Source organism: Micromonospora sp. NBRC 110009, assembly GCF_030518795.1.
GTDB lineage: Bacteria > Actinomycetota > Actinomycetes > Mycobacteriales > Micromonosporaceae > Micromonospora.
Map to the genome: position 1 here is coordinate 3,887,651 of NZ_CP130427.1, position 110,252 is coordinate 3,997,902.

107 protein-coding genes, 1 tRNA gene, 1 other RNA gene, 3 pseudogenes and 1 riboswitch (2 of these 113 running past the window's edge) are annotated in these 110,252 nt (G+C 73.6%); of the genes and pseudogenes, 56 read left to right on the forward strand and 56 right to left on the reverse strand.

Annotated features, from left to right (window positions below; translation table 11 throughout):
- On the forward strand, positions 1 to 49 hold the 3' portion of the coding sequence (locus tag Q2K19_RS18670; protein ID WP_302762576.1) for a sensor histidine kinase. It extends 1,088 nt beyond the left edge of the window; 49 of the gene's 1,137 nt are visible here — the last part of the coding sequence; its start codon lies off the left edge, out of view; it ends in the stop codon at positions 47 to 49.
- A 4-nt stretch (positions 50 to 53) separates the two neighbouring features.
- On the forward strand, positions 54 to 677 hold the full coding sequence (locus tag Q2K19_RS18675; RefSeq protein ID WP_302762577.1) for a response regulator transcription factor: 624 nt from the start codon (positions 54 to 56) through the stop codon (positions 675 to 677).
- 6 nt (positions 678 to 683) lie between these two features.
- Here the strand turns inward: Q2K19_RS18675 and Q2K19_RS18680 are convergent, their stop codons facing one another.
- Positions 684 to 1,133 (reverse strand): DUF4362 domain-containing protein, encoded by a 450-nt coding sequence (locus tag Q2K19_RS18680; RefSeq protein WP_302762578.1) that lies wholly within the window; start codon positions 1,131 to 1,133, stop codon positions 684 to 686.
- 112 nt (positions 1,134 to 1,245) lie between these two features.
- Positions 1,246 to 2,742: an alpha-amylase gene (locus Q2K19_RS18685; RefSeq protein WP_302762579.1), complete on the reverse strand. Its 1,497-nt coding sequence runs from the start codon at positions 2,740 to 2,742 to the stop codon at positions 1,246 to 1,248.
- Between the two features lie 137 nt (positions 2,743 to 2,879).
- On the opposite strand from Q2K19_RS18685, the gene Q2K19_RS18690 reads away from it, so the two are divergent.
- Genes Q2K19_RS18690 through Q2K19_RS18705 form a run of 4 tightly spaced genes read left to right on the forward strand, consistent with a single transcriptional unit; the run spans position 2,880 to position 7,602 of the window.
- Positions 2,880 to 4,571 carry a ferric reductase-like transmembrane domain-containing protein gene (locus Q2K19_RS18690; RefSeq protein WP_302762580.1) on the forward strand — a complete coding sequence of 564 codons (1,692 nt, stop codon included), beginning with the start codon at positions 2,880 to 2,882 and terminating at the stop codon, positions 4,569 to 4,571.
- Complete coding sequence (locus tag Q2K19_RS18695; protein ID WP_302762581.1) at positions 4,568 to 6,034, forward strand: NADH-quinone oxidoreductase subunit NuoF family protein; 1,467 nt, start codon at positions 4,568 to 4,570, stop codon at positions 6,032 to 6,034. The genes Q2K19_RS18690 and Q2K19_RS18695 overlap by 4 nt, the downstream gene beginning before the upstream one ends.
- Before the next feature lie 21 nt (positions 6,035 to 6,055).
- Positions 6,056 to 6,682, forward strand: a complete 627-nt coding sequence (locus Q2K19_RS18700; protein ID WP_302762582.1) for a TlpA family protein disulfide reductase — start codon at positions 6,056 to 6,058, stop codon at positions 6,680 to 6,682.
- Entirely contained in the window at positions 6,679 to 7,602 is a 924-nt protein-coding gene (locus tag Q2K19_RS18705) for a cytochrome c biogenesis CcdA family protein (protein WP_302762583.1), read from the forward strand. Before Q2K19_RS18700 ends, Q2K19_RS18705 begins: the two co-directional genes overlap by 4 nt.
- Here Q2K19_RS18705 and serS read toward each other — a convergent pair.
- The 5 genes from serS to Q2K19_RS18730 all read right to left on the reverse strand — a co-directional run bounded on the left by serS (position 7,586) and on the right by Q2K19_RS18730 (position 13,236).
- Complete coding sequence (gene serS / locus Q2K19_RS18710; protein ID WP_302762584.1) at positions 7,586 to 8,872, reverse strand: serine--tRNA ligase; 1,287 nt, start codon at positions 8,870 to 8,872, stop codon at positions 7,586 to 7,588. The two genes, Q2K19_RS18705 and serS, sit on opposite strands and share 17 nt — an antisense overlap.
- Positions 8,873 to 9,325: 453 nt before the next feature.
- The gene (locus Q2K19_RS18715; protein WP_302772619.1) at positions 9,326 to 10,402 is read right to left on the reverse strand and encodes a DNA polymerase III subunit beta family protein; all 1,077 of its coding nucleotides are present in this window, start codon (positions 10,400 to 10,402) and stop codon (positions 9,326 to 9,328) included.
- 47 nt (positions 10,403 to 10,449) lie between these two features.
- Positions 10,450 to 11,625: a saccharopine dehydrogenase family protein gene (locus Q2K19_RS18720; protein WP_302762585.1), complete on the reverse strand. Its 1,176-nt coding sequence runs from the start codon at positions 11,623 to 11,625 to the stop codon at positions 10,450 to 10,452.
- Between the two features lie 31 nt (positions 11,626 to 11,656).
- Positions 11,657 to 12,802, reverse strand: a complete 1,146-nt coding sequence (locus Q2K19_RS18725; RefSeq protein WP_302762586.1) for an alcohol dehydrogenase catalytic domain-containing protein — start codon at positions 12,800 to 12,802, stop codon at positions 11,657 to 11,659.
- Positions 12,799 to 13,236, reverse strand: a complete 438-nt coding sequence (locus tag Q2K19_RS18730) for a hypothetical protein (RefSeq protein WP_446839637.1) — start codon at positions 13,234 to 13,236, stop codon at positions 12,799 to 12,801. Before Q2K19_RS18730 ends, Q2K19_RS18725 begins: the two co-directional genes overlap by 4 nt.
- A gap of 189 nt (positions 13,237 to 13,425) precedes the next feature.
- On the opposite strand from Q2K19_RS18730, the gene Q2K19_RS18735 reads away from it, so the two are divergent.
- The gene (locus tag Q2K19_RS18735; protein ID WP_302762588.1) at positions 13,426 to 16,389 is read left to right on the forward strand and encodes a LuxR C-terminal-related transcriptional regulator; all 2,964 of its coding nucleotides are present in this window, start codon (positions 13,426 to 13,428) and stop codon (positions 16,387 to 16,389) included.
- A 12-nt stretch (positions 16,390 to 16,401) separates the two neighbouring features.
- On the opposite strand, the gene Q2K19_RS18740 is transcribed toward Q2K19_RS18735, so the two are convergent.
- A complete protein-coding gene (locus Q2K19_RS18740) occupies positions 16,402 to 16,953 on the reverse strand; it encodes a DsbA family protein (protein ID WP_302762589.1) in 552 nt (183 codons plus the stop codon).
- Positions 16,954 to 17,122: 169 nt separating this feature from the next.
- Positions 17,123 to 17,800 carry a BON domain-containing protein gene (locus Q2K19_RS18745; RefSeq protein ID WP_302762590.1) on the reverse strand — a complete coding sequence of 226 codons (678 nt, stop codon included), beginning with the start codon at positions 17,798 to 17,800 and terminating at the stop codon, positions 17,123 to 17,125.
- A gap of 219 nt (positions 17,801 to 18,019) precedes the next feature.
- On the opposite strand from Q2K19_RS18745, the gene Q2K19_RS18750 reads away from it, so the two are divergent.
- The gene (locus tag Q2K19_RS18750; RefSeq protein ID WP_302762591.1) at positions 18,020 to 18,658 is read left to right on the forward strand and encodes a maleylpyruvate isomerase N-terminal domain-containing protein; all 639 of its coding nucleotides are present in this window, start codon (positions 18,020 to 18,022) and stop codon (positions 18,656 to 18,658) included.
- A 51-nt stretch (positions 18,659 to 18,709) separates the two neighbouring features.
- On the opposite strand, the gene Q2K19_RS18755 is transcribed toward Q2K19_RS18750, so the two are convergent.
- Positions 18,710 to 19,114 carry a hypothetical protein gene (locus tag Q2K19_RS18755; RefSeq protein ID WP_302762592.1) on the reverse strand — a complete coding sequence of 135 codons (405 nt, stop codon included), beginning with the start codon at positions 19,112 to 19,114 and terminating at the stop codon, positions 18,710 to 18,712.
- Positions 19,115 to 19,552: 438 nt separating this feature from the next.
- On the opposite strand from Q2K19_RS18755, the gene Q2K19_RS18760 reads away from it, so the two are divergent.
- Both Q2K19_RS18760 and Q2K19_RS18765 read left to right on the forward strand, forming a co-directional pair.
- Positions 19,553 to 19,912 (forward strand): STAS domain-containing protein, encoded by a 360-nt coding sequence (locus Q2K19_RS18760; protein ID WP_302762593.1) that lies wholly within the window; start codon positions 19,553 to 19,555, stop codon positions 19,910 to 19,912.
- Between the two features lie 113 nt (positions 19,913 to 20,025).
- A complete protein-coding gene (locus tag Q2K19_RS18765) occupies positions 20,026 to 20,478 on the forward strand; it encodes an SRPBCC family protein (protein WP_302762594.1) in 453 nt (150 codons plus the stop codon).
- Position 20,479: 1 nt separating this feature from the next.
- On the opposite strand, the gene Q2K19_RS18770 is transcribed toward Q2K19_RS18765, so the two are convergent.
- The 5 genes from Q2K19_RS18770 to Q2K19_RS18790 form a co-directional block, all read right to left on the reverse strand.
- Complete coding sequence (locus Q2K19_RS18770) at positions 20,480 to 20,992, reverse strand: hypothetical protein (RefSeq protein WP_302762595.1); 513 nt, start codon at positions 20,990 to 20,992, stop codon at positions 20,480 to 20,482.
- Between the two features lie 110 nt (positions 20,993 to 21,102).
- Positions 21,103 to 22,167 carry a coiled-coil domain-containing protein gene (locus tag Q2K19_RS18775; protein ID WP_302762596.1) on the reverse strand — a complete coding sequence of 355 codons (1,065 nt, stop codon included), beginning with the start codon at positions 22,165 to 22,167 and terminating at the stop codon, positions 21,103 to 21,105.
- 5 nt (positions 22,168 to 22,172) lie between these two features.
- Positions 22,173 to 22,304: riboswitch (cyclic di-AMP (ydaO/yuaA leader) on the reverse strand.
- Between the two features lie 143 nt (positions 22,305 to 22,447).
- The gene (locus Q2K19_RS18780; RefSeq protein ID WP_302762597.1) at positions 22,448 to 23,362 is read right to left on the reverse strand and encodes a cation diffusion facilitator family transporter; all 915 of its coding nucleotides are present in this window, start codon (positions 23,360 to 23,362) and stop codon (positions 22,448 to 22,450) included.
- 101 nt (positions 23,363 to 23,463) lie between these two features.
- Positions 23,464 to 25,581 carry a HelD family protein gene (locus Q2K19_RS18785; RefSeq protein ID WP_302762598.1) on the reverse strand — a complete coding sequence of 706 codons (2,118 nt, stop codon included), beginning with the start codon at positions 25,579 to 25,581 and terminating at the stop codon, positions 23,464 to 23,466.
- A gap of 120 nt (positions 25,582 to 25,701) precedes the next feature.
- Positions 25,702 to 26,673 (reverse strand): alpha/beta fold hydrolase, encoded by a 972-nt coding sequence (locus tag Q2K19_RS18790; RefSeq protein WP_302762599.1) that lies wholly within the window; start codon positions 26,671 to 26,673, stop codon positions 25,702 to 25,704.
- A gap of 149 nt (positions 26,674 to 26,822) precedes the next feature.
- Between Q2K19_RS18790 and Q2K19_RS18795 the strand changes: the two genes are divergently transcribed.
- The gene (locus tag Q2K19_RS18795) at positions 26,823 to 27,449 is read left to right on the forward strand and encodes a carbonic anhydrase (RefSeq protein WP_302762600.1); all 627 of its coding nucleotides are present in this window, start codon (positions 26,823 to 26,825) and stop codon (positions 27,447 to 27,449) included.
- A 56-nt stretch (positions 27,450 to 27,505) separates the two neighbouring features.
- Here Q2K19_RS18795 and Q2K19_RS18800 read toward each other — a convergent pair whose 3' ends face one another.
- Positions 27,506 to 27,835: a hypothetical protein gene (locus Q2K19_RS18800; protein WP_302762601.1), complete on the reverse strand. Its 330-nt coding sequence runs from the start codon at positions 27,833 to 27,835 to the stop codon at positions 27,506 to 27,508.
- Positions 27,836 to 28,159: 324 nt separating this feature from the next.
- On the opposite strand from Q2K19_RS18800, the gene Q2K19_RS18805 reads away from it, so the two are divergent.
- The 5 genes from Q2K19_RS18805 (at position 28,160) to Q2K19_RS18825 (ending at position 34,740) form a co-directional block, all read left to right on the forward strand.
- Entirely contained in the window at positions 28,160 to 28,651 is a 492-nt protein-coding gene (locus Q2K19_RS18805; RefSeq protein ID WP_302762602.1) for a DUF3145 domain-containing protein, read from the forward strand.
- A 39-nt stretch (positions 28,652 to 28,690) separates the two neighbouring features.
- Positions 28,691 to 30,412 carry a glycoside hydrolase family 3 protein gene (locus Q2K19_RS18810; protein ID WP_302762603.1) on the forward strand — a complete coding sequence of 574 codons (1,722 nt, stop codon included), beginning with the start codon at positions 28,691 to 28,693 and terminating at the stop codon, positions 30,410 to 30,412.
- 94 nt (positions 30,413 to 30,506) lie between these two features.
- Positions 30,507 to 31,493 (forward strand): glycosyltransferase family 2 protein, encoded by a 987-nt coding sequence (locus tag Q2K19_RS18815; protein ID WP_368046106.1) that lies wholly within the window; start codon positions 30,507 to 30,509, stop codon positions 31,491 to 31,493.
- The gene (locus tag Q2K19_RS18820; RefSeq protein WP_302762604.1) at positions 31,490 to 33,766 is read left to right on the forward strand and encodes a hypothetical protein; all 2,277 of its coding nucleotides are present in this window, start codon (positions 31,490 to 31,492) and stop codon (positions 33,764 to 33,766) included. The genes Q2K19_RS18815 and Q2K19_RS18820 overlap by 4 nt, the downstream gene beginning before the upstream one ends.
- A gap of 53 nt (positions 33,767 to 33,819) precedes the next feature.
- Positions 33,820 to 34,740: an ROK family protein gene (locus Q2K19_RS18825; RefSeq protein WP_302762605.1), complete on the forward strand. Its 921-nt coding sequence runs from the start codon at positions 33,820 to 33,822 to the stop codon at positions 34,738 to 34,740.
- Positions 34,741 to 34,799: 59 nt separating this feature from the next.
- On the opposite strand, the gene Q2K19_RS18830 is transcribed toward Q2K19_RS18825, so the two are convergent.
- The 7 genes from Q2K19_RS18830 to Q2K19_RS18860 form a co-directional block, all read right to left on the reverse strand.
- Positions 34,800 to 35,510 (reverse strand): class I SAM-dependent methyltransferase, encoded by a 711-nt coding sequence (locus tag Q2K19_RS18830; protein ID WP_302762606.1) that lies wholly within the window; start codon positions 35,508 to 35,510, stop codon positions 34,800 to 34,802.
- Between the two features lie 315 nt (positions 35,511 to 35,825).
- Positions 35,826 to 37,250 (reverse strand): acyl-CoA carboxylase subunit beta, encoded by a 1,425-nt coding sequence (locus Q2K19_RS18835; RefSeq protein ID WP_302762607.1) that lies wholly within the window; start codon positions 37,248 to 37,250, stop codon positions 35,826 to 35,828.
- Positions 37,251 to 37,270: 20 nt separating this feature from the next.
- A complete protein-coding gene (fabF, locus tag Q2K19_RS18840; RefSeq protein WP_302762608.1) occupies positions 37,271 to 38,497 on the reverse strand; it encodes a beta-ketoacyl-ACP synthase II in 1,227 nt (408 codons plus the stop codon).
- 2 nt (positions 38,498 to 38,499) lie between these two features.
- Positions 38,500 to 38,739 carry an acyl carrier protein gene (locus Q2K19_RS18845; protein WP_007072348.1) on the reverse strand — a complete coding sequence of 80 codons (240 nt, stop codon included), beginning with the start codon at positions 38,737 to 38,739 and terminating at the stop codon, positions 38,500 to 38,502.
- A gap of 87 nt (positions 38,740 to 38,826) precedes the next feature.
- The gene (locus Q2K19_RS18850) at positions 38,827 to 39,771 is read right to left on the reverse strand and encodes a beta-ketoacyl-ACP synthase III (RefSeq protein WP_302762609.1); all 945 of its coding nucleotides are present in this window, start codon (positions 39,769 to 39,771) and stop codon (positions 38,827 to 38,829) included.
- Positions 39,771 to 40,940 (reverse strand): acyltransferase domain-containing protein, encoded by a 1,170-nt coding sequence (locus Q2K19_RS18855; protein ID WP_302762610.1) that lies wholly within the window; start codon positions 40,938 to 40,940, stop codon positions 39,771 to 39,773. The genes Q2K19_RS18850 and Q2K19_RS18855 overlap by 1 nt, the downstream gene beginning before the upstream one ends.
- An 87-nt stretch (positions 40,941 to 41,027) precedes the next feature.
- Positions 41,028 to 42,320 (reverse strand): PucR family transcriptional regulator, encoded by a 1,293-nt coding sequence (locus Q2K19_RS18860; RefSeq protein ID WP_302762611.1) that lies wholly within the window; start codon positions 42,318 to 42,320, stop codon positions 41,028 to 41,030.
- Positions 42,321 to 42,499: 179 nt separating this feature from the next.
- Here Q2K19_RS18860 and Q2K19_RS18865 point away from each other — a divergent pair, with 179 nt between their 5' ends.
- Both Q2K19_RS18865 and Q2K19_RS18870 read left to right on the forward strand, forming a co-directional pair.
- Complete coding sequence (locus tag Q2K19_RS18865; protein WP_302762612.1) at positions 42,500 to 42,829, forward strand: hypothetical protein; 330 nt, start codon at positions 42,500 to 42,502, stop codon at positions 42,827 to 42,829.
- 57 nt (positions 42,830 to 42,886) lie between these two features.
- Positions 42,887 to 43,813, forward strand: a complete 927-nt coding sequence (locus Q2K19_RS18870; protein ID WP_302762613.1) for an NADP-dependent oxidoreductase — start codon at positions 42,887 to 42,889, stop codon at positions 43,811 to 43,813.
- A 19-nt stretch (positions 43,814 to 43,832) separates the two neighbouring features.
- On the opposite strand, the gene Q2K19_RS18875 is transcribed toward Q2K19_RS18870, so the two are convergent.
- The gene (locus Q2K19_RS18875) at positions 43,833 to 44,498 is read right to left on the reverse strand and encodes a hypothetical protein (protein ID WP_302762614.1); all 666 of its coding nucleotides are present in this window, start codon (positions 44,496 to 44,498) and stop codon (positions 43,833 to 43,835) included.
- Positions 44,499 to 44,722: 224 nt separating this feature from the next.
- On the opposite strand from Q2K19_RS18875, the gene Q2K19_RS18880 reads away from it, so the two are divergent.
- Complete coding sequence (locus Q2K19_RS18880; RefSeq protein WP_302762615.1) at positions 44,723 to 45,322, forward strand: copper resistance CopC family protein; 600 nt, start codon at positions 44,723 to 44,725, stop codon at positions 45,320 to 45,322.
- Between the two features lie 62 nt (positions 45,323 to 45,384).
- On the opposite strand, the gene gltX is transcribed toward Q2K19_RS18880, so the two are convergent.
- From gltX to Q2K19_RS18895, 3 genes are all read right to left on the reverse strand, one after another.
- On the reverse strand, positions 45,385 to 46,755 hold the full coding sequence (gene gltX / locus Q2K19_RS18885) for a glutamate--tRNA ligase (RefSeq protein WP_302772622.1): 1,371 nt from the start codon (positions 46,753 to 46,755) through the stop codon (positions 45,385 to 45,387).
- A 129-nt stretch (positions 46,756 to 46,884) separates the two neighbouring features.
- A complete protein-coding gene (locus Q2K19_RS18890; RefSeq protein ID WP_302762616.1) occupies positions 46,885 to 48,162 on the reverse strand; it encodes an MFS transporter in 1,278 nt (425 codons plus the stop codon).
- Positions 48,159 to 49,490, reverse strand: coding sequence for a GH1 family beta-glucosidase (locus Q2K19_RS18895; protein ID WP_302762617.1), 1,332 nt, complete (start codon positions 49,488 to 49,490; stop codon positions 48,159 to 48,161). The genes Q2K19_RS18890 and Q2K19_RS18895 overlap by 4 nt, the downstream gene beginning before the upstream one ends.
- A gap of 185 nt (positions 49,491 to 49,675) precedes the next feature.
- Here Q2K19_RS18895 and Q2K19_RS18900 point away from each other — a divergent pair, with 185 nt between their 5' ends.
- A complete protein-coding gene (locus Q2K19_RS18900) occupies positions 49,676 to 50,122 on the forward strand; it encodes an SRPBCC family protein (RefSeq protein ID WP_046570642.1) in 447 nt (148 codons plus the stop codon).
- An 85-nt stretch (positions 50,123 to 50,207) separates the two neighbouring features.
- On the opposite strand, the gene Q2K19_RS18905 is transcribed toward Q2K19_RS18900, so the two are convergent.
- A complete protein-coding gene (locus Q2K19_RS18905; RefSeq protein WP_302762620.1) occupies positions 50,208 to 50,735 on the reverse strand; it encodes a PadR family transcriptional regulator in 528 nt (175 codons plus the stop codon).
- A 72-nt stretch (positions 50,736 to 50,807) separates the two neighbouring features.
- Between Q2K19_RS18905 and Q2K19_RS18910 the strand changes: the two genes are divergently transcribed.
- Entirely contained in the window at positions 50,808 to 51,617 is an 810-nt protein-coding gene (locus Q2K19_RS18910; RefSeq protein ID WP_302762621.1) for an alpha/beta fold hydrolase, read from the forward strand.
- A 79-nt stretch (positions 51,618 to 51,696) separates the two neighbouring features.
- Here Q2K19_RS18910 and aceE read toward each other — a convergent pair whose 3' ends face one another.
- On the reverse strand, positions 51,697 to 54,441 hold the full coding sequence (gene aceE, locus Q2K19_RS18915; protein ID WP_302762622.1) for a pyruvate dehydrogenase (acetyl-transferring), homodimeric type: 2,745 nt from the start codon (positions 54,439 to 54,441) through the stop codon (positions 51,697 to 51,699).
- A gap of 246 nt (positions 54,442 to 54,687) precedes the next feature.
- Here aceE and Q2K19_RS18920 point away from each other — a divergent pair, with 246 nt between their 5' ends.
- The 6 genes from Q2K19_RS18920 (at position 54,688) to Q2K19_RS18945 (ending at position 59,698) form a co-directional block, all read left to right on the forward strand.
- Positions 54,688 to 55,092, forward strand: a complete 405-nt coding sequence (locus Q2K19_RS18920) for a YjbQ family protein (RefSeq protein WP_302762623.1) — start codon at positions 54,688 to 54,690, stop codon at positions 55,090 to 55,092.
- A gap of 109 nt (positions 55,093 to 55,201) precedes the next feature.
- Positions 55,202 to 55,681 carry a MarR family winged helix-turn-helix transcriptional regulator gene (locus Q2K19_RS18925; RefSeq protein WP_302762624.1) on the forward strand — a complete coding sequence of 160 codons (480 nt, stop codon included), beginning with the start codon at positions 55,202 to 55,204 and terminating at the stop codon, positions 55,679 to 55,681.
- Positions 55,682 to 55,957: 276 nt separating this feature from the next.
- On the forward strand, positions 55,958 to 58,447 hold the full coding sequence (locus Q2K19_RS18930; RefSeq protein ID WP_458329378.1) for a thiamine pyrophosphate-dependent enzyme: 2,490 nt from the start codon (positions 55,958 to 55,960) through the stop codon (positions 58,445 to 58,447).
- Positions 58,448 to 58,558: 111 nt separating this feature from the next.
- Complete coding sequence (locus Q2K19_RS18935; RefSeq protein WP_302762626.1) at positions 58,559 to 58,996, forward strand: DUF3052 domain-containing protein; 438 nt, start codon at positions 58,559 to 58,561, stop codon at positions 58,994 to 58,996.
- A gap of 79 nt (positions 58,997 to 59,075) precedes the next feature.
- Positions 59,076 to 59,543, forward strand: coding sequence for a peroxiredoxin (locus tag Q2K19_RS18940; RefSeq protein ID WP_302762627.1), 468 nt, complete (start codon positions 59,076 to 59,078; stop codon positions 59,541 to 59,543).
- A gap of 80 nt (positions 59,544 to 59,623) precedes the next feature.
- Positions 59,624 to 59,698 (forward strand) — tRNA-Val (locus Q2K19_RS18945).
- A 67-nt stretch (positions 59,699 to 59,765) separates the two neighbouring features.
- Here Q2K19_RS18945 and Q2K19_RS18950 read toward each other — a convergent pair.
- The 4 genes from Q2K19_RS18950 to Q2K19_RS18965 all read right to left on the reverse strand — a co-directional run bounded on the left by Q2K19_RS18950 (position 59,766) and on the right by Q2K19_RS18965 (position 62,378).
- On the reverse strand, positions 59,766 to 60,068 hold the full coding sequence (locus Q2K19_RS18950; RefSeq protein ID WP_302762628.1) for a tyrosine-type recombinase/integrase: 303 nt from the start codon (positions 60,066 to 60,068) through the stop codon (positions 59,766 to 59,768).
- Between the two features lie 92 nt (positions 60,069 to 60,160).
- Positions 60,161 to 61,396, reverse strand: coding sequence for an RNA polymerase sigma factor (locus tag Q2K19_RS18955; RefSeq protein WP_302762629.1), 1,236 nt, complete (start codon positions 61,394 to 61,396; stop codon positions 60,161 to 60,163).
- Positions 61,393 to 61,716 (reverse strand): YciI family protein, encoded by a 324-nt coding sequence (locus tag Q2K19_RS18960; protein WP_302762630.1) that lies wholly within the window; start codon positions 61,714 to 61,716, stop codon positions 61,393 to 61,395. The genes Q2K19_RS18955 and Q2K19_RS18960 overlap by 4 nt, the downstream gene beginning before the upstream one ends.
- Positions 61,717 to 61,769: 53 nt before the next feature.
- On the reverse strand, positions 61,770 to 62,378 hold the full coding sequence (locus tag Q2K19_RS18965) for a dihydrofolate reductase family protein (protein WP_302762631.1): 609 nt from the start codon (positions 62,376 to 62,378) through the stop codon (positions 61,770 to 61,772).
- A 191-nt stretch (positions 62,379 to 62,569) separates the two neighbouring features.
- Here Q2K19_RS18965 and Q2K19_RS18970 point away from each other — a divergent pair, with 191 nt between their 5' ends.
- Complete coding sequence (locus Q2K19_RS18970; protein WP_302762632.1) at positions 62,570 to 63,064, forward strand: GNAT family N-acetyltransferase; 495 nt, start codon at positions 62,570 to 62,572, stop codon at positions 63,062 to 63,064.
- Positions 63,065 to 63,447: 383 nt separating this feature from the next.
- Positions 63,448 to 64,461: an IS110 family RNA-guided transposase gene (locus Q2K19_RS18975; protein ID WP_302762633.1), complete on the forward strand. Its 1,014-nt coding sequence runs from the start codon at positions 63,448 to 63,450 to the stop codon at positions 64,459 to 64,461.
- A gap of 217 nt (positions 64,462 to 64,678) precedes the next feature.
- On the opposite strand, the gene Q2K19_RS18980 is transcribed toward Q2K19_RS18975, so the two are convergent.
- The 10 genes from Q2K19_RS18980 to Q2K19_RS19025 all read right to left on the reverse strand — a co-directional run bounded on the left by Q2K19_RS18980 (position 64,679) and on the right by Q2K19_RS19025 (position 73,592).
- Positions 64,679 to 65,425 carry a phosphotransferase family protein gene (locus tag Q2K19_RS18980; RefSeq protein ID WP_302762634.1) on the reverse strand — a complete coding sequence of 249 codons (747 nt, stop codon included), beginning with the start codon at positions 65,423 to 65,425 and terminating at the stop codon, positions 64,679 to 64,681.
- 157 nt (positions 65,426 to 65,582) lie between these two features.
- On the reverse strand, positions 65,583 to 66,320 hold the full coding sequence (locus tag Q2K19_RS18985; protein WP_302762635.1) for a maleylpyruvate isomerase family mycothiol-dependent enzyme: 738 nt from the start codon (positions 66,318 to 66,320) through the stop codon (positions 65,583 to 65,585).
- A gap of 239 nt (positions 66,321 to 66,559) precedes the next feature.
- Positions 66,560 to 67,087, reverse strand: a complete 528-nt coding sequence (locus Q2K19_RS18990) for a hypothetical protein (RefSeq protein ID WP_302762636.1) — start codon at positions 67,085 to 67,087, stop codon at positions 66,560 to 66,562.
- Positions 67,088 to 67,275: 188 nt separating this feature from the next.
- Positions 67,276 to 67,779 carry a hypothetical protein gene (locus tag Q2K19_RS18995; protein ID WP_302762637.1) on the reverse strand — a complete coding sequence of 168 codons (504 nt, stop codon included), beginning with the start codon at positions 67,777 to 67,779 and terminating at the stop codon, positions 67,276 to 67,278.
- Between the two features lie 201 nt (positions 67,780 to 67,980).
- On the reverse strand, positions 67,981 to 68,181 hold the full coding sequence (locus tag Q2K19_RS19000) for a hypothetical protein (RefSeq protein ID WP_302762638.1): 201 nt from the start codon (positions 68,179 to 68,181) through the stop codon (positions 67,981 to 67,983).
- A gap of 145 nt (positions 68,182 to 68,326) precedes the next feature.
- Positions 68,327 to 69,100, reverse strand: a complete 774-nt coding sequence (locus Q2K19_RS19005; protein ID WP_302762639.1) for a hypothetical protein — start codon at positions 69,098 to 69,100, stop codon at positions 68,327 to 68,329.
- Positions 69,101 to 69,480: 380 nt separating this feature from the next.
- Complete coding sequence (locus Q2K19_RS19010) at positions 69,481 to 70,302, reverse strand: SCO6745 family protein (protein ID WP_302762641.1); 822 nt, start codon at positions 70,300 to 70,302, stop codon at positions 69,481 to 69,483.
- A gap of 133 nt (positions 70,303 to 70,435) precedes the next feature.
- Positions 70,436 to 71,320 (reverse strand): aminoglycoside phosphotransferase family protein, encoded by an 885-nt coding sequence (locus Q2K19_RS19015; RefSeq protein WP_302762643.1) that lies wholly within the window; start codon positions 71,318 to 71,320, stop codon positions 70,436 to 70,438.
- A 181-nt stretch (positions 71,321 to 71,501) separates the two neighbouring features.
- Positions 71,502 to 72,281, reverse strand: a complete 780-nt coding sequence (locus Q2K19_RS19020; RefSeq protein WP_302762645.1) for an SDR family oxidoreductase — start codon at positions 72,279 to 72,281, stop codon at positions 71,502 to 71,504.
- Between the two features lie 888 nt (positions 72,282 to 73,169).
- Positions 73,170 to 73,592, reverse strand: coding sequence for a hypothetical protein (locus tag Q2K19_RS19025; RefSeq protein WP_302762646.1), 423 nt, complete (start codon positions 73,590 to 73,592; stop codon positions 73,170 to 73,172).
- 368 nt (positions 73,593 to 73,960) lie between these two features.
- Between Q2K19_RS19025 and Q2K19_RS19030 the strand changes: the two genes are divergently transcribed.
- The 4 genes from Q2K19_RS19030 to Q2K19_RS19045 all read left to right on the forward strand — a co-directional run bounded on the left by Q2K19_RS19030 (position 73,961) and on the right by Q2K19_RS19045 (position 78,625).
- On the forward strand, positions 73,961 to 75,250 hold the full coding sequence (locus Q2K19_RS19030) for an MFS transporter (RefSeq protein WP_302762647.1): 1,290 nt from the start codon (positions 73,961 to 73,963) through the stop codon (positions 75,248 to 75,250).
- A 279-nt stretch (positions 75,251 to 75,529) separates the two neighbouring features.
- Positions 75,530 to 77,020, forward strand: coding sequence for an NCS2 family permease (locus Q2K19_RS19035; protein ID WP_302762649.1), 1,491 nt, complete (start codon positions 75,530 to 75,532; stop codon positions 77,018 to 77,020).
- A gap of 226 nt (positions 77,021 to 77,246) precedes the next feature.
- Positions 77,247 to 77,729, forward strand: coding sequence for a GNAT family N-acetyltransferase (locus Q2K19_RS19040; RefSeq protein WP_302762651.1), 483 nt, complete (start codon positions 77,247 to 77,249; stop codon positions 77,727 to 77,729).
- A gap of 98 nt (positions 77,730 to 77,827) precedes the next feature.
- The gene (locus tag Q2K19_RS19045) at positions 77,828 to 78,625 is read left to right on the forward strand and encodes an alpha/beta fold hydrolase (protein ID WP_302762652.1); all 798 of its coding nucleotides are present in this window, start codon (positions 77,828 to 77,830) and stop codon (positions 78,623 to 78,625) included.
- 76 nt (positions 78,626 to 78,701) lie between these two features.
- Here the strand turns inward: Q2K19_RS19045 and Q2K19_RS19050 are convergent, their stop codons facing one another.
- From Q2K19_RS19050 to Q2K19_RS19060, 3 genes and pseudogenes are all read right to left on the reverse strand, one after another.
- The gene (locus tag Q2K19_RS19050) at positions 78,702 to 79,442 is read right to left on the reverse strand and encodes an SDR family NAD(P)-dependent oxidoreductase (RefSeq protein WP_302762653.1); all 741 of its coding nucleotides are present in this window, start codon (positions 79,440 to 79,442) and stop codon (positions 78,702 to 78,704) included.
- Positions 79,443 to 79,504: 62 nt separating this feature from the next.
- A complete protein-coding gene (locus Q2K19_RS19055; RefSeq protein ID WP_302762654.1) occupies positions 79,505 to 80,440 on the reverse strand; it encodes a phosphotransferase family protein in 936 nt (311 codons plus the stop codon).
- A gap of 40 nt (positions 80,441 to 80,480) precedes the next feature.
- Positions 80,481 to 80,639, reverse strand: a pseudogene (locus Q2K19_RS19060) (dihydrofolate reductase family protein); the annotation flags it as partial.
- A gap of 62 nt (positions 80,640 to 80,701) precedes the next feature.
- Here Q2K19_RS19060 and Q2K19_RS19065 point away from each other — a divergent pair.
- Positions 80,702 to 80,926 carry a hypothetical protein gene (locus tag Q2K19_RS19065; protein ID WP_368046150.1) on the forward strand — a complete coding sequence of 75 codons (225 nt, stop codon included), beginning with the start codon at positions 80,702 to 80,704 and terminating at the stop codon, positions 80,924 to 80,926.
- Between the two features lie 73 nt (positions 80,927 to 80,999).
- Positions 81,000 to 82,151, forward strand: coding sequence for a polysaccharide pyruvyl transferase family protein (locus tag Q2K19_RS19070; RefSeq protein ID WP_302762655.1), 1,152 nt, complete (start codon positions 81,000 to 81,002; stop codon positions 82,149 to 82,151).
- Between the two features lie 8 nt (positions 82,152 to 82,159).
- Here the strand turns inward: Q2K19_RS19070 and Q2K19_RS19075 are convergent, their stop codons facing one another.
- A complete protein-coding gene (locus Q2K19_RS19075) occupies positions 82,160 to 82,366 on the reverse strand; it encodes a hypothetical protein (RefSeq protein WP_302762656.1) in 207 nt (68 codons plus the stop codon).
- 83 nt (positions 82,367 to 82,449) lie between these two features.
- On the opposite strand from Q2K19_RS19075, the gene Q2K19_RS19080 reads away from it, so the two are divergent.
- Positions 82,450 to 82,971, forward strand: coding sequence for a DinB family protein (locus Q2K19_RS19080; RefSeq protein ID WP_302762657.1), 522 nt, complete (start codon positions 82,450 to 82,452; stop codon positions 82,969 to 82,971).
- 6 nt (positions 82,972 to 82,977) lie between these two features.
- Here the strand turns inward: Q2K19_RS19080 and Q2K19_RS19085 are convergent, their stop codons facing one another.
- On the reverse strand, positions 82,978 to 83,850 hold the full coding sequence (locus tag Q2K19_RS19085; RefSeq protein WP_302762658.1) for a carbohydrate kinase family protein: 873 nt from the start codon (positions 83,848 to 83,850) through the stop codon (positions 82,978 to 82,980).
- Positions 83,851 to 83,913: 63 nt separating this feature from the next.
- Here Q2K19_RS19085 and Q2K19_RS33530 point away from each other — a divergent pair.
- The 3 genes and pseudogenes from Q2K19_RS33530 to Q2K19_RS19095 form a co-directional block, all read left to right on the forward strand.
- Positions 83,914 to 84,576 (forward strand): annotated as a pseudogene (locus tag Q2K19_RS33530) (ATP-dependent helicase); the annotation flags it as partial.
- A 51-nt stretch (positions 84,577 to 84,627) separates the two neighbouring features.
- Positions 84,628 to 87,075 (forward strand): annotated as a pseudogene (locus tag Q2K19_RS19090) (DEAD/DEAH box helicase); the annotation flags it as partial.
- The gene (locus Q2K19_RS19095) at positions 87,072 to 88,028 is read left to right on the forward strand and encodes an SWIM zinc finger family protein (RefSeq protein ID WP_302762660.1); all 957 of its coding nucleotides are present in this window, start codon (positions 87,072 to 87,074) and stop codon (positions 88,026 to 88,028) included. The pseudogene Q2K19_RS19090 and the gene Q2K19_RS19095, both read left to right, overlap by 4 nt.
- A 90-nt stretch (positions 88,029 to 88,118) precedes the next feature.
- Here Q2K19_RS19095 and Q2K19_RS19100 read toward each other — a convergent pair whose 3' ends face one another.
- Positions 88,119 to 88,376, reverse strand: a complete 258-nt coding sequence (locus tag Q2K19_RS19100) for a DUF3040 domain-containing protein (protein ID WP_302762661.1) — start codon at positions 88,374 to 88,376, stop codon at positions 88,119 to 88,121.
- Between the two features lie 432 nt (positions 88,377 to 88,808).
- Here Q2K19_RS19100 and Q2K19_RS19105 point away from each other — a divergent pair, with 432 nt between their 5' ends.
- From Q2K19_RS19105 to Q2K19_RS19120, 4 genes are read left to right on the forward strand one after another with little or no spacing between them, the layout of a single operon-like run.
- Complete coding sequence (locus Q2K19_RS19105) at positions 88,809 to 89,144, forward strand: DUF1501 domain-containing protein (protein WP_302762662.1); 336 nt, start codon at positions 88,809 to 88,811, stop codon at positions 89,142 to 89,144.
- Positions 89,141 to 90,556 (forward strand): ferredoxin reductase family protein, encoded by a 1,416-nt coding sequence (locus Q2K19_RS19110; RefSeq protein WP_302762663.1) that lies wholly within the window; start codon positions 89,141 to 89,143, stop codon positions 90,554 to 90,556. Before Q2K19_RS19105 ends, Q2K19_RS19110 begins: the two co-directional genes overlap by 4 nt.
- Before the next feature lie 15 nt (positions 90,557 to 90,571).
- Complete coding sequence (locus Q2K19_RS19115; protein ID WP_302762664.1) at positions 90,572 to 91,147, forward strand: FMN-binding protein; 576 nt, start codon at positions 90,572 to 90,574, stop codon at positions 91,145 to 91,147.
- Between the two features lie 50 nt (positions 91,148 to 91,197).
- A complete protein-coding gene (locus Q2K19_RS19120) occupies positions 91,198 to 91,923 on the forward strand; it encodes an FAD:protein FMN transferase (protein WP_302772626.1) in 726 nt (241 codons plus the stop codon).
- 330 nt (positions 91,924 to 92,253) lie between these two features.
- Here Q2K19_RS19120 and Q2K19_RS19125 read toward each other — a convergent pair whose 3' ends face one another.
- Complete coding sequence (locus Q2K19_RS19125; protein ID WP_302772629.1) at positions 92,254 to 92,925, reverse strand: bifunctional DNA primase/polymerase; 672 nt, start codon at positions 92,923 to 92,925, stop codon at positions 92,254 to 92,256.
- Positions 92,926 to 93,167: 242 nt separating this feature from the next.
- On the opposite strand from Q2K19_RS19125, the gene Q2K19_RS19130 reads away from it, so the two are divergent.
- From Q2K19_RS19130 to mctP, 7 genes are all read left to right on the forward strand, one after another.
- Positions 93,168 to 94,394: a helix-turn-helix domain-containing protein gene (locus tag Q2K19_RS19130; protein ID WP_302762665.1), complete on the forward strand. Its 1,227-nt coding sequence runs from the start codon at positions 93,168 to 93,170 to the stop codon at positions 94,392 to 94,394.
- Positions 94,395 to 94,410: 16 nt separating this feature from the next.
- The gene (locus Q2K19_RS19135) at positions 94,411 to 94,992 is read left to right on the forward strand and encodes a flavoprotein (RefSeq protein ID WP_302762666.1); all 582 of its coding nucleotides are present in this window, start codon (positions 94,411 to 94,413) and stop codon (positions 94,990 to 94,992) included.
- 138 nt (positions 94,993 to 95,130) lie between these two features.
- Complete coding sequence (locus tag Q2K19_RS19140) at positions 95,131 to 95,961, forward strand: Nif3-like dinuclear metal center hexameric protein (protein ID WP_446839802.1); 831 nt, start codon at positions 95,131 to 95,133, stop codon at positions 95,959 to 95,961.
- Positions 95,958 to 96,695 carry a zinc ribbon domain-containing protein gene (locus Q2K19_RS19145; RefSeq protein ID WP_302762668.1) on the forward strand — a complete coding sequence of 246 codons (738 nt, stop codon included), beginning with the start codon at positions 95,958 to 95,960 and terminating at the stop codon, positions 96,693 to 96,695. Before Q2K19_RS19140 ends, Q2K19_RS19145 begins: the two co-directional genes overlap by 4 nt.
- 5 nt (positions 96,696 to 96,700) lie before the next feature.
- A complete protein-coding gene (locus Q2K19_RS19150; protein WP_302762670.1) occupies positions 96,701 to 97,921 on the forward strand; it encodes a bifunctional RNase H/acid phosphatase in 1,221 nt (406 codons plus the stop codon).
- Between the two features lie 154 nt (positions 97,922 to 98,075).
- Positions 98,076 to 98,318 carry a DUF3311 domain-containing protein gene (locus tag Q2K19_RS19155; RefSeq protein ID WP_262282281.1) on the forward strand — a complete coding sequence of 81 codons (243 nt, stop codon included), beginning with the start codon at positions 98,076 to 98,078 and terminating at the stop codon, positions 98,316 to 98,318.
- Complete coding sequence (gene mctP, locus Q2K19_RS19160; protein ID WP_302762671.1) at positions 98,318 to 99,973, forward strand: monocarboxylate uptake permease MctP; 1,656 nt, start codon at positions 98,318 to 98,320, stop codon at positions 99,971 to 99,973. The genes Q2K19_RS19155 and mctP overlap by 1 nt, the downstream gene beginning before the upstream one ends.
- Before the next feature lie 69 nt (positions 99,974 to 100,042).
- Here the strand turns inward: mctP and Q2K19_RS19165 are convergent, their stop codons facing one another.
- Positions 100,043 to 100,510, reverse strand: a complete 468-nt coding sequence (locus tag Q2K19_RS19165) for a MarR family winged helix-turn-helix transcriptional regulator (protein WP_302762672.1) — start codon at positions 100,508 to 100,510, stop codon at positions 100,043 to 100,045.
- 56 nt (positions 100,511 to 100,566) lie between these two features.
- Here Q2K19_RS19165 and Q2K19_RS19170 point away from each other — a divergent pair, with 56 nt between their 5' ends.
- Positions 100,567 to 101,799, forward strand: coding sequence for an MFS transporter (locus tag Q2K19_RS19170; protein ID WP_302762673.1), 1,233 nt, complete (start codon positions 100,567 to 100,569; stop codon positions 101,797 to 101,799).
- 69 nt (positions 101,800 to 101,868) lie between these two features.
- Here the strand turns inward: Q2K19_RS19170 and Q2K19_RS19175 are convergent, their stop codons facing one another.
- Positions 101,869 to 102,630, reverse strand: a complete 762-nt coding sequence (locus tag Q2K19_RS19175; RefSeq protein ID WP_302762674.1) for a sulfite exporter TauE/SafE family protein — start codon at positions 102,628 to 102,630, stop codon at positions 101,869 to 101,871.
- 124 nt (positions 102,631 to 102,754) lie between these two features.
- Between Q2K19_RS19175 and Q2K19_RS19180 the strand changes: the two genes are divergently transcribed.
- The 5 genes from Q2K19_RS19180 to Q2K19_RS19200 all read left to right on the forward strand — a co-directional run bounded on the left by Q2K19_RS19180 (position 102,755) and on the right by Q2K19_RS19200 (position 107,260).
- Positions 102,755 to 103,264, forward strand: a complete 510-nt coding sequence (locus tag Q2K19_RS19180) for a SigE family RNA polymerase sigma factor (protein WP_302762675.1) — start codon at positions 102,755 to 102,757, stop codon at positions 103,262 to 103,264.
- Complete coding sequence (locus Q2K19_RS19185) at positions 103,261 to 104,706, forward strand: SH3 domain-containing protein (RefSeq protein ID WP_302762676.1); 1,446 nt, start codon at positions 103,261 to 103,263, stop codon at positions 104,704 to 104,706. Before Q2K19_RS19180 ends, Q2K19_RS19185 begins: the two co-directional genes overlap by 4 nt.
- 86 nt (positions 104,707 to 104,792) lie before the next feature.
- An RNA gene (gene rnpB / locus Q2K19_RS19190) (RNase P RNA component class A) lies at positions 104,793 to 105,202 on the forward strand.
- Between the two features lie 342 nt (positions 105,203 to 105,544).
- Positions 105,545 to 105,943 carry a hypothetical protein gene (locus Q2K19_RS19195; RefSeq protein ID WP_302762677.1) on the forward strand — a complete coding sequence of 133 codons (399 nt, stop codon included), beginning with the start codon at positions 105,545 to 105,547 and terminating at the stop codon, positions 105,941 to 105,943.
- A gap of 921 nt (positions 105,944 to 106,864) precedes the next feature.
- Positions 106,865 to 107,260 carry a hypothetical protein gene (locus Q2K19_RS19200; RefSeq protein ID WP_302762678.1) on the forward strand — a complete coding sequence of 132 codons (396 nt, stop codon included), beginning with the start codon at positions 106,865 to 106,867 and terminating at the stop codon, positions 107,258 to 107,260.
- Between the two features lie 135 nt (positions 107,261 to 107,395).
- On the opposite strand, the gene Q2K19_RS33355 is transcribed toward Q2K19_RS19200, so the two are convergent.
- From Q2K19_RS33355 to Q2K19_RS19215, 4 genes are all read right to left on the reverse strand, one after another.
- Positions 107,396 to 107,707 carry a GNAT family N-acetyltransferase gene (locus tag Q2K19_RS33355; protein WP_368046107.1) on the reverse strand — a complete coding sequence of 104 codons (312 nt, stop codon included), beginning with the start codon at positions 107,705 to 107,707 and terminating at the stop codon, positions 107,396 to 107,398.
- Positions 107,708 to 107,711: 4 nt separating this feature from the next.
- Positions 107,712 to 108,308, reverse strand: coding sequence for a hypothetical protein (locus tag Q2K19_RS19205; protein ID WP_302762679.1), 597 nt, complete (start codon positions 108,306 to 108,308; stop codon positions 107,712 to 107,714).
- Positions 108,309 to 108,628: 320 nt separating this feature from the next.
- Entirely contained in the window at positions 108,629 to 109,642 is a 1,014-nt protein-coding gene (locus Q2K19_RS19210) for an IS110 family RNA-guided transposase (protein ID WP_302762633.1), read from the reverse strand.
- 462 nt (positions 109,643 to 110,104) lie between these two features.
- Positions 110,105 to 110,252, reverse strand: the final stretch of a protein-coding gene (locus Q2K19_RS19215) for a hypothetical protein (RefSeq protein WP_302762681.1). It continues 488 nt past the right edge of the window; 148 of the gene's 636 nt are visible here — the last part of the coding sequence; its start codon lies beyond the right edge, outside the window; it ends in the stop codon at positions 110,105 to 110,107.

Genomic DNA, 110,252 nt, shown 5'->3' on the forward strand with positions numbered 1-110,252 from the left:
AGGCTTCCTGCTCCGGGTGGCCCTGCCCGCCGAGCGGCACGGAGGATGACCGGGTGACCGAGCCGATCAAACTGCTGCTCGCCGACGACCAGGCACTGGTGCGGGGCGCCCTCGCGGCGCTGCTGTCGTTGGAGCCGGACCTGACCGTCGTGGCCGAGGTGGGCCGCGGTGACGAGGTGGTTCCCGCGGCCCGCCGCACCGGACCCGACGTGGCCCTGCTCGACGTGGAGATGCCCGGCCTGGACGGGATCGCCGCCACCGCGGCGCTGCGGGCCGCCGTCCCCGGCTGCCGGGTGCTCGTGGTGACCACCTTCGGCCGGCCGGGCTTCCTGCGCCGCGCGATGGAGGCCGGCGCGAACGGCTTCGTGGTCAAGGACACGCCGGCCCGGCAGCTCGCCGACGCGGTCCGCCGGGTGCACGCCGGGCTGCGGGTGGTCGACCCGACGCTGGCGGCGGAGACCCTGGCCACCGGGCCGAGCCCGCTCACCGAGCGGGAGACGGAGGTGCTGCGTACCGCCCGGGCCGGCGGGACGGTCGCCGACCTGGCCGCGACGCTGCACCTGTCGGAGGGCACGGTCCGCAACCACCTCTCCTCGGCGATCGGCAAGACCGGTGCCCGTAACCGGGCTGACGCGGTCCGCGTCGCCGAGGAGAACGGCTGGCTGCTCGGCGAGTGAGGCCGGTCAGACCGGCGCCGGGGTCGAGCAGGTGGGGAAGGTGGGCACCGGCGCGTATTTCACGGAACCCGTGCAGACCAGGCGCTCGATCCGGCGGGCGCCGAACCGGTCCCGCCGGCTGTCCACGGTGACCTCGACCCGGCCGTCGACCCGGACCAGGTAGTCGGTGGTGATCGGGTCGCCCTCGGTGGTCGGGGCGGTCACCCGCATCCGGGCCGGCTGCCGGTCCCGCAGTGCGCCGCTCAGGCACTCGGTGGCCCCGGCCGGCAGCCGGCCGCCCTGGGGCAGGGTCCAGGTCCCGCAGTCGGCCGGGTTCGGCGTCCGGCCGGTCCACGGCTCCGGCGACCCGGTGCGCGCGACGACCACCTCCGGGCTGCGCCGCGCGGCCGGGTCCGTGCCGTCGCAGGCGGCGAGGGCGAGGGGCAGGGCGAGCAGGGCAGTTGGTCGTCTCCACATGGGAGATGCGACGCGGTCGGCCGGCGTTGGGTTCCGGCTCAGGCGGTGGACGGCGGGCGCGGACCGGCCAGATCGGGCCGGCCCGCGCCCGTCGTCGGGGTGCGGGCGTCGGTCAGGGCAGCTTCGCGCCGATGTGGATGGCGACGGCGTCGTGTGCGTTGATGTTCGCCGCGAACCAGCCGTTGCCGTCCACTGTGATCACCGGCCCGCTGCACGAGCCGTTGCTGTAGTCGCCGTGGATGACGTCGCAGTACCGGCCCGCGGCCAGGCCGGTGTAGTACGAGCGGCCGGTGATCGCGAAGTCCTCGTCGTTGATGGTCAAGTAGCCCTTGCCGGTCCGGCTGAAGGCGATGTGCTGCCAGCCGTTGTCGTACCAGTTGGCGACGCCCGAGCCCTGGGTGGCGTTGTTGAAGGCGACCATGTTGGCGATGACCCGCCAGCGGTGCTCGCACTCCCAGCCGGAGTAGCACGTGGTGTTGAGGGTCTTGTTGGTGGCGTCCGAGGGCGGGCCCTGGTCCTTGTTGCTGAACGTGAAGCTCGACATCACCGCCGGCGTGCCGTACGGCCAGGCCAGCATGAAGGCGTTCGCCAGGGCGTACTCGCCGCGGTCCCGGTAGGTCAGCACCCCGCCGTCGCGCTGGGTGTCGTGGTTGTCGGTGAAGACCACCGCCTGGCTGCCCGGCAGGTAGCCCCAGGACTCGCCGAAGTTCCTCAGGTACGCCAGCCGCTCGCTGTTGAACATCCGGGCCAGGTCCTTGCCGTACCGGAACTCGTGCACGTCGCCGTTGCCGGTGTACTCGGTCGGCTGGATCGGCTCGCCGGCGCCGTGGATGACCTCCTGCACCAGGTACGCCGAGCGGGAGAGCTTGCCCTTGACGGCGGCGATGTCGGCGGCCGGCATGTGCTTGCTGGCGTCCAGCCGGAACCCGTCCACGCCCAGCGACAGCAGGTCGTTCAGGTAGGTGGCGAGCCGGGTGCGCACGTAGTCGGACTCGGTGGCCAGGTCGGCGAGGTTGACCAGTTCGCAGTTCTGCACCTCGTACCGGTCGCCGTAGTTGACGATGTCGTCGTTGCCGTTGCGGCCACAGTGGTGGAAGTCCTGCGAGCCGTAGTTGCCCGGGTAGCTGTAGTGGCCGTACGTGGTGCCGGCCCAGCCGGTGCCGCCGTTGTCCTGGCCGGACATGTGGTTGACGACGGCGTCGACGATCACCTTCACGCCAGCGTTGTGGCAGGTGTTCACCATCGACTGGAACTGGGCGCGGGTGCCCTTGCGGGACTCGATCCGGTAGCTGACCGGCTGGTAGGCGACCCACCACGGGTTGCCCTTGACGTGTTCCTGGGGCGGGGAGACCTGGACGTAGCCGTACCCCTTGGGGCCGAGCACGGTGGTGCACTCGCTGGCCACGGAGGTCCAGTTCCACTCGAAGAGCTGGGCGATGACCTTCTTGCCGCCAGGGGTGGCGGCGGTGGCGGGCGCTGCCGCCACGGTGGGGACGAGCAGGCTGGCGGCCAGGCCGAGGGCGAGGGCCGCCGCGACGGCTCCGCGTCGTGGTGCGGCGTCGGACGCGCCGAGCTGGGGTTGCCGTTGCCGGCATCGACGTCGATGCATCGGGACTCCTGGGGGTGCGGGGGACGGGGTGGGTGCCGGCTGCCGCGGGGAAGGTTCCGGTGCCGGCTTCTTGCAGCTCCAGGCCGAAATTTTCGGCAAGGTTACAAGCCTGTTGCAATTCCTGTCAACGTATGGAAATGCATCGTTGTGCCCCGCGCTACACGCACGTCGGGGCGGGCCGGTTCGACGGGCCGGCCGAGAAATTCGGCACCGGCCTGATCCGTCCGCGCCGCCCGTCCGTACTGGAGGAGGGAGCAGGGTTCGGTCGGTGGGGGCGCCGCCGCGAGACGATCGAGGAGCAGATGGCCCGGGCACAGCAGAACAAGAAGCCGTCGACCGTCCGGACCACCAGCAGCAGCCGTGCGGTCCGGACCAGGTCGAAGCCGGCGGTGGTCGCGCTCGGCGCGTCCGCGCTCGCCATCGCGTGGGCCGGCATCGAGCTGACCGGCGCGGGCGGCGTCGTGTACGCGTACGGATTCTTCTTCACCGAGTTCTTCGCCGGGGTGGTCGCCCTGGTCTCCCTCAGCCTCACCGTGATGCTGGGGCTGCTCGCCACCGACCGGCTGGTGCTGCTCATCCGGCACCGGGTGCTGCTCCAGTCGGCGCACCGGGCCACCGGCATCCTCGGCGTGGCCGGGCTGGTCGTCCACGTCATCACGAAGATCTCGATCGGCCGCGCCGGGCCGACCGACGCGATCGTGCCGTTCATCGGCGGCAGCGGGCTCTACGTGGGCCTGGGCACCGTCGCCGCCTTCCTCATGGTGAGCGTGCTCTGGACCGGCCTGATCCGGGTGCGCTTCGCCGGTGTCGGTCCCAAGTGGTTCTGGCGCGCCCTGCACTCGTTGGCCTACGTCTCCTGGCCGTTCGCGCTGCTCCACGGGCTGAACGCCGGCCGGGCGGCGAAGACCTGGGTGGTCCTGAGCTACCTCGCCTGCGTGCTGCTGGTGGTGGTGGCGCTGCTGGTCCGCGTCTCCGTCCACCTCGGCCGGCGCAGCCGGGAGCAGCACCAGGCCGCCGCCCTGAACAAGGCGATGACCGGCCGGTCGCAGCGCACCGGCGTGCTCGCCGGCCTGACGCGCAGGCGTGCCGCCGGCAAGGAGGAGAGCCGGCCGGCCCAGGGCCGGGAGGGCGGCTGGGCCGAGACCACCACCTGGACCGCGCCGGCCGGCACCGCCCGCCGCCGCGACCCGGAGCGTTTCGCCGTACCGGTGGTGCCGGAGCCCGGGTCGCTGCGCGAGCCGGTCTGGGCGGCCGCGACCCGCCGCCGCCGCGAGGAGGAACTGGCCCGGGTCGGCGATCGGCGCGACGACGCCCCGGCGTCGGTCGGGCGACGGCGCGACGAGCGGCCGGCCCGCCGCTATCGGGACGCGGAGGAGCGAATCACCCGCCGGTCCCGGTCCGACGAGGACGACGTCGCCCGCCACTCGGCCCCGCCCGACACCGGTACGCGCTACTCCGCCCCGCCGGACCCCGGTCGCCGCTATTCGGCCCCGCCCCGCCGATTGGACGAGCCGGAGGAGCCGTGGGACAGCCCGCGCCGGTGGGCGACCCGGCCGGTCTCCGGCGAACCGGTCTCGGCGGCGCCGCGCAGCGGCGGCGGACGGCACAGCGTCGAGGCGGACGTGCCCGAGGAGCCGGACTACTGGCGCCCGCCGGCCCGGTACGCCGCCGAGGAGGCCTTCGTGGACGACACGCCGACCCTGGTCGACCTGGCCTCCCGCCGGGCGCTGCGGGCGTCCGGGGAGGGCCGGTCCAGCCGGCGACGGCGGGCCAACGCCGACGCGGTGGACGGGGCGTACTGGGCCGGGCTACGCGGTGAGGCGAAGTGATGCGCACGACCGTGCCCCCGGTGGCCTGCGTCGGCGAGCCGCGGCTCACCGCCGGCTTCGCCGAGTTCGGCCGGCTCGACCTGATGGCCCACGAGCACGTCCACGGGCCGATCGGGCCGATGGAACCGGCCGCACTGCTCCGGCTCGCCGAGGCGATCGACCTCAAGGGCAAGGGCGGGGCGGGGTTCCCGTTCGCCCGCAAGCTGCGCGCGGTGCTGGAGTCCTGCGAGCGGCAGGGCCTCTCCGCCGTGGTGGTGGTGAACGCCACCGAGGGCGAGCCGGCGAGCTGGAAGGACAAGGTGCTGCTCACCCGGGCACCGCACCTCGTCCTGGACGGCGCGGCGCTGGCGGCGTACGCGCTGGACGCCGAGGAGGTCGTGATCGGGGTGGCCGACGACGTCGTCGGCCGGCCGTCGCTGACCGAGGCGTTGCAGGAGCGGCGGATGCCGGTGCCGACCACCATCGTCACCGCGCCGCACCGGTTCATCTCCGGCGAGGGCGGTGCGTTGGTCAACGGCATCAACGGCCTGCCGCACATCCCGCCCGGCACCAAGCGGCGCTCCAGCGACTCTGGCGTCAGCGGCCTGCCCACCCTGCTCTCCAACGCCGAGACGTTCGCCCAGCTCGCCGTCGCCGCCCGCATCGGCCCGTACGAGTACGCCGCGCTCGGCACCGACGACGAGCCGGGGACCGTGCTGCTCACCGTCACCGGGGCGGCGAAGCGTCCGGCGGTGGTGGAGTGTGCTGCCGGCACCCCGCTGCGCGAGATCCTCGAACTGTGCGAGGTGCCCGACGGGCCGGGCCTCCTGTTGGGCGGCTACCACGGCAAGTGGATCACCCCGGCGGCGGCGGACCGGGCCGAGGTGTCCCGCAAGGGCCTCGCCGCGGTCGGCGGCACCCTCGGCGCCGGCATCGTCGTCCCGCTCAGCGGGGACACCTGCCCGCTCGGCGAGGCCGCCCAGGTGGTGCGCTATCTGGCCGGCGAGTCCGCCGGGCAGTGCGGGCCGTGCAAGATGGGCCTGCCCGACCTGGCCCGCGCCCTCGATTTGGCGGTCTCCGGCAGCGCCCCGATCGAGGTGGTCCGGGCCGCGGCCGGGGACGTGAAGGGGCGCGGCGCGTGCAGCCACCCGGACGGCACCGCCCGCTTCGCCCTCTCCGCGGTGGAGGTGTTCGCCGAGGACCTGCGGCTGCACGCCACCGGCGAGGGCTGCGGCAAGCGGGTGAAGGGCCTCATGGGCCTGCCCGGGGCGCCCGACGGCAACCCGCAGAAGCTCACCCTGGACTGGTCCCGCTGCGACGGTCACGGGCTCTGCGCCCACGTGGTGCCGGACTTCATCCGGCTCGACGGCAACGGTTACCCCGCCTTCCCCGCCACCCCGGTGCCCAGCTGGCTGCGCGAGGGCGCGCTGAAGGCGGTCAAGGTCTGTCCCGAACTCGCGCTCCGGCTGGTCAAGGCCGAGTAGCCGACGTCAGAGGAGACGCGGATGCGACCCCGTTCCCCGCTGCCGGCCCGCGTGGCCCGGCGCCTCGTCCCGGCCGCCCTGCTGGCCGTCGCGCTGCCGGCCACGGCCGCCTGCGCGGTCGGCCCGGAGCGGGCCACGCCGGTGGGCGTCGTCGCCGCCCCCTCGGCCGGTCCGGTCACCGGCTCGCCGACCGCCGGACCGTCGCCGACCGCCCGACCGTCGCCGGCCGTGCCGGCAAAGGTGCCGGAGACGCTGTCGTTCTCCGCGAAGACCCTCGACGGTACGACGTTCTCCGCCGCCGCCCTGGCCGGCCGGCCGGTGGTGCTCTGGTTCTGGGCGCCCTGGTGCGCCACCTGCGCGAGTCAGGCCTGGACGGTCGCCGAGATCGCTCCGAGGTACCGGGACAGCGTGCCCATCGTCGGCGTCGCCGGGCTCGGCCAGCAGCAGGCGATGAAGGACTTCGTCGCCGAGTTCGACCTGGCCGGCACCCCGCAGCTCGACGACCGGGCCGGGGCGCTGTGGCGGCGGTTCGAGGTGGTCGAGCAGAGCACCTTCCTGATCATCGACCGGGACGGCCGGGTCGTGCACCAGGGCTTCCTCGACGGGGAGTCGCTGACCCGCCAGGTCGAGACGCTGGCCCGGGGATGACCGGCGGGCTGCTGCTCGCGCTCACCGCGGGCATGCTCGGCGCGGTCAACCCGTGCGGCTTCGCGATGCTGCCGGCGTACCTGTCGCTGCTGGTCGCCGGCCCCGCCGACGGTCGCGGTGCGGTCCGCCGAGCGCTCACCGCGACGGCCGGGCTGACCCTCGGGTACGTGCTGGTCTTCGGCGCCTTCGGGCTGGCGGTCGCCCCGCTGACCGACTGGCTGCGCCCCCGGCTGCCCTGGCTGACCGTGACCCTCGGCGTGCTGCTGGCGGTGGCCGGCTGCTGTCTGCTCGCCGGCCGGCGGCTGCCCAGCCCGCGCCCGTTCGCCCGGGCGCCCCGGCTGACCCGATCCTGGGCGTCCATGGCGCTGTTCGGCGCGGCGTACGCGCTGACCTCGCTGAGCTGCTCGATCGCCCCGTTCCTGGCGATCGTGGTGACCAGCCTGCGGGCCGGCTCCCCGCTGCGCGGGCTGGCGCTGTTCGGGGCGTACGCGATCGGGATGGGGCTGGTGGTCGCGGTGGCCGCGCTCGGGGTGGCGCTGCTGCGCGGCCGGGTGGTGGCCCGGCTGCGCGGCGGCGGCGCCCGGGTGCCCCGGCTGAGCGGCCTGGTGCTGCTGGTCGCCGGCGGCTACGTCGCCTGGTACGGCTGGTACGAGGTGCGCCTCGCCCAGGCCCGGCACCCCTTCGGCGACCCGATCGTCCTGGCCGCCGCCCGCCTCCAGCACACCCTCGCCGACGCCCTCACCACCCTGGGCCCCGCCCTCCTGACCACCACCCTGGCCGCGCTACTCCTCCTCGCCCTCCGGCGACCCGCCAGCCCCCGCGATCTTGCACATGCCGCCCCGGCAGAAGCCGCAAACCGGACTTCTGGCGGGCCGAAAGTGCAAGATCGCGGGGGCGGGTCGGTCAGCGGATCGGGGTGAGGCGGTCGGTGTTGAGTTGGGGGCGGAGGACCTCGGGGACCAGGACCGAGCCGTCGGACTGCTGGAACTGTTCGAGGATGGCGGGGAAGAGGCGGCTGGTGGCCAGCGCCGAACCGTTCAGGGTGTGCACGAAGCGGGTCTGCTTGCCGCCCGGCTCCCGGTAGCGGATGGCCGCCCGGCGGGCCTGGTAGTCGCCGCCCCAGGAGACCGACGACACCTCCTTGTACTTGCCGGTGCTCGGCATCCAGACCTCGACGTCGAGGGTCTTGCGCATCGCGGCGCTGGCGTCGCCGGCCGCGAGCAGGCTGGTCTGGAAGTGCAGCCCCAACGCCCCGACCAGGCCCTCGACGTGGGCGACCATCTGCTCCAGCGCGGCGTCCGCCTGCTCCGGCAGGGTGAACTGGAAGATCTCCACCTTGTTGAACTGGTGGCCGCGCACCGTGCCCCGCTCGTCCGAGTGCGAGCCGGCCGCCTCCCGGCGGTAGCACGGGGTGTAGGCGAACGCCTTCAGCGGCAGCTTCGCGGTCTCCAGGATCTCGTCCTGGAACGCGCCGAGGATCGCCGTCTCCGCGGTGGGCAGCAGGAACTGGCCGCGCGGGGCGGACTGCCGGTCCAGGTGGTAGACGTCGTCGTAGAACTTGGGGAACTGCCCGGCGGCGAAGCCGGCGCTGTCCAGCAGCAGGTGCGGCGGGAGCAGGAACTCGTAGCCGGCCTGGATGTTCTGCTCGATCAGCCAGTTGACCAGCGCCCACTCCAGCCGGGCGCCCATCCCGGTGTACATCCAGAAGCCCGAGCCGCCGAGCTTCACGCCGCGCTCGTGGTCGACCAGGCCGAGTGCCCGGCTCAGCTCGACGTGGTCGCGGACCTGCTCGATGGCGGGTGCCTCGCCGAAGGTGCGCACCACCCGGTTCGCCTCCTTGCCGCCGGCGACCACGTCGTCGGCGGGCAGGTTGGGCAGCTCGCTCATGGTGCTGCGCAACCGGGACTGCACCTCGTCCAGCTGGGACTCCAGCTCGGCGAGCTGCTTGCGCTCGGCCTCCGGCGCGGCGGGCTCCGGCGCGGTGCCGGACCGCTTCGCCTGCGCGTACGCCCGCGCCTCGGCCTTGCGGCGCTGCCGCTCGGCGTCGATCTCCGTGATCAGGGCGCGACGTTCCTGGTCGAGCCGCTGGATCTCGTCCAGCGCCCGGTTGACCTCGGCGGGATCCAGACGCTTCGCCAGCGCGGTCGCCACCGCCTCGCGATCCTTCCGGATCAACTCCATGTCGAGCATGCTGCTCCGTACGCCTCCGTCCAGGCAGTCAGGTGGGACCCCCAGATGCTACCGTCGCGCCCCCGTCGACCCGGGCCGGCCCGTGGAGCCGAGCATCGGGGCTTCGTTTTCGTGGCGTTACCCGGTCACGGCGTGTGACGGAGACCCCGCTAGCAGCCCACGGTGACACTGCGTCACGGGCGTCGGCCCTGGAGCCGGGTCCATTGGCGCTCATTGCGCCGGTGCAGGCTGGTGAGCTGGTCATCCCCGCGGAGACGTCACGCCGCCCGCCACACCCTCTGGCTTCCTTTGCTCTGCTGCCACGGACGCAACCGTCGCGCTCCGTGCCCTGTTGCGCGGATGGCTGCAGAGCAAAGGGACGTGGAGGTCATGGGTGGGGCGGGCGCCGGCATAACTCAGCGTGACGGCGGTCGGCCATGGGCCCGGCCCGGGCGGAGGCAGCGGCGGGTGGGGTCAGAGGCGGACCGGCATGAGGATGGAGAAGACGTCGGGCTCGTCCGGGCGGCGCACGGCCAGCGGGGCGATCGGCCCGTCCAGCTCCAGCACCAGCTGACCCCGACCCCCGGCGTCCAGGGCGTCGAGCAGGTACTCCCGGTTCACGCCCACCCGCACCGCGTCGGGGCCGGCCGTCTCGTCCGGTCCCACCACCCGCAGCCCGCCCCGCTCGTCCAGGCCAAGGACGGCCACCTTGGCGCGGACCCCGTCGTGCTCGCGGACCAGCACCGGGCCCCCGCCGGTGAGGGCGGTACGCAGCGCCACCACGTCCACCGGGATCCGGTACGTGGGTGCGCCGCTGACCCGCCCGTGCAGCAGCCGGCGGTAGTCCGGGAAGTCGTACGGCGGGACGTCCGCCGCCACCACCCGGCCGGCGACCGAGACCTCGACCCGGTTCGGGGCGACGGTGAGGTGCGCCTCAGGGGTGATCCCGGCGCCGGTGTCGAGCAGGGCGCGCACGGCGTCCACCGCGTCCACCGGGAGCAGCGCCCGCACGGCCGAGCCGTCGATCTTCCCGGTCACCCGGGCCACCGCCAGCCGGTGCCGGTCGGTGGCGACCAGCCGTACGCCGTCCGGCTCGACGTCCAGCAGCACGCCGGCCAGCACCGGCAGGTCGGGGTCGGTGCCGACGGCGAACCGGACGGCGTCGACGGCGGCGGCCAGGTCCACGCGGGACAGCACGAGACGGGTGGTCACGGGGAACTCCTCCGGGTCGATGAGGGCGCGGATCCGGGAGAGCTCACGGCGGGCGTCGGTCAGGCCGTCCTCCAGCCGGCGCAGGTGCGCGTCCAGCAGTCGGTGCAGCACGGCTGGCTGGTGCCGGTGCCGCAGCGCCTCGGCGATCCCGGCCAGCGGCATGCCGACCCGGCGCAGCCCGGCGACCAGGCGCGCCGGGGCGACCTGGTCGTCGGTGTACCAGCGGTAGCCGGTGGCCGGGTCGACCCGGGCCGGGACCAGCACCCCGGACCGGTCGTAGAACCGCAGCGCGCTGACCGTCAGCCCGCTGCTGCGGGCCAGCTCGCCGATGCTGCGCAGGTCGCTCTCCACGACGTCGGATCCTGGGCCCTCAACCCGGTCGAGGGTCAAGCGCCGACCACCCGGAACGTGATGCCGGCCGTCACCAGCCGGTCCAGCAGGGCATCCCCCATCGCGGTCACCGTGGTCACCTGCCCGGCGGTGGGCGGCAGCTCGTCGAACGCCAGGCAGAGCGCCGACTCGGCGAGCATCTTGGCAGTCTCGTCGTACCCGGGGTCGCCGCCGGCCACCTCGGTGAGCACCCGCCGGCCGCCGCCGGTGCCGATGAACCGGACCCGGAACCAGGATTTCGCCCGCTGCTGCGCGCTCGGCCCCTGCCCGGAGGAGAGCCGGCCGAGCAGCCAGCGCCGGGTCGGCGGCAGCTTCACCAGCCCGACCAGGCCGGCCATGCCCACCCCGGCGGCGAGGATCGTCGGCAGCCGTTTCACCGCGGCGAAGTGGCGGTAGCGGAAGTCCGGGCCGTACTCCGGGCGGGCCGCCGCCGACCGGCGGACCACCTGCGGGTCGATCGTCGGCAGCGGCACCGCCCACATGCCGAACTCCTTCACCCGGCCCACCTTCCCGGGCACGGCCCGGACCCGGCGCCCCGCCGGCCGCGGCTCGACCGCCTTGCGGGCCCGGGCCGCCCGGGTCATCTCCCCGGTGCGGGAGAACGCGGTGAGCGCCGAGTGGTAGGTCCCGGCGGAGAACCGCCCGCCGGCCCGGACGTAGCCGTCCACGGTGACCGGCCCGTCGGTGGGGAGTTGCCGGACGGTGAACCAGGCGCCCAGGTCGTGCGGGACGGAGTCGAAGCCGCAGGCGTGCACCAGCCGGGCCCCGGTGCGCACCGCCTCGGCGTGGTGCCGCACGTACATCAGGTCGACGAACTCCGGCTCGCCGGTGATGTCGAGGTAGTCGGTGCCGGCGGCCGCGCAGGCCGCGACCAGCGGCTCCCCGTGATGGATGTACGGGCCGACGGTGCTGGCGACCACCCGCGCGCTCTCGGCGACCGCGCGCAGCGACGCCGGGTCGGTGACGTCGGCGGTCAGCAGCGGCAGCTCGGCCAGGCCCGGGTCGAGCGCGGCGAGCCGGTCCCGCACCGCAACCAGCTTGGCCGGGTTGCGCCCGGCGAGCGCCCAGCGCAGCCCCTCCGGGGCGCGCCGGGCCAGGTATTCGGCGGTGAGGCCGCCGGTGAACCCGGTGGCGCCGAAGAGGACGAGGTCGTACGGGCGGTCGTCGCGCATCCGCCGAGTGTGCCACTCCCGGCCGCACCGATCACGGGGCGAAGACCGCCCGTACGCAACCGTCGGCCCGGTCGCGGAAGAGGGTGTAGCCGTCGGGGCCCCGCTCCAGCGGCAGGCGGTGGGTGGCCAGGTGCTCGGTCCGCAGCTCGTCGCGGGCCATCCGGTCCAGCAGCGTCGGGATCCAGCGCTGCCCGTGCTGCCGGGCGCCGCGCACGGTCAGCCCCTTGTTCATCACGGCACCGAGCGGAAACGTGTCCACGAAGCCGGTCCAGGTGCCGAGGACCACCACGATGCCGCCCTTGCGGCAGGCGTGCACCGCCTCGCGCAGCGCCAGCGGCCGCTCCCCGCCGTCCCGCCGGCCGAGCAGCCCGGGCGGCTCCGCCGGCATGCCGACCGCCTCCACGCACACGTCCGGGCCCCGGCCGCCGCTGCGTTCCCGCAGCTCGGCGGGGACGTCCACGTACCGGTAGTTGAGCGGTTCCGCGCCGACGTGCCGTTCGGCCATCCGCAGCCGGTCGTCGTGGTCGTCGACGATCACCACCCGTTCCGCGCCCCGCGCCAGGGCGGCCCCAGCGGTGAGCTGGCCGACCGCTCCCGCGCCCCAGACCGCCACCACGTCGCCCGGCGTCACGTCGCCCAGCTCGGCGCCCATCCAGCCGGTCGGCGCGGCGTCGGAGGCGAAGACGGCCCGGTCGTCGCTGACCGCCTCCGGCACGGTGAACGCGCCGACGTCCGCGTACGGCACCCGCACGTACTCGGCGTGGCTGCCGGCGAAGCCGCCCAGCGGGGCGGGGTGGCCGAAGCAGCCGCCGGTGGGCTGGCCCCACGCCGCCTCCGCCGCCGCCCCGTCCGGGGTGCCGTTGTCGCAGCAGGCGAAGAGGCCCCGCCGGCAGAACCAGCAGGCGCCGCAAGCGACCCCGGCGCAGACCACCACCCGGTCGGCGACCCGGTGCCGGCGTACCTCCGGGCCGACCTCGACCACCTCGCCGAGGAACTCGTGCCCGAGCACGTCCCCGGCGGCCAGGTGGGGAACCTGTCCGGCCAGCAGCGGCAGGTCCGCCCCGCAGGTGACGCTGCGCCGCACCCGGACGATCATGTCGTGCGCGTTGCGCAGCTCCGGGTCGGGAACCTGGCGCACCGCCAGCGCGTCGGTGCCCTCCCAGCAGAGCGCCCTCACCCGGACACCACCGGGCGGTCCAGCCGGGAGCGGTCGGCGCGGAGCACCTCGCCGGTCTCGAAGAGCTGCTTGGCCTCCCGCAACACCTGTCGGAGGAACCGGCCGGGGTCGTCCCCGACCAGGTGGGCGGCCATTCCGGGCAGCTTCGGCTCACCGCCGAGCGGTCGGGCGGCCAGCTCGGTGCCGCGCCCGCCGGGAGCCGGCCGGGCGGCCAGCTCCACCGCGCCGTCGAGGCGGCGCAACGGCGCCGGCCACCGCCCGGACGGGAGCACCTCCTCGGGCCGGCCGGCGACCGTCACCACCTGCCAGCGTCCGGGCCGCGGGTCGCTCCCGGTCGCGCGGGGCGGGCGCCGCCGCCGGCGTACGAGGGCACGCGTGGCATTCGTCGCGGCCGCCACCGCGAGGGTGACCGCCCCACCGGTCAGCCGTCCCATCCGTGTCACCTGCCCCTCCCGTCGTCCGGACGCGCCGGGCGGCCGGTCACGCGCGGCCGGCCGCCCGCGTGCCTCCAGCGTCGGGTCCGGGCGGGTGAAGCCGGTTCGCCCCGAAGGGGTGAACCGGTGCGGGCCGGGTAAGCGCTGCCCGCACCGCCGGGGGAGCGGACGCCACGGGGAGGGGGCCGCATGCCGGAGGAGGCCGACCGCGCCGAGGTCGCCGAAACGCCAACCGACGTCATCGCGCCTGAGGGCGCTGCCGCGCCCGTCGACGTGCCGACGGGCACCGCCCCGGCGGATCCGACCGGCCCGCTGGGCGGGACCCGGGTGGTGCCGGTCGGGGCTGCTGCGCCCGACCGCCCGACCCTGCTGGCCTCCCGGCTGGCCGCGCCCGCGCCGCCCGAGCCGGTGCTGGTCCGGCCCCGGCTGCTGGACCGGCTGGACCGGGGGGTGGCCGGTCCGGTGACGCTGGTCTCCGCGCCGGCCGGCTGGGGCAAGACCACCCTGCTCGCCACGTGGGCGCGCGCCGTCCAGGTCGAGCCGCCACCGGCGTGGGTGGCGGTGGAGGACGGCGACACGGGGGAGCGGCTCTGGTCGTACCTGGCGGCGGCCCTGCGGGCGGCGGTGGCCGGCGGGCCGGACGGGGCGTCCCAGTCGCCCGTGCCGGACGCGCCGCCCCGACCCGACCAGCTCGAACTGCTCGCCGCGGCACTGGCCGGCCGGGAGCGCCCGGTGCTGCTGGTCCTGGACGACCTGCACCGGATCACCGACCCGGCCGCACTGACCGGGCTGGAATTCCTGCTCCGGCACGCGGAGGGGCGGCTGCGGCTGGTGGTCGGGGCACGCACCGGGCCGCCGTTGGCCCTGCACCGGTGGCGGCTGGCCGGGGAGCTGACCGAGATCGGCCCGGCGGACCTGGCGTTCACCGACGACGAGGTGGCGGACCTGCTGGTGGCGCACGCGGTGCCGCTGCCCGCGGCGGCGGTGCCCCGGCTCCGGGCCCGGACCGGCGGCTGGCCGGCCGGTCTGCGCTTCGCCGCCCTGGCGCTGCGCGCCCAGGCCGACCCGGCCCGGGCGGTCGAGCGGTTCGGCGGCGACCAGCCGGACGTCGCCGGCTATCTGCGCGACGAGGTGCTCGCCCCGCTGGACCCGGACGCCCGGGACGTGCTGCGGCGCAGCGCCGTCGCGGCGGCCGTCTGCGCCGACCTGGCCGACGCGGTGACCGGGCGGGCCGATGCCGGCCAGGTGCTGGCCGATTTGGCCCGGACCGGCGGCTTCCTCGAACACGACGGCGGCACCCCGCCCTGGTACCGGTGCCACCCCCTGCTGGCCGACCTGCTCCGCGACGAGCTGGGCCGGCTGCCCGCGGAGGAGCTGCGCGAGCTGCACCTGCGGGCGGCCGGCTGGTACGCGGGCAACGGCCGGCCGGCGGAGGCGCTGCGGCACGCGCTGGCCGGTGGCGAGTGGGACCGGGCCACCGAGCTGCTGATCGCCCGGTGGCCGGAGCTGATGCCGTACGAGCGGGAGGTCCCGGCCGGCCCAGCCCCGGCCGAGCCGCCCGACGGGGCGGTCCGCCGGGATCCGGAGCTGGGGCTGGCCTGCGCCGCCGAGCGGGCGTACGCGGGCGACGCCGATGCCGCCGCCGGGCAGCTGCGGCGCGCCGTCGGGTATGCCCGCGACCTGCCCGCCCCCCGCCGCGACCGGTTCCGCCGGCTGGCCACCGCGCTGGAGCTCACCCTGGCCCGGCTCACCGGCGACCACGGGGAGGTACGCCGGGCCGCCGCCCGGCTGCTCGCCACCCGTCCCACCCCGGCGGGGCCGGGCGATGACCCGCGGGCCGGGGCGGGGGAGGACGCCGACGCCCGCGCGGTGGCGGGCGCCGCGCTCGGCCTGGCCGCGCTGGCCGAGGGGGAGCTGCCCGCCGCCGGGGAGCGGTTCGCCGAGGCGCTCGCCGCCGCCCGGGAGGCGGGCCGGACCCGCACGGAACTGGTCTGCGCGAGCCGGTCGGCGCTGCTGGACGCGGTCCGGGGCGAGCTGCGGGTGGCCGAGCGGACCGCCCGGGAGGCGCTGGGCATGCCGCCCTGCCAGGGCTGGTCGTGCCGGCTGGACTGCGGGTACGCGTACCTGGCTCTGGCCCTGGTGGCGTGGCACCGGGACGAGCCGGCGGAGGCCGGCGCGCACCTGACGCTCGCCGACCCGGCCACCGCGGACCCGGTGCCGGCCGCGCTGGCGGCGCTCTGCCGGGCCGAGCTGCTCGCCGCGGGCGGCGAGCCGGCCACCGCCCTGCGGCTGCTCGCCGCGGCCCGGGAGACCGCGCCCGGGCCCGAGCTGGCCGCCTGGCTCACCGCCGGCGAGGCGCAGCTCCGCGCGGCGGTCGGCGACCTGGACACCGCCCGCGCCCGGCTCACCGACGCGCTGCGCGCCGCTGAGCACGGATCCGTGGTGGAGGGTCCGGTGTCCGGCGGCGAGCCGGGTCCGGATCGGACGGTCGCGCCCCCCGGGTCGGCACCGGACCGGCCGGCCGGGCTCGCTGCGCCGGGCCGCGCGACCGGGCCCGGCGGGGCGGCGGTGCTGGGGGTGGGGCTGGCCCGGGTGGAGCTGCGGGCGGGGGACCCGCGCGCCGCCGGTCGGGCGCTGCCCGACTGGATGGCCCCCGCCGCCGACGCCTGGCCGCTGCCGGTCCGGCTCGCCGCCGGCCTCCTGGACGCGGCGCTGGCCGGGGCGGGCGGCGACGACCGGCGGGCCGGGCGGCTCCTGGAGCAGGTGCTCGACCTGGCCGGACCGGAGGGCTACCGGCGGGTCTTCACCCGGGCCGACCCGGGGGTACGCGACCTGCTCGCCACGCATCTGGACTCCGGCACGGCGCACTGGGCGACGGTGAGCGACCTGGTGCGCGGCGCGGACGAGCGGGGCGCCGACGAGCCGCCCGAGCGGCCGGGCGGGCCGGAGCGGACGCTGGACGAGCCGCTCACCGAGCGGGAGCTGACCATCCTGCGCTACCTGCAGAGCATCCTGTCCAACGTGGAGATCGCCAGCGAGCTGTCGCTGTCGGTCAACACGGTGAAGACCCACGTCCGCAACATCTACCGCAAGCTCGACGCGACCCGCCGGCGCGAAGCGGTCCGGCGGGCCCGTGAGCTCCGGTTGATCTGACGGCGGTGCCGGTCAGGCGTTCGCGGCGGCGTCGACGGCGGCCAGCAGGTCGGCCAGGTCGTAGCCGCCTTCGTGGCGGGCGTCGTTGACGAAGAGCGTCGGGGTGCCGGTCACCCCGCTGCGGATGCCGCCCACGAAGTCCCGCCGGACCCGGTCGGCGTGCGCGTGCCGCCCGACCTCCCCGCCGATCTCGTCGGGCGGCAGCCCGAGCTGCTCGACGCCGAGCGACAGGTGCACCGGGTCGAGCTGGTCCTGGTGCTGGTACAGCCAGTCGTGCATGGCCCAGAACCGGCCCCGCCGGCCGGCGGCCTCGGCGGCCTCGGCCGCGCTCTCCGCGTACGGGTGCACGTTGGCGATGGGGAAGTGTCGGAAGACCAGCCGGACGGTGTCGGCCCGCTGGCGCAGCAGCTCGGTCAGGTTCGCGTGCGCAGCCCCGCAGAACCGGCACTGGAAGTCGCCGTACTCGACGACGGTCACCGGCGCGTCGGCCGGGCCGCGGGCGTGGTCCGTCTCGGTCACCGGGATCCGCAGCCGGGCGGTGGTGACCTGAAGTGGTGTGGTCATCGGGCCGTCACCTGCCGATCCGTCTCCACCTGTCGCCCGTCCGGGGTCGCCGGTACGGTGAGCCCGGGCGCGCCGCGCCCGGGCTCGATCAGACCGTTCGGATCAGTCATGGTTCCCACCCTCGTCCCCGACGGGGTGAGCGGGGATCACCCGCCCGGGGTGGTTCGGCTCAGTGCCCCACCGTCACGTGGTTGTGCACCTCCCGGATGCCGGGCGCGGACCAGACGACCCGTTCGATCTCGTCGCGCTCGGAGATCGAGTGCACCAGGCCCGCCAGGATCGCGGTGTCGCCGTGCACCCGGACGCTGATCCCCTCCGCCTCGGTGGCGTCGTTGCGGGCGAGCGCGTCCACGATCTGCTCGGCCAGTGCCCGCCCGTCGGCGCTGGCGCCCGGCCGGACGGTGATCCCGTTGCTCACCCCGCGTACGCCGTTGAGCCGGCCGACCGCCCGCTCGGCGGCCCGGCGCTGGTACTCCCACTCGACCTCGCCGTGCAGGGTGACCCAGCCGTCGGAGACGGTGACGTCCAGCGCCTCGATCGGCACGAACGCGTCCCACTCCAGGGCCCGGCTGGCGGCGGTGGCGATCTCCGGGTCGCTCTTCTCGGCCGAGGTGGCGATCCGGACGGCGAGGTCGTTGGCGACGGCCCGGACCCGGGACACCCGGTGCGCGGCCCGTTCGGCGGCCCACTTCTTGGCGTAGCTGTCCACCCAGCCGGACAGCGTGACGACGCCCTCGGTGACGGTCACCCCGATCTCGTTGGGGCGTACCCGGGGTTCCCAGGTCAGCTCGTCGAGCACGTCGGACTGGATGTCCTGGTCGGTACGGGTGATCGTCGCGGTGGCCATCGGTGGCTCCCTCCCGGATCGGTTCGCGGCGCGGGCTGCTCGGCGCCCGGCACGGACGCCCGCACCACGATCCTGGCCGCACCCCGGGTGAGGTGTCCTCATCCGATCCGGGTGGGCCGGCCGGTCCGGGGAGCGCTCTCCACCGCCTCCGGGTCCGTCCGGGTCGATCTTGGATGAGTAGGCTCGGCCTCCCGGACCCGCGACGAGAGGGGTACGCCCATGCATCCGATCCGGACCGCCTACCTGACCGCCGCCCGCTCGGCGGTGACGCTGCTCGCCCACCCCGCGGTGGCCGAGCAGTGGGACGCCCCGAGCGCCCTCGCCGAGTTCCGGGTCGGCGGGCTCGCCGGCCACCTGGCGTTCCAGATCCTCGCAGTGCCGGGGGTGCTCGCCGAGCCGGTCCCGCCGGGCGAGCCGGTCGGCCTGCTCGACCACTACGCCCGGGGTACCTGGATCGGCGCACCGGTCGACGACGAGGTGAACGTGGGCATCCGCGCCTCCGGGGAGTGGATCGCCGCCGACGGCCCTGAGGCGCTGCTCGCCGCGGCCGGCGCCGCGGTCGACGAGCTGGCCGCCACGCTGCCGGCCGAGCCGGACGGCCGGGTCGTGCACCTGGCCCGGGGGCCGTGGTCGCTGGCCCTGGAGGACTACCTCACCACCCGGCTGATGGAGCTGGCCGTGCACTCCGACGACCTGGCGGTGAGCGTCGGCGTGCCCACCCCGGAGCTGCCGGCCGACGCGCTGGACCCGGTGCTGGCCCTGCTCGCCCGCCTCGCCGTACGCCGGCACGGGCAGCCGGCCGTGCTGCGGGCGCTCAGCCGGGCCGAGCGGGCGCCGGCGAACGTCACCGCGTTCTGAACCGCGCGCGGCGACGCCCCCGGTCCGGGGACGCCGCCGGGCGCGGTGCGGTCAGTCGTCCAGGCCGACCGGGGAGTCCGGGCGGTCCACGTCGACGAACTCGATCTCGTCCAGCTCGCGGACGCCGCTTCCGGCGGCCCGGGCGGCGGTGCCGGCCGCCCAGCCGAGCGCCGCCCCGGCCAGCGCCGCGGCGATCAACAGCGTCCAGGGCAGCGCCGGCCGGCGACCGGCGAGCGCGTCGAAGGCGAGGCTGGCCCGGCGGCGGGCCTCCTCGGCGGCGGAGCCGACCAGGCCGGTGGCGTCGTCGGTCAGCCCGGCGCCGTTGCGGCGGGCGGAGCGGGCGGCGTCCCGGACGCTGTCCCCGGCGGAGCTGACGGCGGAGAGCAGCTGCTCCCACGCCTGGTCCGCGATCCGCTCGGGCTTGCTCCGGCGGTCCAGCAGGGTGGTTCCGAACATGGGTGTTACCTCCTCGGGGTGCCGAAGTCCCGGGCGTCACCTCGGACTCCGGTGGCCATCCGGCGCGTGTGACGGTTCGCTCACCGGGCTGTGCCCGCCCCGGACCGGGCGCAAACCACCCCGGTGGGCCGCCCGCCCACCGCTCGGCGTACGGGGGGAGGAACCACCCGAACGCGCCGGGGTCGCCCGGCTCCGGGCCGAACAGGCGCTCGCCCGCTACCCTGGGTCGGCGGATCGGCCGGCACCCGTCGGTCGTTGCAGGTGTAGAGAGTTGTCCCGGGGAAGCAGGAATCAAAGGATCCGGATGGGGATGCCCAGGTGTGCCCAGTCCGCGAATTGCTCATCCCGAGGGGTGGCGACCGAGGGTGTCGGAGGAATACTCTCGGTCGCGGCCCGCGTACTGATGAGGCGCCCGTACGGGCGAGTGGAGGTGCTCGCGTGAGCCTGTCGATCGTGAAGTCGGTTCTGCCGGGTGGTGTCATCCAGATCGCTCCGCGGGGCGAGATCGACGTCGACACCGCGTACGAGGTGCGGGAAGCGATCGCCGAGGTGCTCGCCAAGGGCCGCCCGTCGCGGATCGAGCTGAACATGCGGCTGGTCACCTTCATCGACTCCGTCGGCATCAGCGCGATGGTGGCCGGGTTCCAGACCGCCGAGGTCAGCGGCGTCAAGCTGGTGGTCACCGAGCCGAGCCGCTTCGTCCACCGGCAGCTCTGGGTGACCGGTCTGCTCGGCCTCTTCGGCGGGCCCGATCCCTACTTCGCCGACAGCGGCTCCGAGCTGCTGCCCGGCGCCTGACCGCCTCCCTCACCCCCTTCTGCGACCCCACCCGGCCGGGGACCTTCGACCGTTGCCAGCCAGGCCCGGGTACGGGACGATCGTCCGGACCGTCGACGGCGAGGGGGTACGGCTTGCTCAGCAGCGACAGCTTCAGCTACACGGTGCAGGCCCGCTGCACCCGGGCGGAGGCGCTCGCCCTGCTCGGTGACCTGAACCGGCAGGGCGAACTGCATCCGCTGATCGTCCGCGTCCGCGAGCTGCCGCCCCGCCCCGGCGCGCTGGCCAGCTACGCGATCACCGACCGGCTGGAGCTCGGCCCGCTGCACTTCCCGGTGACCTACCAGGCGGACGTGCTGGTCGCCACCGAGGACGAGGTGGTGACCGTGGCCCGGCAGCAGCCGGCCACCACCGTGCGCAACCACACCCGGCTGCGGGAGGAGGCGGACGGCGTGGTGCGGATCGACGTCGAGATCACCCTCTCCGCCCCGGCACCGCTGTTCGGCTACGCCTTCCGGCAGGCCCGGGCGGCGCACCTCGGGCTGGCCAGCCGGCTCGGCGCGACCCTGGAGGGGCGCCCGGCCTGAGTCAGGCCCGCCGGCCGGCCGGCACCGCCGGCCGGCCCGCCGGGGCGGCCGGGCGCCGCAGCCGCCCCCACGGCTTGTAGGTGGAGAGCACGGTGGCGACGATCAGCAGGGTGCTGGAGACCGCCGGCGGGATGACCAGGTCCAGCCGGTCCCGGGCGGTGAGGTCCGGCGCCAGGTCGCCGAGCCGGCGCACGGTCGGGGTGAGCAGCAGCAGGACCAGCCCGAGCATCACGGTGGTGAGCGCGAACTTCACCAGCACCCAGCGCCAGCGCAGCAGGCCCCACGGGGTGAGCAGCGCGCTGGCCAGCCCGACCAGCCAGACCGCCAGGCTCAGCGGGGCGAAGAGCCAGGTCACCAGCAGCCCGGCGGCCGGGTAGACCAGCTCGGGGTCGGCGCCGCGCAGCCCGGCGACGCCCAGGGTGAGCAGCACCAGGTCCGCGCCGAGCCAGCCGAGCGAGGTGATCAGGTGCAGGGTCAGCAGGGCCTTGCGTCCGGTGGGCGAGAGTCGGGTCATGCCACCGATGCTGGTCCGCCGCCGGCCCGGCGTCGTGGGGCGCGCGACGACATCCGGCGTACGTCGTGGGGCGTAGGGTGGCCCGCCGCGCGGGGCGGGCCACCCCCGCCTCAGTAGACCGACAGGTGCACGTGGTTGGTGTGGTCGCTGGACGGGTCGCCGTTGCCGCCGCTGTACGCCTTCCACCCGCTGCTCGGCAGCCAGATCTGCTTGTACCAGATCACGTAGAGCACGGCGAGGGCGTCGGCGTTGCGGATGAAGTACGCCGCCAGGTTGTTGCCGTACGTCTTGTCGCCGCCGGTGGCCACGCCGCCGAAGCCGTCCTTCTGCGCCGCGAAGTCGCAGGCCCGGCCCTTCGGGTGCTCGCCCGAGCCGCTGGGCCGGTAACAGGAGACGTACCGGGTGAACCCGGCCGCCTTGGCCTGTTGCAGGGCGTGCAGGGTGCGCGGGGTGATGCAGCCGTCGGCCGGCGTCGGGTCGTTCACGCTGCACGACTCCGGCGGCCAGGAGCCGTCGGCGTTGCGCGGGGCCGGTTCGGCGTTCGCCCGGGAGGTGCCCTGCACGCTGCCGCCGGCGCTGGCCGCCTTGTTGTTCGCCACTTCCAGGGCGTGCTCCGCCTGCTGCTTGCGCTTGGCCATCACCGCGACCTGCTTGCGCTGCTCCTGGATCTCGCCGGTCAGCGCGGCCCGGGTGCGGGTGGCCCGGTCCCGGGTGTCGATGAGGTCGCGCAGCGCCCGGTCCTCGTGCGCGGCGACCTGCTGGAGCGCGGCGGCGCGGTCCATGAAGCCCTCGGGGCTGCTGCTGCCGAGCAGCGCCGCGGCGGTGCCGAGCCGTCCGGTCCGGTACGCCACACCGGCGATCTCGCCGACCTTGGCGTCGCGCGTGCCCAGCTCGGAGTTGATGGTGGCGAGCTCGGCGGTGAGCTGCTTCTGCCGGCTCACCGAGCGGTTCAGCGCGGTCCGCGCCTCCAGCCAGCCCTTGCTGGCCGCGTCGAGCTGGGCGCGCAGGGCCGGGCTGCCGCCCTCGTCGTCGCCGGGGGCGGCGGCGAGCAGGCCGGTCGGGGTGGCCGCCGAGGCGGGGGAGACCGGCGCGGTCGCGACGCCGAGGGCGAGCGTCGCGACGAGCAGGGCCGCCAACCGGGCGGCCGTCCGTCGTACAGGTGCCACTGATGGCATTCAGGTGTCCTTCCGTCAACCGCCGACCGGGTTAGCTGACGGGTTCGGGACGGAAGATCCCTACCGCTGGCGCGGATGCACCCCAGGTACGTGGTTCCCCGGCTCGCCGTGCTGCGGCGATTAGGCGACGGCCACCGCAGGCGCCGGAGGGCGCCGCCCGGCGGAGGCCGCGATCGAGCCTACCGGCGGTGCCCCGACGCGGCCCGGGTGGCGGGGACGGACAGTCGGGCCAAAACCGGCATAGGACCACAATAGTCACTCGAATTTAAGATTGTCCTAATTACCACTCGACTGACCCGCACGCCCCCGGGGACGCTCCGGGTTCGATCTGCAACGTGGCGTGGTCGATCCGGAAGTCGTCGTGCAGGGCGGCCCGGGCGGCGGCCAGCACCTCGCCGACCTCCGCGCCGGGGCGCATGGTCAGGTGGGCCGAGGCCACCTCCATCCCGGAGGTGAGCGTCCAGACGTGCAGGTCGTGCACCTCGGCCACGCCGGGCACCGCGGCCAGCCGGTCGTGCACCGCGGTCACCTGGAGGTGCTCGGGGGCGGCCTGCACCAGGATCCGCACGGCGGCCCGGCCGAGCCGCCAGGTGCGCGGCAGGATGAACAACCCGATGGCGACCGCGACCAGCGGGTCCGCCCACCACCAGTCGGTGAGCGCGATGACCAGGGCGGCGCCGATCACGCCGAGCGAGCCCAGCAGGTCGCCGAGCACCTCCAGGTACGCCCCGCGCAGGTTGATGCTCTCCTGCGCCCCGGTGCGCAGCAGCGCGAACGCGGCGAGGTTGGCGAGCAGGCCGAGCACCGCGACGGCGAGCATCGGGCCGGCGAGGACCTCGGGCGGCTCGCCGAACCGGCGTACCGCCTCGACGAGCACGTAGACGGCGACCGCGCCGAGCAGCACCGCGTTGGCGAGCGCGGCCAGCACCTCCAGCCGGTAGAGCCCGAAGGTGCGCTGCGGGTCGGTGTCGGCTCGGCGGGTGGCGGTGATCGCGGCCAGGGCCATCCCGATCCCGAGCACGTCGGTGAACATGTGCCCGGCGTCGGAGAGCAGGGCCAGCGACCCGGTGCCGAACGCGGCCACCGCCTCGACCAGCATCAGGGCGGTGAGCAGCCCGAACGCGCCCCACAGCCGGCCCCGGTGGCGCTGCGCGGCATTGGCCACCGTGCCGCTGTGGTCATGACCTGCGCCCACGCCCACACCCTCTCGTTCCCCGCCCCGGCCGAGCTCAATCTATGCTCACATCGCTATGTATGCAACTAAAACGGCGGGTGCCACCGGGCCGCCGGCAGCCGTCAGGCGACCGGATCCAGCGTGGTCAGGCGCTGGGTGGCCCGGGAGAGCGCCACGTAGAGCGTCCGCACCCCCGAGCCCGGGTCGGCCCGGATCTCGGTCGGGGCCACCAGCACCACGCCGTCGTACTCCATGCCCTTGGCCTGGAGGCTGGTCACCACCTGGAGCCGCGTGCCGCCCAGGCCGCCCAGCCAGCCGGCCACCTCGTCCCGGCGCGGCACCGGCGTGATCACCCCCACCGTGCCCTCGACCTGCGCCAGCAGCGCGCGGGCCGCCGCCTCGGTGGCCGGGGCCAGCTCGGCGGCGGGCACGGTCAGCTCGACCGGATCCACGCCGGTGGAGCGCACCGCGGTGGGCAGCGGCAGGTCCGGGTAGAGCCGGCGGATCTCCGCCGCCGCCACCGCGAAGATCTCCGCCGAGTTCCGGTAGTTGGTGGTCAGCTCGTAGCGGTACCGGCGACGCCGCCCCAACGCCTGGTCCCGGGCCCGGGTCAGCTCCTCCGGGTCGCCCGTCCAGGCGGTCTGCGCGGGGTCTCCCACCACCGTCCAGGAGGCCAGCCGGCCCCGCCGGCCGATCATCCGCCACTGCATCGGCGAGACGTCCTGCGACTCGTCGACCACGACGTGGGCGAACTCGCGGTAGTCCTCCGGCCGTTCCCGGGCGGCGGCCCGAGCCGCCCGCTGCCGGTCGGCGTACGTGCTCAGCTCCCGGACCCCTCCGGCGAGCTGGAACGGGTCGCGCTTCGGCTTCGGCCGCTGGACCGGCTTGCCGAGCAGCGCGTCCAGCTCGTCCAGCAGCGCGACGTCGGCGATCGTCAACCCCTCGGCGTCCAGGCTCCGGTACGCCTCGGTCAACAGCCGGATCTCCACCCCGGAGAGCACCCCGCCGGCGTACCGGCGCAGCCGCTCGGGGCGGGCGAGCCAGCCGAGCACGTGCCGCGGGTGCAGCCGGGGCCACCACGCCTTCAGGAACTCGCGGAACTCCGGCCGGTCGATGATCTCGTCCTCGAACGCGGGCTGCTCCGGCAGCCGGCCGACCCGCAGCGTGCGGGCCTGCGCGTACAGGGCGGCCAGGACGGCGTCGAAGGCGACCCGGCGCACCTCGTTGCGGCGCGCGCCGCGGGACAGCATCCGGTCCCGGATCGCGTCCAGCTCGGCCCGCTCCAGCCGGAGCAGCTCGCCCCGGTAGAGCAGGCGCAGCTCGGTGGGGGAGTCCGGCACCGCGTCCCGCGCCGCGCGCTCCAGCACCCGGCGCATCCGCAGCGAGCCCTTCACCGCCGCCACGGCCGGCGGGTCGGTGCGGCTGGCGGACATCCCGGGGAAGAGCGAGCCGAGCGAGTGCAGGGTGGCCGTCTCCTCGCCGAGCGAGGGCAGCACCGAGGCGATGTACTCGACGAACACCCCGGACGGCCCGACCACCAGGATGCCGCCGCCGGCGTACCGGGCCCGGTCGGAGTAGAGCAGGTACGCCGCCCGGTGCAGGGCCACCGCCGTCTTGCCGGTGCCCGGGCCGCCGGAGACGATCGTGACGCTGTTGCCCGGGGAGCGGATCGCCTCGTCCTGCTCCCGCTGGATGGTGGCGACGATGTCCCGCATGCCCCGGCCGGTGGCCCGGGACAGGGTGGCCAGCAGCGCGCCGTCGCCCACCACGGCGAGGTCCGGCGGCGCCGACTCCGGGTCCAACAGGTCGTCCTCGATCCGGGTGACCCGCTCCGCCGACGACTGGATGGTGCGTCGGCGCACCACGCCCATCGGCTCGGCCGGGGTCGCCTGGTAGAACGCCGCCGCGGCCGGCGCCCGCCAGTCCACCACCAGGGTCTCGGCGTTCTCGCCGCGCACCCCGAGCCGCCCCACGTGGAGCACCTGCCCGGTCCGCAGGTCGAGCCGGCCGAAGACCAGCCCCTCGTGCTCGGCGTCCAGCACGTGCCGGCGCTGGGCCGCGTGGAAGACCATCGCGTCCCGCTCCACCAGCGCGCCGAAGTTGCCCACCCGGGCCAGCCGGTAGCCCTCCCGTTCGGCCTCGGCGGCCGCCCGACGCAGCTCCGCCAGCCGGGCGTACACCCGGTCGAGATGCCGCTGCTCGACGGCGATCTCCCGGTCCAGGGTGGTCTGGTCGCTCAACGCGGGGGCTCCTGCGGGTCAGGTGGCGGGCACGGCGGGCTGAATGAGGGTACGGGCCGCCGTCCCGGCCCGTGTCGGGGCCATGCCGGTGCCCGTGGCCCCGCCGCTGCCGGTTGCCCGTTATCCGGCCGTTCCCACCCGTTGTCCGGGCGTTCCCGCCGCCGACCGGTCGCGTTCCGCCGGGAAGGCGGCCGGGCGGGCCAGGGCCTGGTCGAGCACCGCGGCGAGGGCCGCGTTCACCTCGTCCGGGCGTTCCATCATGAGCATGTGCCCGGCGCCCGGGCAGACGGTCAGCTCGGTGGTGGGCAGCGCCGCGGCGATCGACTCGGCGCAGGGCGGCGGGGTGAGCCGGTCCCGGTCGCCGACGAGCGCGGCGGCCGGCAGGCGGCCGAGCGTGGCCAGCGTGTCCAGCCGGTGCTGCGCGCCGATCGAGGCGCGGAACCCGCCGATCGAACGGAGCGAGGCGTGCGCCACCGCCGAGGTGACCAGCCGGATGTCGGCCGGGTCGCAGCGGTCCCCGAACAGCATCCAGCGGATGCTCGGGCGCAGCGCGCGGAGCAGCGCGCGCGGGGGGCGCCACGAGCCGCACCGGGCGAGCACCCCGGCGCCGGTGGTCTCGGCCAGCCGGATCAGCCGGGCGATCCGGGGCGAGAGCCCGTAGACCGTGTGGGTGTGCCCCTCGGCGGTGGTCGAGACGAAGACCAGCCCGGCGGTCCGGGCGGCGAAGTGTTCCGGGTGGCGCTGGGCGTACTCCATCACGGTCATCCCGCCCATCGAGTGGCCGACCAGCACGATCCGCCCGGCGGGGGCGATCCCGTCCAGCACCGCGGCCAGGTCGTCGCCGAGCTGGGCCAGGGTGGCCGTGCGCAGGGCCATGCAGCTGGACCGCCCGTGCCCGCGGGCGTCGTACGTCACCACCCGCACCCGGTCGCCGAACCGCGACCGCAGCGCGGCGAGCTGCCGGTGCCAGCTGCGCCCGTCCAGCGTCCAGCCGTGCAGCAGGATCGCGGTGACCTCGGCGTCGACCGGACCGGTGGCCTCGACGTGCAGGCGTACGCCGTCGGGAAGCCGTACCTCCAGTTGCTCCGGCATCGTCGACCTCCCCCGGCTCACCGGTGTCCCCGCACCGGCGTAACCCGGCGGTAACAACCGGCTACCCGTCATGACAGCACGGCAACCATGGTGCTGAGAAGATTCCCGACCGGCTCCGGGTGGTCGGATCGACGACCAGGCTGGAGGGTATGCCGCAGACCCCCGTCCCGGCCGGAGCGCCGCGGACGCCGCGTACCGCCCTGGCCGAGCTGCTGACCGGCAACCGGCGCTTCGTCAGCGGGCAGCCGGTGCACGGCCACGACGTCACCGCCGCCGCGGCGGTCGCCTCCGGTGACCAGCGGCCGTACGCGGTGGTGCTCGGCTGCATCGACTCGCGGGTGCCGCTGGAGGCGATCTTCGACCAGACGTTCGGCTCGATCTGCGTGATCCGCACCGGCGCGCACGTGCTCGACCGGGCGGTCCGCGGCTCGATCGAGTTCGCGGTGGGGCAGCTCGGCGCGACGTTGGTGATGGTGCTCGGGCACGAGCGCTGCGGAGCGGTCGGGTCGGCGGTCGAGGCGCTGCGCACCGGGCAGCGCCCGGGCGGCGCGCTGGCGTACGTGATCGACGGGATCGCCCCGGCGGTGGCCGACGTCGGTGCGGACCACCCGGAGGCCCAGCGGTTGGCGATCCGCCGGCACGTCCGGCGGACGGTGGCCGCCCTGCGCGCCGACGACCTGCTGGCCGCCCCGGTCGCGGCCGGGGAGATCGCGGTGGTCGGGGCCCTCTATGACCTGGCCACCGGCGAGGTCGCGGTGCTGGAGGAGGGGAAATGACGAACCGCCCGCCGGGTGACCCCGGCGGGCGGTTCGTGGTGCAGCGGGTGAGGGGCTCAGCCCTCGAAGACGCCGGCCTCGACGAGACGCTTCTCGGTCTTGTCCCAGCCGTGGTCCGGGTGGGCGGCCGCGAGGCTGGCGATCTCGGCGCGGACCTTGGCGGCGTGGCCGGCGGCGGCCAGCACGCGGATCTCCTCGACGAAGGCCTCGGAGTCGGTGCGCAGGTGCGCGGTCTTGCCGTTGGTCAGGTTGCGCACGTAGGCGTGCTTGCCGCCGTTGAGCGGGATCAGGTACTTGAACTCGCCCAGCACGCTGAGGGCGCCACCCTGGCCAGCCTGGCCGGCCCGGACTGACGCGCGCGCGGTCTTAGAGGTGTTGCTCGCCACGGAGGTACTCCTTGCAGACGTACGGGAGGACTGAAACGTCCGGGGGCTGTTGCGGGTGACGCCCGGTTGAGCCTCGGCCCGCGAAGATGTACGGCGGCACAGAACCGCCCAGAGAACTGTACACGACCTCGACGCCTGGCTGGTCGTCGCGCCGTCATGGTGGTCAACCGGGTCAGCCGCCCGGGTATTTCCCGCCGGTTGGGACCGGCGAATTTTCCGATTCGCTGGCGAACCATCCGTCACTACGGTCATCATGTGTTGCAGAGGCCACTCGGGTGGATGAGGTCGTAGGGGAAGACGCACCTCGCCCTCCGGGAGGTCACCGTGCCAACGCGTGGCGTCGTATACGTCCACTCGACCCCGCTCGCCGTGTGCTCGCACGTCGAGTGGGCGATCGCGCGCGTCCTCGCCGCGCCGGTCAACCTGCACTGGACGGCCCAGCCCGCCGAGCCCGGCGCCCGGCGCGCCGAGTGCGGGTGGACCGGTAGCCCGGGGACGGGCGCCGAGCTGGCTGCTGCCCTCCGGCAGTGGCCCATGATCCGTTTCGAGGTCACCGAGGAGCCGAGCCCGGGCGTGGACGGGGAGCGGTTCATGTACGTCCCGGGCCGGGGCCTGTTCCGGGCCACGGTCGGCGCGGCCGGCGACATCCAGCTCGGCGAGGACCGGCTGCGCAGCATCATGGCGTCCGCCCGGGCCCCGGAGGCGCTCGCGCACGCCTTGGACAAGGCGCTCGGCACCGCCTGGGACGCCGAGCTGGAGCCCTACCGGTACGCCGGCGACGGTGCGCCGGTGACCCTGCTCACCAGAGTGGGCTGACCACGGGGCAAGTTGCCCCGATACGCGGAGCCTGGTGGGATGGGTTTCGTGTCGACCACCCCTCGACGTACGTTGATCGTGCTCGCCGCGCTGACCGCGCTGCTGGGCTCCGGATGCGCGAAGGAGCCGGCCGGTCCGGCGCTCGGGCCGTCCCCGAGCGCGTCCTCGGCGGCCCCGAGCCCGACCCCCGCCGGCCCGAAGGCCCGGGCCGAGGCCCTGGTCCGCACCCTCGCCGACGAGGACCTGGTCGGCCAGGTGCTGATGCCCTACGCGTACGGCAGCTCGGCCACCCGGGTCTCGCCCGGATCGGCCGCCGGCAACCAGGCCCTCGCCGGGGTCGACACGCCCGCCGAGATGGTGGCGAAGTATCGGCTGGGCGGGGTGATCCTGGTCGGCTTCAGCGCCGACGACCCCACCTCCGGCAACCAGGCGACCACCAACGTCGACAACCCGAAGCAGGTCCGCGACCTCACCACCGGCCTGCGGGCCGCCGCCGGCAAGCTCCCCGCCGGCCCGGCGCCCTTCCTGATCGGCACCGACCAGGAGTACGGGGTGGTCACCCGGATCAGCGACGGCGTGACCCTGCTGCCCAGCCCGCTCGCCGCCGGCGCGGCCGGCAACCCGGCGCTGACCGAGGCCGCCTGGCGCGCCGCCGGCGCCGAGCTCGCGGCCATGGGCATCAACATGGACTTCGCCCCGGTCGCCGACGTCCTCGCCACCCGCAGCACGGTGATCGGCTCCCGCTCCTTCGGCGCCGACCCGAAGAACGCCGCCGACCAGGTGGCCGGCGCGGTCCGCGGGTTGCAGGCCGAGGGGGTGGCCGCCAGCATCAAGCACTTCCCCGGCCACGGCCTCAGCGCCGCCGACTCGCACACCGACCTGCCGGTCGTCGGCCAGTCCCGCGCCGTGCTGGACAGCACCGCGTTCCCGCCGTTCCGCGCCGGCATCGACGCCGGCGCCATGGCGGTGATGTCGGCCCACCTCGACGTGAAGGCGGTCGACCCGGGCACCCCCGCCACCTTCTCCCACAAGCTCCTCACCGACGTGCTCCGCGGCCAGCTCGGCTTCCAGGGCGTGGTGGTCACCGACGGGATGAACATGGCGCCGGCCCGGCGCTGGTCGCCGGGGGAGGCCGCGGTGCGGGCCCTGAACGCCGGCAACGACCTCATCCTGATGACCCCGAACGTGGGCCAGGCGTACGACGGGCTGCTCGGCGCGCTCAAGGGCGGCTCACTGCCCCGGGCGCGGCTGGTCGAGGCCGCCACCCGGGTGCTGACCATGAAGTTCACGCTGGCCGACCGGTCCACCCCCGACCTGTCCACCCTCGGCAGCGCCGCACACCAGAAGGCGGCCGGTGACCTCGCCGCCGCGGCGGTCACCATGCTGCGCGGCCGGTGCGGCACCCCGGTGGCCGGCCCGGTCACCGTCACCTCCTCCGCCGGGCGGGACCGCACCCGCGCGGCGCTGAGCGCGGAGCTCACCGCCGCCGGGGTCCCGGTGGTGCCCAGTGGCGGCACCGTGGTGCACCTCGTCGGGTACGGCGACGGCGCCAAGGACCTGCGCGCCGACGCGGCGGTGACGGTGGCCATGGACACCCCGTACGTGCTGGCCGGCGCGAAGTCGCCGACGGTGCTGGCGACCTACTCGTCCAGCCGGGCGTCGATGACCGCGCTGGCCCGGGTGCTCGCCGGCAAGGCCCGCCCCACCGGCCGGTCCCCGGTGGCGGTGACCGGGCTGCCCGCCACCGCCTGCACCACCTGACCCGGGACGATGCCCGGCGACGGGCCCGGACCCGGCCGCCCCGACTGGTAGCGTCGGCCCGTCCGCCACCGCAGGAACCGGAGGGTCGAGGGCCGTGACCGCACCACAGCCGGCACTCTCCGTGGTGGTGCCGATGTTCAACGAGGAGGGCGTCCTGCCGCTGCTCGCCGAGCGGCTGCGTGGCGTGCTCGACGGGCTGGGCGAGGCGTACGAGGTGGTGGCCGTCGACGACGGCAGCACCGACGGCACCGCCGCCGGGCTGACCGCGCTGCGGGCCGGCTGGCCCGAGCTGCGGGTGCTGCGGTTGCGCCGCAACAGCGGCCACCAGGCGGCCCTGGTCGCCGGGCTGCTGCGCGCCCGGGGCGGATACGTGGTCAGCCTCGACGCCGACCTCCAGGACCCGCCCGAGGTGATCGTCGAGATGCTCCGCCGGGCGCGCGCCGACGATCTGGACGTGGTCTACGGCGTGCGGGCCGACCGCAGCCGGGACACCTGGTTCAAGCGGTGGACCGCGGCCGGCTACTACCGCCTGGTCCGCCGCCTGGTCGGCGACCAGGTGCCCGCCCAGGCCGGCGACTTCCGGCTGCTCAGCCGGGCCGTCGTGGAGGCGCTGCGGGAGCTGCCCGAACGCAGCCCGGTGCTCCGGCTGGTGGTGCCCTGGCTCGGCTTCCCCAGCGGCGAGGTCGCCTACGAGCGCCAGGAGCGCGCCGCCGGCCGGACCAAGTACCCGCTGTCCCGGATGGCCGGGCTGGCCGCGGAGAGCGTCACCAGCTTCTCGGCCGCCCCGCTGCGGGTGGCCACCTGGCTGGGCCTGCTCGGGGTGGCGGTCTGCGGGGTGCTCGTGGTGGTGGCGGTGCTCGCCTGGTTCGCCGGCGCGACGGTCAGCGGCTGGCCCTCGCTCTACGTGGCGATCCTCTTCCTCGGCGCGGTGCAGCTGCTCTGCCTCGGCCTGCTCGGCGAGTACGTGGCCCGGATCTACACCGCCGTCCAGGGCCGCCCGGCGTACGCGGTGGCCAGCGACAGCGCCGCCGGCGAGGCGGTCCGCCGGGACGGCGCCGAGCTGGCCGACAGCCTGCGGTGACGGCCCTCGCCACCGGGGGCGCCGCCCCGCCGACGGTCGGCCCGCGCCGCCCGGCCCTGCGCCGCTACGCCCCGGCCCTCGCCGGCTACGCCGTCGTCGCCACCGTGCTGCTGGTCGCCGACACCCCGGTCGCCGCCCTGGCCCGGTGGACCGGGTACGCGGTGCTGGCCGTGCTGCTCCCCGGCACCCTGGTGTTCCGCGCCCTGCGCCGCCGACCGCACACCCTGGTCGAGGACCTGGCCATGGGTGCGGCCGTCGGACTGGTGCTGGAGCTGGCCGCCTGGGCCGCCTGCACCGCGCTCGGTGTGCCCGGCTGGCTGCGGCTCTGGCCGCTCGCCGTGCTGGTGCCGTTCGCCGCCGTGCCCCGGCTGCGCCGGCACTGGCGGGTCCGCTACCCGGCCGTCGCCCCCACCGGCTGGGCCTGGTCGCTCACCGGGGTGGTCGCCGGCTTCACCCTCTACCTGTACGGCTCGTTCCTCGCGGTCACCCCGGTGCTCCCCACCGACGAGGGGCAGGCGCAGTACATCGACCTGGCCTTCCAGCTCTCCCTCGCCGGGGCGGCTACCCACCAGGTGCCGCTGGACGTGCCGCAGGCCGCGGGGGAGCCGCTGCACTACCACTGGTTCGGCTTCGCCCACCTGGCCGCGACCAGCCTGGTCAGCGGCGTCGACCTGCCGACCGTCTTCTTCCGGCTCGGGGTACCCGCGCTCTGCGCGCTGGCCGCCGTGCTGGTCGCGGTGGTCGGCTGGCGGATCAGCGGCCGGCCGTACGCCGGGGTGGCGGCCGCCGCGCTGATGTTCACCGTCGGGGAGTTCGGCTTCGAGAACGGCTGGCGGCAGCTCTTCGGCAGCCAGGCCACCTTCATCGTCTGGGGCAGCCCGTCGATGACGTACAGCTGGGTGCTGCTGCTGCCGCTGGTGGCCGCGCTCGGCGAGCTCGTGGGCCGGGCCCGCGGGGTGACCGTGCCCGCCCTGGGCCGGGGCGCCTGGGTGCTGGTGGTGCTCTTCCTGGCCGCGTCCACCGGCGCTAAGGCCAGTTCGCTGCCCGTGGTGCTGGCCGCGCTCGCGTTCACCGCCGCGGTCGCGCTGGTGGTCCGTCGCCGGTTGCCCCGGGCGGTGCTGGTCGCCGCCGGGCTGGCCGTGGCCGCGCAGTTCTTCGCCACCGCCGTGCTCTTCGCCTTCGAGAGCCACGGGGTGACCGTCGACCCGTTCTCCGGGCTGCGCCCGTACGTGCCGGCCGGCCGTTCGGCCGGGGTCACCGCGCTGGTCTGGGTGCTCGTCGCGGTGGCGTTCCTGCTCAACCTGCAGCTCCGGCTGGCCGGCGCGGTGGCGCTGCTGCGGTCGCGCCGGTGGCGGCTGGAACCGGTGCAGGTGTTCCTGCTCGGCGGGGCGCTCGCCGGGCCGGCCGTCTACCTGCTCGTCGGGCATCCGGGCAGCAGCAACCAGTACTTCACCCGCACCGGCTTCGCGTTCGGGGTGCTGCTCTCCGCCTGGGGCTGGGCCGAGGTCGCCGACCGGGCCGACCTGTCGGCCCGGGGCCGCCGGCTCCTCGGCGCGGGGGCCGCCGGGTTCGCCGTGCTGCTCACCGCGGTCCAGCTCAGCTCCGCGACCAGCACGCCGGCCACTCAGGCGTACGCCCCGGTGCTGCCGCTGCTCTGCTGGGCCACCGCGCTGGCGGTGCTGGCGCTGGTGGTGGGGCTGTACTGGCCGGTGCTGGTGGCGCGCTGGCCCGCACTGGCCGGCCGGGGCGGCCTGCTGCTGCTCACCGCGGTGCTGGTGGCCGGGGCCCCGGGGCTGGTGATGGACGCGGCGGCGACCCGGACCTACCCGAACGGCGGCGCGTACCCGGTGGTGGCGATGCCGGCCTCCCGGGTCGAGGCGGCCCGCTGGGTGTACGCGCACAGCGACCCGGACGACGTGCTCGCCACCAACGTGCACTGCCGGGCGGTGGTGGACGGCTGGTGCGACGCCCGCTCGTTCTGGCTGAGCGGCTACGCTGAGCGGTCGGTGCTGGTGGAGGGGTGGGCGTTCGCGCCCCGGATGGTGGGCCGGCCCGAGGGCCCGTACGCGCCGTTCTGGGACGCCGCCCGGCAGCGCGCCAACGACGCCGCGTTCACCGCGCCCACCGCCGCCGGGCTGGCCGCCCTGCGCGACCGGTACGGCGTCCGCTGGCTGGTGGTCGACCGCCGGGTCGGCACGGAGTCGCCGACGCTGCGCACGCTGGCCGACCTGCGCCACGACACCGGCCGGATGGCCGTCTACCGGCTGCGCTGAAAGGAGGGCCCGGTGTTGACAGACGCGGCCGTCGCCGCCGAGCTGGTGGCCCGGTGAGCGTGCGGCTCTCGGGGCCCCCGGCCGCCGGCACCCGCACCGACGGGCTGCTGCTCGGCATCGACTTCGGCGGCACCAAGATGGCCGTCGGGGTGGCCGACCCGCAGGGGCAGCTCCTAGCCCAGCGGCGGGTCCCCACGCACGCCGACCGGGGCGCGCCGCAGGCCCTGGACCGGGCGCTGGCCCTCGCCGGGGAGCTGGTCGCCGAGGTCGGCGGGCCGCTCGTCGCGGCCGGGGTGGCCTCGCCCGGCGTGGTCCGGCCGGACGGCATCGATCTGGCCCCCAACGTGCCCGGCTGGGAGCGGCTGCGGCTGGCCGACGCGGTCCGGGACGCGCTCGACGTCCCGCGGGTGGCGGTGGACAACGACCTGAACGCGGCGGCCCTGGCCGAGCTGCGGCTGGGCGCGTTGCGCGACGCCGACCCGGGCCTCGTCGTGGGGATCGGCACCGGCGTGGCCGCGGCCGTGACGGTCGGGGGCGCGGTCGTGGCCGGACACCGCGGGGCGGCCGGCGAGATCGGGTACGCCGTGGCCGGCGCCCCCTGGCCGGGCACCATGCTGGAGCTGGACTTCTCCGGCCGGGCCCTGGACCTGCTCGCCGCGGACCTCGGGTTGCCGGACGGGGCAGCCGGGCTCGCCGCCGCGGCGGAGCGCCCCGGGCCGGCCCGCGACGCGCTGGCCGCCCGCGTCGACGAGATGGCCCGTCACCTGGTCACCTGCTGCCTCCTGCTGGATCCGCAGCGGGTGGTGCTGGTGGGTGGGGTGGCCGGCAACGCGTTGATCCGCGGACTGCTGGTGGACCGGCTCGCCGAGGTGCTGCCGCACCGGCCCGACGTGGTGCTGTCCCGGTTCGCCGACGACGCCGCGCTGCTCGGCGCGCTGACCCTGGCCCGCGAGGCGGTGCCCTCGCCCCGCTGACCCGTCGCGTCCGGCCCCGTCCTCGCGTGGGGCCGGCGCGGTCGTGGCGGAGGTGCGGCTCAGGCGGGGCGGTGCGCCCGCAGCATCAGCGAGACGCCGGGCAACGCCTTCACCGGCAGGTACCGCTCGGTGGTGATCACCGTGCGCAGCCCGAAGTTGACCAGCGGATGCAGGTCGTCCAGGTCGCTGCCGGTGGACTTCCGGCGCCGCCAGGCCGCGACCGGGCGCAGCACCACGTTCCAGCTCCACAGTTCATCGACGACCAGCCCGGCCTTCTCCACCACCGCCCGCAGCCCGGCACGGTCGTAGCGGCGCACGTGCCCGACCGCCACGTCGTGGGCCGACCAGAGCCGCATGTCGGCCGGCACCGCGATCAGTGCGGTGCCGCCCGGGCGCAGGGTGCGGCGGATCTCGGCGGCCGCCAGGTGGTCCTCGTCGAAGTGCTCCAGGATGTCGAAGGCGACCACCAGCCCCAGGCTGGCCGAGGGGACCGGCAGGCGCCGGGCGTCGGCCCGGATCACGTCCAGGCCCCGCTCCCGGGCCACCCCGGCGCCCTCCGCGCTGTATTCCAGGGCGAGCGGGCGCCAGCCGTGTGCCCGCAGCACCCGGGTGTTGCCGCCGCCGGCCGCGCCGATGTCCAGCGCCCGCTCCGGCCGCACCCCGGCCGCCGCCAGCCGGCGCAGCGCCCGGCCCAGCAGCACCCGCCGCTCCCGGTACCACCAGTGGGTGTCCTCGAGCACGGCGAGCTTGCGGATCTCGGTCGCTTCCACGGGGTGCTCCTCGGTCCTCGGCGGCCCCCACCCTAGCGGCCCCGGCGCCGGCCGGCCGGGACAGCGGCGAAACGGGGGTGCGGGCCACGGCGGACGCTGGCTGCCTGGGCCCCAATGGGACAGCACGCGCAGGGCTTCCGCTACGTCGAGCGGGGCGACGGTTCAGTCGTGATCCACCACCATGGACGGGTGGCGGCGACGCTGCGCGGCGGCCGCGCAGCGGAGTTCCTCGCGGAGGACGACGACTGCCGTTCCGGGCGTTAGCAGGGGACCCCTGCTATGCCTGAGGCGTTAACAGGGGACCCTTCCTTGCACTTACAGCGGGATGTTGCCGTGCGCGCCCCGGGCGGCGGGCGCCCCGGCGAGGGCCTCGGCGATCCGCCGCCGGGTCTCCTCCGGCTTGATCACGTCGTCCACCACGCCGATCTCCAGCGCCCGGTTGACGCCACCGGCGACCCGGATCTGCTCCTCGATCAGCTGGGCGCGCAGCGCCTCCCGCTCCTCGGCGGGGGCGGCCGCCAGCTTCTTCCGGTGCAGGATGTTGACCGCCGCGCTCGCGCCCATCACCGCGACCTCCGCGTCCGGCCAGGCGAACACCGCCGTCGCGCCGAGCGAGCGGGAGTTCATCGCGATGTACGCCCCGCCGTACGCCTTGCGGGTCACCAGGGTCACCCGCGGCACCACCGCCTCGGCGAAGGCGTGCAGCAGCTTCGCGCCGCGCCGGACCACGCCGTCCCACTCCTGGCCCAGCCCGGGCAGGTAACCGGGGACGTCCACCAGCACGACCAGCGGCACCCCGAGCGAGTCGCACATCCGCACGAAGCGGGCCGCCTTCTCGGCGCTGGACGCGTCGAGGCAGCCGCCCAGCCGCAGCGGGTTGTTGGCGATCACGCCGACCGTCCGGCCGGCGAACCGGCCGAGCGTGGTGACGACATTCGGCGCCCACTTGGCGTGCAGCTCCACGCCCGGCTCGTCGAGCAGGGCCTTGACCACCGGCTTCACGTCGTACGCCCGGTTGGTCTCGGCCGGCATCCGGGCGGCCAGGTCGTGCCCGTCGCCCGCGCCGGTCGGCACGTCGTCGGGGGACAGCCGGCCCTGCCGGCCGAGGAGCGCGGCGAGCCGGCGCGACTCGGCCAGCGCGTCCTCGTCGTCCTTGCAGGTCACGTGCACCACGCCGGAGCGCCGGCCGTGCGGCTCGGGGCCGCCGAGGCGCTCCATGTCGACCTGCTCGCCGGTGACGCTGCGGACCACCTCGGGGCCGGTGACGAAGATCCGGCCGGCCCCGCTCATCACCACGATGTCGGTCAGCGCCGGCCCGTACGCGGCCCCGCCGGCCGCCGGGCCGAGCACCACAGAGATCTGCGGTACCCGGCCGGAGGCCCGGACCATGGCGGCGAAGACCTGCCCGACGGCGTCGAGCGCGACCACGCCCTCGGCCAGCCGGGCGCCGCCGGAGTGCCAGAGGCCGAGCACCGGCACCCGCTCGCGGACCGCGGTGTCGATCGCGTCCACGACGTGCCGGCACCCGTCGGTGCCCATGGCGCCGCCCATCTTCGTGGCGTCGGTGGCGTACGCGATCGCCGGCGTACCGTCGATCTCACCCCGCGCCCAGAGCGCACCCGAGGTGTCCCGGGGGGTGGCCAGGCGCAGCGTGCCGGCGTCGAACAGGGCCCGCAGCCGCACCTCGGGATCCCGGTGGTCCACGGTCGAGCTGTCCGCGCTCACGGCGGTCCTGGTCACGTCTGCCTCCGAAGCTGGGCTCAGGCCCGCGTGAAGACGAGAGCCACGTTGTGACCGCCGAAGCCGAACGCGTTGTTCAGCGCGGCGGGGATCTCCAGCTGGCGCGCCTTGTGGGCGGCGACCTCCAGGGTGAGGCCGTCGTCCGGGTCGTCCAGGTTGATCGTCGGCGGCACGACACCGTCGCGGATGGCCAGGATGGTGGCGATCGACTCCAGCGCCCCGGCCGCCCCGAGCAGGTGCCCGGTCATCGACTTGGTGGCTGACAGCAAGGGGTGGTCGCCCACCGCCTTGCGCAGCGCGCCGATCTCCAGCATGTCGCCGACCGGGGTCGAGGTGGCGTGCGCGTTGACGTGCGCGATGTCGGTCCGCGCGACGTCCGCGTCGGCGACCGCCTTCGCGATGGCCCGGATCGCGCCCTCGCCCTCGGCGTGCGGCTGGACGATGTCGAACGCGTCCGAGGTGATGCCGGCGCCGGCGAGGCGCGCGTACACCCGGGCGCCGCGGGCGGCGGCATGGTCGGCGCGCTCCAGCACCACCACGCCCGCGCCCTCACCGAGCACGAAGCCGTCGCGGCCCTTGTCCCACGGCCGGGAGGCCTTCTCCGGCTCGTCGTTGCGGGTCGACATGGCCCGCATCGAGGCGAAGCCGGCGATCGGCAGCGGGTGGATGACCGCCTCGGTGCCGCCGGCCACCACCACGTCGGCCCGGCCGGCGCGGATGATGTCCAGGCCGAGCGCGATCGCCTCCGCGCCGGTCGCGCAGGCGCTGGCCACCGAGTGCACCCCGGCCTTGGCGCCGAGCTCCAGCCCGACCCAGGCGGCCGGACCGTTCGGCATCAGCATCGGGACCGTGTGCGGGGAGACCCGCCGCGGGCCGGACGCCTCCAGGATGTCGTCCTGGGCGAGCAGGGTGGTGGCGCCGCCGATGCCGGAGCCGACGCTGACCGCCAGCCGCTCCGGGTCCAGCCCGGAGTCGGCCAGCCCGGCGTCGGCCCAGGCCTGCTGCGCCGCGATGAGGGCGATCGCCTCGGACCGGTCCAGCCGGCGCAGCTTGACCCGGTCCAGCACCTCGGACGGGTCCACGGCGAGCTGGGCGGCGATCCGGACCGGCAGTTGCGCGGCCCACTCCTGGGTGAGCGCACTCACCCCGGAGCGGCCGGCGAGCATGGCGTCCCAGGTCGACGCGACGTCCCCGCCGAGCGGGGTCGTCGCGCCGAGCCCGGTGACGACGACGTCGGGACGACTCATGATCAGGACTGCGCCTCGATGTAGCTGACGGCATCCCCGACGGTCTTCAGGTTCTGCACCTCGTTGTCCGGGATCTTGACGCCGAACTTCTCCTCGGCCGCCACCACGACCTCCACCATGGAGAGCGAGTCGACGTCGAGGTCGTCGGTGAAGGACTTCCCCTCGGCCACGTCGTCCGGGTTCACCCCGGCAACCTCTTCGAGGATCTCGGCGAGGCCGGCGGTGATCTCGTCACGGGTCATTGCGGTTGGTTCCTCTCATCGGGGGTTCACTCGACGGCCGGCGACGCCGGTCGTCGCTCCTCGGCGCGCTCGCGCCGGAGGGGGTCTTCAGGGGCAGCGGACGACCTGACCGGCGTAGGTCAGGCCGCCACCGAAGCCGAACAGCAGCACCGGGGCGCCGGAGGGCACCTCCCGCCGCTCGACCAGCTTGGACAGGGCCAGCGGGACGCTCGCCGCCGACGTGTTGCCGGACTCGACGATGTCCTTCGCGATGATCGCGTCGGGGATGTTCAGCCGCTTGGCGATGCCGTCGATGATCCGGGCGTTGGCCTGGTGCGGCACGAACGCGGCCAGCTCCGACGGGGCGACCCCCGCCTTCTCGCAGGCCTCCAGCGCAAGCGGGGCCAGCGCGGTGGTGGCCCAGCGGAAGACCGCCTGCCCCTCCTGCGCGATGTACGGCCGCCAGCCCTCGATGCGGACCGCGTCGCTCTTCTCCGGCACCGAGCCCCAGACCACCGGCCCGACCCCGGCCGGCTCGCCCTCGGCGGTCGCGGTGACCACCGCGGCCCCGGCGCCGTCACCGAAGATGATGCAGGTCGAGCGGTCGGTCCAGTCGGTGAAGTCGGAGAGCTTCTCCGCGCCGATGACGATCGCGTTGCGCGACGCCCCGGCCCGGATCGCGTGGTCCACCGTGCCCAGCGCGTACGCGAAGCCGGAGCAGGCGGTGTTGATGTCGTACGCGCCCGGGGCGGCGATGCCCAGCTTGGCGGCGACCCGGCAGGCCACGTTCGGGCTGCGGTCGACCGAGGTGCAGGTGGCCACCACGACGAGGTCGATGTCGGCGGCGGTCAGGCCGGAGTTGGCCAGCGCCTTGCCGGCCGCCGCGGTGGCCATGTCGGCCACCGTCTCGTCGCCGGCGATCCGCCGGGTGACGATGCCGACCCGGTCCCGGATCCACTCGTCGTTGGTGTCGACCATCTGGGCGAGCTCGTCGTTGGTCACGATGCGCGAGGGCTGGTAGTGCCCCATCGCGACGATCCGGCTCCCGGCCATCAGTGCTGTCCTCCGATACGGGCGAGGGGCTGGCCCGGGGCGACCGGGTCCTCGTGGTGCGCGAGCCACTCGGTGAGCAGCCCGCTGGCGTGCGCGGTCACCTCGACCGGCCCCTGCCGGGTGGCGATGTGACCGATGACCTGGCCGGTGCGAAGGTCGGCGCCTTCGGCGAGCTCCTCGGCCGGGGTGAAGGTGCCGGCGGCGGGGGAGACCACGACCCGGAACTGGATCACGGGTTCGTGGCCGCCCAGGCCGCTGTGCCGGGCGATCAGGTCGCGCGCGGCGGGCAGGTCGTCGGGGGTGTTGAGGGTGACGATCTCGGGCGCTCCGGCGCCCTTCAGCTCCCGCTTGACCAGGCCGGCCAAGGTGCCGGCCGGCGGCAGCTCAAGCACCCCGGTCACCCCGAGGTCGGCCAGGGTGCGCATGCACAGGTCCCAGCGCACCGGCGCGGTGACCTGCCGGACCAGCCGCTGCACCAGCTCCCGGCCGTGGTTGACCGCCGAGCCGTCCAGGTTGGAGAGCAGGATCCGGGCCGGGTCGGCCGGGGTGATGCCGGCGGCGACGCCGGCCAGGGCGGCCTCGGCCGGGGCCATGTACGGGGTGTGGAAGGCGCCGGCCACCTGGAGCCGGATCACCCGGGCCTTCGCGGGCGGCTCGGCGGCGAGCTTGTCCAGCCCGTCGACCGCGCCCGCGGCGACGACCTGGCCGGCACCGTTGCGGTTGGCCGGGTACAGCCCGTGCGCCTCGATCGCGGCGAGCACCTCGTCCGGGTCGCCGCCGAGCACGGCGGCCATCCCGGTCGGCTCCAGCGCGCAGGCGGCGGCCATCTCCCGGCCGCGGACGCCGGCCAGGGTCACCGCCGCCTCCGCGGACAGCACCCCGCCGAGGGCGGCCGCGCCCAGCTCACCGACGCTGTGGCCGGCGACGAGCGCGACGTCGTGCATCGGCAGCTGCTCGGCCGCGAGCAGCGCGGCCGCGACGAGCAGGGGCTGCGTGCGGGCGGTGTCCTTGATCTCGTCGGCGTCCGCCTCCGTCCCGAGGTGGACCAGGTCGACCCCGGCCAGGGCGGAGAACCAGCGCAGGCGGGCCTCGGCGCCGGGCAGGTCCAGCCAGGGAGTCAGGAAACCGGGTTTCTGGGAACCCTGTCCGGGTGAGAGTACGGCGAGCACGTCTACGACTGTGACGGATACTGGCGGGTCGCGCTGTAACGCACGGCACCAAACCGCACTAGAAGCTTTGGAGGATCCCTACAAAAATCAACGGCGATCATCACCTGCCTGTGACGTTTTCCTGACGGCTGGGCTCAATGTCTGGGTCGGGACGGCTGCGACGGCCGGGACCACCGGGTCCAGCCGGCCGACCGTGAGCGCCACCTGGAGGGCGAACGCGTCCCGGGGCGCGAGCGGCGAGAAGCCGGTCACCTCGGCCACCCGCTTGAGCCGGTAGCGGACGGTGTTCGGGTGCACGAACAGGGCCCGGGCGGCGCTCTCCAGCGTGCCGCCGGCGGCGAAGAAGGCGTCCAACGTCTCCAGCAGTTCGCCCCCGGCGCGGAGCAGCGCCGCGTACACGTCGTGGCGCAGCCGGCGGCGGGCCTCCGCGTCGCCCGCCAGGGCCCGCTCCGGCAGCAGGTCCGCGGCGGGCACCGGGCGCGGCGCGGTGGGCCAGGCCGGCGCCGCGCGGAACCCGGCCAGCGCGGCCCGCGCCGAGTCCGTCGCCTCGTCCAGGCTGGGTACGGCCGGGCCCACCACCACCGGCCCGTCGCCGAACGCGGTCAGCAGCTTCTCCGTCGCCCCCAGCGGGTCCGCCGCCCCGCCGAGGACGATCACCAGGCGATCGCCGTGCACGCCGCCGATCACCTCGACCCCGATCCGGCGGGCCTGCCGGTAGACGGTGTGCAGTACGGCGGCCACCTCGCCGCCCGGGGACCGGCCCACCGCCACCGCCACCGGCGGCGCGTCCGTCCAGCCCAGCGCCGCCGCCCGGCTGGCCAGCACGTCCGGGGAGTCGCCGCGCAGCAGCGCGTCCACCAGCAGCGCCTGGAGCCGGGCGTCCCACGACCCGCGGCTCTCGGCGGCCCGGGCGTACACCCGGGCGGCGGCGAACGCGATCTCCCGGGAGAAGCGCAGCACCGCCTCCCGCAACAGCTGCTCCTCGCCCTTCACGGCGAGGTGCGACACCTGCTCCTCGACGACCTCGATGGTCACCTTGATCAGCGCCACGGTCTGCTGGAGGCTGATCGAGCGGGCCAGGGCCTGCGGCGCGGCCGCGAAGACCTCGTCCGACACCTCCTGGGTGCTGTCGGTGGCGCCGCCGCCCTGCCGCAGCCACTGCACCAGCGACCGGACACCGGCCTGGGCGACCAGCATGACCCAGGACCGCTGGTCGGCCGGCAGCTCCCGGAACCAGGGCAGGGCCTCGTCCATCCGGGCCACGCTGGCAGTGGCCAGCGCGCCCGCCGCCCGTTCGATCCGGCGCAGCGTCGCCGACACCTCGGTCCCGCCCGGCTCGCTCACCGTTCCAGCCTGACATGCCCTGACCAGGGACTCCACACCGAGGGGCGGTCCGGCGACCGGCCGGCGGCGCCCTGGCCCCGGGCGCGGTGCCCGCGACGCCGCCCGGACGATCTCCACGGGTACGCGGCGTCCGCCCCGTCGGGGTCGGCCAGTACGGTGTCAGGGCACGTCGGGGCGACCGCCCGACGGGCGAGGGCGAACGTGAGGAGACCGGGATGGCGCACGGGGAGGCCGAACACGGCTGCGCCCAGGGTGAGCCCTGCCGGCCGGGCCACCACGAACAGCCGGCGTCCGCGAAGCAGCCCCGCCGGACGGGCCTGACCCATTCGGCCGAGCCGACCGTCGGGCGCGGCGAGGACACCCCGCCGGTGCCCCGGCAGCGGGCCGCCGAGCCGGTCGTGCCGGCCGCGCCCGAGCCGGACCCGGACCCGGCCCAGGGCTGCCGCAGTGACCTGCCCGGCTGGGCGGGCGCGCACCGGCACGGCGCGGTCCGGCCGCGGAACCGGACGCTGCGCCGGGAAAGGCCCCCGCGCCGCTGGTGCTGACCCCGCCCGTCCGCCGCCTGACCCCGCGTCCGCCCGCCGGCGGCTAGCCTCAGCAGGGTGAAGGCGATCGCGATCGACGCGTACGGCTCGGCCGACCTGCTCACCCTGCGCGACCTGCCCACCCCGCCCGTCGGGCCGGACACCGTCCTGGTGCGGGTCCGGGCCGCCGGGGTGAACCCGGTCGACTGGAAGGTGCGCGAGGGTCACCTCGCCGCCGCCCTGCCGACCCACTTCCCGCTGGTGCCCGGGTGGGACGCGGCCGGGGTGGTCGAGGCGGTCGGGCCGGCGGTGACCGGCTTCGCGGTGGGCGACGAGGTGGTCGGGTACGTCCGGCGCGACGACGTCCAGTACGGCACGTACGCGGAGCTGGTGCCGGCCCCGGAGCGCTGCCTCGCCGACAAGCCGGTCCAGGCGTCCTGGCCGGAGGCGGGTGGTCTGCCGCTGGCCGGGCTGACCGCGTACCAGGCCCTGCAGCTGGCCCGGACCGGCGCGGGCGACACCGTCCTGGTGCACGGCGCCTCCGGCGGGGTGGGGCACCTGGCGGTGCAGTTGGCCCGGGCGCGCGGCGCCGGCAAGGTGATCGGCACCGCGAGCGAGGCCAACCACGACTTCGTCCGGTCACTGGGCGCCGAGCCGGTCAGCTACGGTGACGGCCTGCTGGACCGGATCCGCGCGGTCGCGCCCGACGGGGTGGACGTGGCGCTGGACCTGTTCGGCGGTAACGCGCTGGACGTCTCCGCCGAGCTGCTGGCCCGGCCGGCCCGGCTGATATCCACCGCCGACCCGGAGCACGTGACCCGGCTCGGCGGCAGCTACCTCTTCGTCAAGCCGTCCACCGCCGACCTGGCCGTGCTGGCCGGGCTGGTCGACGCCGGTCGGCTGACCGTGCACGTGGCCCGGACGTTCCCGCTGGCCGAGGCGGCCGAGGCGCAGCGCCTGGTGGCGGCGGGGCACGTCCGGGGCAAGGTGGTGCTGGAGGTCTGACCGGGCCGGCCGGGCCGATTCAGCGGGTGCGGCGGCGGATCAGCAGCGCGATGCCGGCGAGGCCGGCGGTGATGACCACCATCACCCCGACGTTGAGCAGCAGCAGCCGCTGCAGCTCGCCCAGCGTCGCGTCGATGTCCTGCACCGGGTCCAGCGCCTCCTCGGGGATGACCCGGTCGCCGCCGCCGATGCCGCCGCTGAGCGTGTCGAACTGCCGCTCCAGCGGCACCCCGACGCTGCGCAGCGTCTCGGACATGGTCAGTCGGCCGAAGAACCAGCCGGCCCGGGTCTTGCTCAGGTCGGGCTGCTTGGCCGGCCGGTAGACCCGGGGCCCACCCTTGGCGAGCGGGTAGAGGTCGTAGGTCTTCGCCGGGTTGCCTCCGGAGAGCACCACCACGGTGTACTTCGGACCGAGGTCCTTCGCTGCCGGGCCGCGCTGCTGGCCGGTCGCCCCGAGCCACTTCACCTGGTCGATGACGGCGTTCACCTCGGTGGGGCGGGTGTCGGCGCGCAGCTGCAGCGGCTGGGCGAGCCGGTCGCCGGTGATGTCCACACCGGCCGGTGGAAGCTTGGGCTTGGGCGCGGCCGCGTGGGCGGCGGTAGCGCCGGTCAGGGCCAGCGAGCACACGGTCGCGAGCACCGCGCCCGCCACGGCGGTCAGCAGCCGCCTCACCTTCCGGACCATCGCCGCCTCCTCGCCCCGTTCGATGGGTGGCTTCCACTGCAGGTCACGCTTGATCGGCCGACGCCGGTGGGCCCGCCCGCGCTTCGGGTGCCCACCTCAAAGACTCCGCAGAACGTCGCTTGGTTGCAGCTGGTGGAAGAGTAATTGGAACTATTTGCGATCTGCGGCCGACTAACCGACCGGTCGTTGATCAGCGGCCGGATCGTAACCGGATGGAGGGGCTCATGGGGGGCAGAGTAACCCGCGTGGCGCGGACCTGGTTGGTGGTTCTCGGGGTGGCCTTCGGCGTGTCGGTGCTGCCGGCCGCTCCGGCCGCCGCGCACAACTCGCTGACCGGCAGCGATCCGAAGGACGGCGCCCGGGTGGCGACCGCGCCGAAGCGGATCGAGCTGCGCTTCCTGGCCACGCCCGCCCCGGCCACGACGAAGATCACAGTCACCGGGCCGGGTGCCGCGTCCGCCTCGGGCGGCGCGCCGAGCTTCGCCGGCAACCGGGTGAGCGTGCCGTTCAGCCCGGGCCCGGCCGGCGTCTACACGGTCGCCTACCAGGTCGGCTCGACCGACGGCCATCCGGTCAAGGGGACGATCCGGTTCACCCTGACCACCGGCGCGCCCGCCGCCTCCCCGTCGCCCAGCGCGGCGCCGAGCACCGCCGCGCCCACCACCCCGGTGGCCGCGCCCAGCACCCCGGGGAGCCAGGTGCCCGCGGCGTCCCGCGCGGACGACGACGGGGGTACCGGCTGGCGCTGGGCGCTCGGTGCGGTCGTGGTGCTCGTCGCGCTGGCCGGCGGGCTGCTGCTGCGCCGGCGAGCCGCCCGGCGCTGAGCCACCCGGCCGGACGACGAAGGGGCCCGCCGGACGACCGGCGGGCCCCTTCGCGTGCGACGTCAGACCAGGCGTACCCGGGCGGCGCGTAGCCGGGTCAGGGTGCGCTCGCGGCCGAGCACCTCGAGGGACTCGAAGAGCGGCAGCCCGACCGTGCGCCCGGTGACCGCGACCCGGACCGGCGCCTGGGCCTTGCCCAGCTTCAGCCCGCGCTCGGCGCCCACCGCCTCCAGGGTGGACTTCAGCGACTCGGCGTCCCAGGACTCCAGCGCCTCGAAGGCGGCGATCGCCGCGTCCAGCAGTTCGGCCGCGCCCTCCTTCATCGCCTTCGCCCAGGCCGCCTCGTCGATCAGCGGGTCGGCCAGGAAGAGGAAGTCGACGTTCGGCACGATCTCGCTGAGCACCGCGATCCGGGTCTGCGCCAGCGGGGCCACCGCGGCGAACGCGTCGGCGTCGAACTCCTCCGGCTGCCACGGCGGCGGCGCGATGGTCTCGGTGCCGGTCAGCCACGGCTGGCACTCCGTGACGAAGTCCTCGATCGGCAGCGCCCGGATGTACTCGCCGTTGAACGCGCGCAGCTTCTTCTCGTCGAAGAACGCGGGGGAGGGGTTCACCTCCTCCAGCCGGAACTCCTCCTCGATCACCGACCAGGGCACGATCTCCCGGTCGTTGGCGGGGGCCCAGCCGAGCAGCATCAGGTAGTTGCGCATCGCGGCGGCGAGATAGCCCTCGTCCCGGTACGCCTCCAGGGCGACCTTGTCCCGCCGCTTGGACAGCTTCTGCCGCTTCTCGTTCACCACCACGGGCACGTGTGCCCAGACCGGCGGCTTGACCCCGAGGGCGTCCCAGAGCAGCTGCTGCTTCGGGGTGTTGGGCAGATGCTCCTCGGCCCGGATGACGTGGGTGATCCCCATGGTCATGTCGTCGACCACGTTGGCGAGAAGGAAGACCGGGGAGCCGTCGCCGCGGGCGATGACGAAGTCCTCGATCAGCTTGTTCTCGAAGGTCGGCTCGCCACGGATCAGGTCGACCACCACGGTCTCGCCCTCGTCCGGCGTGCGGAAGCGCAGCGCCCGCCCCTCGCCGGGGCCGAGGCCCCGGTCCCGGCAGAAGCCGTCGTAGCCCTGGTACTGCGAGCCGGTCCGCGCCTGCACGTCCTCCCGGGTGCAGTCGCAGTAGTAGGCCCGGCCGCCCTCGTAGAGCCGCTGCGCGGCGGCCCGGTGCTCACCGGCGTACGACGACTGGAAGTACGGGCCCTCGTAGCTGCCCCGGGCGATGCCGATCCAGTCGAGCGCGGACAGGATGCCCTCGGTCCACTCGGGCTTGTTGCGGGCCGCGTCGGTGTCCTCGATGCGGAGCACGAACACCCCGCCCTGCTGCTTGGCGTAGATCCAGTTCTGCAGGGCCGAGCGGGCGCCGCCGACGTGGAACATACCGGTCGGGGAAGGGGCGAAGCGTACACGTACCGTCACCTCCCCAGCCTACGGCGGGCCGCGACCCGATAAGGAAGGGCCCCTTCTTAACGCCTCGTGGGGGTAAAGGGTCCCTTCCTAACACCGCGGTCAGGGGACCGAACGGATCTTGAGGACCAGGGCGCTGCCGAGCAGGGTGACCGCCGCGGTGACCGCGTACAGGGTGGGGTAGCCGCCCAGGTGGACCACGATCGGGGCGGAGAGCGCCGGGCCGAGCACCTGCGGGGCGGAGTTGGCGATGTTGATCACGCCGAGGTCCTTGGCGCGGTCGGTGGCGGCCGGCAGCACCTGGGTGATCAGCGCCGCGTCCACCGCCAGGTAGACCCCGTAGCCGGCGCCGAGCAGCAGCGCGGCGGCCACCGCCATCGGCCAGGTCGGCGCCACGGCGAGCAGCAGCGCCGCCACCGCCATGATCAGCCCGGAGGCGATCACGAAGACCTTGCGCCGCCCGGACCGGTCGGAGAGCCGCCCGGCCACCACGGCGGTCAGCATCATGCCGACCGTGTAGAGCAGGATCAGCACCAGCAGCGCGCCCTCCGGGTCGGCCACGCGCACCCCGTCGGTGAGGAAGTAGAGCAGGTAGAGCGTGCCCAGGGCGTTGCCGGTCTGCACCAGGAACCGGGTGAACCAGGCCCAGGCGAAGTCGGGGTGCCGGCGCGGGCTGATCCACATCGACGCCAGCAGCCCGCGCAGCCGCAGCGCCGACCGGTGCTCCCGGGGCAGCGGGTCGTCCTCGGTGAGCAGCGCGAACGGCAGCGACAGCAGCAGCACCGCGAGCGCGATGGCCGCGTACCCGGCGGCGTTGCCGCTGACCACCGCGGTGACCAGCACCGCCCCGACCACCAGGCCGAGCGCCTGTGGGATGCCCACCCAGCCGGAGACGCCGCCGCGCTGGGCCACCGGCACCCGGTCCGGGATGGCGGCGGTGAGGCTGGCCAGCATCGCGTTGAAGCAGACCTGGGCGGCGACCCAGCCGACCGCCACCCCGGCGATGGTGTCCTGCCGGGCCAGCAGCACCAGGGCGAGGGCGCCGAGCACCGCGCCGGAGGCGGTCCAGACGTGCCGCCGGCCGAAGTGCCGGTTGGCCAGCCGCAGCACGGTCCGGTCGGAGAGCGCGCCGGCGAGCGGGTTGGCGAGGACCGCGGCGAGCGCGCCGAGGCCGGTGACGACCGCGAGCATGGCCTCCTTGTCGCCCGGTGCGATCCGTTCGACCTGCTGCGGTAGCAGCACCTGGATGGGGGTGAAGAAGGCCATCCAGACGCCCAGGTTGGCCGCGAAGATCAGCGCGATCCAGCTCCGCCGGACCGGCACGGTCGGTTCGGCGAGCGCCGCCGGCAGCGAGGCCGGCGTCGGGTTCACCGTGGTCATCGCCGGATCACCTGGTCGCGGAACCAGGCGTACGACGACTTGGGGGTACGCCGCTGGGTGGCGTAGTCGACGTGCACCAGGCCGAACCGCTTGGTGAAGCCCTCGGCCCACTCCCAGTTGTCCAGCAGCGACCAGACGAAGTACCCGGTCACCGGCACCCCGGCGGCCATCGCCTCGCGCACCGCCCGCAGGTGCCCGTCCAGGTACGCGATCCGGTCCGGGTCGGGCACCCGGCCCTCGGCGTCCGGCACGTCGTCGTACGCGCAGCCGCTCTCGGTGATCTGGATCGGCGGCAGCGCGTCGCCGTACCGGTCGCGCAGTTGGAGGAGCAGCTCGCGCAGCCCGTCCGGGGCCACCGGCCAGTCGAAGGCGGTGCGGGGGTAGCCGGCCAGCGGCACGATCTCGAACGGCAGCGGCGAGTCCGCCTCGGCGGCCCGGATGCCGGTCGGGTTGTAGTAGTTCACCCCGAGCACGTCGATCGGGGCGGCGATCATGTCGAGGTCGCCGTCCCGGACCACGGCCGGGTCGAAGCCCGGCTCCGCCGGGTACCCGCGCCCGAGCAGCGGGTCGGTGAAGAGCCGGTTGTGCAGCGCGTCGTACGCCGCCCCGGCGGACCGGTCGGCGTCCGTGTCTCCGGCCAGCCGCACCGGGGAGTAGTTGTTCGCGATGGCGACCGGGCTGGTGCTCCGGGCGCGCAGCGCGGAGACCGCGAGACCGTGCCCGAGGAGCTGGTGGTGGGCCACCGGGAAGGCGTCGAAGAGCAGCATCCGGCCGGGGGCGTGCACGCCCATGCCGTGGCCGAGGCTCATGTGGATGAACGGCTCGTTGAGGGTGATCCAGAGCTTCACCCGGTCGCCGAGGCGGGCGGCGACCAGGTCGGCGTACTCGGCGAAGCGGCCGGCGGTGTCCCGGTTGAGCCAGCCGCCGGCGTCCTCCAGCGCCTGCGGCAGGTCCCAGTGGAAGAGCGTGGCGACCGGGTCGACCCCGTGCCCGAGCAGGCTGTCCACGAGCCGGTCGTAGAAGTCCAGCCCGGCCGCGTTCGCCGCCCCGGTGCCGGTGGGCTGCACCCGGGGCCAGGCGATCGAGAACCGGTAGGCGGACACCCCGAGCCCGGCCAGCAGCGCGACGTCCTCGGCGTACCGGTGGTAGTGGTCGCACGCCTCGTCGCCGGTGCTGCCGTCGACGACGCGGCCGGGGGAGTGGGCGAAGGTGTCCCAGATGGACGGCCCCCGGCCGTCGGCGGTGGCCGCCCCCTCGATCTGGTACGCGGACGTGGACACCCCCCACCGGAAGCCGGCCGGGAAGCCGGGCATTGGCGCGGTCGTCATTCGCCCTCCCAGAAACGCGAAGCGTGCTCGCGACTCTAGGGCGCGGGCCTGCGATGCGCCATAGGCCGGAAAGCGAGGCGGCGCAAGGGATTCCGGCGTGTCTTTTTCCAAACCCGTCCGGGTAAGTCCGATTTACACATAGAGTGCCGAATATCGCGGATGTGTTTTAAGTGGGGGAAAGACAGATGATCCTCGTGGAGCGCAGTGCGCACGTGATGGCGCCGGTGGAAGCGGTCTGGGACGTCGTCCAACGGGCCGAGCAGTTGCCGGCCTGGCTGGCGGGGGTCCGCGCGGCCGAGGTCCTCTCCGGGGAGGGGTTCGGCCGGCGACAACTGGTCCAGGCCGGGCGCGGTGCGGCGCACGAGGCCGAGGTGATCGCCTACCAGGAGCCGACCCTGATCGGGTGGCGCGAGCGGGCCAAGGGCGCCGGTGCCCGGGCCGAGGCGCGCACCGAGATCTACGTACAGCTGACCCCGGACGAGGAGGAGGGCGGGACGGTCGTGCGGCTCATCGTCGTACGGTGGCCCGCCGGGCCGGTCAAGGCCGCCCTGCTCCGGCTCGGCCTACGTCGGGTCGGCGCCGATCTGGAGGACTCGCTGGCCCGGCTGACCGACCTGGCCGCCGTCGGCTGACCGGAGCCGGTCCCGGCGCCGCCCGCGATGGAGATGGTCCGGCGTTCCCGCCAGGAACGCCGGACCATCGTCGACTCCGCCGCCCTCAGCCGGCTCCCAGTTCGGCGATCGCGGCCCGCAGCCAGGAGCGCTCGGCCCGGCTGATCTCGCGGGCCATCACCAACATTCCGCGCCGGAAGAGGTCCTCCTGCTCGGCGGCCCGCTGCGGCCGCTCCCCGGTGTGGAAGAAGCTGGCAGGCTGGTCGAGGAAGGCCAGCCGGCGGGCCAGCACCGCCGCCTGCGCCGCCGGGTCGGCGAGCTGACCCAGGAAGGCGAGCAGCGTGAAGAACCGGTTCTGGTCCGTGACGTCCAGCTCGGCCGGCTCGCGCAGTCGCCGTCGCAGCTCCGCCCGGCCGGTGTCGGTGAGCGAGAGGGTGTGCCGGGGCGCCGCGGCGGCGCCCGGCTCGCGTTGCCGGCTGACCAGGCCGGCCCGCTCCAGGCGATTGATGGCCGGATAGAGGCTGCCGTCGCTCACCGGCCGGGCGTAGCCGGCCAGGCGCGCGATGCGGGCCTTCAGCTCGTAGCCGTGCAGCGGGCCCTCGCCCAGGAAGCCCAGGATCGCCAACTCCAGCATCCCCGCATTCTGCCTTGCCCACCGCCGCCATGCCTCGATACGGTGTACCTCGATTCGATGTATGGAGGACGAATGCGGATCGAGGGACACGGCGGGACCGGGCTCAACGTGGTCGACTTCGGTGGCGACGGCCCCGGCATCCTGCTGCTGCACGGGCTCACCGGGCGGGCCGCGAACTGGACCGCCACCGCCCGCTGGCTCACCCGGTACGGCCGGGTCGTCGGCTACGACGCACGCGGGCACGGCCACAGCGACAGGCCGGACGGCCCTTACGACCGTCCGGCGTACGTCGCTGATGCAGTCGCCGTGATCGAGGCGCTGGACCTGGCCCCCGCGCTGGTGATCGGGCACTCGATGGGCGGGCTCACCGCCTGGCAGCTCGCCGGCGCCCGGCCCGACCTGGTCGGGGGCGTGGTGATCGCCGACATGAGCCCGGTGACCCCGCCCGACCTGGTCGACCGGTGGCGGCGCTGGCTGGCCGACTGGCCAGTACCGTTCCGGACGCTGGCCGACGTGCGCGACTACTTCGGGGCCGAGCGGCGCACCGAGGGGGAGTCCTTCGTGGAGGTGATGGCCGGCGGGCCGGACGGCTGGCGGCCGCTGACCCGGCCCGAGCACCTGCTGGCCTCCCTGCTGCACTGGGCGGACCGCGACCACCGGCCCGAACTCGCCGCGGTGGGCTGTCCCGCCCTCGTGGTCGCCGGGGCGGAGAGCGACCAGCCCGTCGCGCGGCAGCGGGAGATGGCCGAGCTGCTGCCCGACGGCCGGTTCGCGCTCGTCCCCGACGCCGGCCACGTCCTGCACTACGACAACCCGGCGGGCTGGCGGGCCGCCGTCGAGCCGTTCGTCGCCGAGCTGACCCCGGCCCCCGCGGCGGCCTAGGGGCGCCGCCGAGGAGAACGGCCCGGATGACGAAGGGGCCCGGCGCACAAAGCGCCGGGCCCCTGTCGTACCGGATGGGTCAGCTGTCGCCGCCGGTCTCGCCGACCGGGGCCGCGTTGACGTCGTCCAGCGCGTACTTCTTGGCGGCCTCGGCCGGCACGTGGGCCGGCACCGCGCCGCGCAGGGCGAGCTGACGCAGCGTCGCGACCGCCACCGACTCGGCGTCGACGTGGAAGTGCCGGCGCAGCGCGTGCCGGGTGTCCGACATGCCGAAGCCGTCGGTGCCGAGCGAGGTGTAGTCGCCGGGCACCCAGCGGGCGATCAGGTCCGGTACCGCGCGCATCCAGTCGCTGACCGCGACCTTCGGCCCGTCGGCGTCGGCCAGCTTCCGCTGGATGTACGGGACCCGCTGCTCGCCGCCCGGGTTGAGCAGATTGTGCTCCTCGCACTCCACCGCGTCCCGGCGCAGCTCGGTCCAGGAGGTCACCGACCAGACGTCGGCGGCCACCCCCCAGTCCTCGGCGAGCAGCTTCTGCGCCTTGAGCGCCCACTGCATGCCCGCGCCGGAGGCGAGGACGTTCGCCTTCGGCGCGTCGCCGTCCACCTTGGGCGCCGGCGAGTAGCGGTAGATGCCCTTGAGGATGCCCTCGACGTCCACGCCCTCCGGCTCGGCCGGCTGGAAGATCGGCTCGTTGTAGACGGTGAGGTAGTAGAAGATGTTCTCCTGCGCCTCGCCGTACATCCGGTGCAGGCCGTTCTCCACGATGTGCGAGATCTCGAACGCGAACGCCGGGTCGTAGGCGGCCACCGCCGGGTTGGTGGCGGCGAGCAGCAGCGAGTGGCCGTCCTCGTGCTGGAGGCCCTCACCGTTGAGCGTGGTCCGGCCGGCGGTCGCGCCGAGCAGGAAACCCCGCGCCATCTGGTCGGCCGCGGCCCAGAGCCCGTCGCCGGTGCGCTGGAACCCGAACATCGAGTAGAAGATGTAGAGCGGGATCATCGGCTCGTCGTGCGTGGCGTACGACGTGCCGGCCGCGGTGAACGAGGCGACCGAGCCGGCCTCGTTGATCCCCTCGTGCAGGATCTGGCCGGTGGTGGCCTCCTTGTAGGACAGGAACAGCTCCCGGTCCACCGAGGTGTACCGCTGGCCGTGCGGCGAGTAGATCTTCGCCGTCGGGAAGAGCGAGTCCATGCCGAAGGTGCGGGCCTCGTCCGGGATGATCGGCACCCAGCGCTTGCCGAACTCCTTGTCCTTCATCAGGTCCTTGAGCAGGCGGACGAAGGCCATGGTGGTGGCCACCTTCTGCTTGCCCGAGCCGCGCTTGACGTCGGAGAACCGCTCGGCGCCCGGGATCTGCAGCGTCTTACCGGTGGTCCGCCGGGTCGGCAGGTAGCCGCCGAGCTGCTTGCGCCGCTCGTGCAGATACTCGATCTCCTCGGACTTCTCGCCCGGGTGGAAGTACGGCGGGAGGTACGGGTTGTCCTCCAGCTGCTTGTCCGGGATGTCGAGGTAGAGCCGGTCGCGGAAGAGCTTGAGGTCCTCCAGCGTCAGCTTCTTCATCTGGTGGGTGGCGTTGCGGGCCTCGAAGTGCGAGCCCAGCGTCCAGCCCTTGATGGTCTTGGCCAGGATCACCGTCGGCTGGCCGGTGTGCTCCATCGCCGCCTTGTAGGCCGCGTAGAGCTTCCGGTAGTCGTGGCCACCCCGCTTGAGGTTCCAGATCTCGTCGTCGCTGAGGTGCTCGACCATCTTGCGGGTCCGCGGGTCGCGGCCGAAGAAGTGCTCCCGCACGTACGCCCCGGACTCCGCCTTGTAGGTCTGGTAGTCACCGTCGGGCGTGGTGTTCATCAGGTTGACCAGCGCGCCGTCGGTGTCCGCCGCGAGCAGCGGGTCCCACTCCCGGCCCCAGACCACCTTGATCACGTTCCAGCCGGCGCCCCGGAAGAAGGCCTCCAGCTCCTGCATGACCTTGCCGTTGCCGCGGACCGGGCCGTCCAGCCGCTGCAGGTTGCAGTTGATCACGAAGGTGAGGTTGTCCAGCTCCTCGCGGGCGGCCACGCCGATCGCGCCGAGCGACTCGACCTCGTCCATCTCGCCGTCGCCCAGGAAGGCCCAGACGTGCTGCTGGGAGGTGTCCTTGATGCCCCGGTGGTGCAGGTAGCGGTTGAACCGGGCCTGGTAGATCGCGTTCATCGGCCCGAGGCCCATCGAGACGGTGGGGAACTCCCAGAAGTCCGACATCAGCCGCGGGTGCGGGTATGACGGCAGCCCGCCGCGCGGGTGCGACAGCTCCTGCCGGAAGCCGTCGAGCTGGTCGGCGTTGAGCCGCCCCTCCAGGAAGGCCCGCGCGTACATGCCGGGGGAGGCGTGGCCCTGGTAGAAGATGTGGTCGCCGCCGCCCGGGTGGTCCTTGCCCCGGAAGAAGTGGTTGAAGCCCACCTCGTAGAGCGACGCGGAGCTGGCGAAGGTGGAGATGTGGCCGCCCACGCCGATCTCCGGGCGCTGCGCCCGGTGCACCAGCATGGCGGCGTTCCACCGGATGTACGCCCGGAGCCGCCGCTCGATGTGCTCGTCACCCGGGAACCACGGCTCGCGCTCCGGGGGGATGGAGTTGATGTAGTCGGTGGTGGTCAGGGACGGCACCCCGACCTGGCGCTCACGGGCCCGCTCCAGCAGGCGCAGCATGACGTACCGGGCGCGCTTGGTTCCGCGCTCGTCGATGACACCGTCAAGCGACTCGACCCATTCGCTGGTCTCTTCAGGGTCGATGTCCGGAAGCTGGCTCGGTAGACCAGCGGTGATCACCGGGCGCTTGCGTTCCGTAGCCACAGGCGTTCCCTCGGTTCTGTGTGGGATAGGTCTCTAGACGCCATCCTGCCCCCTGGTGGCGCTCGTCGTCACGTCTCCCTCCCCCAGACGCGACGCTGAACACAGGTACCCGTCAGTAACTTTGTGCGATCGCCGGGTGCGGTAGGCCGCCGGGGTACGACTGCGGGAGCGGTGCGACGCCGGGGGTGGCGGCGACTGTGGCGGTGGCGGGGGCGGTTCGTGTGCGGCTGCGGCAGAATGCGCCGTATGCGCAGCGAGGTGATCAGCGTCCAGACCGGGTCCCGGCCGACCGTCCGGGACATCACCAGCGAGGCCGAGCGGTTCGTCTCCGGCCAGGGCGACGGGCTGCTGCACGTCTTCGTGCCGCACGCCACCGCCGGGCTGGCGATCCTCGAGACCGGCTCCGGCTCGGACGACGACCTGCTGCGGGCGATCGACGACCTGCTGCCGGCCGACGACCGGTGGCGGCACCGGCATGGCTCGCCCGGCCACGGGCGGGACCACGTGCTACCCGCCTTCGTGCCGCCGTACGCGACCCTGCCGGTGCTCGGCGGCCGCCTCCAGCTCGGCACCTGGCAGTCGCTCTGCCTGGTCGACACCAACGGCGACAACCCCACCCGGAAGGTCCGCCTCTCCTTCCTCCCCGGCTGACCCAGGGCGGCTCAGGCGGTGGTGGGGGCTGGTGGCCACCCGTGAGGATTGGTCGGGCTGCCCGATAGTGGAGCTGCTCAACTATTGAGTGGCAAGTAGCATGTGAACCATGGCGCAACCCACCGTTCCCGCCGCCTTCGCCGCAGACGACCGTGCGGGCGTGGCCGGGGACACCGTGCGCCGGATCATGCACATCGCCGCCGCCCTGCGGCACCACCAGGACCAGGAGATCGCCGGCCTGGGGCTCACCCCGGCCGCCGCCCGCGCCCTGCACGAGCTCGACCCCGACCGCCCGCTGCCCGCCCGCGACCTGGCCGAGCAGCTGGGGTGCGACCGGTCGAACGTCACCGCCCTGGTCGACAAGCTGGAGCAGGCCGGGCTCGTGGAGCGGCGGGTCGACCCCGCCGACCGGCGGCAGAAGACGCTCGTGGTGACCGACGCCGGCCGGCAGGTACGCGACCGCGTGGGCCAGGTCATGTCGGACTCCCGACTCCTCGGCGGCCTCACCACCGGGGAGCTGGCCACCCTGCGTGAGCTGGTCTGGAAGGTCTCCGACGGCGGCTGCCCCGAGTCGTGCGGCGAGGAGTGAGCCCGGCCGGGCGGAACGTGTCCGGGTGGGCGACCCTGGCCTTCGTCGGTAATGCTGTCCGACGTGACCACCCCGCAAGATCTCGACGACCGGTTCCGGGCGGCCCTCGGCGAGCTGGGCGCCCCTGCCCAGCGGCATGACCTGGGCGAGCCGCTTCCCGACGGCGCGCCGCTGACCGGCGCGCAGGCGCTGGCGCTCTTCGACGCCCAGATCACCAGCCGGCTGCTGGACCTGGCCGGGAGATGGCTGCGCAGCTTCGGGGAGGGGTTCTACACGATCGGCTCGGCGGGCCACGAGGGCAACGCCGCGGTGGCCGCCGCCCTGCGGCCGACCGATCCCGCCCTGCTGCACTACCGCTCCGGCGCGTTCTACTGCCTGCGGGCCGCCCAGGCGGCCGGCGGTTTCCCGGCCGACCCCGGCCCGGACGCCGGCACCGAGGCGCCGGACGGGCCGGCCGGGGAGCGGGCCGACCACGGCGCGGACGGGGACGATGCCGGCCCGGTCGCCCGGATCCCCGAGCCGCGCGCCGCCGGGGACGACCCGGTGGACGACGCGCCCGGCCGGCCCGGCACCGAGGGCACGGAGCCGGGTGGCGGCGCCGTCCGTCCCGCGACCGAGGACGCCGGGCGCGAAGTGACGAGCCCGATCCGGTCCGGCGACGCGCCCGCCGACCCGGCCCGGCCGGCCCCGTCCGCGATGCCGCTCGAATCGGGCGGGGATGCGGTGCGCCTGCCGGCCGGCGCCGGCGTGGCGGTCGACACCGACGGGGAGGCGACCGCCGACGTGCCGCCCCTGCCCGCACCGGACCCCGACGACGCGTACGCGGAGGCGGCGCGGGACGTGCTGCGCGGCATGGTCGCCTCGGCGCGCGAGCCGATCGCCGGTGGCCGGCACAAGGTGTTCGGCCGGGCCGACCTGGCCGTCATCCCGACCACCTCCACCATCGCCTCGCACCTGCCCCGGGCGGTCGGCATGGGACTCGCCCTGGAGCGGCTGCGCCGGGTCGGCAACGGTCGGCGCGCCGAGGGCGAGAGCGCCCCCGCCGCACCCTGGCCGCCGGACGCCATCGTGGTCTGCTCGTTCGGCGACGCCTCGGTCAACCACGCCACCGCCACGGCCGCCTTCAACACCGCCGGCTGGTACGACCACACCGGCCTGCGGATCCCGGTCCTCTTCGTGTGCGAGGACAACGGCCTGGGGATCAGCGTCCGCTCGCCGCGGGGCTGGGTCGAGGCGACGCTGCGCGCCAAGCCGGGGATCCGCTACTTCGCCGCCGACGGGACCGACCCGGTGGAGGCGTACCGGGTGGCGGGGGAGGCGGCGGCCTGGGTGCGCCGGCACCGGCGCCCGGCCGTGCTGCACCTGACCACCGTGCGGCTGACGGGCCACGCCGGGGCGGACGCGGAGACCGCGTACCGGAGCCCGGCCGAGATCGCCGCGGACGCCGCGCGGGATCCGCTGCTGGCCACCGCGCGGCTGCTGGTGGCGGCGGGCTTCGCCAGCGGCGAGGAGCTGCTCGCCCGGTACGACGAGCGGGGCTGGCAGGTCCGCCGGATCGCCGAGGAGGTGCTCGACGAGCCGAAGCTCGCGTCCCCGGCCGAGGTGGTGGCCGAGCTGGCCCCGCGCCGGCCGGTGCGGATCTCCCGGGCGGTGGCCGACGCGGCGGCCCGGGCGGCCGGGCCCGGTACGGGCGCCCGGGCCGAGATGTTCGGGGGCAAGCTGCCCGAGCTGGCCGGGCCGCTCACCCTGGCGCAGAGCATCAACGCCGCGCTCGCCGACGGGATGCTTGACCACCCGGGGATGGCCGTCTTCGGCGAGGACGTCGCCGCCAAGGGCGGGGTGTACGGGGTGACGAAGGGGCTGCGGGACCGGTTCGGCGCGGCCCGGGTCTTCGACACGCTGCTCGACGAGACCTCGATCCTCGGGCTCGGCCTCGGGGCCGGGGTCGCCGGGATGCTGCCGGTGCCGGAGATCCAGTACCTGGCGTACCTGCACAACGCCGAGGACCAGCTGCGGGGCGAGGCCGCGACCATGCGGTTCTTCTCCCGGGGGGCGTTCCGCAACCCGATGGTGGTCCGGGTCGCCGGGCTGGCGTACCAGGAGGGGTTCGGGGGGCACTTCCACAACGACAACTCGGTGGCCGTGCTGCGGGACGTACCCGGGCTGGTGATCGCGGTGCCGGCGCGGCCGGACGACGCGGCGCCGATGCTTCGGACCTGCCTGGCCGCCGCGGCGGTGGACGGCGCCGTCAGCGTCTTCCTGGAGCCGATCGCGCTCTACCACACCCGCGACCTCTACGCCGAGGGCGACGGCGAGTGGCTGGCCGGGTACGCCGAGCCGGCGGCGTGGGCCGCCGGCCACGTCCCGGTCGGCCGGGCCCGGGTGTACGGGGTGGGCTCCGCCGAGGACGTCACGATCATCACCTTCGGCAACGGCGTCCGGATGTCGCTGCGCGCGGCGGCCACCCTGGCCGACGAGGGGATCGGCACCCGGGTGGTGGACCTGCGCTGGCTCGCCCCGCTCCCGGTGGCCGACATCATCCGGGAGGCCTCGGCCACCGGGCGGGTGCTGGTCGTCGACGAGACCCGCCGGTCGGGCGGGGTGGCCGAGGGGGTGATCGCCGCCCTGGTGGACGCCGGCTACGTCGGCGCGGCGCGACGGGTGGCCGGACTTGACTCGTTTGTACCATTAGGTCCGGCGGCGCGTCAGGTTCTGGTCTCCGAGGAAGCCATTACCGAGGGTGCCCGTACGCTGCTGGCACGGTAAATTCCGTTCCACCCGGTGCGCCACTTGCGCGGGAGGCCACAACTGTGTGGACTTGGCCGGACGGCGTCGGACGACGCCGCGAGCAGGGATGAGATGAGGAGGCACGCGACAGTGAGCGCGACCGCTGGTCAGGCCGCCGACGGGGTACGCAGCCTGGCGGACCGGTTCGGGATTGAGCCGGGGATGGTCGTCATGGAGATGGGGTACGACGAGGACGTCGACCAGGATCTCCGGGACGCCCTGACCGACCGCAGTGGAGATCTGGTCGACGAGGACACCGACGAGGTGGTCGACGCGGTTCTCGTCTGGTACCGCGACGGCGACGGCGACCTCTTCGAGCTCCTCGTCGACGCCCTCGGACCCCTGGCCGACGCCGGCGTGGTCTGGCTCCTGACGCCGAAGGCCGGCCGGGACGGTCACGTCGAGCCCAGCGAGGTCGCGGAGAGCGCGCAGACCGCCGGCCTCCAGCAGACCTCTACGATCAACGCGGGCCGCGACTGGAGCGGTGCCCGCCTCGTGCTCCGGCGCGGGTCGAAGAGCAAGAAGTAACCGGCCGGACCGCACCGGGCGGCCGCCGTCGCCGGGTGTGGCAGGCTGATCATCTCCAGACTCGACCCGAGGAGTACGCATGCCCATCGAGGTTGGCGCCGAGGCGCCGGACTTCGTGCTCAAGGACCAGAACAACCAGGAGGTCCGGCTCGCCGACTTCCGCGGCAAGCGCACCGTGCTGCTGGTGTTCTACCCGCTCGCCTTCACCGGCATCTGCCAGGGGGAGCTCTGCGAGGTGCGGGACAACCTCAACGAGTACGTCAACGACGACGTCCAGGTGCTGACCGTCAGCGTCGACTCGGTCTACGCCCACAAGATCTGGGCCGACCGGGAGGGCTACCAGTTCCCGCTGCTCGCCGACTTCTGGCCGCACGGCGCGGTGGCCCAGGCGTACGGGGTCTTCAACGACGTCGCGGGCATCGCCAACCGCGGCACGTTCGTCATCGACAAGGCCGGCGTGGTCCGGTTCGCCGAGATGAACATGCCCGGTGAGGCCCGGGACCAGCAGGGCTGGCGCAAGGCGCTGGCCGAGGCCGTCGCCGCCTGATCCACCCCAGGCACGCCGTTCGACCGGGTCGGAGGCCGGCAGGTAAGCTTGCCAACTCCGGCCCGCCGTACGGGCGTTCCGGGCGCGTAGCTCAGCGGGAGAGCACTCGCCTTACAAGCGAGGGGTCGCAGGTTCGAAACCTGCCGCGCCCACCACCAGCACAAGCGCTGGCCCGAAGACCGAATTCCTGGGCAATGACAGCAGCGGTGACAACAACCGGCCTCACGACAGCCGCCCGTCAAGCTTGCCGAGCGCCTGGCGCATGACGTCAAGGTTGGCATGCGAGTAGATCTTTAGAGTGATCTTCACGTCGGCGTGCCGCGCGACGGCCTGGACGACGTGCGGCGGGACGCCCAGCTCCATCAGCAACGACACGACGGTGTGCCGGCGGTCGTGCAGCCGTACATCGGAACAGCCGGCCGCCACCCGGAGAGCCGCGAAGTGACGATTCAGGTTGCGCGGCTCGATCGGGGTGCCGACCTCGGAGGGGAAGACCAGGCCGTGATCCTGCCAGGCCTCGGCCAACCGCTCGCGTTCCCGCCGCTGGCGCTCGGCCCGATCTGATTTTGTCGGGGCGGACGCCGCTGAGTGCGGGGTTTCGATCGGATTCGTGGGCGCTACCGCAGTTGGTCGCGGCGGCGGGTCAGGTTGGCGCTCTGGGCGGTGTTGCCGGCCAGCTCGATGGCTTTGTCGTAGGCCGCGCGCGACTGCTGACTGCGGCCCAGCCGGCGCAGCAGGTCGGCGCGGGTCGCGTGGTAGGCGTGATAGCCGGCCAGCTCGTCCTCAAGACGGTCGACGGCCGCCAGCGCCACCTCCGGTCCGTCGAGTTCGGCGACCGCGATGGCCCGGTTGAGGGCGACGATCGGCGAGGAGTCGAGGTGGACGAGTTGGTCGTAGAGGGCGACGACCTGCGACCAGTCGGTGTCGCGGATGTCGCGGGCGGAGGTGTGCACGGCGTTGATCGCGGCGAGGATCTGGTAGCGGCCCGGAGCCACCCCGGCGGCGGCAGCGGCGAGGCACTCGCGCACGAGCCGGTGACCCTCGGCGATCAGCGCCTTGTCCCAGGCCCCACGGGCCTGCTCGTCGAGGGTGACCAGCTCGCCGCTGGCCGAAACCCGAGCGGTGCGGCGGGCCTCGGTGAGCAGCATCAGCGCCAGCAGCCCGGCCACCTCGCCGTCCGCCGGCAGCAGAGCGCGGATCAGGCGGGTGAGCCGGATCGCCTCGGCGGTCAGGTCGTGACGTACGGGATCGGTGTCGGGGCCGGTCGCCAGGTAGCCCTCGTTGAAGACGAGGTACAGCACGGCGAGTACGCCGGAGACGCGTGCCGGGAGGTCCTCGGCGGCCGGCACGCGATAGGGGATCCCAGCCGCCTTGATCTTGGCCTTCGCGCGGGTGATCCGCTGCTCCAAGGTGGTCTCCCGCAGCAGGAAGGCGCGGGCGATCTCGGGCACGGTCAGCCCGCCGAGCATGCGCAGCGTCAGCGCCACGCGGGCTTCCGTCGCCAGCGCCGGGTGACAGCAGGTGAAGATCAGCCGCAGCCGGTCGTCGTCGATGGCGCCGAGAGGCTCGGGTGGGGTGTTGTCGTGCAGCATCTGAGCCTCCTTGTGCTTGTCGTCGCGCTTGTTCTCGCGCCGGATCCGGTCAATGGCCTTGCGGGTGGCGGTGGTGGTCAGCCACGCGCCGGGGTTGGGCGGCACGCCGTCGGCCGGCCACCGCTCCACGGCGGTCGCGAACGCCTCGGCCGCTGCCTCCTCGGCGATGTCGAGGTCACCGAAACGCCTGGTCAGCGAGGCGACCACCCGGGCCCACTCGTCGTGGTGGGCCCGGGTGACCGCCTCCTCGACGTCGCTCACTGGAACGGCCGCACCTCGATCTTCCGATCGCAGACCTTCGACGCCTCGGTGGCGAGCTTGAGCGCCACATCCAGATCGGGGACCTCCCACACCCAGACGCCGGCGAGGTACTCCTTCGACTCCACGAAAGGCCCGTCGCTGAACACCGCCTGCTCGCCCCGGTTGTCGATGACGGTGGCCGTGTCGGTGTCCGCGAGTCCGCCCGCGAAAACCCAGTAGCCCTCGGCGATCAGCCGTTCGTTGAACGCGCTGATGGCAGGCTGCCTGTCCGTGCTGCCGGGATTGCTCTTGTCATCGATCACGGAAACCAGGTACTGCATCTGAAGATCATCTCCTCTGGTGTCAAGACAGCATGGTTCGGCGGTCAGGGACTTCAGGCCGTTGCATACCGCGGGCGCCCGGCCGGCCGGTAGACCTGGATCGTCACGCCCTTCGAGTCGACCCGCGACTCGACCAGGTCGAGCGCAAGATCCGGACCGGTCTCCGGGAAAAGTCTCGCGCCCAGGCCGACGATCACCGGGATCACGATCAGAGTGATCTCGTCGACCAGATCGTTGGCCAGCAGCCACCGGGTCAGGGCGCCACTGCCGTGCACCTGCAGCTCACCCCCGGGCTTGGCCTTCAGCTCACTGATGGCCGCCGCGAGGTCACCGGGGAGAACGGTCGTGTCCTTCCAACGCGGCGCGGTGAGCGTGGTCGAGGCAACGTACTTGGGGGTCTCGTTCAAGGCCACGCCGATGGGATGTGCGCGCATCTGGTCGATCGATCCCCACGAGCCGGCGAACAACTCGTAGGTGCGCCGGCCGAACAGGAACGCCTCGGCCCGCTGGTAGGTCTGCGCGATGAACGCCCTGGTCCCGTCGTCGCCCTTCCCCAGGGCCCAGCCACCGCGCTCGAACCCATTCGGGTGCTCGTCGGTGGGGGCTCCGTTGTTCTGCATCACTCCATCAACGGAGATCTGGGTCATGGTCGTCAGCTTCATGATCGCGGTTCCTTGCCTTGGCGCCGCCCCTTGTGGGCGGCCTCACCCCTGCCACGAACACCACCGCCCCGATCCGACACCCCCTCCCGGACTTCTTGAAGAATTTTCCCCACGCCGGTCGGCCTGGTCGTCACTCTGCGTCACCGGATACCGGGTTGCCTGCTCGCGACACCTGCGGCACCCTTCCCCGCATGATTGAGACGCGTGTGCTCAGCGAGGGCGATTGGAAGATGTGGCGGGAGCTGCGGCTTGCTGCGCTGGCGGAGGCGGCGTACGCGTTCGGTTCTCAGCTGGCGGACTGGCAGGGCGAGGGCGACCGTGAGGAACGCTGGCGCGGTCGGCTGGCCATCCCCGGCTCGTACAACACCATGGCGATGCTCGACGGGCAGCCGGTCGGGATGGCCAGCGGGGTGCCGACCGATCAGGACGGCGTCGTCGAGCTGATCTCAATGTACGTGGCCCCGCTGGGACGTGGCCGGGGTGTGGGCGACCACCTCGTGCGTGCGGTCGAGCAGTGGGCTCGACTGGTGGGCGCGGAGACGCTGCGCCTGGCCGTGGTGGAGGGCAACCAGAACGCCTGGGCGCTCTACCAGCGGAACGGCTTTCGTGACACGGGTGAGCTCGGCGACCTCATGCCCGACGGCGTACGTCGGGAGCACATCCTGACCAAGAGTCTCGGGGCTTAGCGGTCGGCCGTCGATTGGGGGTCTTCGACCAGCTTCACAGTCGGTAGCCAGCGAGTCGGGGATCGTGTAACGCATCTGTGAGGCTCGCGGTGGTGGTCCTGGGTGGGCTGCTGCCAGGATCGGTGCCGGTGGTCGGGGCTGACTCCTAACGCATCTGGCCGTCTACGGACGTGCCCTGCGCTTGACCTGTCGTCTCTGACCGCCGGCACCGGCGTGGCTCACCGTCTGGCCTGATCAGAAGCTTGCCCGCCATGCGGCGTGGCTCATCACAGATGTGCCGTAGGTGTCTCCACCCAGGCCGGTGCCAACGTCAACCACCGCCCCTGGGAAGGAGCAACGGTGTAATGCCCATGCTTGCAGAATCGGTCGACGCCGTCATCGGCGTGGACACCCACACCGACACGCACACCGCATGCCTGCTCGACGGTGCTGGCCGGGAGATCGCGACCGTCACCGTCGAGGCGAGCCCGGACGGCTATAGCAAGGTGATCGCCTGGGCCGTCCAGCAGGCGCCTGGCCCCCGGTTGACCTGGGCGGTGGAAGGCTGCCGCTCGCACGGAGCCGGCCTGCTGCGGGCGCTGCTGGCCGCAGGACAGCAGGTCGTCGAAGCCGGTCGCCCGCAACGCGTGGGGCGTCGACCAGGTGGCAAGTCTGATCCGTCCGATGCCCGTCTGGCCGCCCGCACCGCCCTGGCCGCGGGACATCACGCTCAGCCGCGTAGCGACGGCGACCGGGAAGCGTTACGCATCCTGCTCGTGGCCCGCGAGCACGCCAACGCGACCCGCACCGCCGCGATCAACGTGTTCAAGGCACTGCTGTTGACCGCACCCGACCAGCTGCGCGAGCCGCTACGCCGACAGTCAACGCCGCGGCAGACAGCCGCCTGCGCCCTGCTGCGGGTCCACGCCCGCCACACCCCCGCCGAGCGGGTCCTGCGGCAGACCCTACGCAGCCTGGCCCAACGCATTCGTCAGCTGGACAAAGAGATCCGCGCCAACGAACGCCAACTCCACCACCTGGTCGACATCGTCATGCCCGCGTTGCTGGCCGAACCCGGCGTCGGCCCGGTCAGCGCCGCACACCTCATCACCGCCTGGTCCCACCCCGGCCGATGCCGCTCCGAGGCCGCCTTCGCCGCCCTCGCCGGCGTCAGCCCACTGCAGGCATCCTCCGGCCGCATCACCCGCCACCGGCTCAACCGCTTCGGCGACCGCCAGCTCAACCGAGCCCTACACACCATCGTCAACTGGCGCATGATCCACGGCCACGAACCCACCCAGCACTACCTCACCCGCCGACGCGCCCAACAGAAATCCGACGCCGAAATCCGCCGCTGCCTCAAGCGCTACACCGCCCGACACATGTTCCGCCTCATGGAAACCGCCAGGAGGACTTGACGAGCCATAGAAGCGTCAAGCGGAGTCAACCTGGGCGCGTTCAAGCGGTCAGCGCAAGGAGCTCGGCGAGTCGCTCTGATGGTTTCATGTCACCGACCGGCTGCCCCGGGGATCCCCGAGGAACCATGACCTCGTCGGTCCGGAAGGCGACGCGCTTCGGGAAATGGCCCGCTCGGTGCGGCAGAATGGCGCTCGTGGCCGTCGGGCTCGTGCAGCCTCACAGCCGGGATCTGAGCACGTCGACCTCGCAGCCTGGCGAGAACGGGTCGAAGCCGTGCTCGACCAGCCAGCGGATGACCACCAAGCTCCGCCAGGACCACCAGCCGCGGATCACGTCGAGGTCGACGTCGGTGCCGTAACCGGCGACGACGTCGCCGAGCTGCTCCCCGTGTCCCAGCGTCATGATGGCGAGATCGAACAGGGCGTCGCCCTGGGCCGCCTCGGACCAGTCGATCACGCCCGTGATCTGGTCACCGTCGACGAACACGTGGTCGACCTGCAGATCGCCGTGCGTGAACACCGGTGTCCACGGTCGGAGCGCGGCTTCGGCAACCCGGCGATTGCGCGTGACCAGGTCGGTGGGAAGGACGCCGTTCGTGACGAGCCACTCGCATTCGCCGTCGAGGCGCATTGCGATGTCGTCGAGGCTCTTACCGGGCCATGGCGGCAGCGGCGCGTCGTGCAGCATCCGTGCGGCGGCACCCGCCGCGGCCCACGCCGCCGACGACGCGGTCGACGGCTCGCCGAGGCGGCCGAGTGCCGTCCCTGGGAGGGCGGCGAGCGCGAGCACGGGCGGCTTCCGCCACAGGACCTCCGGAGTCGGGATCGGCGCCATGGCCATCGCCTCGACCTCGACGTCGGTGCGCGTCTGATCAGCGTCGATCTTCAGGAACACGTCGCCGACGCGCAGGGTCGCGCGCTCGTTATGAGCAACGACGACCTCGACCTCCTCCACGTCGGCCATTGTTGCGGGGATGACCACCGACGTCGCCGGGTTATTGCGGGCGACTGCGCGGTTGACCGCCGTCGGCCCGGGCGCAGCAGGTGGCGCATCGTTACGTCCTACTCATCCGGTTCCCAGGCTATGAGCAGGTCGAAGAGACGTCGGTCGCCGCCGAGCTTCAGGGAGTCCAGCGGAATACGGCCGTGAAAGGCCAGGACCAGCTCACTGGCCGCGCCTCGGGCGGCGGCGTCGGCCGCGTCCGGTCCACGCCGGCAGCGGTGGCGGGCATTGTGCCGGGGGTGGGCAGGCGGGCGGCCCGTGCGCCGGCGGCGGAGAGCCAGTTGCGCCAGGAGCGGCCCTCGGTGGCGTGGTAATCGACGGCAGCGGGCTCGTGCGGCCAGGCGGCCGTCGTTGTGCAGCAGGTGGACAGGAACTCCTCGACACCGTCGAGCGCCACCTCGTCCGGCAGCGGTTGCGGGGCGCCCAGGGTTACCTGAGCGTTGTAGGTGTGCACCGTGATCTCCTGGGGCTGGTGTCGGGCGACGGCACCGCAGGTCTGCGGCGACTGCGACGTGCCCCACCACGTCCAGCAACCGCGATCCGACCCGGCCTCCCGCAGTGCGTCCAGTAGCTGCCGCGTCGATGCGGCCAACCAGGCCAGCAGGGCCTTGCGCTCCCGAGGCGCAGCCGGGCCCTCCGATGCGGACTTGGCCGAGGCGGTGGGCCCTGCGGCGACGGTGGCGGCCCAGGAGCGGCGCCCCTCGCCCAGGTGCTGCACCAGATCGAACAGGGTCCACTCGGGGCAGGTCGGCACCTGTACGTCGAGGCTGGGCGCGGAGGCGACCGCGGCGCGGAAGGCGGTCGACCGTTCGTCGATCAGCCGCAGCAGATCGGGGAACTCCAGAGTCTTTTCCACTCCGGCGATCTATCACCGTGCTCCGGCAACCGGACAGCGAATTTCGCAGCTGACGCGGCGGGCGCACCGCCGGGCCGTCGGGCTTGGGGCGCACACGGGGCACAAGACAGTGTGAAACCTCGGCAACCAGCGACCAATGACGTGAGCTCAGGACGGGACGTGGCCAGGATGCCGGCCAGGCTGCCGCAGGTCACGGGAGGGCGGATCCAGGTTCCGCTTCAACCCCCGATTCCCGCAGCTCAATCAGAGCAGGGGGTGAACCGGCTCGACCATCCCTCGTCAGGCATCCCATCGAGGGCCAGCAGCTCGAACCCGTTGCTGTCGTGGCTGATGAGCAGCGCGTCGCTGAATCTGTAGCGCTGTGGGGATTCATGATCGCGAGCAGCTGTGGCCTTGCGTTCCCCGAAGTCAAGTCGCACCCATCGGTCGTCGTCGTCGTGGTCGTCGTCGTCCTCGTATTCACTGAGCAGCCACGTGCCCTGCGCGGAAGCGGGCCGGCGGCCGTCGAAGTAGGTGCGCCAGATGTACTGGTCGCTCCACGTGTCCCGTAGGTCCTGTAGGAGGTGCGAGAGGTAGGCGTCCGAGATCGGGTCCAGCCGTGACGACCCGTCCTGGCGCAGGTCGATCCGGTCGCCGGAGGATCCGCACCAGGTTCCCGTTAAGTCAGCGTTCGTGGGCAGTGGTGTCGGGGCCGAGGACGCACAGCCAACCGCAGGGGTCAGGAGGAACGCCAGCATGGCCGTCACAGCAACGGCTCTGATCCGCACGCCGGCCACTCTAGGACCTTCCACCACCGCGCGGCTTAGGCATGCCCGACGCGTGCCCGATGCAGCGGTCAACACCGGCCAACCGCGGCAAGCGGCGCAACCTCAACCTGACGGCTCCGCCGCTCGCGACTGCATCATCGCCGACGAGAGTGCGGTTGCGGCGCTGACCACGTGGTGAGCCCTTGTCGTCAACAACTGGCAGCCGCGTGCCGGCGGAATTCCTCCCGGGTCATGGCTTGGGGCTGCGCGAACGGCTTCGGCACCGCCCACACCTCGCCGTCGGAGAGCGAGCGCAGGTCGCCGAGTGTGAACTCGACGCTGGCATCGTTGGCGGCGGGCGGGCTCGTGGTGTCTGCCCGGGCGCGGTATGTGCGATCCACCGCGAAGGCCGTCAGCAGGCTGTCCGGGTTCGTCTGCAGTATCCAGCCCGGCGGGGTCTCCAGGAGCCGAACCTCGGTGATCGGGTGGTCGCCGCGAGTGTCAGTGTCAGCGACGTCCCACACGTTTCCGAACGAAGGGCTGGTGCCAGAGCCGGACGCGGTCATGCTCTCAACTACCGAAACCCCGTATACGCGGCTTCCATGGCACGGGTGGAAGACGGCCATTGGGTGGCCATCGCCAAGGAAGATGGCAGTGATCGAAATATGGCCGGGCGTGCATCCGGTGGCGACCAGGCAGAAGAGCAGGATCACCGCACAGGCCAATGCCTTGCCCGCGGGCACCGTTGCCCGCGAGCTACGTACCACTACCGAACATGCTGCCGACCTCATAACCCCATCGTGGCTGGCATAGATGGATCGGAGGCTCCGGTGGCATAACGATCCAAGGTCGAGACACGCCGCAGACGTCCTTTGAGGAGCCCGTCGCACGCGAGCCCCGGCGGCTCGGCAACGTCACTCCTGTCGCCAGCCGCGGCGCTCTTCGCGACCATGGGCGTTGACCATCGTGTGGGGCGCTGGCCAGACGTGCATGGAGACAGCCGCCTCGAAGCGGCGGCGGTCGAAGATGTCGGCGACCCGCTGCGGTAGTGGCAGAGACTGGCCTTCGACCGTGTAGCCGAAGCGCCATCCCTGGGACCTCACGAGGTCGATCACGCGCCACGACCCCACGACCCCACGACTGATTCCACCAGGCCCGCGCACCTCCACCGCCAGCACTCTGATCGAACGCACGTTCGGCCGGACGGCTGCCAGCCCCGCATGCTTAACGGAGCCGCCCGTCACATTTACGACAATGCATCTAGGGATTGCTTCCGGTTCCGGGCCTAGCGGGCGGGTCAGTCAGTTCGTTGCGGATCGCATAGAGGAGGCGGCCATATTCGGCCTCCGTGCCGATCGCTGCCCGACGTTCGGGGTGCGTCACGTAGTGCCGGATGGCATCCGCGATGAACCAGGCGGCGACATTGTCGATGCTCAGCAGTTGGTGGCCCAGCACGAGGCCGCGACGCCGCACCAGCTCGGGCCGTGCGTACGTCAGAGCAATGGTGTTGGCACGGGCTGCAGACCGAAGCGGATGATCAGGTGCCAATGCGTCCCAGGGCACGCTTACCGATCCGGTCAGCTCCCGCCACCGCAGTCCCTCAGGGCGGAGGTGGACACCCAGACCACGCCAGGCTCGAGCCAGGAGCACGCCAGCCCCAACTATCCAGACCACCACAACGGCGTCCCAAAGCGGTATGTCGTGCGACTTGACCGAGCCGACCAGCGAGCCAGCCTCCCCCGAAGCCCCAACGGTCAACGCGAGGGGGATGAGAAGTGCATGGGAGCTAGGCGGCGCGCTAAAGGACGGCTCTGTCGGCCGCACGATGAAGACCGCCGGTCGCTCCGCCAGGATAGCGACAGCCAGCAGCACCAGCGACATTACGACGGCAGCCAGGAACCCAAAGGACGACAAGTCATCGAGGGCTCCATCGCCCGGGGACACAAACCATTGCCCTATCGGATAGCCAGCAGACGCGGCCAGGGCAACCGCGAGGGCGAGCCGACGGCACAGGGTCATGGCGGCGAGGGGCACATACCGGCCAGAGTACGGGTGCTTGACTACAAGGTCGCCAGTCCCAGTCGGCCGATCACGTCAAGCGTTTGGTGGGACGCGAGTGTCAAGCATGTCCCGTGACGCTTGATGGTTGAGCCGCCGTGTCAACCCTCGTGCCCGCAACGTGGCATCGAGCTTGGAGTTGCCCCGTTCGATAAGCCACCACGGGCCCGTACTCAAGACCAGGCAACACAGCGTAATCAGGCGCCACGCCGCCGCACGCCGCGTCCATCGACCTTGCCTCGGCACCCCCGCGGAAGCCCATCAGTCAAGGTTTCGCCCCGCAAGGCCGTCACACGATCGGTCATCAGGGGGGACGGTGCACCGATCGCTCGCCGTTCGCTCGTACGTGTCTCGAGCTACCGGGAGCCGGCAGCGTCGAGCGCTGCGGAGATGGGCTCGAGGTCCCCGATGAGCTGGTCGAGCTCGCTCGGCTCCAGGTTGTCGTACGCGGATGCGGCGAGGTCGTCGGTGAGCGACTCGATCCGCTCCTTGGTCTCCCGACCGTCGTCACTGAGCCAGCCCGAGGCGTCGATGAGGCCGCGGGCACGCATCCCGTCCACCACCGCCGCCAGCCGGGCCGCGGGGAGGTGGTGGACCCTGCCGAACTTCTCCGCGGGGATCCCCTGAGAGAGCGCATGAAGCACATGGGCCTCCGTCCCGCCGATGCCCGCGGCGACCAGGGCGGCGATGTGACCGTCCCCGCGGTGCTCACGGAGCAGGGTGGCCGCGTGCCAGAGCCGGGCCACGGGCTCCTCGGGTACGGGGAGCGCTCGGAGTCCGGCGTACATGATCCGTCCCTCCGTCGGGGCGCTGGTCGCCGCACTGGTGGCGAGGTCGGCGGCACGCGCGAGAGCGGGGGCATCGGCGAGATCGCCGAGGATCCGCCTCAGCGCCGCGACGCTGCCCTGCTCGCGAGCGGCGAGCGCCGTCTCGGGAGTGGCCGTGTCCCAGACGCGGGGGATGTGGCGGGCGACCTCGCGGTCGGCGAAGTTGTAGAAGATCGCATGGACCACCTCGGCCGGGACCCGGCCCAGCGGTGCGGCTCGTCCGGCGAAGTAGCCGTCCCAATAGTTCCGGTGGCCGAGCGCCATGAGCGCATCGGTCGGCTCGTCGGCGAAGTAGGTGACCAGGTGGATCGGCTCCACGAGCCGGTACAGGCGGCGGGCGGTGGGCTCCATGGCCGCGACGATAGCGGCCCAGGATGGCGAGGCGGGACGCTCACCGACCGGGACTCGGAAGAGCCGCGAAGGTCTGTCCCGAGATCCAGGAAGATCACTATCGGTCACCGGCCCCGCAAATGATCCGCTGCGGTCAGGCGCGCTCGGACAGGACCGCTCCCACCGCCCGCTGGGCGACGGCGTACATCGTCGGGTTGGTCTCCCGGTAGTAGGTCAGAGCGCTGATGAAGGTCAGCGCCCAACCCTTGCCGCGCGCCCACGTCGCGTCATCGAACCCGGCCGTCTCGCGGAACACGTCGCGCGAGTCGGAGTCGAGGAGTGTCCACGCCGCCATCGCATCGCAGGCGGGGTCGCCGACGCCCGCCGCGCCGAAGTCGATCAAGCCGCACAGGCGGCCGTCCTTGACAAGCACGTTGCCCGCCAGCAGGTCACCGTGGCTCCAGACGGGTGGACCGTCCCAGGCCGGCGCAGCCAGCGCCGCCTCCCAAATGGAGATGACCGCGTCGATGTCGACCATGCCACGGGCGGCCTCGGTCCACTCCCGCAGGTATTCGTCACGGCCGCTCAGCGGACCGCTGCGGTACCCGGCGCGGGCGCCGGTGGTGTCCGCCCGCCGCAGGCCGGCCACCAACTCCCCGAGGTCGGCGGCGAACCGTCGCGGATCCGTGTTGCCCCCGGTCGGGTGTTCGCCGTCGACCCAGCGGTAGACCGCCCAGGACCACGGATACCCTTCGGCCGGCCGGCCGACGGCGCACGGCTGCGGCACCGCCACCGGCAGGTGCCTCGCGAGGACAGGCAGCCACTCGTGCTCGAACTCGACCTGGTCGACCGAGTCTTCGATGCGTGGCAGCCGGACCGCGAGGTCGTCGCCGAGCCGGTAGATCGCGTTGACCGTACCGCCGGAGGGCACCGGCGTGACCGGCCGGCCCGCCCACTGTGGGAACTGCCCGGCGACCAGCCGTTGGACCAGGGCGCTGTTCGTGCGCACCTCGTCCGGGTGTAGCTGCCCAACAGACATTCCGGCCCTCCTCCGGTCGCGGATGTTCGTGCAGGCTAGCGGGACGGGTCACCGATGTCCCGCGACTTGTCTGTCGCCCGGGCTCTGAGACCCGACAGCCGGCTGCCGGCTGCCGGGCGATGTCGGGCTCTCGCCTGATGTCTGACGGAACGGCCGCGCCGTCTCAGAAGCGCGACGGTGGTCAGGAGATGCCGCCGTCGCTGTGCAGGAGCTGGCCGTTGATCCAGCCCCCGTCGGGTGAGCACAGGAACGCGACGAGGTTCGCGCAGTCCTGCGGGCGGCCGAGGCGACCGAGCGGCGTGGAGCGTAGGACGGCAGCCTTGATCTCTGCCGTCATCCAGCCGGTATCCGTTGGACCCGGATCGATGGCGTTGGCGGTCACGCCGAGGTGGGCCAGTTCTTGGGCAGCGGCCAGGGTGATCCGATCGAGAGCGCCTTTGCTGGCTCCGTACGGAAGGTTGCCGACGATGGCGTCACTGGTCAGGCTGACGATGCGTCCGGTGCCATGCGTCCCGTGGAACCGTTGGGCGTACTCGCGGATCAGGAGCCAGCTCGCCCGGGCGTTGACCGCGAAGTGACGGTCGAAACTCTCGATGCTGGTGTCGAGCAGGCCCGAGTTGACGCTCTCGCAGTGGGCGAGGACGAGCGCGCTGACCGAGCCCAGCTCCCGCTCCACGGTCTCGAAGATGGCAGCCGTGGCGTGCGGATCGCTGAGGTCGGCCTCGGTCGCGGCAGTTCGTGCCCCGTGGTCGGCGGCTTGGTCGCCGAGTTGCGTCACGGCCTCGGGATCGGCTCCCCAGGGCATCCGCTCGTCGTACGGGGTCCAGTAGGTGAATCCGACATCCCAGCCGGTCTGAGCCAGCTTCAGCACCACGGACGCAGCGATGCCGGCGCTGCGGCCGGCACCGGTCACCAGGGCGACGGGTCGATGTCGTTGATCCGTGCCAGCCACAAGCGCCATCCGCGGTCGCACCCCCTTGACCCACCATCCTTGCTGCCCACCCCAGGGCCGTCACCGGAATTACCGGCCACCCGTGGATCAAAGACGTACGGGAACATCGGCAAATCGGAAGGAAGGGCTGTTGGGCGTCGGCGCGTAGGACAACCCGCCGGTGTCGGTGAAGTTCGTGGAGCCGAGCAAGCGCTGACTGAGCCGAGGTCGTGCCATTCAGGTGCACCCGGATGCCGTCGAAGCGTAACCACGCGTCGGCGCTGACCGGGTCGATGCCCAAGCCGTCCGAGTCACCCGTCAGCGTGGCGCAGGCATGAATCCACAGATCCCGCTGCTCCACGATTTCCAGGTCGATGAGGTCGTACTGGTGATGTTCGAAGAAGTAGACGCTGGCCTCGGCAGGTTCGCCGGCGCTCCGAACCGCTTGGCCTGCCATGCCGCGCCAACTGGACACGGGGATGGGCAACCACTCGATGTCCAGGAAGATCGGGCTGGTCCCGTGGTCCCGGGTCACCTCCGTGAAGGGAAAGCGGAAGCTGCAGGTCAAGGCTGGCGGCAGCCCGATCCTCGGGTTGTCGAACAGCAGCCCGCCCCACGTTCCCCCTTCGTCCGGGAGAAGCTCTCGGACGTCCAGGGCATCCTCGTCGTCAGCCTCCCTGATCACGGCGGGAGTCTCCCACATAGCTCTGCACGGACGCCGCGGGCCTGGAATCATCTGTCGTCACCTGAGGATTCCGCCGCTGCCCGCGACGCCAGGTCCAGACAGGAGCGGTACGCGGCAGACCGTCACGGCGACCAGGACTACGTACGGCGGCGCCATCAGTCCAACGGCGGCGCGCCGTGAACAGCGGAAACCGGGGTCGCGAACGGGGACGGACACTGCCGGACGAAGCGCCTTCAGGCCGGCCGCGGTCCGGCCGGCGGCCGTCGTAGCTCGTACGGGAACGGCCAGTTGCGCAGCAGGAGTTCCGCAAGCGCCACCGCCTCGTGCGGATCGGTCGTCTCCTGCACAATCGTCGCCCGTTCCAGGTGGCTGAATACCTGTCCCCACCAGACCAGGTATCGGGCTGGACCCGCGGCGACGCCGATGCTCACGGGTGGCGGCAGGTTGTTGCAGAGCGGTCCGTCGAACCGGAGCAGGAACATGCTGATGTACGGCGGGAACCGGGCCAGCGAGCTGCCTGCGGCCGCCCGCACCAACGGACCCATGATCGCCGGGTAGTGCGGGTGGTGCACTCGGGCGAGGGCGTCGTCTCGCTCGGCCCGGGAGAGCAGCGCCGCCCACTCATCGGCGTGGTGATCCCATGCGGCTGGCTCCACGTCGCCAATCTAGGCCGACCGATCCGCCTCGGGCGAGCGTCCCTGGCAGCCGGCACCAGCGGCGACCTGACCTCAGGTCGTGCAGCCGGCGTCAGGGCAGCCGCAGTCGCTGTGCCGGTGGCGGTATTGCTGTCGGTCGCTGAGCACCCGTAGCTCCCGGTCCGTTGCTGGTCGTCCGCGACCGGGTGGGTCAGCGGTAGCAGTGCCAGGCGTACGCGTCGTTCGGGTTCGACGTGCTGGCGTAGGCGCCCGAATCGTTGGTGTCCCGGTAGGCGGGTCACGGACCGGACGCCGCGCGCCCGGGGCGAGGAGTGCCTGGCGGCCGGTCCGGACTGCGGGGGGAGACGAGCGCGCACTACCGTCCGATCATGACGCGGTTGTTCGGCCACCCCGGGTACGCGCGATTCTGGACGGCCGACACGGTCTCCACGTTCGGGACCTACCTGACGACCGTCGCGTTGCCGATCCTGGCGATCGTCGCACTGGACGCCAGCGACACCGAGGTGGGCCTGGTCAACGGCGCGCGCTGGACGCCGTACCTGCTCTTCGGCCTGCTGGCCGGGGTGATCGCCGACCGCTACCGACGGCGGCCGATCCTCGTCGCCACCGACCTGGCCCGCGCGGCGCTGCTGGCCCTCATCGCGGTGCTCGCGCTGCTCGGCACGCTGGGCATGCCCCTGCTGCTGGTCCTGGTCGCCGCGTTCGGCGCGCTGTCGCTGCTCTACGAGGCCGCCCACCAGTCCTACCTGCCCCGGCTCGTCCCGCCCGCCGCCCTGACCCGGGCGAACGCGCGGATGGAGCAGAGCGCCTCGCTGGCGCAGACCACCGGTCCGTTTCTCGGCGGGGCGGTCGTGGCGGCGGCCGGCGCCCCCGTGGCGATGCTGGTCGACGCGGGGTCATATCTGGCCTCCGGGCTGTTGCTGGCGACGATCCGCCGGCCGGAGCCGGCGCCGACGCCGGAGCGCCGCCACCTCGGGCGGGAGCTGCGGGAGGGACTGTCCTGGGTCTACCGGCACCGGGTGCTGGCGCCGTACGCGCTCACCCTGCACGCCCGCTTCCTCTTCGCCAGCATGGCCTCCACCGCGTTCACGCTCCTCGTCGTACGCGGACTCGACCCGCGGCTGCCGGCGGAGCGGGCGGCGGTGGGGCTCGGGCTGGTGCTGGCCCTCGGCGGCGTCGGCGCGGTCGTCGGCAACGGGCTGTCCCACCGCGTGGGTCGGTGGGGCGCCGGGCGGGCGATCCTGCTGGAGCGGGTGGTCGAGCCGCTGGGCTGGGCCCTCGCCGCGCTCGCCGGGACCGGCACCGCCGGCTGGGTCATGGTCGGCGCGGCGCAGTTCGTCATCTGGCTCGCGCTGGGAATCAGCGGGCCCAACGAGATGGGCTATCGGCAGGCCGTCACGCCGGACCGCCTGCAGGGCCGGATGAACGCCACCATCCGGTCGCTGAACTGGGGCATGCTGACCGTCGGCGCGCCGGTCGGCGGCCTCCTCGCCGCGCACCTGGGGCACCGGCCGGCGATCGGGGTCGCGGTCGCCGGCATGGCGGTCGCCGCCGCGATCGCCGTCCGCTCTCCGCTGCGGGACGCCCGTCATCCCGGGGTCGACCCGACGCCGGGCGTCGACCCGACGCCGACCGCGGAGCCGGTCGCCGGGCCGTGACGCGATGATCGGCTGCGGCGGATGGGCAGTCGTCCGGAGTGACCTTGGCCACCCTCGCCGAGGGTGAGGCGTAGGGGCAGGTCATCTGCCGTTGGCCGGTGGTTAAAGTGGGCGTGCGAAGTCGCTCCCCGGACCGGGGTGCGACTTCGTAGTGCTTCACGGGATCCGTGGAGCCCAGCCGTCCCGACGTTCTCCGGGCCAACCGAATCGGGACGACTGCACCCCCACCGCCCGGCCGGCGCGTCCGGCGGGCCAACCCGGAACGGAGTAAGCCACGCCATGAGCGTGACTACGCAGGATCCTGCTGCCCCGGTCGAGCCGGCGGAACCCGCCGAAGGCGGCCGCCTCGACCGCTTCTTCGAGATCACCCGACGGGGCTCGTCGGTCAAGCGCGAGGTGCTCGCCGGCCTCACCACCTTCGCGACGATGGCCTACATCGTCGTGCTCAACCCGCTGATCATCGGCACCGCACCGGACAAGGACGGCAACCTGCTCGGCATCGCGCCGGTCGCCGGGGTCACCGCCCTCGTCGCCGCGGTCATGACGATCATGATGGGCATCGTCGGCCGGGTGCCGTTCGCCGTGGCGACCGGCCTGGGCCTGAACGCCTTCGTCGCGTACGCGGTCGCCTCCCAGATGACCTGGGCCGAGGCGATGGGCCTGGTGGTGATCGAAGGTCTGATCATCACCGTGCTGGTGCTGACCGGCTTCCGGAAGGCCGTCTTCCGGGCCATCCCCGCCGAGCTGAAGGCCGCCATCGCGGCCGGTATCGGCCTGTTCATCGCGCTGATCGGCTTCGTCGACGGCGGCCTGGTCCGGCGGATTCCCGACGCGGCCGGCACCACCGTCCCGGTGCAGCTCGGCGGCGACGGCACGCTGCGCGGCTGGACCACGGTCGTCTTCCTGGTCGGCCTGCTGGTCACCGGCATCCTGGTCGCCAAGAAGGTGAAGGCCGGCGTGCTGATCGGCATCGTCGCCACCACGGTCGTCGCGGTGATCGTCAACGCGGTCGCCAAGCCCGGCCCGGCGTTCGTCGACGGCAAGCCCAACCCGGAGGGGTGGCGGCTCAACGTCCCGACCCTGCCGGACCCGCTGGTCAAGGCGCCCGACCTGCACCTGCTCGGCAACGTGTCGTTCAGCGCGTTCGCGCACGTCGGCGTGATGACCGCGCTGCTGCTGGTCTTCACCCTGGTGCTCGCCGACTTCTTCGACGTGATGGGCACCACCGTCGGCCTGGCCAAGCAGGCCAACCTGGCCACCGAGGACGGCACCGACATGCCCCGCCTGGGCAAGGTGCTCTTCGTCGACGGTGTCGCCGCGGTCGCCGGCGGCGCCGGCAGCGCCTCCTCGGCCACCACGTACGTGGAGTCGTCCTCGGGCATCGCGGACGGTGGGCGTACCGGTCTGACCAGCGTGGTCACCGGCCTGCTCTTCCTCGGCGCGCTGCTGCTCACCCCGCTGGTGTCGCTGGTGCCGAGCGAGGCCGCCGGCCCGGCCCTCGTGGTCGTCGGCGCGCTGATGATCCGCCAGGTCAAGGACATCGACTTCACCGACGTGGGCGTCGCCGTTCCGGCGTTCCTGACCATGACCCTCATGCCGTTCACCTACTCGATCACCAACGGCATCGGCGCCGGCTTCGTCAGCTGGGTGGCGATCCGGGTCGCGCAGGGCAAGGCCCGACAGATCCACCCGCTGCTGTGGGCCGTCGCCGTCGCGTTCGTGATCTACTTCGGCATCAACCTGGTCAAGGCCGTCACCGGCGTCGGCTGACCGGTCGTCCGTCGCGCCCCCGCTGCCGCCCGGCCCGAGGCAGCGGGGGCGCGGCGTATCCGGATCATGGGCTAGAGTGCCTTCGCGCGGACACGCGACCGTCGTGGGCGCAGGGGAGCTGAGGCCATGGACCGCCATGAGCTTCCTCCACCATGCCGTTTTCCGGGTCGCGCTTCCTGACTGACTCACCGCGACCCGGGTCGCTCCACGACCTTGGAGAATCGCGTTGTCGTCAATTGACCTGATCACCGACCGCCTCGTACTGCGTCCCTGGCCGGCCGAGGAGGCCGCCGCCGTCGTCGCCGGTGAGCGGCGCCCGCACTGGGCCGCGGACTTTCCCGCCGCCGGCGACCGGCTGATCGCCGGCTTGCTCACCCGGAAGCCGGAACAGCCCCACGGCCACCGCCTGATGATCGAGCGGGAGACCGGCCTGACCGTCGGCGCCATCGGCCTTAAGTTGCCGCTCGTCGACGGTTCGGTCGAGTTTGGCTACGGCGTCGTCCCGTCCCGGCGCTGCCGGGGCTACACCACCGAGGCCGCCCGGGCCCTCGTGGCCCACGCCCGCACCCTCCCCGGGGTGGTGCGGGTGTATGCCACCGTGGACCCGGCCAACGTGCCGTCGGTCCGGGTGCTGGAGAAGGCCGGCCTGCGCCCGGACGGCGTCGTCGACAGCGACGAAGGGCCGCTGCACCGGTACGTCGCCGAATAACAACCGCACCCGCAGGGTCGGTCCTGCGTCCCGGCGGTGGGGCGACCCGCCGCCGGGACGGCCCTCGTTGTACGGGTAGGCGAGCAGACGGGAGAGGCATGAGCTACGCCGACGTCAACGGGGTGTGGCTCTGGTACGAGAGCCACGGGAGCGGCCATCCGCTGGTGCTGCTGCACGGCGGGTACGGGTCGGTGGACATGTTCGCCCCGATCCTGCCCGCCCTCGCCGCGCGCCGGCGGGTGATCGCGGTCGACCTCCAGGGGCACGGCCGCACCGCCGACGTGGACCGCCCGCTGCGGTACGAGTCGATGGCCGACGACGTCGCCGGGCTGCTGCGCCACCTCGACCTTGCCGAGGCTGACCTGCTCGGCTACTCCCTCGGCGGCGGGGTGGCCCTGCGTACCGCGATCCAGCACCCCGACCTGGTCCGCCGCCTGGTGCTGGTCTCCACGCCCTGCCGCCGCCAGGGCTGGTATCCCGAGGTGCTGGCCGCGATGGCCGGCCACGGCGAGCAGGTCGCCGAGCAGATGCGCGGCACCCCGCCGCACGAGCTGTACGCGCGGGTGGCGCCGCGTCCGCAGGACTGGCCGCGGCTCTGGGTCAAGACCGGCGAGCTGCTGCGTCGCGAGTACGACTGGTCGGCCGAGGTGGCCGCCCTGCCGATGCCGGTGCTGCTGGTCTACGCAGACGCCGACTCGATCCCGGTCCGTCACGCGGCGGAGTTCTTCGGGCTGCTCGGCGGCGGGCACCGGGACGCCGGCTGGGACGGCGCCGACCGACCGCTGTCCCGGCTGGCCGTGCTGCCCGGCCTGACGCATGACGAAATCGCCGGGTCACCGGCGCTGCCCGGCGTCGTGCTGCCCTTCCTCACCCACGGGCTGCGCCCGCCCGACTGATCACCCGGCGGACAGCGAGGCCACCCGTCGTCCAGCTCGGGCGGGTGCGGACGGATCCGCAGCCACCCGCTCCGGATCAGATGGCGAAACCGCCGTCGGCGTCGAGCACGGCACCCGTGACGTACCCGGCGTCCGGGCCGGCGAGGTGGGCCACCACGGCGGCGATCTCCGTGGGTGCCGCGTACCGGCCCAGGGCGGTGAGACCCGCGATGGCCTCGGCGTTCGGGCCGTCCGCCGGGTTGGCGTCGGTGTCCGTGGGGCCGGGGTTCACCAGGTTGACGGTGATGCCCCGGGGCCCCAGCTCGCGGCCGAGTCCCTTGGTCAGCCCGACCAGCGCGGTCTTGCTCATCGAATAGAGCGCCAGGCCCGGGAAGGGGGCACGGCGCGCCACGTTGCTGCCGATGCTGATGATCCGGCCGCCTTCGCCCAGGTGCCGGGCGGCGGCCTGAGCCGCCAGGTACGGTGCCCGGACGTTGACCGCGAGCGTCCGGTCCACCTCCTCGGCACCCAGCTCGCCGACCGGTCCGACCAGGAAGACGGCCGCGTTGTTCACCAGGATGTCCAGCCGACCCAGCTCGGCGGCGGTGCGGTCCACCGCCGCGCGGACCGCCTCGGGGTCGGCGCTGTCGGCCTGCACCACCAGCGCGCGCCGGCCGGTCGCCTCGATCTGTTTGCCCACCATCGCGGCCTGCTCCGCGTTGCGTTCGTAGGTCAGGGCCACGTCGGCGCCCTCGCCCGCCAGGCGCCGGGCGATGGCGGCGCCGATGCCCCGCGCGCCCCCGGTGACCAGGGCGACCTTCCCGTCGAGTGTGTTCATACGACCAGCCTCGCGCGGGGGCGCGGCCAGGTCTGGCGGCGATCGGACGACGCGTTCGGGGGTCAGCTGAGCCGGCGGGCCAGCCAGCGCAGCAGCGCGTCGCCCTGGCGGCGCTGGAACGCCCGTACCGTCGGGATGCCGGGTGGCGGTGGCCACCGGGCGGCGTCGAGGAAGAAGCCGACGAAGCCGGCCAGCACCCCGGTCACGTCGGCCGGGTCCACGCCGGCGGTGAGCGGCCGGGCGCGCAGCAGCGCCTCGGGGTCGTGCCCGCCGTACACCTGCACGTTGATCAGGATCATCAGGCTGTCCAGCCAGGCCGGGCCGCGACAGGCCCACGGCCAGTCGACCACGGTGACCGTCCCGTCCGGGCCAACCAGCAGGTTGTCGGCCCGGACGTCGAGGTGGCTCAGGGTCTCCCCGGCCAGCGCGGCGAGCCCGCGCGCGGCGGCGGCGCCCAGCTCCGGCAGCCGCGCCCGGGCCCACGGATCCAGGTCGGCCGGCGGGTCCTCGACGATCCGCCCCCAACCGGCGAAGTCCGGGGCGAGCTGCTCGGCGGCGGTGGGGACGGTCGGCACCGGCGCCGGGGTGAGCGCGACCGCCATCGCCTCCAGGGTGGACAGCACGGCGGCCAGCTCCCGGGCGTCCCACGGCGTCACCGGGTGCCGGCCGTCGACGTCGGTGAAGGCCAGCGCCACCCAGTCGCCGTCGTCGTAGCTGCCGAGCAGCCGGGGCGCCGGTGCGGTCGGCGGCAGGGCGGCGGCGACCAGCGCCTCAGTGCGGTGCAGGGTGGGGCTGCGGTCGTTCTGGGCCGGGCTGACCGCCTTGACGAAGGCCCGCCGGCCGCCGGCGGTGCGCACCCGGTCGGCGGTGCCGGGGGAGAAGCCGCCCCGCTGCGACACCGCCGCCACCACCCGGTCGCCGAGGATCTCCTCGACCGCCGCCCGGACGTGGTCGGGCAGGTCGGTCCAGTGGATCCGGGTCTTCGTCGGGTTCGTCACCACCCCACCGTCGCGGACACCGCCCGGCGGGGGCAACCGGTTACCGGGCCGCGGCGGCGTAGCGGAGGACGACCACTCCACTGTCGAACGGCCGGGTCTCGACCAGGGTGAACCGGTGCGGCGCGAAGCCCCGGTCGGCGAGCGGGACGCCGCTGCCGACCACCACCGGGCTGAGCTTGACCACCAGCTCGTCGACCTCGCGAGCCCGACCTCACCCGGGCCCTGTTCGAGCTGCGGCTGGAGGCGTCCCGCCGGCCCGACCTGCGCGGCGCGCTCGGCGACGTGCTCCGCCGGGGGTACGCCGACGACGTGGCCTTCCACGTCGCCGCCGGGCTGCCCGGCGGGGCGTTCGAGGTGGCCCTGCTGCACTACGCGGTGGACGGGCTCCTGCTCGACCTGCTCACCACCTCCGTCGACGCCGGGTTCGACGTCGAGCAGGTGGTTTCCGCCCTGGTCTCCCGCCTGGTCGAGTCCGCCACCGGTTGACGGCGATCCGCCCAGGGTTGTCCCCCGGCGCAGCGGGAAACCGGCGCGGGACGCCCCTGGGGAGGAGCGACGGATGACGGATGACACCGACCTGACCATCGGTGTGCTCGGCTCGTACGGCGGTCGCAACCTCGGTGACGAGGCGATCCTCAGCGGCCTCCTGGCCGACCTGCGCCAGCAGGAGCCGAACGCCCGGATCGTCGTCTTCTCGCGGAACCCGGCGCACACCGCACTGGCCCACCCCGACGTGGAGGCGGTGCCCTGGGAGGGCGTCAGCCGGGCGGACTCGTCGCAGATCCTGGGTCAGCTCGACCTGCTCATCCTCGGCGGCGGCGGCATCCTCTACGACCGGGAGGCCCGCCGCTACCTGCGGGTGGTCCGGGTCGCCCAGGAGCGCGGCCTGCCCCTGCTCACCTACGCGGTCGGCGTCGGCCCGCTCAGCGACGGCGTGGACACCGGCATGGTGCGGGAGACGCTGGCGGGCGCCGCCGAGCTGACCGTACGCGACCAGGAGTCCCGGATGGTGCTGGAGGAGGCCGGGCTGACCAACCCGATCACCGTCACCGCCGACCCGGCGTTCCTGCTGGAACCGGAGAAGTTCCTGGCGAGCTGGCTGCGCGAGGAGGGCGTGCCGTCCGGCCAGCGGCTGGTCGGGTTGAGCGTCCGGGAGCCGGGCCGGGCCGCGGAACGCCTCGACGTGGACGGCTACCACCGGCTGCTCGCTCAGATCGCCGACTTCCTCGTGCACCGCATCGACGCGTACGTGCTCTTCGTGCCGATGGAGCGCGACGACATCCGGCACTCGCACGGGGTGATGTCGCACATGGTCGCCGCCGAGCGGGGCCGGATCCTGCACAACGACTACTCGCCCCGGCAGGTGCTCGGCCTGATGGAGCACTTCGACCTCGCGGTCGGCATGCGCCTGCACTTTCTGATCTTCGCCGCCATGATGGGCACGCCGTTCCTGCCCCTGCCGTACGCCGGAAAAGTCTTCGACCTGGCCCAGCGGCTCGGGGTGCCGGCGCTGCGCGGCTTGGAACGCGAGGTGGAGGGCCCGCTGCTGGCCGAGGTGGACCAGTTGTGGGACGAGCGGGAGGCGCGGGCGGAGGAGACCGCCCGGCGGGTGGCCGAGGCGTGTGAACAGGCCCGGGGCACCTCCCACGTCACCCGGGGCGTGCTGGAGAGCATCCGGTCGCGCACCCTGACGCGGGCGGGCGTGGCCTGAGCGCGACGTCAGACCGCCGGGCCCCGCCAGGTGTAGATCCACGGACGGCCGGCCTGGTCGTCCGACTCCAGTTCGTAGATCTGGGCCTCGGCCAGCCCCTCCGGGCCGAGGTGGTGGTGGGTCAGCGGCGGCCGGTCGTTGCTGTCCAGCTCGACGGTGACGGTCTCGCCGTCGGCCGCGCCGCCCACCAGGGGGATCTGCACCGTTGATGCCATGCGCCCATCCTGCCCCGGAGATCGCCGGTGCGCAGCGGATAGCGGGGCAGCGGGCTAGCCGTACGCGGGACTAGGGTCCGGAGATGGCGGACACCACGATCGACCCCACGCTCGGTCCCGTCCTCGCCCGCACCGGCGACGAGCGGGCCGTGCTCGAATCGTTCCTCGACTTCCACCGGGCCATCGTGCTGCGCAAGGCGCGCGGCCTCCCGCACGCCGAGGCCTGCCGGCGCCTGGTGCCCTCCCTGACCACCCTCGCCGGCCTGCTCAAGCACCTGGCGCTGGTCGAGCGGAACTGGTTCCCCTGCCTGTTCGCGCCGGAGCCGGGCGACGTCTACCTCACCACCGAGGAGGAGGCCCGGGCCAGCTTCACCCTCGAGCCGGGCGAGACGGTCGAGACCCTGGCAGCGGCGTACGAGGCGGCCTGCGCCCGCTCCCGGACCGTCGCCGCGCGGTTCGACCTGGACCACGTGGTGCCGCACCCGCAGCTCGGCGAGGTGTCGCTGCGCTGGGTGCTGGTGCACCTGATCGAGGAGACCGCCCGGCACGCCGGGCACGCGGACATCCTCCGCGAGCTGACCGACGGCGAGACCGGGGCGCTCTGAGGCGGCTCAGTCCCGGGGCAGCAGCCCCGGCGGATACTCCATCCCGTCGTGGGTGCAGGCCGCGGCGGCCACCCGGGCGGCGTACCGGGCCGCGTCGAGCGGGGCGGCGCCGCGCAGCCGGGCGGCGATCAGGCCGGCGGCGAAGGCGTCGCCGGCGCCGTTGGTGTCCACCACCGGGGCCGGCGGGGTGGTCGCGGGCACCCGGACCGGCGGGGTGTCCGGGGCGTGCAGGGTCGCGCCGGCCGCCCCACCGGTCACCAGCACGGTCCGGGGCGCCAGCCCCGCCGCCACCTTGCCGGCCCGGTCGCCGAGCCGGACGTCGCTGACGAAGACCAGGTCGGCCGCCTCGGCGAAGGGGTGGTGGTAGTCGTTCTCGCCGTCCCAGTCGTGCAGGTCGGTGGAGAGGCGCACGCCGTCGGGGAGCCCCGCGCGCAGGACCGGCAGCGCGTCCCGGGCCCAATCCATGATCGACAGGTGCACGTGCGCGGCCTCCCGGACCAGCGCGGTCAGCTCCACCGCGGCGAACGGCGCCGGCCCCGACCACGGGCGCGGGTCGTAGAGGGACATCCGGCGGCCGGCCGGATCCACCATGTTCACCGACCGGCGGGTGCCGGCCGGGGCGTCGGCCAGCACGGTGCGGACCGAGGTGCGGGCCAGCGCCGCCCGGACCACGTCGCCGGCCGGGTCCGCGCCCAACACGTCGACCAGCGCCACCCGCAGGCCCAGGGCGTGCGCGGCGAGCGCCACCCCGGCACCGGTGTTGCCGATCCGCAGCTCAATCGGGGGCACGGCCAGCGAGTCGGCGACCGGCAGCGGCAGCGCGGGCACCTGGGCGCGGATGTCGACGCCGAGGCCACCGATCACGAGCAGATCGACCATGGCGCCGACAGTAGTCCGCCCCGGCCGCCTATCCTGGCCCCGGGCGTCGATGAGGGGGAGTGCGTGCTGGTCATCCACGGGTTGTGGCTGTCCGGCGTCGGGCTCGCCGTGTGGGGCGAGGAGAGCAGCCGCCCGGACCGGGCGCCCCGCCGGCCCGGCCGCGCCCCGCGCGAGCGGCCGCACCCCTTCGCCGCCGACCCCGCCGCCCTGACCGCCGCGCTCGGCGGGCCGCCGGCCACGCCGGCCTCCGTGCTGCTCACCCTGCCCACCCGGGCCGGCTCGCCGGTGGGTTCGCCCGAGCTGGTCCGGACCACCGTCGGGGAACCGGTCCGCGGCCCGGTCACCCTCGCCGGCTGGCGGGTCCCCGCCCTGGGGTACGCCCCGGACGCCGCGTACGCCCTGCTCGGGGAGCTGGACCCGCGCGACGCCGTGGTGGGGGCGAGCCTGCGCCACCTCGCCGAACTGGCCGAGTTCGCCGCCGACCTGGTCAGCCGTGGTCGGGTGCTGCCCGGCGTGACCGCCCGACCCGACCCGGTGCCGCCGGCCGACCCCGACGGCCTCGGCGCCATGCCGGCCGACCGACCCCGACGGCACCTGCGCCCGGTGGACGACGCCGACGCGGTGACCGCGCGTGCGGTCTGGCGGCCCCTGCTCACCGGCTCGGACGCGGCCTGGGCGCGGTCGCTCGCCCTCGCCCTGCCGCCGGCCGCCCGCGCCGCCGTCGAATGGGAGATCCCGCCACCCACTGCCGCATCCGCGGCCGGAGTCGAGGGCGGCGCCGAGCCGGGGGAGCTGGTGGCCGACGCCCTCGACGCGCTGGCCGACGCCGCCGCCCGGGCCGCCCTCGCCGACACCCGGCTGCACCGGGGCATGCGCCCCGGCGGCCCGGTGCCCCGCTGGCTGGCCGCGTTGACCGGCCCGGAACGCGCCTTCACCACCGAACCGGCCGCCCTGGAACTGCTCCGCACCGAGCTGGACGCCTGGCAGCGCGACGCGGCCGGCGGGGCGGTACGCGCCGCCTTCCGCTTGGTCGAACCGGAGGTCGACCCGGTGGCCGAGCTGGTCGAGGGGGGTGCCTGGCGGGTCGAGTTCGGCCTGCACCCGGCGGACGAGCCGGGCCTCGTGGTCGACGCCGCGCAGGTCTGGCGGGGGCCGGCGCGGGCGCTCGCCGGCCGCGGGGTCGACCCGCAGGAGACGCTCCTCGCCGAGCTGGGCCGGGCCAGCCGGCTCTGGCCGGAGCTGGACGACGCGCTGCGGACCGCCACGCCGGAGGGGCTGGAGCTGGACGCCGAGGGAGCGCACCGGTTCCTCCGGGAGGGCGCGCCGGTGCTGCACGCGGCCGGCTTCGGGGTGCTGCTGCCGTCCTGGTGGCGGCGCTCCTCGGCCCGGCTCGGCGCCCGCCTGCGGGCGCGTAGCCGCACCGCTCCCGGCACGGTCGCCGCCGCCTCCGCCGGGCTCGGGCTGGACGCTCTGGTGGACTACCGCTGGGAGGTGGCCCTCGGCGACCAGCCGCTGACCGCCGACGAGCTGGCGTCCCTGGCCGAGTTGAAGTCCCCGCTGGTCCGGCTGCGCGGCCGCTGGGTGGAGCTGGACCCCAACCGGCTCGCCGCCGGACTGCGGCTGCTCCGCTCGGCCGGCGAGTTGACCGTGGCCGACCTGCTCCGGATGGGGCTCGCCGAGGCCGACCGCCCGGACGGGCTGCCGGTGCTGGAGGTCACCGCCGACGGGGCGCTGGGCGAGCTGCTCGCCGGGGAGGCGGAGCGGCGGCTCACCCCGGCCGACCCGCCGCCCGGATTCGCCGGCACGCTGCGGCCGTACCAGCGGCGCGGGCTGGCCTGGCTGGCCTTCCTCCAGTCACTCGGGCTGGGCGGGATCCTCGCCGACGACATGGGCCTGGGCAAGACCGTGCAGTTGCTCGCCCTGCTCGCCGGGGACCCGCCGGAGGCCGGGCCCACCCTGCTGGTCTGTCCGATGTCGCTGGTCGGCAACTGGCAGCGGGAGGCGGCGAGGTTCACCCCGGGGCTGCGCGTCCACGTGCACCACGGCGCGGAACGGGCCCGGGGCGAGGAGTTCAGCGCCGCCGTGCACGCGGCGGACCTGGTCCTCACCACCTACTCGGTGGCCGCCCGGGACGCGTACGACCTGGCCGGGATCGACTGGCACCGGGTGGTGGTGGACGAGGCGCAGGCGATCAAGAACGCCGCCACCCGGCAGGCCGAGGCGGTCCGGTCGCTGCCCGCCCGGCACCGGGTCGCGGTCACCGGTACGCCGGTGGAGAACCGGCTCGCCGACCTCTGGTCGATCATGCAGTTCGCCAACCCCGGCCTGCTCGGGCCGGCGGCCACCTTCCGCAAGCGGTTCGCCGAGCCGATCGAGCGGCACGGCGACGCCGAGGTGGCCGGGCGGCTGCGCCGGATCACCGGCCCGTTCGTGCTGCGCCGGCTCAAGACCGACGCGTCGATCATCTCCGACCTGCCGGAGAAGCTGGAGATGGAGGTGCTCTGCAACCTCACCGCCGAGCAGGCCGCGCTCTACCGCGCGGTGGTCGACGACATGATGGCCCGGATCGAGTCCAGCGACGGGATGGAGCGGCGCGGCCTGGTGCTGGCCACCATGACCCGCCTCAAGCAGGTCTGCAACCACCCGGCGCAGCTGCTGCACGACGGCTCGGCCCTGCCCGGCCGCTCCGGCAAGCTGGAACGCCTTGAGGAGATCGTCGACGAGGTCCTGGCCGCGGGGGAGAAGGCCCTGCTCTTCACCCAGTACGCGGAGTTCGGGGGCATGCTGCGCGGGCACCTGTCGGCGCGTACCGGCCGGGAGGTACTGCTGCTGCACGGCGGCGTCGGCAAGGCCGACCGGGACGCCATGGTGACCCGGTTCCAGTCCCCGGCCGGGCCGCCGATCTTCGTCCTCTCGCTCAAGGCCGGCGGCACCGGGCTGACCCTGACCGCGGCGAACCACGTGGTGCACGTGGACCGCTGGTGGAACCCGGCGGTCGAGGACCAGGCCACCGACCGGGCGTTCCGGATCGGTCAGCGCCGCCGGGTGCAGGTGCGCAAGTTCGTCTGCGCCGGCACCGTGGAGGAGAAGGTCGCCGCCATGATCGCGGACAAGCGCAGCCTGGCGCAGCGGGTGGTGGGCACCGGCGAGCAGTGGGTCACCGAGCTCTCCACCGAGACGCTGCGCGAGCTGTTCGCGCTGGAGTCCGGGGCGGTGGTCGAATGACCACACCGGACGGACCGTCCCGGTTCGCCGACTTCGGCCCGCCCCGGCGGGTCGAGGGCGGGCTGAAGGCGCGCAGCACCCGGGGCGCCATCGGCCGGTCCTGGTGGTCCCGGCGGTTCCTGGAGGTGCTGGAGTCCTTCGCCCTCGGCACGCGGCTCACCCGGGGCCGGGCGTACGCGCGCAAGGGCCAGGTGCTCCGGCTCGACATCGCCCCCGGGCTGGTCGCCGCCAGCGTGCAGGGCTCCCGGCCCGACCCCTATCCGGTGCGGATCGGGCTGGCGGCCTACCCGGAGGGGGTCTGGGACCGGATCGAGGCGGAGCTGGCCGGGCAGGCGTTCTTCAGCGCCCGGCTGCTGGCCGGGGACCTGCCGCCCGAGCTGGAGGAGCTGTTCGCCGCGGCCGGCGCGCCGCTCTTCCCGGCCACCGTGGACGAACTCGACCAGCACTGCGGCTGTCCCGACTTCGCGGTGCCGTGCAAGCACCTGGCGGCCAGCTTCTACCTGCTCGCCGAGGCGTTCGACGCGGACCCGTTCCAGCTCCTGCACTGGCGCGGCCGCAACCGGGCCGAGCTGCTCGACCGGCTGCGTACGCTGCGGGGCGGCGGCGCCATCCCCGACGCCGTCCCGCCCGACCGGGCGGCGGCGCCGGGCGGGCCGGCCGGGACGGCGGTCGGCGATGCCCCACCGGAGCCGTCCGTCGCCGGGGCGGCGCGGGTGCTGGGCGGGCTGCCGGCGCTCTCGCCGGCCGAGGCGGTGGGCCGGTTCTGGCTGTCCCCGGTGCCGCTGCCCGACCGGCCCCCCACCCTGGCGGCCGGGCCGGAGCTGCTGGTGCGCCAGCTCGCCCCGCCCGGGGCCGAACTCGGCGGTCCCGGCCTGGTCGAGCGGCTGCGCCGGGCGTACCGGGAGTTCGGCCGGCCCCGGCCGGCGGCCGGCCGAGAGCCCGGGCCGGAGTGACGCGGTTCCGGACCGTGCCGATGCCGCCCCGGGCCGGTGGACCGGGGGTCCACGCCGTGACGTCCGGTGAGATGCGGCGCGCCGGCACGGTCACAGCCAGCGCCTTCGGAACCGCCACATCAGGCCGGCGTTGGCCAGCAACACCAGGGCGCAGATCGCGCCGGCCAGCCGGCCGGCAAGTACGGTCATCGCCGGCAGCGAGGCCCACAGCACGATCGTCAACAGCATCAGGTACCGGCCACGGCGGGCCCGGGCCCGGGAGTCGAGCCGGGCGAAGAACTGCGGGTCGCTCTCCCGCAGCTGGCGGGTGATCTGCTCGAACCTGCGCTGATCCTCTTTGCTGAGCATGGCGGTGCCTTCCCCTCACGGCTTCAGCGGTTCGGCGGCTTACCCGCAACGGCGGCGGGTCACGCGCCGGTCCTGCCGCTACTTTCGCCGGTCCGGACGGCACCGGCGGAGCTTCCGGGCGGAGGACCTCAGGGCGGGCTTATCCGTGACTTAACTTTCGCTGTGCGATGGAACGCGCCCAACAGCGCGGTGGCGACCGAAAACGCTACGTCGCGGCCCTGGCCGCCCGGGTCCGGCCGACTGGGACGGCGGTGCCCGGAGCGGGGCGTAGCACGCTCCCGGGGTGGGTGCTGAGCAGCGTCTCAAGTGCCCTCGCGGGCGTCTTGAGCGGCTCCGGCACGTGGCTACCTTCCCGTGGCAACTCCTCCGGAAACCGTCGCCGCCCCTCCTGGCCCGCCCCGCCGGTCGGGCCGGGACTGACCAACCTGGACGATGGGCGCGGCCTTCTTCACCGATCTCGGCGACCGGGCCGCCGACGTCACGATCATGGTGTCCAGCGAGTTCGGCCGGTGGGTCGCCGCCAACCAGGGCGGCACCGACCACGGGCACGGGGGTGTGATCACGATCCGGAGCGGGCGTAGGCTCGCCGGACCCCTGCTCGGGTCGTGGCACGGACTGAACGATCTGGACAGCGGTGACGTACCCGAATACAACACCATGTTCAACGTCTTACGGATCGGTCGCCCAGGGCCGATTCGGCTGACCACGGCACAGATCGGCAAGATCTTCCCCCGGCAGGAATTCACCCCCATGAAGCTGCACGCGTGACATACCAGGACACCCGCACCGTCGGGCGCCGGAGCGGGGCATCCGCCCCGTACGGCGGCCGCTCGGCTGCCCCGCCGCCGCCCGGCCGGCCTCGCCGCGGGGCGGCCGGCCGCCGTACCCTCTCCGGGCTGTTCTGGCTGGGCCTGGCCGCCACGGTGCTGCCCTGGTGGCTGGACACCCCGGCCGGCTCGCTGGCCGGGACCACCGACGTGCTCACCGCCGCCGGCCGGATCACCGGCCTGGTCGCCGGCTACCTGCTGCTGGTCCAGGTGCTGATGATGAGCCGGCTCGGCGTGCTGGAGCGCTGGGTCGGCGGTGAGCGGCTCTCCCGGGCGCACCGGGACCTCGGCGCCACCCTGCTGGTGGCGGTCCTCGCCCACGTCGCCCTGCTCGTGGTGGGTTACGCCCGGATCGAGGAGAAATCCGTCCTCGGCGAGGTCGGCGCCCTGCTGTCCGACTACGAGGACATGATCTCCGCGTTCCTGGCCGCCGGGATCATGGTGGCGGTCGGCTGCACCGCCGTGCGGGGCGTCCGCCGGCGCCTGCCCTACGAACTCTGGTACCACCTGCACCTGACCAGCTACCTCGCGCTGCTGCTCGGCTACGGCCATCAGTTCAGCAACGGCGCGCAACTCTACGAGCCCGGGCCGGTGCGCACCGGATGGGCCGCCGCGTACCTGCTGGTCGTGGCGGCCCTGGTCTGGGGCCGGGTGATCGCCCCGCTGCACTTCAACCTGCGCCACCGGCTGCGGGTCGCCGACGTGGTGGCGGAGAGCCCGGACACCATCTCGATCTACCTGACCGGTCGCCGGCTCAACCAGATCGACATGCTCGGCGGGCAGTACTTCCGCTGGCGCTTTCTGAACCTCGGCGGCTGGTGGCAGTCCCACCCGTTCTCGCTCTCCGCAGCGGCCAACGGTCGCTGGCTGCGGCTCACCGTCAAGGTGGTCGGCCGGCACACCGCGGACCTGCGGGACCTCACCGCCGGCACCCGGGTGTGGGCCGAAGGGCCCTCGGGCACCTTCACCGCGGTGCACCGGACCAGGGAGCGGGCCCTGCTGATCGCCGGGGGCAGCGGCATCGCGCCGCTACGGGCGATGCTGGAGGAGTTGCCGCCCGGCGCGGCCGTGATCTACCGGGCCCGGACGCCCGCCGACGTCCTCCTGCACCAGGAGCTGGACTGGCTGGCCCACGCCCGGCACACCTCGGTCTGGTACGTGATCGGCTCCCGGGACGATCCCGGTCCGCGCCAGGTGATGAGCCCGGAGGGGTTGCGCCGGCTGGTACCCGACCTGACCCGCCGCGACGTCTACCTGTGCGGCCCGGGCGGCCTGGTCGACGAGGCCGTCCGCGTGCTGCGCCGGGCCGGCGTCCCCCGACGGCAGATCCACCTGGCCACCTTCGAGCTGTAGAGAGGCCCCCCACCCATGCGTCGCGCGCTCCTCGCCATCACCGGCCTGGCCGCCAGCACCACCGCGCTGCTGGTGCTCAAGGGTTCCCCGGGCGCCACCCAGATCGCCCAGGGCCTGCCCGCCGCCGGGGCGCCCGTCGCCCCCGGCGGGTCGACGGCCCCCGGCCTCACCCCGGGCGCCACCCCCGATCCCACCGCCTCGGCGAAGGCGAGCGTCAAGCCCGGTGCCAGCCGGACCTCGGGGGCGAAGGCCAGCCCCACCGTGAGAACGACCACCGCCGCCCCGCGGACCACCACCAGCGCCCCCAGGCCGGCCACCCGGACGGTCACCGGCCCGACCGTCAGCTACAAGTACGGCTCGCTCCAGGTGCGGATCACCCTCAGCGGCACCCGGATCGTCGACGCCACCGCCCTCGGCATGCCGGTCGGCGGGCAGTCCGGCCAGCGCAGCGACGACGTGCAGGCGCGCTACAGCGGCACCGCCGGCGAGGTGGTCGCCAAGCAGAGCGCCAACCTCAACACGGTCTCCGGGGCCACCTACACCAGCACCGCGTACCAGCAGTCGCTCCAGGCCGCGATCGACAAGGCGTGACGGGGATGGGCTCGGAGGTCCGGCCCGGCCTGCGCCGGGTCGAGCAGATCATGGGTACGGCGATCAGCCTCGACCTGGCCGACGACCTGCCCGCCGCCACCCTGTGGGAGTTGGCCGAGGAGACCTTCGGCTGGCTCCGCGAGGTCGACGCGCGGTTCAGCACGTACCGGGCGGACAGCGAGGTGTCCCGCCTCGACCGGGGCGAGCTGCCGCTCGCGGACACCTCGGCCGACCTGCGGGCCGTGCTCGAGCGCTGCGCCGACCTGTGGGCGGAGACCGACGGCTTCTTCGACGCGTACGCGACCGGCCGGCTGGACCCATCCGGCTACGTCAAGGGCTGGGCGGCGCAGGTCGCCTCCGACCGGCTGGTCGCCGCCGGTGCCGGCAACCACTGCCTGAACGCCGGCGGCGACGTCCGGGTGCGCGGCCGATCGGCCGGCGGTGGGGAGTGGCGGATCGGTGTCCGGCACCCGTGGGACCCCGGCGCCGCCTGCCTGGTGCTGACCGGCACGGACCTGGCGGTCGCCACCTCCGGCGTGTACGAGCGTGGCCACCACGTGCTCGATCCGCGCCAGGGCGTCCCGGCGCGCGGCCTGCGCTCGGTCACCGTCGTCGGCCCCGACCTGGGCACCGCCGACGCCTACGCCACGGCGGCGGTGGCGATGGGCGCCGCCGGGATCGCCTGGCTCGACGCCCTGCCCGCCCCGCACCTGCACGTCGTCGTCACCGACGACGCCCGCCTGCTCCACTCCCGCACCCTGCCGCTGACCTCCTGACGTCTGCCTCGTCCGGTCGGCGGTGGGGCGCGCCGCCAGCGGCGTGATCGACGGGGGCTGCGTGATCGACGGCGGCGGTGTGGTCAGCGGAGCGGGCGGTGGAGGATGGCGGGGCGGGAGCCGGTGGGGCGGGGGCGGCCGGGGCGCGTGCTCCAGGGGCGGGTGGTGGCCCAGCGGCGCCAGCGGCGGTGGTACCACGGAGGTTCGGCGCCGCCGGTGTGGCGGGGCACGTCGTCCCTGGACATGGTCAACCCCCGGTCTGGCGCGAGCGCGCCCTCAGCGGGTTCAACGAGTGCGGCGCCGGGGAGGTCGCTGTCGGGCGGTCGTCGGTCAGCCGCCGCGCCGGGGGAGCGGGAGCTGGCCGGGGAGCAGCTCGGGGGTGAGCCGGATCCCGGCCGCCCGTAACGCCGCGATCAGCGCGTTCTGCACCAGGTAGGAGTCGGGGAGCTGCCAGCGGGCATGCTCGGGGGCGACCGCCCACCGCACCGTCCCCTCGGGCAGCCGGGTCGGCGGCGCCGCGATCCACGAGCCGGGGCCGTGCCGGACCACCTGGAAGCAGTGCTCCAGCTCCGGCCGGAGCGGGTCGCCCGGACGGACCAGGAACATCCAGCGGCCGGTCGGGGTGACCAGCACCGGCCCGCGTACGCCGACCCCGGCCGGATGGGTCGCGACGGTGTCCAGCACCCGTCGGCCGAGGTGGGCGGCGACCTCCAGCACGTCGAACGAGCGCCCGGTGGGCAGCAGCACCCCGTGCGGCCGGTCGCGCCACCAGGTGGCCACCCGGGCCGGGTCGGCGCTCGCCGCGTGCTCCCAGTTCTCCAGGGCGGGGTGGCAGCCGACGGTGGGACAGCCGGCCCGGCCGCAGACGAAGCGGCGGTTGGCCAGGCAGGCGCCGGGGGTGACCGGCCAGCCGTGGGCGGCGTAGCGGACGGCCACCCGGCGCAGCCGGACCCGCTCCAGCGGCGACAGGTGGGCCACGCGTGGTCCGACATCGCCCCACATGCCCGCCATCCCCTCTCGTCCTGAACGGACGGTCCACACGTAACACTTCGCGCACCGTCACCGCCGTAACTCATGTTCGTTGAGTTGGCGAACGGCAGATGCAACTTGCACGGAAACTACGAGGACTGGCCGTACGGCTGACGCACAGAGTGTGCGACCAGGGAAAGCCTGGACACTGACGGACCGCTGCGGTGGTCGATCGGGGGGATCGCTCGGACGCGCGGGCAGGGGGAGGGTGCAAGATGGACGATTTGCCCATCGGCCGTCGGGTGGCGTACTGGCGTAGCCGGCGCAAGATGTCCCAACAGGTCTTCGCCGACCGGCTCGGCAAGTCGAAGAGCTGGGTGGACAAGGTCGAGCGCGGGGTACGGCGGCTGGACAAGTTCTCCGTGCTCTACGAGATCGCCGACATCCTCCAGGTCGACGTCCAACTCCTGCTCGGCAAGGATCCGGAGCGGCGTACCGACGCGCTCAACTGCATCGACCAGGTCGAGGTGGAGGAGATCCGGGCCGCGCTGGAGCGGTACGACTCGATGAGCGCCTACTTCGACGCGGCGCCCTACCCTCCGCCGCTGACCGACATGCGCAAGGCGGTCAGCCACGCCTGGCTCACCTACCAGTACGGCCGCTACGGCATGCTCACCCGTGCCCTGCCCAAGCTGCTGCGCGACGCCCAGGCCGGCGACGCCGGCTACGCCGGCGACCAGGCCCGGGAGGCGGCCCACCTGCTCGGGCAGGTCTACCAGATCGCCTCCTCGGTGCTGCGCAAGCTCGGCGAGTGCGACCTGGCCTGGCTGGCCGCCGACCGCTCGATGGCGGTCGCCCAGCGGGCCGACGACCCCCTGCTGGCCGGCATCGCCACCACCCGGGTCTGCAACGCCCTCGTCGCGATGGGCCGGCCCCGCCCGGCGCTGGAGCTCAACGTGCGGATCGCCAACCGGCTCGCCCCCGGCGGCGGCAACGATGTCACCCCCGACCGCCTCTCCGTCTACGGCATGCTGCTGCTCCAGGGCGCGATGGCCGCCGCCCGGATCGGCGACTCCGCCACCGTCGACGACCTGCTCACCGGCGCCAAGGAGGCGGCCACCCTGCTCGGCGGCGACCAGAACCACTACTGGACCTCCTTCGGGCCGACCAACCTGGAGCTGCACCGGGCCGCCGCCGCGGTCGAGCTGGGTGACGGCGGCCGGGCGGTGGAGACCCACCACCGGATCGCCGACCCGGCGTTCAACGCCCTGCTGCCCGAGCGGCGCGCGCACCACCTGCTCGACATCGCCCGGGGCTTCGCCCAGATCGGCGACGTCGCGAACGCCGGGGAGATGCTGCTGCGGGGTGACCGCCTCGCGCCCTCCGAGATCCGCTGCCGGCCGATCGCGCACGAGGTGATGTCCGACGTGCTCCGACGCACCCGTGGTACGCCGCCGCCGCCGATTGCCGAGTTGGCTGAGCACATGGGAGTCGGAGTATGAGCGCGGCGCCGGTCGGATGAACGGTTCACCCACCAGCAACGGGCGCCGCCGGGTGCTCTACGTCATCGCCTGCGGTTCGCCGCTGGCCCGTCACGTGGGCCGGCTCGTCGACCTCGCCCAGCAGGAAGGCTGGGACGTCTGCGTGGTCACCACGCCGGACGGCGCGAAGTTCGTCGACCGGACCGAGCTGGCCCGGCAGACCGGTCACCCGGTACGCACCCACTACAAGAACCCGGGCGACCCGGACGTGCTGCCCCCGGCGGACGCCATGCTGGTCTGCCCGGCGACGGTCAACACCGTCAACAAGTGGGCGGCCGGCATCACGGACACGCTCGCCCTGGGGCTGCTGGTCGAGGCGCAGGGCCTCGGGGTGCCGATCGCGGCGGTCCCGTACACCAACTCGGCGATGGCCGCCCATCCGGCGTTCCTCGCCGGGGTGGCCCGGCTGCGGGAGTGGGGCGTGCAGGTGGTCTTCGGCGACCACGTCCTACCGCTGCACCCGCCTGGCACCGGCGAGCGGCACCTGGACGCCTTCCCCTGGGCGGTCGGGCTCGCGGCGCTGGCCGGCGCGCGCCGCCCGGCCACCCCGGTCGGCTGAGGTGCGAGCAGGGGTCCCTTGTCATCGCTTTCTGCCGTACCAGGGGCTCCTCCTCGCCGCTGTGGGCGTGGCGGGCGGCGGACGCCGGTAAGCTGGCCGGCCGTGAGCACAACCGGATCCCCGCCCACGGTCGGCGACGTGGTGGCCGCGCTGGACCGCCGGTACCCGCCCGCCTGGGCCGAGGAGTGGGACCGGGTCGGCCTGGTGCTCGGCGAGCCCAGCGCCCCGGTGCGCCGGGTCGCCTGCGTGGTCGACGTGGTGCCGGAGACGGTGGAGGAGGCGCTCGCCGCCGGGGCCGACATGATCGTCGCGCACCACCCGCTGCTGCTGCGCGGCGTCTCCTCGGTCGCCGCGACCACGTACAAGGGTCGGATCGTCCACCGGTTGATCAAGGCGGACATCGCGCTGTACGTCGCGCACACCAACGCCGACGTGGCCGACCCCGGCGTCTCCGACGCCCTGGCCGCCCGGTTCGGGCTGACCGGGCTGCGCCCGCTGCACCGCCCGCGCCCCGGCTCGCCCGCCGACGGCCCGGGGCGGGGCATCGGCCGGATCGGGGAGCTGCCCACCCCGCTGACCCTGGCCGAGCTGACCCGGCACGCCGCCGCCGTGCTGCCCGTCACCAGTTGGGGAGTTCGCGCCGCCGGTGATCCCGGGCGTATGGTTCGTACCCTCGCCGTGAGCGGCGGCTCGGGGGACAGCTTCCTCGCCGAGGCCACCGCCGCCGGGGTGGACGCGTTCCTCACCGCCGACCTGCGCCACCACCCCGCCGGTGAGCACCTCGCCGCCGGCGGCCCGGCCCTGCTGGACGCCGCCCACTGGGCGACCGAACGACCCTGGCTGGACGACCTGGCCGCGCAGCTGCGGGCCGAGCTGGGCGTCGAGACCGTGGTGTCAGACCTGGACACCGACCCCTGGACCGTGCACGCCGCCGCACCCCGACCGGACGACAAGGAGCTCCGACCGTGAAGGCTGACCCGAAGGTGCAGCGCCGCCTGCTCGACCTGCAGGCGCTCGACACCGCCCTGGCCCAGCTCGCCCACCGCCGCCGGACGCTGCCGGAGCTGGCCGAGCTGGAGGCCCTCGCCCGGGAGCTCTCCGCGCTGGAGGACGAGCGGGTGCGCGCCCAGGTGGCCGTGGACGACCTGGACCGCGACATCGCCCGCCTGGAGAAGGACATCGACCAGGTCCGGGCCCGCAAGAGCAAGGACGAGGCGCGGCTGGCGTCCGGCAGCGGCCCGGCCCGGGAGCTGGAGGCGCTCCAGCACGAGCTGGTCTCGCTGAACCGGCGGCAGGGCGACCTGGAGGACGCCGAGCTGGAGCTCATGGAGCAGCGGGAGACCGCGCAGGGCGTGCTCGACGGCATCGAGCGGCGGATCGCCGACGCGCGGGACCGGCGGACCGCCGCCGAGCAGCGCCGCGAGGAGAGCCTGGGCCAGATCGCCAAGGAGGAGGAGTTCAAGCGCGGCGCCCGCCAGCCGCTCGCCGGCGACCTCCCCGCCGATCTGGTCGCCCTCTACGACCGGATCCGCGAGGACACCGGGCTCGGCGCGGCGCTGCTCACCGGCGCCCGCTGCGGCGGCTGCCGGCTGGAACTCTCCGGCGCCGACCTGGCCCGGATCCGCAAGGCCGCCCCGGACGAGGTGGTCCGCTGCGAGGAGTGCCGGCGGATCATGGTCCGGACCAGCGAGTCGGGGCTGTAGCCGTCGTGGCGGTGCGGGCGGTCGTGGTGGAGGCCGACGGCGGGTCCCGGGGCAACCCGGGGCCGGCCGGCTACGGCGCGTTGGTCCGGGACCCGGAGACCGGCGAGGTGCTGGTCGAGCGCTCCGAGGCGATCGGCACGACCACCAACAACGTCGCCGAGTACCGGGGCCTGATCGCCGGGCTGGAGGCCGCCGCCGAGCTGGGCGCGGTCGAGGTCGAGGCGCGGATGGACTCCAAGCTGGTGGTCGAGCAGATGTGCGGCCGCTGGCAGATCAAGCACCCGGGGCTGCGGCCGCTCGCCGCGCAGGCGGCCGCCCTGGTCGGCCGCTTCGACAGCGTACGGTTCAGCTGGGTCCCCCGGGAGCGCAACCGGCACGCCGACGCGCTGGCCAACGCGGCGATGGATGCCGCCGCCGGCCGGGCCCCGGCCCGCCCGGCCGTGGAATCGCCGCGGATCGTGGAGCCGCCCCGCGAGGTCGCCGGTCCCGACTCGGCCGCCCGCGCCGCCGCCCGTGAGGTGGCCGCCCGGGCCGCCACCGACCGGGTCACCGGCACCGACCCGGCCACCACGCCCGCCTCCTGGGAGCCGCGGCCCGCCGAGGAGGCCACCCGGCTGATCCTGGTCCGGCACGGTGAGACCGAGCGGACCGTGCAGAAGCGCTACTCGGGTCGCGGGGACGTCCCGCTCACCGACCGGGGCCGGGCCCAGGCCCGGGCCACCGCCGCCCGGGTGGCCGCCCTGGCGCCGTCCGTCGCGGCCGTGCTCAGTTCCCCGCTGTCCCGGTGTACGGCGACCGCCGAGGCGATCGCCGCGCTGGTCGGCAAGCCCCCGGTACGCCCCGACGACGACCTGATCGAGTGCGACTTCGGGGCCTGGGAGGGGCGCACCTTCGCCGAGGTACGCGAGGGCTGGGCGGGGGAGTTGGACGCCTGGCTCGCCTCCACCCGGGTGGCCCCGCCGCAGGGCGAGTCGTTCACCGCGGTCGCCGAGCGGACCGGCCGAGCGGTGGAGCGGCTGCGCGCGGCGTACCCGGGGGAGACCGTCGTGGTGGTCTCGCACGTCTCGCCGATCAAGCTGGTGCTGCGCGACGCCCTGGCGGCCGGCGACGCCTTCCTGCACCGCCTCTACCTGGACACCGCCGGCATCTCGGTGCTGGACCTGTACCCGGACGGCGGCGTCGCCGTCCGGTCGGTGAACGACACCGCGCACCTCGCCGACCGCTGACCTCGGCAGCCACCCCGGCCGCCCGTTCTCGCCGTTCGGCGCACGCGGGCGGCCGCTCGGCGCAACGGGGTCATCCGGCTGAACGTGACCGCCTTCACAGGGTCGTAGCCTCCGGCCGTCACATGGCAAGTTACGACTACCGGAGGTGTGTCACATGGCTGCACCAGAACCGGAGGCGCCGACAACGGCGCGATCCAGGGCGAAGGACCACAGCCCCTGGAACTGGTTGCTCTTCATTCCGATCGTGGTGCCGCTGATCCCGGCCTTCTTCAACGCCGACTCACCCCGGCTGTTCGGGTTCCCGCGCTTCTACTGGCTGCAACTGGCCTGGATCATCCTCGGCGTGGCCACCACCACGCTCGTCTACCAGATGACCAAGAAGCGGGGTGATCGGTGATGTGGCGTGACCACCTGACCGAGATCATCGTCTTCACGATCCTCTTTTTGCTGGTCAGTGCGATGGGTTTCGTGGCGGCCCGGTGGCGTGCGCCGCGCGACATGGCGCACCTCGACGAGTGGGGGCTGGGCGGCCGCAGCTTCGGCGGCTGGATCACCTGGTTCCTGGTCGGCGGTGACCTCTACACCGCGTACACGTTCGTGGCGGTGCCGGCGCTGATCTTCGGGGCCGGTGCGGCGGGCTTCTTCGCTGTGCCCTACACGATCGTCATCTACCCGTTGGTGTTCCTGGTGCTCTGCCGGCTCTGGTCGGTGTCGCACCGGCACGGCTTCGTCACCCCGGCGGACTTCGTCCGCAACCGGTTCGACTCGCCGATCCTGGCGCTGCTGATCGCGATCACCGGCATCGTGGCCACCATGCCGTACATCGCCCTGCAGCTGGTCGGCATCGAGGCGGTGCTCAAGACCATGGGCGTGACCGGGGACAGCGCGGTGGCCCGGCACCTGCCGATCATCATCGCGTTCGCGATCCTGGCCGCGTACACGTACCAGTCCGGGCTGCGCGCGCCGGCGCTGATCGCGTTCGTCAAGGACTCGCTGATCTACATCGTGATCCTGGTGGCGGTCTTCTACCTGCCGTACAAGCTCGGCGGGTGGGGCCACATCTTCGACGTGGCCGACGCGAAGTTCAAGGCGAGTCCCGCGCCCGGTGACGGCATCCTGCTCAACGCCAACAACCAGCTCCAGTACGTCACCCTGGCGTTCGGCTCGGCGCTGGCGCTGTTCCTCTACCCGCACAGCATCACCGGCGTGCTGGCCAGCCGGAACCGGGACGTGATCAAGCGGAACATGTCCGCGCTGCCGGCGTACAGCCTGCTGCTCGGCCTGATCGCGCTGCTCGGCTACATGGCCATCGCGGCCAACGTGAAGCCGCTGCCCGGGGCGAAGGCCGGCAGCGTGGACGGCAACACCGTGGTGCCGCTGCTCTTCGACAGCCAGTTCCCGAACTGGTTCGCGGGCGTGGCCTACGCGGCCATCGGCATCGGGGCGCTGGTGCCGGCGGCGATCATGTCGATCGCGGCGGCCAACCTGTTCACCCGCAACATCTACAAGGAGTACCTGAAGCGGGACGCCACCCCGGCGCAGGAGGCGAACATCTCGAAGATCACCTCGCTGGTGGTGAAGGTCGGCGCGGTGGCCTGCATCGTCTTCCTCGACCCGCAGTTCTCCATCGACCTGCAGCTCATCGGCGGCGTGATCATCCTCCAGACGCTGCCGGCGGTGGCCCTGGGCCTCTACACCCGCTGGTTCCACCGGGGTGCGCTGATCGCCGGCTGGGTGGCCGGCATGGGCCTGGGCATGTGGATGCTCTACCAGGTCGCGAACCCGGCCACCGGCAAGAAGCACTTCGCCGGATCGGCCTTCCCGCTCTCCGAGTTCGGCTTCGACACCAAGAAGACGATCTACGTCGGGATCGTGGCGGTGCTGGTCAACCTGGCGGTGGCCGCGCTGGTGACCCTGGCGCTGCGGGCGGCGAAGGTGGCCGACGGGGTGGACGGCACCGCCCCGGACGACTACTTCGTCGACGAGGGTGACCCGCGGGTCACCCCCGGCCCCGAGCGCGACGCCGACTCCGCCCGCGAGCCGGTCGCCTGAAAGCAGGGGCCCCCTGTTAACGCCTCGCGTTGTACAGGGGGCCCCTCCTAACAGCCCGGGGCGCCGCGCTCAGCGGCGCCGGTTGCGCGCGTCGAGGGCCTCGTTGAGCCGGTGCAGCAGGTCGGCGAGGGTGTCCCGGTCCTCGCCGGTCCAGCCGGCCAGGATGTCGCCGTAGAGCCGGGTGCGGGCGGCCCGGACCGCGGCCATCCGCTGGAGGCCGGCGGGGGTCGGCGAGATCACCGTGCCGCGCCCGTCGGCCGGGTCGGGGGTACGCGCGATCAGCCCGTCCCGCTGCATCGCGGAGACCTGTCGGGTGACCGTGGAGCCGTCCAGGTTCAGCCGGGCGGCCAGGGCCGAGACGTTCTGCGGGCCGGCCTTGTCCAGGTGCCGCAGGATCACGTACGCGGCCCGGTCCAGCACCCGGTGCTCCGCGGTGCCGGTGGCCCGGCGGGTCGCCTCGCCCAGCCGCATGAGCAGCGCGACCTCGGTCTCGATCCGCCCGAGTGTGACCTCTTCGGTGTTGGCGTCGTCCCTCATAGCTGTATGATACAACTGAATTACCTGTACGATACAGCTATCTGGGAGGTTGCGGAGTGGATCGGCGTTCCGAACCCAACCGCAGTGCCATCTACGCCACCACGCTGGTGGCCTTCCTCGCCATCGCCGGCATCGCCGTGGTGGACCCGATCCTGCCCGCCATCGGCGAGGCCATCGGGGTCACCGCCTGGCAGGTCGAGCTGCTCTTCACCGCGTACATCGCGGTGATGGCGGTCGGCATGATCCCGGCGACCCTGGCCAGCGGGAAGTTCGGCTTCAAACCGGTGCTGATCACCGGCGTCTCGGTGGTCGGCCTGGCCGCCATCCTCGCGTCGTTCAGCAACGACATCGTCCAGCTCTCCGCGCTGCGCGGCGTCTGGGGCCTGGGCAACGCGATGTTCTTCGCCACCGCCATGGTGGTGCTGGTCAACCTGGCCAACGACCGGGAATGGGTGGTCGGCCTCTTCGAGACCGCGCTCGGCCTCGGCTTCGCCGTCGGCCCGCTGATCGGCGGCCTGCTCGGCGAGGTGAGCTGGCGGCTGCCCTTCTTCGTCTGCGGCGTCTTCATGGTGCTGGCGCTCGCCGTGGCGTCCCGCAAGCTCCGCGAGCCCGCCACCAAGCTGCCGCCCGTGAAGGTCGGCTCGATCTTCGCCACCTACCGCAAGCCGGCGTTCATCACCCTCTGCGTGGTCACCGCGGCGTACAACTTCGTCTTCTTCGTGGTGCTCGGCTACACGCCGCTCTACCTGCACCTGGACGTCATCCCGCTGGGGCTGGCCTTCACCGGCTGGGGCCTCGGCCTGGCCGCCGGCATCCTGCTGATCGGCCACCGGCTGGCGCACCGGATCGGCGCCGTACAGACCGTCGGCGTCGCGATCGCCGGCCTGCTGATCTGCATGGTCCTCTTCGCCACCTCCACCGGCACCGCCATGTCGCTCGTCGTGCTGGTGCTCGCCGGCCTGTTCATGGGCCTGGCCAACGCCAACCTCACCGACCTGGCGCTCGGCCTCGGCTCCAGCGACCGCCGGGTCGCCACCGGCGCGTTCAACCTGGTCCGCTGGGGTGCCGCCGCGCCGGCCCCGATCATCTCCGGCAAGCTCGCCGAGCACAGCCTGGCCCTGCCGTTCTGGGTCGGCTTCGGGGTGCTCGCCGTGGGCGTGCTGGTCTACCTCGCCTTCGCGCACCTGATGGCCGCCGGCTACGGCGAGCGGGTGCTCTGGTCCCGGTGGAACTCGGCCGCCCGGCGCAACGAGCACGCGCCGGAGGAGCCGGTCGGCGAGGCCTACTGACCTTCGTCCCTCCTGGTCGAACCGCCCCGGCGCAGCGTCGCGCCGGGGCGGTTCGGCGTCCGGGACGGGTCAGCTCAGCGCGCGCGTGAGCAGGTAGAGGCCGATCACCGTGCCGAAGACCACGATGAGGGTCCGCAGCACCACCGGCGGAAGCCGGCGGACCAGCCGGGCGCCCACGTACCCGCCGACCAGGGTGGCCGGCGCGACGACCGCGACCGCCGCCCAGTCCACCGGGCCGAAGAGCGCGAACACCACCAGCGTGGTCAGCCCCACCACCGCCGAGAGCAGGTTCTTGATGGCGCTGACCCGGGCCAGGGTGGTGTCCAGCACCAGGGCCAGGCCGGCCACCAGCATCACCCCGAGCGCGGCGCCGAAGTAGCCGCCGTACACCGTGCCCACGGCGACCATGGCCTGCACGGTGACGGTACGGCGGCGCGGGCTCAGGTGGGCCGGATGCCCGACCAGCCGGCGCAGCGGATCCTGGAAGGCCAGCAGGGCGGTCGCGCCCAGCACCAGGAACGGCACCACCAGCTCGAACGCCCGCGCGGGCGTGGCCAGGAGTAGCACGCACCCGACGGCCGTGCCGAGCACGGCGGTGGGCAGCAGGGGCCACAACGCCCGGCCGCGCGGCAGGTCCATCCGGCTGCCCGCGACGCTGGCCACGTAGCCGGGGAAGACCGACACCGAGTTGCTGACGTTCGCGGGCACCGGAGGCAGGCCGGTCGCGATCAGCGCCGGGAAGGTGATCAGGGAGCCGCCCCCGGCCACCGCGTTCACCGTGCCCGCGGCGAGACCGGCGGCGACCAGCAGCGCGGCGTCGGAGAGGTCCATGATCCCCAGAGGCTAGTACGACCCGGCGGGAACTCAACTTTTCGCTACATTGTCGCGTCGTTCCCATCGACAGGGGCCTGACGAAGGGAGCGAGCCGTGCGTCGTCACGACGAGGGGTCGGCCGGTGGATGACCCGGAGTTCCGCGAGTTCGTGCAGGCCCGCTACACCGACCTGCTGCGCACCGCGTACCTGCTGACCGGCGACCGGGACGCCGCGCAGGACCTGGTGCACGAGGCGTTGCTGAAGGTGATGCGGCACTGGCGGCGGGTCGACGAACCGATGGCGTACGTGCGGCGGGCGATGGTGAACGAGCGGACCAGTCGCTGGCGCCGCATCGGGCTGCGGGAGCTGCTCACCTCGACGGTGCCGGACCGGGTCGGCCCGGACAGCACCGACGGGGTGGCCGTCCGGGACGAACTGCTCGCCGCGCTGGACCGGCTGCCGGTCCGGATGCGCACCGTGCTGGTGCTGCGCTACTGGGAGGACCTGCCCGAGGCGGAGGTGGCGGCGGTCATGGACTGCTCCCTCGGGACGGTGAAGAGCCAGGCGGCCCGCGGGCTGGCCCGGCTGCGGGAGGTGCTGGCCGCGCCGCGGCCGCGGGTGGCCGGCGGGTTGCTGGGGGAGCGGGCATGAGCGTGGACGAACTGCGGGCGGGGCTGGCCCGGATCGCCGAAACGGTGGTGCCGGGCCCCGATCCGTACGAGCGACTGATGCGCCACGCGCGACGGCGCTGCCGGCGTCGGTTCGCGGGCCTCGGGGCGGCGGTGGCCGCGGTCCTGGTGGCGGCGCTGGCGGGTCCGGCGGCGCTCACCGCGGCGGACCTGCGGCCGAGGGTGGACGACTCCCGGATCGGGCACGGTCACCGGATCGACTCGACGTGGAGCAGGCGTCTGATCGACTCACCGACCCGGGGAAGCCTGGCCGGGGACCAGGCCTTCGTCGCCAAGGTGGCGCGCCTCTTCGACCGGCGACGGGCCGAGGTGTTGATGGCCGACGACCTGCCCACGGTGAAGGTGCTCTACGCCGACGAGTCCGCCGGGTTCCGGCAGGTGGTGCTGGTCTACCACTCGGCGACGGCGGCGGCCCTGGTGAGCCGGGAGGGCCCGGTCGGCGCGTCACCGGACCGGCTGTTGCGGGGCGACGGGCTGAGCAACGCGCCGGTCGACCCGTTCAATCTCCTCAGCGCTGCCTCCGGGACGCCCGGTGCCCAGCGGCAGTGGCTGCTCGGGCTGGCCCCCGCCGGCTGCCGGGTCTCCCTGGGCCGGACCGCGCACCCCGACGACCTCGGGCTGCGGCGGCAGTGGCAAGCGGTGCCCACCGACGGCTACGTCCTGGTCGACCAGGCGTCGACTGACGGCTGGTGGCGGGTCGAGTGCGACGGACAGGTCCGGCAGGAAGGGCCGATGTGGTTCGCCGAGACGGACGGCCCCGCAAACGACGGGGCGTATCCGGACGACGGCCGGTGGGCATCGAGTGCGGAACCGCCCAACCCGACGGTGGCCCGGCAGGCCGGGCGGATGTACGCGGCCCTGGCCCGCCAGTCCGGCCTGGTCGACGCGGCGCGGCCGGTGATCCGGTGGTCCGGCCGGCTCGACACCGCCGGCGGCGCGGCGGTGCTGCTCGCCGCCCCGGGGAAGGGGCCCCTCCTGCTCCAGGCGGGCGACAGCGGGGCCGCCCCGCTGGCGGCCCTCGCCACGACCCGGGACCCGGCCCCGACCGAGCCCGCGGCGCCCGCCGGCCCGCTGCGCTCGCCGCTGGTGGCCACCGGCTACGCCCCGGCGGACGACCTGCTGGCGGTCCGGGTGCCGGCCAGCGACGGCGACCGGGCGGTGCTCACCGACCAGCTGTTCGTGGTGCCCGGCGAGGGCGTGAGCCGGATCGAGGCGGTCGCCGACGGGAAGGTCCGGGCGAGCGCGGCCGTGACCGGCGGGGCAGCTTTGCTCACCCTGCCCGTCGGCAGTCCCGTCCTGCTGCGCGGGCTCGATCGGGAGGGCGTGGTGCGCTCGTCCGGCCCGCTGCACGAACCGGCCACCGGTGAGCGGATCTTCAACGAGCCGCTCGTGTCGAACTGGTAGCGCGTGTCCGGTACGGGGGCGTCCGGCCCGGTGCCGGGGCGGAAATGGGCGGGGCGGGCCCGTCGTTAGGATGAGTGCGCGACGGACGAGTCGACCGGGCGGTCGCGTCGGCGGGCTGCGGCCCGCCGCCGAGGAACGTCCGGACTCCACAGGGCAGGGTGGTTGCTAACGGCAACCCGGGGTGACCCGCGGGACAGTGCCACAGAAAACAGACCGCCGGCCCTAAACGGGACGGTAAGGGTGAAACGGTGGGGTAAGAGCCCACCAGCATCCCGGGTGACCGGGATGGCTCGGTAAACCCCACCCGGAGCAAGGCCAAGAAAGGGTCGTCACCGCAAGATGACGGTCCGCGCAGACGCTTGAGGGCTGCCCGCCCGATGTCTGCGGGTAGGCCGCTGGAGCCTGCCGGCGACGGTAGGCCGAGATGGATGGCCGCCGCCGACGCGCCTTCGGGCCGCGTCGGTCACAGAATCCGGCGTACAGGTCGACTCGTCCGTCGCCCACCAGGCCAGCCGCCCTAACATGGTGGCTGGCCTGCCGTTTCTTCATGTACTGCTGGTCGTCCTCGGTCATCTTTGGTCGGCGCTTGACGGCCCAGCAACGGCCCAGGCGGCCCACAGGCGGCCCGCAGCACCGTCAGTTTGGAAGAGCGTGCTCAACCGGTCGCGATGCCCGAAACGCCTGCGGCCGGCGGTGGAGCGTTGTGCCCCTGGTGCCCGCTCGTGACCGCTGCGTTTCCCGAGTACTGGCCCGTGGATGGCCCGGCTCAGCCCTCGGACTTGCAGAGGTCACGGTCGCCCTGCGTGGGCGATCGATGTTGGCTCGTATCCTGCGGGCCATGCCCGATGATCCCCTCAGCTCGCATCCACCACTCAGGCGAGCGTCCCGTACGTTCATCACCGCGCTGCTGGTGTTCGGCGTGGTGGTGCCATCCGCCGTCATCCGTGAGCTGATCGAGGGCGCGATGGGCAGTGGCCCGCTGGCGGATCTCGACTGGATCGCAGTTCCGATGGCGGTCACTGCCTGGCTTGCGCCGCGTGCTTCCTACCGTCGTCGCGACGCGCTGTGGTGGTTCATTAGCCCGGTCGGCCTCTACATGTTCGTGGTGATCGCTTGGCGGGTAGCCTTCCTGCCCTACCGCGATTGGCCGCCTCGACCCGATGAGGCATCTCGGGTCCGCTGGCTGCGCGACCGTCAACAGGCAGGATTGTGGCACCTGTCCGGGGCAGCAAAGTAGGTGGTGGCGGCCGAGTGGTTGAAGGCGGATCTCCTCGTCGGGCAGTCGTAGACCGTCCAGCCTCCCCGGACGGGGACAAGGTGGAGCGCCTCCACCGGACGAGTCTCAATGGCGGTCGTCAAGGGCCGGCGTCGCGACCGAAGGTTTATGGGATCAAACTGCCCGCCCCGCCGACCTGGACACATGGCGGTCTAGCAGCGGAAACGCCTCCCGACATCTCCCAGCGGTCGCCCGCCGTTTGCCGGCCTCTTGCGGACTGGATGCGGACCGTCGCGCAAGCGCGGTCAGCTCGGGGCGCGCCAAGCACCTTCCGCCCTTGCGCCCCACCGGGCGGGCCCGAACAATCTTGCCGTGCCCGATGGCCTAGGTCCGTTCCTATGCGTCCTGATTCTGCTGGGCGTGTGGTCCAGCGTGATCAGCGCACTGCTCGGCCGCCTGAACTCGTGGGAGGCGGTACCAGGGGAGTCGCCGTGGCGGTTCTGGGGACCGGGCATTCTGGCGTGGTCATGGCCCATTGTCGTGGTCGCATGCTTCCTCCTGGGGTTCATCACCCCTTGGGCCGTCTACCTCCTGGCCCTGGCCCCACTGGCGCTCTTGACCGCAACCGCACTGACTTTGCTGGAGTTCCGACGCCGACACGCTGAGGACCTTGTGGCGGAGACGCCTCGGCGCTTCAAGGACTGACACGAGAACCCCCCTCGGCCGAGGCGATGAACGGCCCACCGTCAGCTTGGAAGGTGCCTGTCGTCTGGTCCGTCAGCTAGGCTGGCGTCCCTGCTGAGCAGCAACGCAACTAGAGGTGGCACGGCCGGATTGCTCAATCCTGCTACGGCCTGCCGCCCCCGGTTGCCCCCTCTTGACCGCTGTATCGGGCACGCCTCGGGCACGCTTCGCGGGTAGCGCTGGTGCATCAACTCGGGGATGATCATCGTCATGTCCGAGCAAGATCTGGCCGGAACCTGGCGTCGCATCATCCGAGGGGACAGCAAGTCCTGGGTCGTATTCGCCCACGGCACGTGCGTCGTACTACCAGACCCCGGACCCAGGGTTGACCTCGCCGCTCAGGCCGTTGACATCCTGCGCGAGTACGGCCCCGTCTACGCCGGCTCACCTGCTGGAGACTTCGGCACCATCACCCTCGATCCCGGTCCCGGATGGGTGGTCTACGGCCACCACAACGACGTGCTGACCTACGTAGGGCCCGACGAGATCTCGGACAACAGCGATCTGGCCGTTGGTCTGCACGGACGCAGAAAGCGAGACCAGGACGGCCATGAGCTTGACGTCGTACACGTCGAGGACAAACGGCCGCGGTGAATCGGGGCCGAGCTTCCGTTGTCAGACGTTGAAGCGGAACTCAGATCGGGCGTGGCTTGGCCTGGGAAGATGGGCTCGGCATGCTGGTCACGCTCGGTCTTAGGTTCCTGTCGTTCCTCTTTGGTTGCCGACGTTTCACGTTGTCTTGTGCCCCCTGTGTGCTCTAGGAGCGGCTTGTGCGCGCACGTTCCGCTCCCAAACCTCAACCAGCCCGACGCGAAGCGACGCCTCTGCCAGATATGCCACGAAGGATGCATGCAGGGTGCTACCGATGCCGCTACGCCACCTGCCGGGGACTACGTGTATCTGATATAGCTGCCCAACTACGTGGGCGTCTATCTCCGATGCAAGCGGTGGCCCCATAGCGGCGATCCCCACCACCTTGCCATCAGCCACTGCGCACAACACCCGCTTGTCCGCCGATCTGAACCGCACCAAGGCCAACACCAGATCACGAAGACCAGGTAGCCAACGACTCAGCTGACCACCCGAGCGCTTCGGCCTGATCCCCTGACGACGGCCGTTGCCCGTCCCGCGCCATCTGGCGGCCCCGCTCGATGCCGTCGCGCACGCCCGGCTGCGAGTCGATAACGCGGCGCACCACGTCACCGATGAGATCGCTGCGGCCGCAGCTCGCCAACCACTCGATGATCGAGCTTCCGCCTACCCCCAGCGTGATGCTCGGAGCGGCCACCATGAAATCCGGTTGTGCAGTTTCTTCCAGCCATGGCAGCACACTGTTCTGAACGGTTTCGCTGACAGCGGACAACTTGTGGGGACGGTTGTCCGGTTCTAGAAGATCAATAACCCCGTCTTCGTACGACCCGTAGACGTAGCCGTTAGCCCGCCCAGCTACGTAGCCGAGCGGATGGCCGACCAGCCAATCGGTATCGCGAAGCACGACAGCCGGATGCGCCTGCCGCCAACGCAGCAACCCGTGGTCACGCACAACCAACTGCAAGCTAATCAGCAGCTGCTTGCCAGCCCTGTTACGCGTCGAACCTTGAAGGAACACCTGCTCAACCCGCCCCGCCACGCTGCGCTCCAACGCCGTAGTCGAGGCCACCCACCGAAATCCGCACGGCGCCAGCCGATCCCCGAGCCACGACCCGGCCGCCCGAACAACGTCACCAGGGCGTGTTGCCATGTCGAGAGTCAGCGCTGGCTTCACTCCACCATCCTGCCAAGAACCATGACCTGCGCCGTAGTCTGGAACGAAGGGCGACTGCCCTACGACAGGCCGGAACCCGGCCAGCATCGGCACTGTTCGATCACGATCTGGCGTCAAGGGTCCTGCGACGCCGTTTCGTCAACCATCACGCGAGACCAGGCACCCTGTCGTACTCCGCTTGACGCTTCTATGGCTCGTCAAGTCCTCCTGGCGGTTTCCATGAGGCGGAACATGTGTCGGGCGGTGTAGCGCTTGAGGCAGCGGCGGATTTCGGCGTCGGATTTCTGTTGGGCGCGTCGGCGGGTGAGGTAGTGCTGGGTGGGTTCGTGGCCGTGGATCATGCGCCAGTTGACGATGGTGTGTAGGGCTCGGTTGAGCTGGCGGTCGCCGAAGCGGTTGAGCCGGTGGCGGGTGATGCGGCCGGAGGATGCCTGCAGTGGGCTGACGCCGGCGAGGGCGGCGAAGGCGGCCTCGGAGCGGCATCGGCCGGGGTGGGACCAGGCGGTGATGAGGTGTGCGGCGCTGACCGGGCCGACGCCGGGTTCGGCCAGCAACGCGGGCATGACGATGTCGACCAGGTGGTGGAGTTGGCGTTCGTTGGCGCGGATCTCTTTGTCCAGCTGACGAATGCGTTGGGCCAGGCTGCGTAGGGTCTGCCGCAGGACCCGCTCGGCGGGGGTGTGGCGGGCGTGGACCCGCAGCAGGGCGCAGGCGGCTGTCTGCCGCGGCGTTGACTGTCGGCGTAGCGGCTCGCGCAGCTGGTCGGGTGCGGTCAACAGCAGTGCCTTGAACACGTTGATCGCGGCGGTGCGGGTCGCGTTGGCGTGCTCGCGGGCCACGAGCAGGATGCGTAACGCTTCCCGGTCGCCGTCGCTACGCGGCTGAGCGTGATGTCCCGCGGCCAGGGCGGTGCGGGCGGCCAGACGGGCATCGGACGGATCAGACTTGCCACCTGGTCGACGCCCCACGCGTTGCGGGCGACCGGCTTCGACGACCTGCTGTCCTGCGGCCAGCAGCGCCCGCAGCAGGCCGGCTCCGTGCGAGCGGCAGCCTTCCACCGCCCAGGTCAACCGGGGGCCAGGCGCCTGCTGGACGGCCCAGGCGATCACCTTGCTATAGCCGTCCGGGCTCGCCTCGACGGTGACGGTCGCGATCTCCCGGCCAGCACCGTCGAGCAGGCATGCGGTGTGCGTGTCGGTGTGGGTGTCCACGCCGATGACGGCGTCGACCGATTCTGCAAGCATGGGCATTACACCGTTGCTCCTTCCCAGGGGCGGTGGTTGACGTTGGCACCGGCCTGGGTGGAGACACCTACGGCACATCTGTGATGAGCCACGCCGCATGGCGGGCAAGCTTCTGATCAGGCCAGACGGTGAGCCACGCCGGTGCCGGCGGTCAGAGACGACAGGTCAAGCGCAGGGCACGTCCGTAGACGGCCAGATGCGTTAGGAGTCAGCCCCGACCACCGGCACCGATCCTGGCAGCAGCCCACCCAGGACCACCACCGCGAGCCTCACAGATCCGTTACACGGTGACTCCAGTTGACGGGTTACACGGGCCTTGAGCATGCCGGACACGGACCGTAACGCCGGCCGCCCACGACACTGGTGGCCAGGCATCCGTTTCTGCCGATGTCAGTGCGTTCGATCATGCCGATGAGCATGCGCCCTGAACTATTGGAGGAACGCCAGGTCGTCGAAGCCCATGTCGCGCATCTTCTCGCCGGAGAAGACAACCATGATCTCGTCGCCGGGGATGAGGACGTGCTGCATCTCCGGTGGCTGTGCGCTGGCAGCGACAAACCACACTGGTCCCGCGTGG

What these genes read in the sequence shown, in the direction of transcription:
- Q2K19_RS18680 (WP_302762578.1), bottom strand. Translation starts at nt 1,133, where the DNA reads ATGTGGAGACGACCAACTGCCCTGCTCGCCCTGCCCCTCGCCCTCGCC.
- Q2K19_RS18685 (WP_302762579.1), bottom strand. Translation starts at nt 2,742, where the DNA reads ATGCATCGACGTCGATGCCGGCAACGGCAACCCCAGCTCGGCGCGTCC.
- Q2K19_RS18690 (WP_302762580.1), top strand. Translation starts at nt 2,880, where the DNA reads ATGCATCGTTGTGCCCCGCGCTACACGCACGTCGGGGCGGGCCGGTTC.
- Q2K19_RS18700 (WP_302762582.1), top strand. Translation starts at nt 6,056, where the DNA reads ATGCGACCCCGTTCCCCGCTGCCGGCCCGCGTGGCCCGGCGCCTCGTC.
- Q2K19_RS18705 (WP_302762583.1), top strand. Translation starts at nt 6,679, where the DNA reads ATGACCGGCGGGCTGCTGCTCGCGCTCACCGCGGGCATGCTCGGCGCG.
- serS (WP_302762584.1), bottom strand. Translation starts at nt 8,872, where the DNA reads ATGCTCGACATGGAGTTGATCCGGAAGGATCGCGAGGCGGTGGCGACC.
- Q2K19_RS18720 (WP_302762585.1), bottom strand. Translation starts at nt 11,625, where the DNA reads ATGCGCGACGACCGCCCGTACGACCTCGTCCTCTTCGGCGCCACCGGG.
- Q2K19_RS18730 (WP_446839637.1), bottom strand. Translation starts at nt 13,236, where the DNA reads ATGGGACGGCTGACCGGTGGGGCGGTCACCCTCGCGGTGGCGGCCGCG.
- Q2K19_RS18735 (WP_302762588.1), top strand. Translation starts at nt 13,426, where the DNA reads ATGCCGGAGGAGGCCGACCGCGCCGAGGTCGCCGAAACGCCAACCGAC.
- Q2K19_RS18740 (WP_302762589.1), bottom strand. Translation starts at nt 16,953, where the DNA reads ATGACCACACCACTTCAGGTCACCACCGCCCGGCTGCGGATCCCGGTG.
- Q2K19_RS18745 (WP_302762590.1), bottom strand. Translation starts at nt 17,800, where the DNA reads ATGGCCACCGCGACGATCACCCGTACCGACCAGGACATCCAGTCCGAC.
- Q2K19_RS18750 (WP_302762591.1), top strand. Translation starts at nt 18,020, where the DNA reads ATGCATCCGATCCGGACCGCCTACCTGACCGCCGCCCGCTCGGCGGTG.
- Q2K19_RS18755 (WP_302762592.1), bottom strand. Translation starts at nt 19,114, where the DNA reads ATGTTCGGAACCACCCTGCTGGACCGCCGGAGCAAGCCCGAGCGGATC.
- Q2K19_RS18770 (WP_302762595.1), bottom strand. Translation starts at nt 20,992, where the DNA reads ATGACCCGACTCTCGCCCACCGGACGCAAGGCCCTGCTGACCCTGCAC.
- Q2K19_RS18775 (WP_302762596.1), bottom strand. Translation starts at nt 22,167, where the DNA reads ATGCCATCAGTGGCACCTGTACGACGGACGGCCGCCCGGTTGGCGGCC.
- Q2K19_RS18790 (WP_302762599.1), bottom strand. Translation starts at nt 26,673, where the DNA reads ATGCCGGAGCAACTGGAGGTACGGCTTCCCGACGGCGTACGCCTGCAC.
- Q2K19_RS18795 (WP_302762600.1), top strand. Translation starts at nt 26,823, where the DNA reads ATGCCGCAGACCCCCGTCCCGGCCGGAGCGCCGCGGACGCCGCGTACC.
- Q2K19_RS18810 (WP_302762603.1), top strand. Translation starts at nt 28,691, where the DNA reads ATGGGTTTCGTGTCGACCACCCCTCGACGTACGTTGATCGTGCTCGCC.
- fabF (WP_302762608.1), bottom strand. Translation starts at nt 38,497, where the DNA reads ATGAGTCGTCCCGACGTCGTCGTCACCGGGCTCGGCGCGACGACCCCG.
- Q2K19_RS18845 (WP_007072348.1), bottom strand. Translation starts at nt 38,739, where the DNA reads ATGACCCGTGACGAGATCACCGCCGGCCTCGCCGAGATCCTCGAAGAG.
- Q2K19_RS18850 (WP_302762609.1), bottom strand. Translation starts at nt 39,771, where the DNA reads ATGGCCGGGAGCCGGATCGTCGCGATGGGGCACTACCAGCCCTCGCGC.
- Q2K19_RS18865 (WP_302762612.1), top strand. Translation starts at nt 42,500, where the DNA reads ATGGCGCACGGGGAGGCCGAACACGGCTGCGCCCAGGGTGAGCCCTGC.
- Q2K19_RS18875 (WP_302762614.1), bottom strand. Translation starts at nt 44,498, where the DNA reads ATGGTCCGGAAGGTGAGGCGGCTGCTGACCGCCGTGGCGGGCGCGGTG.
- Q2K19_RS18880 (WP_302762615.1), top strand. Translation starts at nt 44,723, where the DNA reads ATGGGGGGCAGAGTAACCCGCGTGGCGCGGACCTGGTTGGTGGTTCTC.
- gltX (WP_302772622.1), bottom strand. Translation starts at nt 46,755, where the DNA reads ATGTTCCACGTCGGCGGCGCCCGCTCGGCCCTGCAGAACTGGATCTAC.
- Q2K19_RS18890 (WP_302762616.1), bottom strand. Translation starts at nt 48,162, where the DNA reads ATGACCACGGTGAACCCGACGCCGGCCTCGCTGCCGGCGGCGCTCGCC.
- Q2K19_RS18895 (WP_302762617.1), bottom strand. Translation starts at nt 49,490, where the DNA reads ATGACGACCGCGCCAATGCCCGGCTTCCCGGCCGGCTTCCGGTGGGGG.
- Q2K19_RS18900 (WP_046570642.1), top strand. Translation starts at nt 49,676, where the DNA reads ATGATCCTCGTGGAGCGCAGTGCGCACGTGATGGCGCCGGTGGAAGCG.
- Q2K19_RS18905 (WP_302762620.1), bottom strand. Translation starts at nt 50,735, where the DNA reads ATGCTGGAGTTGGCGATCCTGGGCTTCCTGGGCGAGGGCCCGCTGCAC.
- Q2K19_RS18910 (WP_302762621.1), top strand. Translation starts at nt 50,808, where the DNA reads ATGCGGATCGAGGGACACGGCGGGACCGGGCTCAACGTGGTCGACTTC.
- Q2K19_RS18920 (WP_302762623.1), top strand. Translation starts at nt 54,688, where the DNA reads ATGCGCAGCGAGGTGATCAGCGTCCAGACCGGGTCCCGGCCGACCGTC.
- Q2K19_RS18925 (WP_302762624.1), top strand. Translation starts at nt 55,202, where the DNA reads ATGGCGCAACCCACCGTTCCCGCCGCCTTCGCCGCAGACGACCGTGCG.
- Q2K19_RS18940 (WP_302762627.1), top strand. Translation starts at nt 59,076, where the DNA reads ATGCCCATCGAGGTTGGCGCCGAGGCGCCGGACTTCGTGCTCAAGGAC.
- Q2K19_RS18960 (WP_302762630.1), bottom strand. Translation starts at nt 61,716, where the DNA reads ATGCAGTACCTGGTTTCCGTGATCGATGACAAGAGCAATCCCGGCAGC.
- Q2K19_RS18965 (WP_302762631.1), bottom strand. Translation starts at nt 62,378, where the DNA reads ATGAAGCTGACGACCATGACCCAGATCTCCGTTGATGGAGTGATGCAG.
- Q2K19_RS18970 (WP_302762632.1), top strand. Translation starts at nt 62,570, where the DNA reads ATGATTGAGACGCGTGTGCTCAGCGAGGGCGATTGGAAGATGTGGCGG.
- Q2K19_RS18980 (WP_302762634.1), bottom strand. Translation starts at nt 65,425, where the DNA reads ATGGCCGACGTGGAGGAGGTCGAGGTCGTCGTTGCTCATAACGAGCGC.
- Q2K19_RS19010 (WP_302762641.1), bottom strand. Translation starts at nt 70,302, where the DNA reads ATGGAGCCCACCGCCCGCCGCCTGTACCGGCTCGTGGAGCCGATCCAC.
- Q2K19_RS19015 (WP_302762643.1), bottom strand. Translation starts at nt 71,320, where the DNA reads ATGTCTGTTGGGCAGCTACACCCGGACGAGGTGCGCACGAACAGCGCC.
- Q2K19_RS19020 (WP_302762645.1), bottom strand. Translation starts at nt 72,281, where the DNA reads ATGGCGCTTGTGGCTGGCACGGATCAACGACATCGACCCGTCGCCCTG.
- Q2K19_RS19030 (WP_302762647.1), top strand. Translation starts at nt 73,961, where the DNA reads ATGACGCGGTTGTTCGGCCACCCCGGGTACGCGCGATTCTGGACGGCC.
- Q2K19_RS19035 (WP_302762649.1), top strand. Translation starts at nt 75,530, where the DNA reads ATGAGCGTGACTACGCAGGATCCTGCTGCCCCGGTCGAGCCGGCGGAA.
- Q2K19_RS19045 (WP_302762652.1), top strand. Translation starts at nt 77,828, where the DNA reads ATGAGCTACGCCGACGTCAACGGGGTGTGGCTCTGGTACGAGAGCCAC.
- Q2K19_RS19050 (WP_302762653.1), bottom strand. Translation starts at nt 79,442, where the DNA reads ATGAACACACTCGACGGGAAGGTCGCCCTGGTCACCGGGGGCGCGCGG.
- Q2K19_RS19070 (WP_302762655.1), top strand. Translation starts at nt 81,000, where the DNA reads ATGACGGATGACACCGACCTGACCATCGGTGTGCTCGGCTCGTACGGC.
- Q2K19_RS19075 (WP_302762656.1), bottom strand. Translation starts at nt 82,366, where the DNA reads ATGGCATCAACGGTGCAGATCCCCCTGGTGGGCGGCGCGGCCGACGGC.
- Q2K19_RS19080 (WP_302762657.1), top strand. Translation starts at nt 82,450, where the DNA reads ATGGCGGACACCACGATCGACCCCACGCTCGGTCCCGTCCTCGCCCGC.
- Q2K19_RS19085 (WP_302762658.1), bottom strand. Translation starts at nt 83,850, where the DNA reads ATGGTCGATCTGCTCGTGATCGGTGGCCTCGGCGTCGACATCCGCGCC.
- Q2K19_RS19095 (WP_302762660.1), top strand. Translation starts at nt 87,072, where the DNA reads ATGACCACACCGGACGGACCGTCCCGGTTCGCCGACTTCGGCCCGCCC.
- Q2K19_RS19100 (WP_302762661.1), bottom strand. Translation starts at nt 88,376, where the DNA reads ATGCTCAGCAAAGAGGATCAGCGCAGGTTCGAGCAGATCACCCGCCAG.
- Q2K19_RS19105 (WP_302762662.1), top strand. Translation starts at nt 88,809, where the DNA reads ATGGGCGCGGCCTTCTTCACCGATCTCGGCGACCGGGCCGCCGACGTC.
- Q2K19_RS19115 (WP_302762664.1), top strand. Translation starts at nt 90,572, where the DNA reads ATGCGTCGCGCGCTCCTCGCCATCACCGGCCTGGCCGCCAGCACCACC.
- Q2K19_RS19120 (WP_302772626.1), top strand. Translation starts at nt 91,198, where the DNA reads ATGGGTACGGCGATCAGCCTCGACCTGGCCGACGACCTGCCCGCCGCC.
- Q2K19_RS19125 (WP_302772629.1), bottom strand. Translation starts at nt 92,925, where the DNA reads ATGTGGGGCGATGTCGGACCACGCGTGGCCCACCTGTCGCCGCTGGAG.
- Q2K19_RS19130 (WP_302762665.1), top strand. Translation starts at nt 93,168, where the DNA reads ATGGACGATTTGCCCATCGGCCGTCGGGTGGCGTACTGGCGTAGCCGG.
- Q2K19_RS19135 (WP_302762666.1), top strand. Translation starts at nt 94,411, where the DNA reads ATGAACGGTTCACCCACCAGCAACGGGCGCCGCCGGGTGCTCTACGTC.
- Q2K19_RS19155 (WP_262282281.1), top strand. Translation starts at nt 98,076, where the DNA reads ATGGCTGCACCAGAACCGGAGGCGCCGACAACGGCGCGATCCAGGGCG.
- mctP (WP_302762671.1), top strand. Translation starts at nt 98,318, where the DNA reads ATGTGGCGTGACCACCTGACCGAGATCATCGTCTTCACGATCCTCTTT.
- Q2K19_RS19165 (WP_302762672.1), bottom strand. Translation starts at nt 100,510, where the DNA reads ATGAGGGACGACGCCAACACCGAAGAGGTCACACTCGGGCGGATCGAG.
- Q2K19_RS19175 (WP_302762674.1), bottom strand. Translation starts at nt 102,630, where the DNA reads ATGGACCTCTCCGACGCCGCGCTGCTGGTCGCCGCCGGTCTCGCCGCG.
- Q2K19_RS19185 (WP_302762676.1), top strand. Translation starts at nt 103,261, where the DNA reads ATGAGCGTGGACGAACTGCGGGCGGGGCTGGCCCGGATCGCCGAAACG.
- Q2K19_RS19195 (WP_302762677.1), top strand. Translation starts at nt 105,545, where the DNA reads ATGCCCGATGATCCCCTCAGCTCGCATCCACCACTCAGGCGAGCGTCC.
- Q2K19_RS19200 (WP_302762678.1), top strand. Translation starts at nt 106,865, where the DNA reads ATGATCATCGTCATGTCCGAGCAAGATCTGGCCGGAACCTGGCGTCGC.